We start from the raw sequence: 114441 nt of genomic DNA on the forward strand, positions 1-114441 counted from the left end.
TATGTTCCCGGTCTGATCTGTCACCTATGTATCCGGTCATACACTGCGCTTACCCGGCCTACAAAACCCGTAGGCCCGTGCAAGCGTAGCGCCGCCGGGCGAAACGCGCAATACAGCCTTAGAAGGACACGCCACCGCCCACGTATGCGCCGTCAATCAGCGTGTGGCCAGGACGACCGTCTTTGCCATCAACGCTCACGTGGCGGTAACCCACTTTCAGGGTCAGCGGCGTGACAGGCGTCCAGCTTACGCCCCCGTTGGCTTCCACGTAGTTTTTCACGCTGTTGTTCAGGCCTTCAGGCGCAACGTAACCTTCGCCATAGACATGGATGCTGTCAGTCAGCGCAACGTTTACGCCGCCACCAATCGGGAACGCCACGCCGTTATCGCCTTTTTTCGGGCCGATGTAGATCGCCTTCGCGCCTGCGTTCAGCATGACCGGGCCCACTTCCAGGTTGTAGCCTGCGCCTACGCCACCGGTCTGGGTACCGTCATCGGTGTTTTTGAGCCAGTTGCTTTCGGCGTACAGGCCGGATGAGGATTTGCCCATTTCCAGATTGAGGTTAGTAAAGTTTTTACCCTGCTCAACGCTACCGCCCATGGCCAGTGCGGAACCAGAGAGGGCGGTCAGTGCAGAAAGAAGAAGGATATTCAGTTTTTTCATGTTTCGTGCCTCATCATCAAATTAATCTGGAGGCACCATAACAAGCGATGTTTATGACTGCAAATGTGATACAAGTCGCTGTTTTATGCTGGTTTTGTTAAATTTAATTTATTTAATGTTGCATTTTTGTTTGGTTGAACGGGAGTCAACGCGTGATTTTCAGGCGTTTAGAAACCGTTTAGTTTTTTGACTAAACATAAACTGAACGAGGACGGGATAGTGACTGGAGGTGTAATAATGGAGTCTCCAAAAATTTCCAAAAATATTTCAAAAATCACATAAAACAACAAAGATTTACACTTATGGTGGTGAAAACACGTTCTCTCGCGCAGGCGACTTTCCCTGCGATGTCATTTTTCTGACACGTTTGTTCATTACGTTGTTGGCTTCACTTACTGGATGCTAACAATATGAAAAGAAAAATCATTCCTGTGCTGGTTGGTTGTGCGCTCTCTTTCTCTGGCCTGGCGGCACAGCCCACGGCTGAACGCTATGTCGTCAGCTTTCCTGAAGGCTCACACGTCAACTACAGCGGCGCGTTCGCCAGCGCATTTCCGAACGGACTCCCGGTGGGTATTGGCTCTGGCCTGCTGTTTACGGGCAAGCAGGGCGATGCCCTGACCTTTGCAACCGTGACCGATCGCGGTCCAAACGCCGATGCGCCAAAAATGGGTAAAAATGAAGCCAAAATTTTTGTCACGCCGGATTTCGCGCCGCTGCTGATGACCATCCGCGTGCAGAACGGTAAAGCAGAAGCGAAGGATGCCCGCCCGCTGCATGACGATAAAGGCGAGATTAACGGTCTGCCGCTGCAAAGCGGCGTGATTGGATCCACCAATGAGGTGGCGTTTAGCGACACCCTCAAGACGCTGAAGGGTGACAACCGCGGGCTGGATACGGAAGGCATCACGCCGGACGGCAAAGGCGGCTACTGGCTGTGCGACGAGTATGGCCCGTTTCTGATTAACGTCGACAGTAAAGGGAAAATCCTGGCGATCCACGGCCCGCAGGCGGCGGAAGGGGAAAAGTCGATCGCGGGCGGTCTGCCAAACGTTATCAAATGGCGCCAACCGAACCGGGGCTTTGAAGGCCTGACCCGTATGCCGGACGGGCGCATTATCGCCGCGGTACAAAGTACGCTGGATATCGACGGTAAAAGCAAAAAGCAGGCGCTGTTTACGCGTCTCGTGAGCTTCGACCCGGCGACCGGCAAAACCGCGATGTACGGCTACCCTATCGACAGCGCGGCCTACAGCAAAAACAGTGATGCCAAAATCGGCGACATCGTGGCGCTTGATGACCAGCATATCCTGCTGATTGAGCAGGGCAGCGATAAAAATGACGGGATGCGTAACCTTATCTACAAGGTGGACCTCAGCAAGGCGAGCGACCTGAGCGCCTTTGACAAGCCGGGCGAGTACCCGGAGTTTGATGATGAGAAAACCCTGAAGCAGCGCGGCATTACCCTTGCGGCAAAAACGCAGGTCGTTGATTTGCGCGCGCTGGGCTGGCAGCAGGAGAAAGCTGAAGGGCTGGCGCTGATCGACAGCAAACGGCTTGCCGTGGCGAACGATAATGACTTTGGCGTGAAGGTGGCGATGCAAAATCCGGTCGAGGGCAAGAAGCTCAAGGATTATCGGGTGAACGCGGAAGGCAAGCTGACGCTGGATGATAAACCGGTTGAAACCACGCTTAGCGTGAAGCCGCTGAAGAAGCCGGAGTCGGATAGTGAGCTGTGGATTGTGACGCTGCCGGAGGCGTTGAAATAGGGTTGGGTCAATTACCCTTCTCCCCACAGGGGAGAGGGGATTTTAGTAAGCGCTAGATCGCTTTCGCGATACTCTCATAAGTCTCGACAAGGTGATCGCGCAGATTTCCGGATCCGTGCATCGTCACCAGCAGGTTGTGACGCGCGCGGGTAAATCCGACATACAGACGCTTGATATCGTCACTCAGATCCTCATCATTTCTTTCCTTTGCCGCATCCATAATGGCGACCGAGTGAAATTCAAGGCCCTTGCTGCTTGGCAATGGCATGACGCAGAGAAAATCATTTTGCGGTGACCAGTGTTTTTTATCATCGCTGCTCACAATCATCTGGTAGGGGATGTTACGCGCCGCGAGACGTGGCCCCAACGCACCCGAAATACTGTAGGTCGAAGGGCACAGAATGGCGATCTCTGACCATGCAACACCTTGCTGTCGCTGCTTTGTCACCCAATCGAGAACGTGAGTAATTTCCTCGTCCTGATTATCAAAGCTGGCCAGTGCCGGATATTTGCCTGACAATCCCCCTGCATCGGGTTGCTGATATTTGAGTGCCTCTTCAATGTGATTATTGAGGTAATTAAATGCAACACTGCTGGCGAAATGGAGTATTTGCCTGGTGTTGCGATAGTTGGTATTCAGGATGGTGGTGCGGCCGAGGGCCTTGATATCGACGCTGGAGAGGGTGAAGTCGAGAGCTTTCTTTTTCTGGTATATGGACTGGGCGTCGTCGTAGAGGAAAAGAAGCGAGTTATCTTTATTGTCCGGCATACGAGCGAGTATTCTCAACCACTCCGGTTTGAAATCATGCCCCTCGTCAATCAGGACTGCGCTGTATTGTCCCGGTTTTATAATCCCCTCTTCGAATGCCACCGTTAGCGCATTTTCCATTAACGCAATAAAGTTTTTGCTCTTTGGTGGAAGACGCCGATGGGCGTTTAATTGCTGATAACACCAGGCATGAAAATGGATGACTTCGACAGGAAGCCGCAGCGTATGTAGCTCAAGTTGTGCTTTGAGTTTTTTGGCGAGCGTGATGTTGTAGCAAATGACCAGAATAGGCTTGGTGTTTTCAATATTATTGGCAAGCTCAATACAGCGGTGGTGCAAAATGAGCGTTTTGCCAGAACCGGCTACGCCGTGAATAACGCGGTGTCCCGTGCCCATGCTTCTGGCGAGCTGTTCCTGTTGTCTGTCCATCATGCAAACCACATCAGGAGTGTGGAAGGTAAAATTGTCCAGATCAACCCGTGTCACGGAAGGGTTAATGCGTACGTCGGGATAAAGATGCCAGCGGATGCGGTCGAGCTGCTGTGATGATGTGTGATGAGTGAAGTTATGTCTGAGAAGGGATTCGAGCCGGGCGGTGATTTGTTCTCTGGTCATAAACTCACTGAGTTCGTTTTTGCAAATCACCTGGCTGGCCGGGAAGATTTCCTCTAGTGCCTCGGGCGTGAAACTCTTTTCGAGCTGTGCACGCGTGATGTTGCTCAAATAAACACCGTATCCATAGGGCATAATAAAGCTGCCTTCATAATCTCCCTGTTGCTGGCGAAGCAGAGGATCTTTTTTTAGGCTGTCGATGGTGTGAAAGGTATATTGGCGAACCTGCTCGATCGGGTTTTTCAACGGCTCAATACCGTTTTTAGTTTCATAGTGAATATGCGTTTTGTTGGCAGATTTAATTTTTGTGATAAACCAGTCTTTCACTTCTAAAAACAACAAACCTTTTTCGGGGGCCAGAATCACAAAGTCAGGATGATCGTCTTTGTCTCCCATTCGGGTGTCATACCAGCAGGTACACTGTTCGCTGAGTCCTCCTTCCAGGAGTCTTGCCAGCCTTTTTTCTCCGGCCGTGATTTTCTCGCTACAGCTGCTAATGGTGGGAATAATGAGTGCCATATGATGTCTACCAATTCATGAATAGTATAATCCTACGCAATTAATATTGTGGGGAATATTAATCGAAGCAGGAATTCATTATTGTTAAGGACATTAACAGACAATATTGCAAACAAAAAGGGTGAAACGAGGAATTTAACTTAGAGAACCTGGCTCCCTTTCCTGATTAAAAGGGAGCGGTTGATTATTTTTTGAGCCCCGCAAACGCCGCGCGAATCTCTTCCTCCGGCAGCTGTATGCCAATAAATACCATTATGCTATGCGGCGCTTCATCGCCCCACGGGCGATCCCAGTCGGCGCTGTATAAGCGCTGCACGCCCTGGAACAGCAGGCGGTTCGGTTCGCCGTCGATCCACAGCATCCCTTTGTAGCGCAGCAGTTTGTCGGCAAATGACAGCAGCAGTTTCTCCATCACGCGGGAGACCTCGCTGATATCCACCGGGTAATCCAGCTCCACCACAATCGACGTCACGTCGTTTTGCTTGTCTCCCATAAAGTGGAAACGCGGTTTCGTGGTGACGTTCTCTTCCAGCATAAAGCCGTTGGTGTTGAACAGCTGTGAGAGGTCGATATCGCCGTGCGTCACGGTGTAAATCGGCGCGCGGGAGTTAATGCGGGTCAGACGTTCACGCAGTTTCTCGCTGTCACCCGCCACGTCGGTTTTGGTCAGCAGGATGCGGTCGGCGTAGCCCACCTGAGACTGGGCGATGGTGAACTGGTTCATCTGATCGTTGGCGTGAACCGCATCGACCAGGGCGATGACGCCGTCCAGCAGGTAGCGCTGGCAAAGAATGTCATGGGAGAAAAAGGTCTGAATAATCGGGCCGGGGTCGGCCATGCCGGTGCATTCAATCACCAGGCGGTCGAAGTCGATTTCACCGCGATCGCGGCTGTCGAGCAGATCCAGCAGGGCGTCTTCCAGCTCGTTTGAGCGGGTACAGCAGATGCAGCCGTTGGTCAGGGTTTTGATCTGCGTGGCGCGATCGCCAATCAATTGATCGTCCACGGAGACTTCACCGAATTCGTTTTCGATGACGGCGATTCTGAAGCCGTGCTGCTCGTTCAGGATGTGGCGCAGCAGGGTGGTTTTACCGGCGCCGAGGAAACCGGTCAGCAGGGTGACGGCAATCGGGGTCATGTTCTCTCCTTTAGCAGCAGCGGACGCCGCCTTCTCCACTTCCACCGTAGCGTGCTTCCTGACGCTCGCGGAAGAATTCAGTGTAGGTCATGTACGGTTTATCCGGATGGTTGGTCTTCATATGCTCAACGTAGTTGTCATAGTCCGGAATACCAATCAGCATTTTTGCCGCCTGACCGAGGTATTTTTTTGCTTCGCCTAAGTTACCAAACATAATGCATCCTGATAAGACAAAGCCCGGTGGCGCTCCGCTTACCGGGCCTAAAGTACCGTTGTAGGGCGGGTTAGCGTAGCGCCACCCGCCATTTTTTTTAATGGTGTGAAGAGGTCTTCACGCCGCCTTCCGGCACCGGCACGTACGGCGTTTCTTTATCCGTACGGCCTTCGGCGTTACGCACTTTCAGCCAGGTTTTGATACCGTAGAAAATGATGCTGTACACCACCACCAGGAACAGAATGCTCAGACCTGCGTTGGTGTAGTTGTTCACCACGATATGGTTCATGTTGGCAATCTGCTGCGCGGTCAGATCTGCGCCGCCAGCGGCAATCTTCTCTTTGTACTGGTTCGCCATGAAGAAGAAGCCTTCCAGCTGCGGGTTGGTGCTGAACAGCTTCAGGCCCAGCGCCCAGGTAGTGCAGAGCAGCAGCCACAGTGCAGGAATGACGGTCACCCAGATGTATTTAGTGCGTTTCATTTTCACCAGTACGACGGTGCCAAGTACCAGAGCCACAGCGGCCAGCATCTGGTTAGAGATACCGAACAGCGGCCAGAGGCTCTTCACGCCGCCGAGTGGATCAACCACGCCCTGATACAGCAGGTAACCCCACAGGCCTACGCAACCCGCAGTGCCGAGCACACCCGCCACCAGAGAGTCGGTTTTCTTCAGGAACGGCACGAAGTTACCCAGCAGGTCCTGCAGCATGAAGCGGCCCGCACGGGTACCGGCATCCAGCGCGGTGAGGATAAACAGCGCTTCAAACAGAATACCGAAGTGGTACCAGAAGCCCATGTCTGCCCACGGCAGCACTTTATGGAACACATGTGCGATACCGACAGCCAGCGTCGGTGCGCCACCTGCGCGGTTCAGCACGGACGGTTCGCCGATGTCTTTCGCGGTCTGCATGATCTGCTCAGGGGAGATCACGAAGCCCCAGGAGCTGACGGTCGCTGCCGCGTGGGCGCTGGCATCCTTCAGCTGGGCCATGATCAGCGCGGTATTTTCGCCGCCCATCTCATGCAGGTTTGGCATGGTGATGCCCAGACCCGCAGGCGGGGTGTTCATTGCGAAGTACAGGCCCGGTTCGATGATAGACGCCGCAACCAGCGCCATGATCGCCACGAAGGATTCCATCAGCATCGCGCCGTAACCGATAAAGCGCGCGTCGGTTTCGTTGGCCATCAGCTTCGGCGTGGTGCCGGAGGAGATCAGCGCGTGGAAGCCAGACACGGCACCACAGGCGATGGTGATAAACAGGAACGGGAACAGCGCGCCTTTCCACAGTGGGCCGGTGCCGTCAATGTACTGAGTCACCGCCGGCATTTTCAGCTCAGGGTTGATGATCACAATCCCGATAGCCAGCCCGACGATAACCCCGATTTTCAGGAAGGTCGCGAGGTAATCACGTGGTGCCAGAATCAGCCATACCGGGAGCAGGGCGGATACAAACGCGTAACCAATCAGCGCGAAGGTGATGGTGGTGTCCTTAAAGGTCAGCGCCGGGCCCCAGTACGGGTCATGCGCAATGACGCCGCCAAAGTAGATAGAGGCAACCAGCAGCACGATACCAATCACGGAGACTTCGCCCACGCGTCCCGGGCGCAGGAAGCGCATGTAAATGCCCATGAACAGCGCAATCGGTACGGTAGAGCAGACGGTAAACACGCCCCACGGACTTTCGGCCAGCGCTTTCACGACGATCAGCGCCAGCACCGCGAGGATAATGATCATAATCAGGAAACAACCGAACAGGGCAATGGTGCCCGGCACGCGACCCATCTCTTCTTTGATCATCTCACCCAGCGACGAACCGTTACGGCGTGAGGAGATAAACAGCACCATAAAGTCCTGCACCGCGCCCGCGAGCACCACGCCCGCCAGCAGCCAGAGGGTACCCGGCAGGTAGCCCATCTGCGCGGCCAGTACCGGGCCGACCAGCGGGCCAGCGCCTGCAATGGCGGCAAAGTGGTGACCAAACAGCACGTAGCGGTTGGTTGGCACGTAGTTCAGGCCGTCATTGTTAATGACCGCCGGCGTGGCGCGCGTTGGGTCGAGCTTCATGACCTTCTGCGCGATGTATAAGCTGTAGTAGCGATAAGCCACAAGATAGACGGAAACGGACGCGACGACGATCCACAGGGCGCTGACGTGTTCGCCCCGGCGTAATGCGACAACCGCCAGACAGAAAGCACCGAGGATCCCGAGTAAGGCCCAGGGCACGTGCTTAAGTAGTTTTTTAGTATCCATAGTAAGACCTGGTTTTTTATGTAAAGAAAAAAGGGTCAAGGTTCGTTGTGAGGAGGTATTGAGTAATGCTGGAGCGATCGTGCCAGATCCTCGCGCGTGTAAAGGTGGGTAAATGAATGAGTGGTTGAAAGTGACGGGTGAGCGGTCAAAGGAAGCGGCGAGTGGTTAAGGCTCGCCGCCGCGGGAAGAAATTATGTGATTGAGATCACGTGGTTATCCGGGCTGCGCGCCATCGCCAGATAGTTTTCCAGCGTTTTAACCAGTTTATCCTTCAGCCAGTTCGGCTCCAGGATTTGAATATTCGGCAGCCAGTAGAACAGCAGTGGCAGGATCTGGTTCTCGTGTGCCGCCCGGCAGCGCAGCGTGATACCGCCGCGTTGCTCTTCCAGCAGCTCTTGTTCCGGCAGAAGATCCCGGCGCAGGAAGTAATGTGAAATATTATCTTTAATGAATATTTTCACGGTGAAAGTATCTTCAGACACCCACGGATCGAGGCTTTTTTCCAGGAGCGCGCGGACATTCTCTTCAGGGGTAAAAAGGGTTTTCTGAATATCAAACCAGCGAATCTGACTCAATGAAAAGGATTTAAGCCGACTATTTTCGGTAGCTTGTAAATACCATATATTTTTTTTGTTAATGAGTTTATAGGGATTAATCAGGCGGGTTTTACCCTTATAAACGATCTGGCAAACATTATGGTTATTAATAGATTTCTCAATTTTCGCTAAATGACGGCTGATATCACGTTGTACCGTGTGCTCTGCGTCGTTACCAAGGATAAGAATATGATTTTCGTCAACGCGTGTTTCCAGCTTTTGCCAGAATTCCGTATTTCTTTCAGGGAAAAAGTTATCTGCATTCAGGAAGTTAGCCAGTGTGTGATGTAACCCTTGTCCGCCGGGAGATTGTGCGGAATGGATCAGCCGATATAGCCCGTTACCGGTATGTTCAACGATAGGAGAGAGCGCATTTAAATCCCGGTAGACGGTACGCTCGGTAATTTTAAATTTGGTCATTAGCGCACTGCGGTTTACCACACCGTTTAAATGTAGCTCAACCAGAATATCGACCAGACGTTCAGCCGAGCGGCTCCGCGTCGTTTTAGCCATAAGGTCATCCTGTATATTAGATATGCGCTGAATGAAGCGGGAAGCACTGACCAGAGATGTCAGTATTCAGGCACAGAAAATTTATCTTATGGTTGTATAACGGCGTGATTTAGCGGAAACCTTAGGAGTTTTTGCAGAAAGTGGCGCTGGCCGAAAAAAAGGCCAGCGCGCGGGAGAATTACGCGGTGGCTTCCACCTCCATCATGACCGGGTGGAAACGGCGTTTGAAGTAGATCAGGCCGTGTCCTGCATCACTCAGAATGATATTTTTAATTTCAACAAGATACACTAGATGCGTGCCGATGGTTTGCACCTGGCTTATCTCGCCTTCCAGGCTTGCCAGCGCACCTTTCAGCATCGGCTGCGCCAGCGGGCCTTTCTGCCAGCAGGAGAGGGCAAAGCGCTCCTCCATTGTCATACCGGTCATCCCGGCGAAGTGGCGAGCCATGATCTCCTGCTCGTGGTTCAGCACGTTTATGCACAGTCTGCCGTTGCCCTGGAATACCGGGTTCATGGCGCTGTTGGCGTTGATGCACACCATGACCGACGGCGGGGTGTCCGTAACCGAACAGACTGCGGTGGCGGTAATGCCGCAGCGGCCCGCTTCCCCCTCGGTGGTGACGACATTGACTGCGGCCGACAGGCTGGCCATCGCGTCGCGAAAACGCAGGCGTTCTTCTGATTGCATTGAAACCTCCCGCTGCGCTATTTCAGCAGCTTATCCAGCATGTTGATATCGCTGTTGTTGTGCAGGTGCGGCACCGTCCAGCCGTGTTGGTCGTATTCGGACATACAGCGGTCGACCATCGCCATCATTTTGTCCATGTTGCCGGAGCTCTGCGCCTGGCGCAGGCACTGCAGGCGAATTTCATCCTGGCTACCGGAGTAGTTGATCTCATACAGCTCGTGACGGCCGCCAAACTCGCTGCCAATGGCATCCCACATCAGCTTCAAAATCTTGATGCGTTCGACGTGATCCATGCCGTTGGAGCCGCGCACGTATTTCGCCAGATACTGGTCAATCTGTGGGTTATTCAGGTCCCGCGCGCTGGACGGCAGATAGATCAGCCCGCTGGTGACGTTACGTTCGATAATATTCTTAATCTTCGCGTAGGCCATCGGAGCCATCACGCGGTAGGTCTGCAGCGCCGCGTGGTCCGGCAGATACGCGCCATTGACCCACGGCGTGGCTTCAGAGCACATGGAGTCGCTCAGCGCCCAGAACATATTGCGCCAGGCCACCACCTCGCCGAGATCCGCCTGTACGCCGCGGAATTCAAGGGTGCCGGTACACTCCAGCGATTTTTTCAACAGGGCGGTGATGAAGTCGAGCTTCACTGCCAGGCGCACGCATGCCTGTAGCGGATACATCCGCGCAAAGCCACCTTCCATCGTCCAGCGACGACAGCGGTCGAAATCGCGGTAGATCAGCACGTTTTCCCACGGGATCAGCACATGATCCATCACCAGGATCGCGTCGTTCTCATCAAAGCGGCTGGAGAGCGGGTAGTCATACGGGGAGCCGGTTGCGCCAGCCACCATCTCGTAAGAGGCACGGGAGATGAGCTTGACGCCTTCGGCATCCATCGGTGCGACGAACATCAGCGCAAAGTCCGGGTTTTCGCCCATCACCTGCGCGGAGCCGAAGCCGATCATGTTGTAGTGGGTCAGCGCCGAGTTGGTTGCCACCACTTTCGCCCCGCTGACAACGATCCCGGCGTCGGTCTCTTTCTCCAGTTTGATGTAGACGTCTTTCACCTCATCCGCCGGTTTGTGGCGGTCGATAGGCGGGTTAACGATGGCGTGGTTGAAATACAGGCCGGTTTCCTGAATGCGGGTGTACCAGTTGCGGGCGTTCTGCTCGAACTGACCGTAGAAGGCCGGGTTGGCACCGAGTGCGCAGCCGAACGCGGCCTTATAGTCCGGCGTACGCCCCATCCAGCCGTAGCTGAGGCGTGACCATTCGGCGATAGCGTCGCGCTGCTGGCGCAGGTCGTCGGCGCTTTTCGCCACGCGGAAGAACTTGTGGGTGTAACCGCCGCTGCCGGTGTCGGTGCCCCAGCACAGCGTGTCCTGCATGTCCGGCTTGTGCAGGGCATCGTACATCTGCGCGATGGAGGCTGCCGCATTGCGGAACGCCGGATGGGTGGTGACGTCTTTGACGCGCTCGCCGTAGATATAAATCTCACGCCCGTCCTGCAGGCTTTTTAAATACTCTTCACCAGTTAACGGACGTTTGGCATCGGCGCGGAAATCTTCAGGCTTCATAGGGACCTCGTATCGGAATAGTGATGTTAAATTTATGTTTTGTTTTTGTTGTTTAATTGAAGCGTGAGAGGGGCGGGACGTGAAGGGACGATTGGGACAACGGCGGGTACTTTTCGGGTGGGATGTGGATTTGTGATCTGTGCGGCTTTTCGGCGGGTGGCGCTGCGCTTACCCGCCCTACGAACCGTGATGCGTTCAGGAAACCGGTACTTTCTGCGCCCGATATGCGCTTGGCGAGCACCCCACTAAGCGGTTAAAAAAGCGGGCGAAATAGGCCGGATCTTTAAACCCCAACTGCCAGGCAATCTCGCTGACCGCGCTGTCGGAAAAGAGCAGCAGCCGTCTGGCTTCCCGCAGCTGTCGGTCGAAGATCAACCGCTTCGGCGGGCGATTGGCGAAGCGGCGACAGATATCGGTTAGTCGGGATTCGGTCAGGTGCAGTTCGCTGGCGTATTCCGGCACCGTCCAGTGCTGGTGGTAGTGCGTGTCGATCAGTTGGGTAAAGCGCTGGAACAGCTTCAGCTCGCCGCGCATACCGCCTGAAGCGTGATCGTCGAGCTTCGCGTTGCGCAGCAGCAGAGTGAATACGGCCTGCGCCAGCAGAACCAGCGTATGCTCGCGGCCCGGCAGCTGTTCCATGGACTCGCGGGCTATCAGCTGCCAGTAGTGTTTCAGCGCCGCCAGTTCATCAGGCTTGTCGGCCAGCGACAGGCAGATCCCCGGCAGACCAAACGCTTCCCGCGTGCCGGGGTAGAGCACCTCCAGCAGAGGCCAGATTAGATCCTCGCGCACCGTCAGCACGTGCCCGTCGCTGTCGGATTCGGTAATAAACGCGTGCGGCACCGACGGCGGCGTGAGAACGAAAAGCGGGGCCTGCACCGAGTAACGGTGATCGTCGAGCTGGAGTTCAATCTGCCCGGTATCCAGAAAGTGCATCTGAAAATACTGGTCGTGACGATGCGCCTGCATGTCGCGGCCAAAAAAGGCCGCCATGCGTGCGAACGACTGGTAGTGCACATCGTCGGTGCCCAGACTTTCGTCGTACTCCTTGCTGATATCAATGTTGGCGATAGGGCTCTGGCACATGATCGTTCCTCTGTTGATCCCGCTGCGTCATCGGAATGCGCGTCAGCACCAGCGCGCCGACCACCAGTAGCCCGGCCACGAACCACAGCCCGGAGCTGAAGCTGCCGGTCGCGTCGCGCAGAATGCCGATCAGCAGCGGGCTAACGGCAGAACCCACATTGCCGATTGCGTTGATCACCGCCAGCGCCACCGCGCGGGACTGCAGGCTAATCACCCGATCTGGCGTGGTCCAGAATATCGCCATGGCGGTAAATGATCCGGTTGAGGCCATGATGATGCCAAGCAGCTGGATCAGGCTGTGATCGGTGGCGGAGGCCAGCATCCATCCCGCCGCCGCGAACAGGTACGGCAGGATGGTGTGCTTTTTTCGCTCTTTTAGCCTGTCGGATCGGCGGCTCCACCAGATCATCCCGAGGATGGTGCAAAACTGCGGGATCGCCGCCAGCAGGCCAATGACGATATTGCTGCTGCCGGTGTTAAAGCTCTGCAGGATCTGCGGCGTCCAGATGTTGATCGCGCTCAGCGTGTTGGTCAGGCAGAAGTAGGCCAGCGTATAGAGCAGCACGGCGGGCGTCAGCACTTCTCGCAGCGTCGAGCGCGGCGTGACGGCACGGACAATGGCGACCTCCTGCTCGCGGGCGATCATGGTTTTCAGCGCCTGCTTTTCGTCCTCATCCAGCCAGGTGGCCTGATCCGGCGTGTCGTTAAGGTAGAACCAGGTTACTACCCCGAGCACTACTGACGGCAGCCCTTCCAGCAGGAACAGCCACTGCCAGCCCTTCAGGTTCCACAGCCCGTCCATCGCCAGAATGTACCCGGAGAGGATTGAACCGAGCATCATGGTGACCGGCATGGCGATCATAAACAGCGCGTTGGCGCGGGCGCGGTGATAGGCCGGGAACCACCAGGTGAGATAGACCAGGATCCCCGGCAGGAAACCGGCTTCGGCAATGCCCACCAGCATGCGCAGGACGTAAAGGGTTTCAGGGCTGGTGGCGAACATGGTGCAGGTGGAGGCGATGCCCCACACCACCATGATCCCGGCGATCCAGCGCCGCGCGCCGATCTTCGCCAGCATGATGTTGCTTGGGATCCCGCACAGCACATAGGTGACGTAAAACAGGGTTGCGGCCAGGCCAAACATGGTGGAGGTGAGGCCGAGATCTTTACCCATCGTCAGTCCGGCAAAGCCGATGTTGATGCGGTCGAGAAACGAGAAAACAAACAGGATAAAGAGAAACACGATTAAACGTCGGAACAGCTTGTTAATGGCGCGTTGTTCAACAGCTTTATTATCATGGGTTTGCAGGGTAGAGGTCGTCATGGTGCGCTCCAGATCTTACGTTTAGTAGACGGATTTATTGTTATTAACTGACGTAACCGGTTGTTCGATAAAGCGTGCAGCCAGCGCTTCCGCACCGCGGGCGAGCAGGGTAGTGTCGACGCCGACGGCGACAAACAGCGCGCCGAGGTCGAGATAGCGTTTTGCCAGCGCCTCGTTTGCCATCAGGATGCCGGGGGCTTTGCCCGCGCTCAGGATCTGCGCGATCGCCTGCTCGATAGCGGCCTGGACCTCCGGGTGCTGCGGATTACCGGCAAAGCCCATGTCGGCGCTGAGATCGGCCGGGCCGATAAACACGCCGTCGACGCCTTCCACGTCGAGGATCTGCGGCAGGTTTTTCAGCGCCTCACGGGTTTCGATTTGCACCAGTACGCACATGGCGTCGTTAGCCTGCTGCAGATAGTCCGGAATGCGGTTCCAGCGCGACGCTCTTGCCAGCGCGCTGCCGACGCCGCGAATGCCCGCCGGTGGGTAGCGGGTGGCACGTACCGCCAGCCGCGCTTCTTCGGCGTTTTGCACCATCGGCACCAGCAGGGTTTGTGCGCCGACGTCCAGCAGCTGTTTGATCTGCACCGGATCGTTCCACGACGGGCGCACCACCGGCTGGCTCGGATAAGGGGCGATGGCCTGCAATTGGGTTAAGACGGTTTGCACGCTGTTCGGGGCGTGCTCGCCGTCGATCAGCAGCCAGTCGAAGCCTGCCCCGGCCAGCAGTTCGGCGCTGTAGCTGCTGGTGAGCCCCAGCCATAAGCCGATTTGTGGACGGCCCGCTTTCAGCGCCGCTTTGAATGCATTCTGCATGATCGTCTCCTTACACAAAGCGGCAGCTGATGGAGCCCATGTTGCCGTAGTCAACGTGGAAAGTGTCGCCTCTGCTGGCGGGCACCGGGCGGGTAAACGAACCGCCGAGGATGATCTGCCCCGGCTCAAGCTGCACGTCGTAAGGCGCCAGCTTGTTCGCCAGCCACGCCACGCCGTTCGCCGGGTGGTTAAGCACGCCAGCGGCCACGCCGGTCTCTTCGATCACGCCGTTGCGGTAGAGCAGGGCGGAGATCCAGCGCAGATCCAGCTCGTCGGGTTTAATCGGGCGACCGCCGAGGATCACCCCCGCGTTGGCAGCGTTATCGGAGATGGTGTCGAACACCTTGCGCGGGCGCTGGGTTTCCGGGTCAACGTTGTGGCAGCGGGCGTCGATCAGCTCCAGCGCGGGAATGACGTAATTCGTGGCGTTGTAGACGTCGAAGATCGTGCAGTTCGGGCCGCGCAGCGGTTTTGCCAGCACGAACGCCAGCTCTACTTCGATGCGCGGGACGATAAAGCGATCGACGGGGATGTCGCTGCCGTCGTGGAAAAACATGTCGTCCAGCAGCGCGCCGTAGTCCGGCTCGCTGATCTGTGAGCTGGCCTGCATCGCTTTGGAGGTGAGGCCGATCTTGTGACCCTTCAGCACGCGGCCTTCGGCGATTTTCAGGTTTACCCATTCGCGCTGAACGGCGTAGGCGTCGTCAATGGTGATCTCCGGGTAGTCCAGCGAGATCGCGCGGATCTGCTCCCGGGTTTGTTCCGCCTGATGCAGGCGGTGGGCGATCAGGGTATGGGTGTGTTTATCGAGCATGGCGATATCCTGTTGTATTGTTTTCTCCCTCTCCCCGTGGGAGAGGGCCGGGGTGAGGGCATCAGGCCGCTGAGATTTCCCTCACCCTAACCCTCTCCCAAAGGGAGAGGGGACAGATCGAGCGGTATTACTTAAACAACGCGTGCACGTTGTTTTGTTTGTAATTGAGCGTCGGGTGCAGTTCGTCCAGCTCGAACGACAGCGCCAGATAGCGGGCAGCCATCAACGCCGCAAAGTGCGCTTTGATAAGCCCAAACAGCATTTCCCCCACGGCTTCCCGACTTTCCAGGCTGCGCCCGGAACCGATCTTCAGCGTCATATGCACAAAGGCGTAATCCTGCTTACCGTCGGCCATCTGCCAGGTATCCAGCCAGTGGGCGCGGCTGCGGATACCGCCGATCGGGAAGATGCCCGTGGCGGCCAGCGCCTCGTTCACTTTAGCGAACAACCCCGGCAGGTCTGCCTGCTCGCGGATGTTGTCGGTACATTCAGCAATAAAGTGCGGCATGGTGGCTCCTCACGCGGGCAGGGGGAAAACGGCGTTAACCTGGCCGGTGCCGGAGCTGGCGAACAACTCGGTGAGAAACTCCACCTTGCCGTCGTATTTGTCCCAGCCGAGCATGCCCAGCAGCATCACCGTGTCATGCATATTGCCCTCGCCGTAGCAGTAGTCGGCGTACTCCGGCAGCATGCTGCAGAATTCTTTGAACTGCCCCTCTCGCCACAGCTTCACCACGCGCTCGTCCATCTGGCGGTCAAACTCGCGGGTATAGCTGTTCATCCCTTCTTCCGCGCGCTGGTCGTCGATAAAGCGGTGCGACAGTGAGCCGCTGGCGAGCACCGCCACGGTGCCGTCGTATTTTTTGATGGCGCTGACGATGGCCTCACCGAGTTTGCGGCTGTCGGCGAAGTCGTGAACGGTGCAGAACGCCGAGATAGAGACCACTTTGAAGTGTTTATCCGGGTTCATGTAACGCATCGGCACCAGCGTGCCGTACTCCAGCTTCAGGCTCGGGATGTTGTGCGCCTTGGCGCGCACGCCGAGCTTCACCGCCTCGTCGGCAATCAGCTGGCCGAGCGCCGGGTTGCCGTCGTAGTCGTAAGTCATGTCGCGGATAAAGTGCGGCAGTTCGTTGCTGGTGTAGACGCCTGAAAAATGGTCCGCACAGTTGATGTGGTATGCGCTGTTCACCAGCCAGTGGGTATCGAAGACGATGATGGTGTCCACGCCCAGCTCGCGGCAGCGCTTGCCGATCTCTTTATGCCCGTCGATGGCGCCCTGACGGCAGCCGTGGTTTTTCCCCGGCAGCTCGGAGAGATACATTGACGGGACGTGGGTGATTTTTGCCGCTAACGCTAATGTACCCATGATCAGATCCCCCATTTTGGAATCGGATGGTCGCCCATGGAGATGCAGACGTTCTTCATCTCCGCAAACACCTCGAAGCTGTACTCGCCGCCTTCGCGCCCGGTGCCGGAGGCCTTCACGCCGCCAAACGGCTGGCGCAGGTCGCGCACGTTCTGGGTATTGACGAACACCATGCCCGCTTCGATATTGCGCGCCAGGCGCAGCACTTTGCTGACGTCCTGGGTCCAGATGTACGACGCCAGGCCGTACTCCACGTCGTTCGCGAGGCGCAGACCTTCCGCTTCATCCTTAAACGGCAGCAGGCAGGCCACCGGCCCGAAGATCTCCTCCTGCGCCACGCGCATGCGGTTGTCGACGTCCGCCAGCACGGTCGGGCGCAGGAAGTTGCCGCCTTTCAGATGTGCAGGCAGGTCGGTCGGTTTGTCCGGGCCGCCCGCCAGCAGGGTCGCGCCCTCTTCAATGCCGAGGCGAATATAGCCAGAGACTTTCTCCCAGTGTGACTTGCTGATGAGTGCCCCAATCTGGGTGGTCGGATCGGTTGGGTCGCCCACGCGCAGACGGTTGGCACGCTCCGCAAAGCGTTTGACGAACTCCGGGTAGATGCTCTGCTGGATGAAGATGCGCGAGCCCGCGGTGCAGCGCTCGCCGTTGATGGAGAAGATGGTGAACAGGGCGGCATCCAGCGCGCGCTCGATGTCCGCGTCTTCAAAAATCAGCACCGGGGATTTGCCGCCCAGCTCCATGGAATACTTCTTTAGCCCGGCGTTTTTCATAATATTGCGCCCGGTGGCCGTGCCGCCGGTAAAGGAGACGGCGCGCACGTCGTGATGACGCACCAGCGCATCGCCTGCCGTCGCGCCGTAGCCCTGCACCACGTTGAGTACACCCGCCGGAATGCCCGCCTCCAGCGCCAGCTCGCCCAGACGGTCGGCGGTCAGCGGGGAGAGTTCAGACATTTTCAGTACCGCGGTATTGCCGAGCGCCAGGCACGGGGCGACCTTCCAGGTGGCGGTCATGAACGGCACGTTCCACGGTGACACCAGCGCGCAGACGCCCACCGGTTGCACCAGGGTGTAGTTGAGCATTTTGTCGTCAACCGGGTAGGTTTTGCCGTTCATCTGCTGGCACACCTCGGCGAAAAACTCGAAGTTGTGCGAGGCGCGCGGGATCAGCACGTTTTTAGTCTGGTGGATCGGCAGGCCGGTGTCGGCGGTCTCCATAGCGGCGATCTCGGGCACGTTCTGATCGATTAGATCGCCCAGACGACGCATCAGCCGCGCGCGTTCCTTCATCGGCAGGTTGGCCCATTTTGGAAACGCCTCTTTCGCGGCGGCTACGGCCTGATGGATTTCGGCTTCACCGCCGGAAGCCACTTCGGCCAGCACCTCGCCGGAGGCCGGATTGGTGGTGTGGAAATAGTCGCTTCCCGCCACGTTTTTGCCGTTGATCCAATGGTTAATTTTTTTCATTTTGCCGTCTCCTCACTCACAATTCGGTTTACCAGGCGTCCCACGCCTTCCACTTCCACCACCACTTCATCCCCCGGCACCACGTTGGACAGCCCCTTCGGCGTGCCGGTGGCAATCATGTCGCCCGGTTGCAGGGTCATAAAATCGCTCAGGTAGGCAATTAGGAACGGGATGCTGAAAATCAGATCCGCCGTCGTGCCAAGCTGTCGCAGTTCGCCGTTAACGAAGGTGCGCAGGGCGAGGTTGTGTGGGTCGGGGATGGCTTCTTTTGGCACGATGTTTGGGGAAATGGGGGTCAGCCCGTCGCGGCTTTTCACCCGCAGGTTTGGGCGGTAGTAGTTCTCGAGATAGTCGCGGATGGCGTAGTCGTTGCAGACCGTATAGCCCGCAACAACGTCCATCGCCTCGGCTTCACTCACCTTACGGGCGGTTTTGCCGATGACCACCACCAGTTCCGCTTCGTAGTGCATGTAGTCGATGTTGTTCGGGCGCACCGAGGTCTGGTCATCACCGTTGAAGGTGTTCGGCGCTTTGATAAACACCAGCGGCTCGGTGGGGGGCTTGAAGTCCAGCTCGCTGGCGTGGTCGGCGTAGTTCAGGCCAAGGGCGAACAGCGTGGCGTGCGGGGGCGTGCGGTGAGCGATAGCGACGTCGCGTTCGTCCACCACCGGGTTTTCCAGCGGCGGAAACCCTTTTGCCAGAATGCGTACCCGGTCTCCAGGGCGGATCTCGACGCGGCTGTGCGGGGTGCCGAGCAATATCGCATCGCCGGGATTAAGGGTCGCGAACTCACTCAGGGCGCTCAGCAGCTGCGCGGCGTTGCGATGCAAATCGGCCGTATTCCAGTGGTCCGCCTCGCGGCCGTTAATCTCGGTGATGAGGGTCAGGTTATCCACGTTATCAACGTTGACCAGCTCGCCCAGCGGGCAGAATCCGTCCCGGCATTTCGCCTTGATCGCCGGGCGGTAGAAGCTCTCTTCCGGCAGACTCACCTCGTTGGCCAGCGCATATCCGGCAATGTACGCCGCCGCGTCTTCCTCGCGCACCTTGCTGGCCGTTTTGCCCACCACCAGCGCGACCGTTGCGCCGCTTAGCACCGTTTCACCCTGCGGGAAGGGAATGGGATCGCCTGCGCGGATCACGGTGTTATGTGGTTTGATAAACCATACTGCCGTTTTCGGCGGCGTGTTGTAGGGGGCTTTTTCAAACGCCTCAGCCCAGGCATCGCGCTGGCTTTGATGATTCAACGCGACGGCAAAAACGGTACCTTTCATTCACCTGCTCCTCACCCCGGCAGTCCGGGTTATGATTTCATTAATATGTTAATGATCTGGTTTTATGCTTTTGCTGTTTATTTCGCAATCAGAAGTGAAAAATTTGTGATATGAATAACAATAAATTTACATGTTGGTTTTTATTTTGATTAAAATCAGTGTGTTAACAAAATTGGCGGGTTTCTGTTAGACTTTTTGGCAGAAAACGTGTTGTTTATAAAAACATCTTTTATGAATTGTTTACTTGTTAATGAAGGGCGGGGAGAGGCTATGCATGATTCATTAACCATCGCGCTGCTGCAGGCGCGGGAAGCGGCGATGTCGTACTTCCGACCCATTGTGAAGCGACATAACCTGACCGAGCAGCAGTGGCGGATTGTGCGCGTGCTGGCGGAACATCCGTCGATGGATTTTCACGATCTGGCGTTTCGCACCTGTATTTTGCGTCCCAGCCTGACCGGCATTCTGACGCGCATGGAGCGCGACGGCCTGGTGCTGCGCTTAAAGCCAGTGAACGACCAGCGCAAGCTGTACGTGTCGCTGACCAATGCTGGCAATGCGCTGTATGAGCACGCCCAGGCACAGGTGGAAGAGGCATACCAGCAGATTGAGGCGGAATACACGCCGGAGAAGATGAAACAGCTGACGACGCTGCTGGAAGAGTTTATTGAACTCGGAAACCGGCATAACGCAGCGCGGGAAGAAGAGTAAAAACCACAAATTCCAGGATGATTTTCGTAAAGTTTTCCCTTTCCAGGCCGAAAATTCTGTATCTGTCTGAGGAAAGAGAAAACATGTTAAACCGTATCAAGATTGTCACCAGTTTAATGCTGGTTTTAGCTATATTTGGCCTGTTACAACTCACATCCGGTGGTCTTTTCTTCAATGCCCTTAAGCATGACAAAGAGAATTTCACCGTCCTGCAAACCATTCGCCAGCAACAATCCACGCTGAATGCCAGCTGGGTGGCGTTGCTGCAAACCCGTAATACCCTGAACCGCGCGGGTATTCGCTACATGATGGATCAGAGCAATATCGGCAGCGGCGCGACCGTTAACGATCTGATGCAAATCGCGTCCACGTCGCTGAAGCAGGCGGAAAAAAACTGGGCCGCCTACGAGGCCCTGCCGCGCGATCCGCGTCAAAGCGATGCGGATGCCATGGAGATCAAGCGTAACTACGATATCTACCACGGTGCGCTGGCGGAGCTGATTCAGCTGCTGGGTGCGGGCAAAATCAACGCCTTCTTCGATCAGCCGACCCAGAGCTACCAGGATGGTTTTGAGAAGCAGTATGTCAGCTACCTGCAGCAGAACGACAAGCTGTATCAAATGGCGGTTGAAGACAGCAAGAGCTCCTTCAGCCAGGCCATCTGGGTGCTGATTAGCGTGCTGCTTGCCGTGCTGGTGGTGATCGTGGCCGTCTGGCTGGGTATCAAGCAGGCGCTGATTTCGCCGCTGACGCGCCTCATCGACAACATTCGCCATATCGCCAGCGGCGATCTGGTGAAGCGCATTGAAGTGGAGGGTTCCAACGAGATGGGCGAACTGGCCGATTCTCTGCGTCATATGCAGAGTGAGCTGGTACGGACCGTTGGCGACGTGCGTAATGGCGCGAATGCTATCTACAGCGGCGCGAGCGAAATCGCGATGGGCAATAACGACCTCTCTTCCCGTACAGAACAGCAGGCTGCGTCCCTGGAAGAGACTGCTGCCAGCATGGAGCAGCTGACGGCGACCGTGAAGCAGAACGCCGAAAACGCCCGTCAGGCGAGCCATCTGGCGCTGAGCGCGTCCGAGACCGCGCAGAAAGGCGGTAAAGTGGTGGACAACGTGGTGCAGACCATGCGCGATATCGCCGGTAGTTCGCAGAAGATCGCCGACATTATTAGCGTGATCGACGGGATTGCTTTCCAGACCAACATCCTGGCACTGAACGCGGCGGTAGAAGCGGCGCGAGCAGGCGAGCAGGGCCGTGGTTTTGCGGTGGTGGCAGGTGAAGTGCGTAACCTGGCCCAGCGCAGCGCCCAGGCAGCACGTGAAATCAAGAGCCTGATTGAAGACTCTGTGGGTCGCGTGGAAGTGGGTTCAACGCTGGTAGAAAGCGCCGGTGAAACCATGGGCGAGATCGTGAATGCGGTAACCCGCGTTACGGATATCATGGGCGAAATCGCCTCGGCTTCTGACGAGCAGAGCCGCGGTATCGACCAGGTGGGTCTGGCGGTCGCCGAGATGGATCGCGTGACCCAGCAGAACGCCTCGCTGGTGGAAGAGTCTGCCGCAGCGGCGGCTGCGCTGGAAGAGCAGGCGAGCCGCCTGACCCAGGCTGTCGCGGTGTTCCGCATTCAGCAGGAGCAGATGAAAGCGCGCGAATTCGCTTCGGCGAAAAGCGTTGCAACCCCGGTGATGTCGCGTAAAGCGGCAACCGCTGATGCGGGTGATAACTGGGAAACGTTCTGATCGTGCGTGTTGTGCCGGGTGGCGGCTTCGCCTTACCCGGCCTACGGAGAGGGGTATGTGCCGGGTGTCGGCTATGGCTTATCCGGCCTACGGTTCAGGGTTTTGTAGGCCCGGTCAGCGCAGCGCCACCGGGCGATATCAAAGCGGCAGACGCATGGCGCAGCGGGAGTCAAACGCTAAGCCGTGCGCTGTCTCATCTTCCCTTTTCTGACGCAGTTCAGGCGTGAGTTCAGTGACGTAGTCAAACCCCAGCCGCGCATAGAACGGCGCATTCCACGGTACGTCGCAGAATGTCGTCAACGTCAGCGACGACAGCCCCCCTTCGCGGGCATGGTCAGCCACAGCGTTAATGAGCTGCCGACCAATCCCCTTTCCCTGCCAGTCCAGATGCACCGAAAGTTCGACAATAAACAGCGATGTCGCGTGCGCCTCTGCGAGGATAAACCCAACGGGATGGTCGTTCGCCAGCGCCAGCCAGCTTAGCCCCCGTTCGGCATAGTTGAGATGCTCTTCAGTTGAAATCACCTCACCCTCGGCAAGCCAGGCGAGAGGGGGGATTTCACGAAAACGCTCGCCCGCCGCGCGTTCAATGGCGGGCAGGGTGGCAGCATCGCTGAAGGTGGTAGGGCGAATGCGAATGTTCATGGCGGGAAGTATAGCCTGACCCGTCGGTATTATTCTGTGCAGACCAGCACCGGCGAGTAAAAATTGCTGATAACCAGTGCATCATGCGTCGTGCGCTCTATCGCCAGGAGCCTTTTTTTCCCCTGGGTCAGGCCCGCGACGTATTTCTCAAATACGCCCGGCGGCATGGCGTCATGGCCAAAACGCTCCACTTTTTGAATAACGATCTCATACAGTTCCCCTTCCACGTGGCGCCATTTAAACATCTCCTGACGGGATACTTCCCAGTGGTTTGGGGCATTCTCCACGTTACCGTTTAGCGTGATGTACCCGGTTTTGTTGGGGTGAAACTGCATGATGACCTCCCCGTCAAACGTGAAATCGTGGCTGTCACGTTTGTCGGAGAAGGTCAGATATCCATTGCAGGCCACCGACAGCGGTGGCGTGTAGAAATACCACGCCAGTGCAGCGCCGGTAATCATCAGGTTAAGGGCCAGAATGAGCCAGATTTTTGTGTATTTCATATCACCACTCGTAATAGTAAAGCGTACGACAGGCGCTCGCTTTCCCCTGCGTGAGCGAGCATTGGGAGAGCACCAGTCGTCCCTCGTGGCCGTAGAAAAGCGTTCGCTGAATGTGCATGTAGAAAATTGAATTTTCCAGGCACGGAAGGTGACCGTCCTGCTGAAGGCTTTGCGCCAGCGCAGCCGCCCGCTCGTGAAACACATCCGCCAGCGGCGTAAAGGTATACACCGGACAGTTCCCGATATGGGTCAGCAGATGAATGTCCTTCTGCCGGGTTTCGGGTTTGATAGCCGTTATCCAAAGGCACAGCGCAACGACCGCCAGCGTAAGCGCCCCCCAGAGCAGCCGCTCCGGTCGGGCGGGTACTGCAGTTTTCGCCGTTTCGGCGGCCGGTGTTTCTTCCTCCAGGGCTGTTACCGTGACGTCTGCGCTGAGCATAAAGCCCGTCCTGGGGACGGTGACGATAAACAGCACGTCGGGAAGCAGGCTGGTCAGCATTTTGCGCAAGATGCTGATGTACTGGTTTAACGAATTGTTAGACCCCTGGAGCCCACGCCGATCCCAGACGTCATGCAGGAAGGTCTCCCGCTCGACCACGTTCCCATGATGCTGCACCAGCAGCTTCATAATGCTATTGGCTGTGCAGGTGAGGATCTGCGCATCCTCAGGCGGTACATTGATAAGAGAAACAGAACCGTCCTCGTCGTTGTAGACGATGGCGTCAGCAAGCAGGTATTTCATAAGTTGTTGTAAAACAGACAGAGATAACGAATAAAAAAGAGAAGGTTTACGCCTTGTATGCAGAGCTGGTGGCTATTTTAACGCCATTGTTACCGATAACATTGATCCAGACAGGATTTTGGTCTGTTTAATAAGTCAGCGTGATTATCACGTCATCAATAAATTCCCCTGTACCGCTCAGGGGCTGAGCGGGGACTTCCCCGTAAACGGTGAAGTTCTGGATGCCGCCAGCGGGATGGGTGACATGCAGCGCATCGCCGCTGTGCAGATCGCCCCAGCTTTGCGTGGCACCCGCATCCTGCCAAAGCCCGTAGCGCAGGCACTGACCCTCATCGTTACACAGCTGCCGCTGATTCCCGATGGCATGGTTGCCGTTGCCCATGCCAAGCGTAAACGCTGTACCGGCCGGACAGCGCGTGGTAAGGGTTGCGGTGGAACGCGTCGGGCGCAGCGTGGCGGTACTGTTCAGGGTGCCGAAGTTAAGCGGGGTGACGCGTTCTATGTAGCAGCCCTGGCTGATTTCGGCCTGCGCATTGGTACCGCCCTGCACCTGCTCCCCCTCCGCAGAGCCATCCGAGCAGTTTTGCAGTGCATCCTGACGGCTAGCGCTGTGCCAGGCGATGCGCAGATTCATGTTGTAGTTGTAATAGTGGTACGCCGGAAGTTGGTTTTGCCCTGCCGGGACGGTGGCGATAAGCGGAAAGCTCCCGCTGATGTTGGCATTGCTGTCGGCGGTCAGAGTCTGCTGAATGAGCTCCCCGCTGCTGACGGGACCGAGTTCCTGAGCGCGCGCGTCGCCGTTAAGCAGGCGGAAAAGCAGGGTGTACTGTTTACCCTCCGAATCTCCCGGTGAGACCATCTGAAAGGGCGGTGCGTCGATACTGCTCAGACAGACGTTGATATATTCCGTCGTGCCGTTGTTGTCAGCCTGACAGCTAAATTTAACTTCGGTGTTGGTCGACGCGGCATTGCCCGCCACGACATTGCCAAAGTTGATGACGGCAGGTGATGTTATCCAGCATGCGGCGGCCATCGCCTTCACGGACACCGCAAGCAGCAACAAGAACGGTGCTTTTAATGACACTGTTGTTCTCCAATATTTTGTATGGGTGACGCAGTACGGGGGGCCGGAAGCCTGACACGGCACTCACCCTCACCAGTTTTTACCACCAGCTCACCCGGCAGAGGCGGGTCTTCAAGCCAGATAAAACCGTCACGCCCCACAATGGTGGCACCGCGTGGCGTTGAGACAATGCTGCCGAGCGGGAGCGGATTGTGGTGGCTGTCCACCAGTCGGGCCTGAACTGTGACGGCGTGATGGACGTTAAAATCGACTTTTACCGCGCCGCCGTTGCCCGGTCTGGCCTGCATGTCGGTGACGGGGGCAATCACGTCGGCAGGCAGATCCAGCGGATTGATGCTGACTTTACTGGCGTGGTAACGCGGCAGGTCGGTCAGCAGCAGATACCCTTTCTCGTCGGTTTCGCCTGCCGGGCGGTTTTCCAGCATCACCGGCACATGTCCGACACCGTGCGTGGAGACCAGGGCCAGGCTTTGTTGGCTGTAGCGCAGCGTGTGCAGGCTGCCATCCAGCAGCGTCAGGCTACCCTCGGCTGAGGCATAGTTAGCGCCCTGCGCCATCCCGGCGTGCCACTCACCTGCGTGGCCCAGATAGCCCACGTCCGCATAGGTTTCCCGGTGCTCGCCAAAGCCTCGCCCCAGCTGCCATGACCAGCCGCCGACCTGATCGTCCGGCTGATGGCGATAATCCATGCGCGGCATATCGCGGCTGGCCTGAACGGAGAGGGTATCCTCACGCCCTAACGGGATCGAGAGCATCAGCTGAACGTGGCTCGACGCATCCGTAAACGAGCGGGTGTAGCTCAGCGTGGTGGAAATATGTGCCGGCAGCGAGGCGGACCAGGAGGCGTTGAGATAGCGTTGTTTGGTGCCCTGAATGTTTTGCTGTACCCAGCCCGCACCGAAGGTACCTAAATGGGGAATCGACTGGCTGACCCAAACGCTATCGCTGCGTCTGACGGGGAGGGTACCGCTCATGCGGGCGTTATCGGCAAATGTGGCATCGGTACGAACGGTACTGGCAGAGATCCCCGTCCCGCGACCGTTCCATTGCCAGCCAAGGCCCCACTGTTTTCCCTGACCGTAGGGGCTGTCGCTGATGGCGACATGCTGGCTGATAATCCCTGTCCCGGGCGAGATCAGCCAGTCGACCCCTGTCCCGACATTGCGCAGTTTACTCTGCTGCTCCGTGTGCAGCGCCAGCGTCAGCTGGTTATTCACCCCGTAGCGCCATCCTGCGTCGAGCATGGGCGAGGCGGCATAGTCATTGGATCGCAGGGCGTAGTTTTGTCGCATCCAGCCGATATCCAGCGAGCCGCTGCTGAGTCCTTCCGCCAGCATCCCCGGCGCACCGTAGAGATCGAGCTGTACGGTACGACGCTGACCGTTGATATCGGTAATGACCACCTGGGCCTGCCCGCTTCCGTTAAATGAGGGCAGGGTATCCAGCAGAAAATCGCCCGGCGTGACGCGCTGGCTGCTCTGCTTAAGCCCGTCGATGTACAGATCGACCGTAGAAGGCAGAACCGCCGTGTCGCTGTAACGGCTACGCGGTTCGGTGTTGAGCTGCGGATTGAGCTCAAAATTACGCGCCCAGTGCAGCCCGCCAAAGCGTACCTGTCGGCTCCAGCGGGAGCCCGTGGTGATGTTGTCGCCCAGCGCCAGGCTGGTGAGCGAGTCTGTGTTGTCCCACTGCCAGCGGGTTTCAAGGCGTGTGTGGCGGGGCCGACCTGCGCTGTTTTCCTCACCGGCATGGCTCGAAAAGCTGCTGCTGAACGTTCCGGGAAGCGCCCCGGATGCGGTGAGCGACGTTTGCGCGTTAAGCTGGCGTTTCCCCTCTACGCCGCTGCCATAAAGCGCATACCCGAGCGTCAACACGCTGATGGGCTGCGCCTCAGGATAGCGATACTGCGGCGTCGGCCTCCCGACAGACAGATGCTGTTGGCCCTCAAGTGCCTTTGCGTCGGCGGTAATGGAGACCTGCTGAGCATGCAAATCGAGACTGACTTTCAGACCCGGCAGGGACGTCAGCGCGACCCACTCGTTGGCGTTATCCGGGGCGCGAAGCCCCAGTTTTTTGAGGTCGCGGTGGTCCATCCACAGCGCATCTCCCACTACCCGGCAGGCCCACAGATCCCCGCGCGGATCGTGGTTCACGGTGATTGCCAGCCATTGCAGGGTATCGGCGGCGGGTTCAGTCCGGGCTGACAGCATCAGCGGTAGCCAAAACAGGAGCGCGAGAAGCAAGCGGGCGCAGGGGTATCTGGCTGGCATTGTGGTCGTCATTGAGATAGGCGCGCAACGCGCTGAACGTGTGGCGCGAAGTGTGCTTAAGCGTTATAAGCGCGGTCTGTCCCGGCAGAACATAACCTGCCAGCCCTTTCAACGACCCGACGACCTGACCGGCGGCTGTCAGGATCTGCAGGTGGCTCAGGCGGATATGGCTGTTTCCGGCGTTATAGCAGCGGATCGTTCCCGGGGTGTCCGCCTGTTCGCAGCTCAGGGCATCGCGGCTGACGGGCTTATTCTGGTTTCCGGCAATGAAGACAGGAATAGAGTAGCGAAGCAGAAAGTGTATCACGTTGGGATTGGCCGCACGGGACGTTGCATCCGGTAGCTCATCAATGACCAGCCGGTAACTTTGCTCCTGTTCACGGATCCCTGGCTGCATCACGATTATGCGCACCAGCTGCTGCTGGCCCGGCGCCAGTGAGGTCATCGCCGGGCTGCTGACCACTTCGTCGGTGGCCGTTAATACATCTTTACCGTTTTGCTGGGTCCATTCGTAAACCCGTATCTGCGCATGGATGGCCGCTTTACCGCTGTTAGTGAGGTAGACCGCCGAGGCGCTTTGCCCGCTCTGGAGGTCGAGCGTCACTGGGGCCACTTGAAGCGTGGCGGCCATCGCGTAGCGTGACAGCAGCGCCAGCATCATGAACCACAGAATGAAGCAGGGGAGAAAACGACGCATGATCAATACACCAGATTCAACGTGACATCATCGCTATAGGCGCCAGCCTGCGCGGTCGTCAGGGCACCTGCGTCAATCACGCCATACAGCGTCTCTTGCTGTTCCATGCCGTTGCCGGTGTCGGTGAGTCCATCGGTGCTGGTAATTTGCGTCTGTTTGCCCTCATCGGCAAAAAGTTTCCAGGCAATCTTCTGTGCGCCCGTTTCACCGTTTTCTGGCTTCAGCCAGAAGGTGCCGTTGTCACTGCTATCGTTGCTGGTAGCAGAGAGCGTGAACGGCGTCCCGTTGGTACAGACGATATCGACCTGCGTTTTGGCTTGAATTTCGCTTGATTCGTCCGAGCCGTGGCGCGAGAAATTGAGGTCGTTGGCTTTGAGCGTGCAGGACTTCACCACCTCAAGTGAAACGTGCATCGTCGCGCTTGTGGTGCTGTCTGCGGCGATTGCAGCAGCAGGAAGCAGGAGAACGGAACAACATACAACAACAGGGATAATTCTCATGATCGTATTTCCTGACGTGAATAACAGTGCAATTACAAAGAAGAGGGGAGCGCGTCCAGCAGGCAGAGTTTTTGATGGAATTCCGCCAGGTTCTGGCAGCAAAATTTGTTCATCGCGTTACGTTTGTGGGTGTAGATCGTTTTAGGTGACTTATTAAGGATTTGCGCAATACGTATCGGGCTGAATCCTTTATGGAACAGCATGCAAACCCGCATCTCCTGACAGGTGAGCGTGGCGGTATTCTCGAAAGAGAAGCTTGTGTCGCTAAAACAGTGGCTTAGCTGCGCGAGAGACACATTGTCCGCAACCACTCTGACCCGCGCGTTGTGTAGCCAGGCGTTAATGTCGTTGACCCGGGCCGCGTCCGTCAATAACAGCCAGTTTCCCCCGACGTGCGTATTGAGCAGCAGTGTCTGCAGACGCATAAGCCCTTGTGGATTAACGTTGTTAATCCAGTACACCTCAGGACGGGGTGATACGGCTGTCGACAGGATCGAATTCAGGCCAAGCCATAAAAAAGCGTTGCTGCTCAGAACGATAACCTGATAGCCGGCATTTGCGATGAAAGGCGTCATTTTAGACCCCACAGATAACCCTGGCCGTAATCGGCCGCGCTCGCCCGGGCCAGTGCGAAATCGCCCGCCGTTTCGATGCCTTCAATAAGGACTTTACTGGCGACACGCTTACATTGACGGGTGAGATGCAGAAACTTCGCCTGCTCTGTGCGCCCGCTCCAGAAAGTATGTTTGTCAATTTTGACGCCACAGAAGCGGATCTGGCTGGCAAGCAGTTCGGGAAGAATGGCTTCACAGACATCATCAGCCCACACTTCAATTCCCCAAAGATGAAGTGTCGCAATGCAGTTCCGCAGGGCCCGGCTTTGCGTATCATCGAGTTGTACCATCGTATGGAGATCGGTCACTTCGATAGCAAGCCTCTCCGGACAGGGTGTTGCTTCTTTTAGCCTGTCGAGGAAGTCCGTTTCCAGCAGCAAATCCGATGTCGCGTTGAGATAATATTTGTCGCCCTCTTCGCAAAACATGGCATGGCGAAGCTGCGCAAAGAAAAGTTGTTTACGCTGCGTCGAAGGCATGGCGTCAAAATAGTCTTCGAGATTGACGTGGGGTTTTGCCGTGGACAATACCTCCCAGGCAATCACATGTTCACTGCGCAGTGCCCGGATGGATTCGAACTTATAGCCGGTTAACATGATAAAAGTGTGTCACTCTCCGTCGTTACTTTAGGAGTTACACATTTTATAGAATGGTGTTTTTGCGGGATATTTATAAATAAAAATGACTTATATATGGTATTTTTATCTGATTTATAATCAATTTATAGGTTTATTTATTTTTATAAGCACCCGGCAGGGACGCCGGGTGCTCAGGCATTAACCTTGTCTGCTGACAATTTTGATTTCGACCATGCCAATCCCGAGCTCGCGCGGTGAGTGGCCAAGAATATTTCCTTCATTGGTGGACTGCGGGTCTGGCGGCACAATCACCAGGGTATTGCTGCGCGATGGGTTGGCAAAATGCAGAGTGTGCGTGCTGACATCATTCCCAAGCGTCAGCGTCTGCTCCTCATCGCCCACGCGCACCGGCACTGGCTTATTCGCGTTAGGTCCATACGCTCTGGCTGTGATCACCAGGTCAAATTGCTCCGGCAGGGGATGGGTGTACTCAATTTTCACTTCGTTACCCAACTGCGCGTTTGACCAGCGTCCCCACGACTCCGGACGAGAGATGCCGCTAAACTGCTTCACTTCTTCAGGCGCGCCGGCCACGTTGAAGATGAAGCTGTCTGCTTTATAGCGAATGTCGTTGTCGACGATTTTCAGCATGTCGATGTTGTGCTGATAGCGTGTGGTATCAATCACCGTATCTTTAAAGGCGGTTTTGCCTTTCCACTGGGCTTTGTCCACATGCTGCACGGTTTGCTCCCCGCCAAGCTGCCCCTGAGAGACGCACCAGTCGGTCGACAGCGCCAGCGGCTGTGACCAGAGCTGACCCATTTTGTAACACCTGTCGATCCAGACAAAGTTATCGCGTGGGGCGAAATCGGCCAGCTGGAAACGCAGCGGTGCGGAATATTCACTTTCCGGTAGCGGTTCAACGCGACTGTCCGACACCCGTACCAGCAGCGGCAGACGGAAGTTACTGCCAGAGAAGGCAATCGTGTTTTTCTCCCGATCGATGGTGAAGTCTTTCATCTCTTTCGGGAAGTTCCACAGCCGGATGATGTCGGGCTTCCAGGCGAGGATTTTCTCCTTCATGTTGAGGAACACTTCCGACAGGGATTGCCCGGACAGCGTGCTGCGACCCAGGCCAATAAAGTTGTCGCCGCCCAAAATGTCCAGCACGGTTGCGCCGTTATCCATGGAGTTGCGTTTGGTGGCGATCACCTCTTGTTGCGGCTGGTCGCCGCGCAGAACGAAGAACAGGTTGCTGCGATCCTGCTTGTTGAGCTGATCCCAGGCGCTGTTTTTCATCGCCAGATGGTCAGACGAGACGACGATGACGGTGTTTTTAAAATACGGCGAGGCTTTGATTTTCTCGACCAGCGCGGCGATATGCTCCTGGCTACAGGTCACGGCGCTGAAGGAGGCGTTGCTTTTGCCGTCCACGTCATAGCGTTTGCGTTTACAGGTGCGCGAGACGAAACCATCCGGATGGTGCGTATCTACCGTCAGCGCGAAGAGGGAAAAACGCTTCCCGGCGCGGGAAAGCGCCTCGAATTTCTTCCAGGTTTCGTCCAGTACCGTATCGTCATAGAAACCCCAGTCGTTGCGGTAGGTCGGGTCGGCAACCGTCGTCTTTAACTCTTCTGAGCCGTACAGGTGATCAAAACCGTGGGATTTCAGGAACACATCTTTTCCGGCAAAGCGCAGGTTTGCACCCTGCACGAAGTAGTTTTCGTAACCGGAATTTTTCAGTATATCGCCCAGGCAAATATTCTGCGGGAAGAACGTCGACATCGAGGCTGAAGCGTTACCTTCAAAAGGTGCGAACAGCGGGATACCGCACTGGGAAGCCACCATCCCGGCGATAGTGTAATCCGTGCCGGGCAACTGCATGGTGTGGCTGAAATCGAGACCTTCATCTTTCAGCGCCCCCAGGTCCGGGGTCAGGTTTGGGAACGCAGTGTTGTCGAAGTAGGTGCGCTCCAGGCTTTCACCGTAGATATAGACCAGGTTGAGTTTCGGGTTGGCGATCGTTTTCGATGGCTCTTTGTAGTACGCCACGAAGTCTGGATCGCCGTCACGCGACTGAGATTTCACCAGTTCGGTGATCTGATGAAACGCCGGGCTGGCATCGACGGAGGCTAACGCCAGGAAAAGCGCCAGCAGGCTGTAACCATGATGGTGAGGAAGATGACGACGGCGACGCAGCACCCAGGCGAGTGCGCCAAAAATGGTTACCAGCGCCACAACCAGGCCCAGCCCCGGAAGAATGTACTTGCCCACTCCCGCGCCCGTCAGGCTGTTCGTCAGGGTATAAAGTACCGCATCGTTGATCCCGTCACCGGTGAAGTAATCGCTGGCGTATAAGGTAATGTTTAAAATAATAAAAAAGCCGAGTACGACCAGTGTGGCGATAAACCACCAGGTGTTACGGCCGGCTTTCCAGGCATAAACGCCCACAGAAGCCAGAAAAAGGACAAGAGACATGAATTCTGACAACAGCATATCCTCATGACGCCAGGTGCTTCGCTGGCTAACTGTTTATTTTTTGGGTTATACAATGTAATGGCGATGTCGTTTAGCTGCAATTTTAGTGTCACGAAAGTGTGCTGTTGTTAGGATTTGGTTTAGAAAATCGTTTTTATGAAGAAGGTCGCATCCTGACAAACGGACGCTGAGACGGTGGCAGGTTGGAAAAACGCTCGTTTCACGCCGCGATGCAAGACTATCGCATTAAACGCGGCGTGTTGTGGCAGAAAATGGGGGAAATCAGGAGATGAAATTAACGCCTTGTTTCAACACCAGATCGCAGGCTTTGGTTTTCACCTGTTTCGCCAGAGAAGAGTTGCCGAGGGTGCTCAGGTTAAGTTGCTGACCGTTTTGTGCGTTAAGCAGACCCTGAATGCCATCCATATAGCTGGTATCCGCTTTTTGCTCCTGAGTATCGAGACCCAGTTTACCCAGCACCTGGTTTTTCACGTTTTGCGCGTCGGTCACCGAGGCCAGTTTTTGCTTCGCGCAATATTCCAGAATCCCCGCCGCGTTGTTCATCGTGCCCGCGCTCAGGCTTTGGGAGCTGTTGCTTAGCAGGCTGGTGAGGGAAGAGGCGGAGAGCCCACCCTGAGTGCTGCTGCTCTCTTTGGTCAGCTCGTTTGCTGCGCTTGAGAGGGACTCCTGCCAGGACGCCGCTTGCGCTGCGCCGGTAACCAGCAGCGCGCCTAAAAAGGTGCTGATAAGGATCTGTTTTTTCATAATGGCTTTCTCAAAAAGGTCCGTTTTGGGCCGGAAGGGGTTCCATTATATACCTGTGTCCCGCTGGCGATTCCTGGAACTGTCTTAATACTCTTTGCCGGTAACGCGGCTGCGGTAACTGTCCCAGTCGAAGATGACATACAGACTGTTACCCAGCTTCATACGGTCCATGACGCGTTCACCCAGTAAGCGGGTCATCTCGTCGATGTTGTGGTTTGTGAGCATGCCGGTGGGGCGTTTGGAGGAAGAACGGCGATCGACAATCTGATTGATGATGACCTTTTCATAACGGGATTCCGTCTGAACGCCAATCTCGTCGATGACCAGTAAATCGACATTACTCAGATCGTTAAGCAGCTGTTCTTCGCTGGTTTCGCGGTTGCTAAAGGTGTCTTTCATGGCGGACATGATATCGGCCACGGTGATAATGAGCACCGATTTACCGCGCAGAAGCAGTTCGTTACAGATGGCCGCGGCAAGATGGTTCTTCCCGGTGCCCGGTTTACCGCTAAAAATGAAGCTGGCGATATTACCGTCAAATTCATCCACGTACTGACGTGCGGCGGCGAGCGCGTTCATCTGCCCGCTGGTTTCAACTTTATAGTTATCAAACGAGCAGTTCTGATGCAGAGGGCGAATACCGGAGCGGTTAAACGTGCGCTGCATTTTCATCGCCCGGTTTTCGCGGGCGAGCGCGGCGGCACGGATTTTTCCTTGCTCTTTTTGCCACGCCAGCAGTTCTTCCCCCGTCGTGAAAGCGGGCTTCACGTTAGCTGGCATCATTTTTTGCAGACGTTTCATCAGGTCACCGACGTTCTTCATTTCGCACCTCGGAATCCACTGGGGATCTGTTTATCCGGTTCTGAAAACGCGTTGATATCGCGTTTTGGCTGGCCATTATTGCTGGCGCGGGTAATCTGCAGATGACGCGCGAGCTTTTGCTGCCACTGAATATGGGTGAAAACTTTACCCTCTGCCTGCCACCAGGCCGTAAAGGCGGCGAGCTCTTCCGCGGTGGCCGGTTGGGTTAACGCAATGCCCCACAGCGCGGCCTGCCGTTGAAAATCGGCGTCGGGCTGCCAGCCCGCATACAGGGCAAATTTGCCCATCGGAACGGTCACCGGGGCGTTAACCGGTTCATCAAACAACTGGTTATCCAGCGTGACATCGCTCACCGGGCGGGACAATTGCGCTTCAGTCTCCAGAAGCTGTGCCAGACGTTCCGGCGTGATTGCGTAAAACGCCGGCGCGTTGTCGGCAAAAACCGCAACCGTGCCGCCTTCGGCGTGAGTCAACACACCGCGTGGGTCGCGCATAAAGGCATCAATGCCAGCAATGCTGGTGGTCAGAATTCTGGAGGACATAACGCTTACTCTACTGATAACGACGGGCGTGATAAGGGCTTATGGTAGCACAGAGAGGGGGAAGGGAAGGAGGGGATTTCCCCGGTGGCGCTGCGCGTACCGGGGCTACAGTCATAGGCCTGATAAGCACAGCGCCATCAGGCATTTATCACGCGATGATATTCAGGGTCACATCGATGTTGCCGCGGGTCGCGTTAGAGTAAGGGCAAACAATGTGCGCCGCATCGACCAGTTTTTTGGCTTCCGCCTGATCCATCCCTTCAACGTGGATGTTCAGTTTTGCTTCGATACCAAAACCGGTTGGCAACGGACCAATACCCACTTCACCTTCAATAAAGGCTTCTTTAGGCAGGGCAAATTTGTCGCGAGCCGCGACAAACTTCATTGCGCCCAGGAAGCAGGCGGAGTAGCCAGCAGCAAACAGCTGCTCAGGGTTAGTCACTTCACCCCCCATGCCGCCCATCTCTTTTGGCACGCCCAGTTTGACATCCAGAACGCCATCGGAAGAGGTCGCGCGGCCGTCACGGCCCCCGGTGGCTTTTGCTTTGGCGGTATAAACAACTTTTTCTAAAGACATGGCAGGTTCCTCATCTTACTTTTATGTGTGCTATTAAATAGCGTGCGATATACATGGGTAAATAAATACGCGTAAAGTATAGCGTCACGCGCGTTGAATCTGTTGTCGCAAAACTTCCAGCTGCTGCTTGAGCGACAGCATGGTCTCGGTATCACACTGTGCCGCGCATCCCACCGCATGAGGGATCCCTGCGGCCTGCTGCTGTAGGTGACGTCCTGCATCAGTCAGGGTGACAGCGACCTGACGTTCGTCTTTACGCGAGCGGTGACGGTTGATGAGACCGGCGCTTTCCAGACGCTTCAGCAGCGGCGTCAGCGTTGCGGAATCAAGGAACAGCCGTTCACCGATGTCTGATACCGTCACGTCATCCTGCTCCCACAGCACCAGCATCACCAGATATTGCGGGTAAGTCAGGTTTAGCGGTGCCAGCAACTGCCGGTACAGCTTGTTAAGCGCCAGATTTGCCGAATAGAGGGCAAAGCAGAGCTGGTTATCCAGCAGGAGCGCAGCGGTCGTGTCGTTCGTTTTCGCGTTCATGAGATGAATATAGATAGTGTGCGATTTAATTGCAAGCAATTTTATGGGCAGGTATATCGCAGCGCCACCTGAACGGCCATTTTACGGTAGTGCTGGCGCTGAGCCCGCTCGTCGGCACCCTCTTCAAACAGCAGAGTGAAGGTGTAGCTGTTGGCGACGTAGTGAAAGCTGAAGCTGCTTATCAGGCGGTGGAGATCGCGGGCGTCAACCGTCTGGCTGAACAGCAGTTTCTCTTTGCCGCGACGCAGGATCTCTTCCAGCAGGTCGAGCGCGCTGCGGTTAACCTGGCGCAGATAATTCGACTGCTGCATAAAGCGGCCACGCTGCATGTTTTCCATGCAGATGATACGGATGTAATCCGGATGGTCAGCATGATAGTCAAAGGTGGTTTCAACCAGGTGGACCAGCGCTTCGACGGGGGGCATATCCGCCAGGCTAAGCGCTTTTTCGCTGGCGCGAATTTCGGTGTAAACGTGTTCCAGCACCAGCAGATAAAGATTTTCTTTATTCTTAAAATGGTAAACCACCATGCGTTTGGTGGTGCCCGCTTTCTCCGCGATCTGCTCCATGCGGGCGCCGTTCAGTCCGTATTCGGCAAACAGCGCAATAGCGCTCTGAAAAATTTTCTCTTTCAGGCTGGACTCTTCGTTGTGCTCGGGGTGTTCGCTGCCAGGGTTAGCCACATCCTTTCCTTATTTTCACCAAACGGACCAGAAAGATTATCTCCACGGCAGCGAAATAACACAAATATCAAACGCGCGGGCGTTTGCGGTACAGCCACAATCCGGGGATCGACAGCCCGATAGAGAGCGCACCGACAATGGACGACGCTTTAAGAAAGTTGCTCAGAAGAAGGATCATCTGCGGCTCGGTGTAGCCAAAATGGCTGATTTTCACCGCCGAAATCATTGCCGTATACGCCGATATGCCAGGAAACATTGGGATCACGGCGGCGACGGTGAAGACTTTAGGATGCGCCAGATACCAGCGCGACCATTGAATGCCGATGCTACCGACCAGCATAGAGGCCATAAATGTCGACCATTCGATATTAAAACCCGCCGCCATCATGGCCATTCGCGAGCCGTGACCAATCGCCCCCAACAGCGCACACCACGGCAGAGCACGTTGCGGAACGTTAAAGACCATCGCAAAGCCGACGGCAGGAATGGCGGCCAGGATCATATCCTGTGCCAGTGCCAGCAGAAAATCTATCACGCCCATCCGCGTAACCCCCAGAGAGTCATAGCCATGACCACGCCGATACAGGTTGCCAGCGTCAGCAGGCTGGCGATGGCCCAGCGTGCCAGACCGGTATTAATGTGCCCTTTAAACATATCGGCGACGGCGTTGATTAACGGAAAGCCCGGCACCAGCAAAAGCACGCTGGCCGCCATGGCAATCGTCGGAGTGTTGGCGAGCTGCGGCAGGCGCAGCAGCAGGCCTGAAACGGTAGTGGCGACAAACGCGGTAATGCAGAAGTTAATTTGCGGGTGCAACTGCCGATGGGTCAGCAACTGGCGTACATACATGGCGATACTGCTGGCGAAAAAGGTGACCAGTGCGCCATCCCAGCCGCCTTTATTGAGCTTACAAAAACAGGCGCATGAGAGCCCGACCATCAGCACGACAAGCCAGCGCGGATAACGTAACGGTTTGATTTGGTTGAACCGTTTTTCAATCTCTTTGAGATCGAGAAGCTTATGCTCCGCAAGGATGACGATATGCTGCACTTCGGTCACAACGTGCATGTTAATGCCACGGTCCTGGTTTTTACGGGTGGAGGTCAGGCACTGACCGTCCTTGATCGTGGTCAGCACAATGGCGTTGGAAGAGATGGCGCTTTCCACGCTGTCCATCCCCAGCGCCAGCCCCAGCCGGGTTGAAAGTTCCTCAACCAGCGCGCTTTCCGCGCCGTGCTGGAGCAGAAAAAGACCGCACTGAATACAGAGCCGCGTGATAGCACGCTGCGTTGACCGTTCTGCCTGCATGTCGTGTCCTGAAGAGAAGGTGAAGAGTAGCCGCGTGGCCCGTAGTGCCTACTTTTAGCACAAAATGCAGTGGCAGTTGCTGTGGGTCAGATCAAGGTTTATGCAAACAGTTGCAGCCTGGCTGACGAAAGACGTTTGGATCAATTTATCAATTCGGTGAATTATTGGTTTGGAAATATAGAATATTTGTATTTAGTTATTCTAATTTTATATTGTCGATATTTTAATGATTGTCGAATTAAATTTATTGTCGCTTTGTGAGATATTAGTGCAGTTTTAGGCATTTCTTAAACTTAAAACATTTCTCATCTTCTGCTTGTATTAATCAGTTTTACACTCAGGGACGAAAATACGTATAACTTGATGCGTTTTAACGTTACTTATCAAATGAAAATGGACACGGAGGGTCTATGTTGTCATTGCACGGTAAGCATGGCGTTGTCATTAGCCGGATACCCGTAATGCAAAATGGGTTAGGGGATGTGGTGACACGTCATTTTCCCGATTTTGAATTGACCTATTGCCGCTCACTGCAGGAGTTGACCCTGCTTCAGTTACGCCGCGCAGATGTTATTATTGCCGATGTTTCAGGCGAATACAGGAACCCGCGGGGTGCGCTCGAAGAGTATTACCGCTTATTGAATCAGTACAGGGATATCCACTGGATCTTTTTGGTTTCCCGGCCATTTTATCCTATTGCCGTTGAGCTGCTTATGCGCCCGGAAACCACGTTGCTTTCTGATATGGAACCTATCGAAGGTGTCGTGAACGCTATCCGGGCAGGAAGTGAACGCGCAGAGCGGATTAGCCAGACGTTATTAACTCCCGAATCTCAGGAAGGCGAAGAGGAAGACGAACACGTCATTGCGCTTACAAATTCTGAGCGCAAGGTACTTCGTCTGTTAGGTAAAGGGTGGGGGATTAACCAAATCGCTACGTTGCTTAAGAAGAGCAATAAAACGATCAGTGCGCAGAAAAACAGTGCGATGCGAAGGCTGTCATTACGGAGTAATGCCGATATGTACGCCTGGATCAACAGTACACAGGGAATGAGAGAGCTGAATCTCATGTCAGCCTATGGAGAGTTCGAGGAATGGAAAAAACCGATTCAACACGACATATCGCCATCATCGAAAATTGCACGATGAGTGCCATTGGGCTGCAGCATCTTTTTGCGCAGTCCGAACTCAGTCAATATCAGCTGCACCTGTTCAATGATTTCGATGGCTTTAAGAAGGCGCTTTATCACGTTAATTTTTTCTCGCTGATCTATTCCCTTTCCGATGCGCGAGAAGCACGTCGCAACTGCCTGGCACACCTGAGGGATCTCGCGTTTACGCATAGCCATATTCAGCGCATTATACTGGTATCTGATGAGATGGAGGCGCGGCTGATTAGCCATCTTTCCCCTTCTCGCCTTCACGGTGTGGTCAGTAAATCAGTGACGCTTGAACACCTGCGGAAAGAATTCATGGTGCTATTGAGCGAAACGCTGCGCATAAACGACAATATGCTTAATCACTGGTACTGCAGCCAGAACCGGATGTTAAGCCCGACGGAGAGGGCAATATTGCGTTATATGTCGTGCGGCTATTCCATCCCAGAAATCGCGGCGCAGCTTAAGCGCAATATCAAGACTATCCGCGCACATAAGTTTAATGCGATGGTGAAGCTGGGGGTGAATTCTGACGTTGGGTTGCTCGATGCCGCGGATATTCTTACGCATTTGCCGGTAAGAGAAACGCGTAGTGTGGGGTTAAACAAACCGACATTTTTGTAACCTGCCTTTTGCGCCAGAGATCTTCTGGCGCATCAATCAGATGCACACATCGACCCACTTTGCGGATGTCAGCTCTGCCATTCTGTCCGGAGAAATACGCACAGCACTATGGATTGCGCCAGCGGCAGGAAGCACTTCCGCGTACTGTTTTAGAGAGATATCACAGTAAACCGCGAGCGGGTTTTCCAGCCCGAACGGGCAGACGCCGCCAACGGGATGGCCCGTCACGGTGACCACTTCATCACTGCTGAGCATGCGCGCTTTTGCGCCAAAGGTGTCTTTCAGTTTTTTGTTATCCAGACGCGCATCACCCTTCGCAACGACCAGTATCACCTCATTTTTAATCTTCAAAGATAAGGTTTTGGCGATTTGTCCCGGTTCCACACGATGGGCGGCAGCAGCCAGCGCAACGGTAGCCGTACTCTGGCTAAGTTCTATAACTTCTATCTCCGGCGCGTTGTCGGCAAAAAACTGCTGTACGGACTGCAAACTCATTATTTCCTCCTGACAAATAACCTGCGTAATCTGTCATAAGAATTTATGCTCTGTAAATATCTCTTAAGTAACAAATATCCCGGATGGCTGATTTCTGGATCCCCTTCACAATCACAGAAACCGGTTACAGTAACCGGTTGCAGAGCGTGATGCGTAGATTAATACTGAGTATGTAACGTCCCCTGTATCCAATAATAAGAGCCAATTATGAAACCATTTCGTCTGAGCAGTACCGCGGGTACACAAGCCAGCAAGGTTGTGAAGCTGAGTTATGGAACAACGTGCGGCGCGAGCGCGTCCGTTATAAACGTCTGACAGGAGAGCTGCCATGTCTGCCAACCATGCTGCGTTTAATCTGATATTCCGTTTCGTTGAAAATTACGTTAGCCCGATTGCCGGGCGCATCTCTTCTCAACGTCATGTGATGGCTATCCGTGATGGCTTCATCTCCGCGATGCCGTTTATGATTGTGGGTTCATTTTTATTAGTGTTCGCTTACCCGCCGTTTTCGCCTGATACCACCTGGGGTTTCGCACGCGCCTGGCTGGATATGGCGAAACAATTTGAAGGCCAGATCCTCACGCCGTTTGATATGACGATGGGGATTATGTCCATTTATATCTGTGCGGCCATTGCCTATAACCTGGGCAAACACTATGTCAAAACGCACCAGCTCGATCCGTTTATGTGTGCCATGCTCTCGCTCATGGCATTTTTGCTGGTCGCGGCACCGAAAACCAAAGGTACACTTCCTGTCGATAGCCTCGGTGGAACCGGTATTTTCACCGCCATTCTGGTCGCGATTTACTGCGTTGAGATGATGCGTTTCCTCAAGGCGCATAACATCGGTATTCGCCTGCCAGACCAGGTACCGCCGATGATCAAAAACTCCTTTGACCTGCTGATCCCGGTGCTGGTGGTGGTGTTAACGCTCTATCCGCTGAGCCTGGTGATTCAGTCTCAGTTTGACATGCTGATCCCGCAGGCGATTATGTCGATCTTTAAACCCCTGGTTTCCGCGGCAGACTCACTGCCTGCGATTCTGCTGGCGGTACTGATTGGGCATTTGCTGTGGTTCGCCGGGATCCACGGCGCGGCCATTGTCTCCGGGATGCTGCAGATGTTCTGGCTGACAAACCTTGGGGCTAACCAGACCGCGCTGGCCGCCGGTCAGCCTTTGCCACATATTTTTATGGAAGCCTTCTGGACGTTCTTCATCGTGATCGGTGGGTCGGGCGCGACGATGGGGCTGGTGATTTGCTATCTGCGTAGCCGCTCGGCGCATTTACGTTCTATCGGGCGTTTGAGCGTGGTGCCCAGCTTCTTTAACATCAACGAACCCGTTATCTTCGGCACGCCGATTGTGATGAATCCGGTGTTCTTTATACCGTTCCTGCTGGCCCCCATGGTTAACGCCGTCCTGGCCTGGGCCGCGATGACCTTTGATTTGATTGGCCGCGTCATTTCCGTCGTACCCTGGACAGCACCGGCGCCGATAGGCGCAGCATGGGCCCTGGGCTGGGATTTCCGTGCAGCTATTCTGGTTGTCGTTCTGGCCTGCGTATCGGCCATCATCTACTACCCGTTCTTTAAAGTTTACGAGAAACAACTGCTGGAGCAGGAAGCTGAAGAAGCGCAGCGTAATGCGGAAGAGGATAATCAGCAGGTGGCCTAGGTAAAAGCAAAACGGCAACTTTCAGGTTGCCGTTTTTAATGTTTGTTCCCTCTCCCCGTGGGAGAGGGGCAGGGTGAGGGCATCAGGCCGCACCCAATTACTTCAGCGTACAATCCCCGCACTGCTTAACGTCCGGCAGGCGATAGCGCTGGCAGCAGGTGCGGCGCACCAGGAGTCCGTCACGGAGTACAACGGTACGAAAGAGCGGGTTATCGCGGCCGTCTGAAAGCTGTTTTGCAAAGAAACAGGACTGACGCAGTGCATCAACGTTCTCATCACCAAGCAGCGGTTTCATTTCCGTTAAATACCAGTGGATTAAATATCCGGTATTACTCCAGATAAGCTTTCCGTTGATCTCCCCCGTCGCTTCAAGCGCATCCACCACCGGAATCAAGGCCTGAATGACAAGTTGCTCCAGACGTTCCTGGGCAGTGAGTGGCGCCGCGTTCAGGTCTTCGTGCAGATCGATCCAGAAACAGGCCGCTCGACCGGTTTCGTGGAACTCGACATGGAAATGTTCCGGGGAGAGCGCCAGCATACTTTTCTGGGTTAATACCGCCAGCATGAGCGGAGGCACCATCAGCCCGATATACCATTGTGCCCACAGGGAAAGCAAAGGCTTATTTTCTCGCGTCAGGGCTGGCTGATTGCGATAGATATGGTCGGAATAGGTGGCAAGCAGCGACTGCAGCGTAGAGGGTTGTCGCCACTCCGCGAGGGTCATGGCGTGGTGCGGGGGCGCTTCATCAAGCCGGATAAAGTCCAGCAGGTGAGCGCGTGTTTCCGCAATCTTATCCCGTATGGCATCCGCAAGCGACGCATTCCCGTTGGTGAGGGGCGCTCGCCAGAGAAGGGGTTCAACAATGTGTGCGGTATGCGTAGCCATAGTTGAGATAGGAATCTAAATGATAATGATTGCCAATCCTAACTATTGCTTATACCAATGGCAAGACTTTTGTCCTGATTCAACGCCGACCCGTCTACGCGGTTTGCAGCTCTTCGCTCAGAAGAATGTTGTTACGTCCCAGATGCTTTGCTTCATAGAGCGCTCTGTCTGCTCTCTCCAGCGCGCCTTCGACATCTTCATTTTCAAAAATGGCAATACCGATGCTGATGGTGACATTGGTGGCGACGCTTTCGTTGAAGAGATGCGGGATTTTCAAATCGTAGACTTTCTGCCGGATCCGCTCTGCCGTATGACGGGCGTGTTCAAGTGAAATATTCGTCAGCAGCACCATAAACTCTTCCCCGCCGAAACGCGCCACAATGTCACGCGAACGCACGGCGTCGCGGATTGCTGCAGAAACACGTTTCAGAGCCTGGTCACCCATCATATGGCCGTAGTGGTCGTTATAGGCTTTGAAGTGGTCGATATCCATCAGCAGAACAAAGTGTTCACCGTTTTCCACCGCTGGCAGGTTCTCTAGGCGGCTCTGCAGGCCGCGCCGATTATAGAGGCCGGTAAGCGGATCCATCATACTGAGATCGGTAAGGGTCTCCCGTTCTTCCAGCAGCCGGGAAAGCAGTTCCTGCGCAAAGCGATCGTTGCGTCTTTGCAAAATGTTATGAATAGCGATGGCCACCACAGGAAGTGCGAAAGAATAGGTCATTCTCAGCCACATCTCTGGATCGCTTAACCACAGACAGACAATAAACGCGGGGAGTGAATGCAGAGTAAATGCTTTGATATTACTGGCGAATGCCAGCGTTCCGATAAAAAGCACCGTTAATAGGGCGATTAACAAATACGTCGCCTGGTTATGGGTAATTAGCGAAAATTTCGAATCAATTTGCCATGCCCACAAAATACCGAAGATCCCTGAAACAAAAGGAATATTTATCTTTCGCGCACACTTTTTCCAGTGCCAGACGAACAGGCCGGTGCTGATGGAAAAAATAGCAATCAGCGGGGCGGAAAACACGCGCACGGAATAGAGCGGATTTGTTACCGAGAACACCGCTGAGGTTGCATTCAGAAATAAAAATAAACGTAACGATAATTGATATTTTCGTTGAACCAAAGACCGCCAGGATTGTGATGTCATAGTCGTGCGTTTTTATTAAAATTTAATTAAAACAGATAAATAGGCGTTGTTTCGCAATAAAATATGCAAAAAACTCAAAGAGTAATTATAAGAAAAACTTTATGTGTAGTTAACAGGTGAGCAATTTATCACCTTAGGCTATTCCTGTCATTCTACATAGCGGTAAAGGTCGAACTTTTTTGATTGTCTGCGCTGACAAATGATAATCTTTATCATATGATATTGTTTATCATTATCGTTATGAAAGGGCGATGCATGTTGAACAGGGTGCTGGGAAGTGCATGGGGGGTACTGCTGCCGGGCGTCGTGCTTGGCGGTTTGATGTTCGCCGATCTCTCCATTGATGTCTGGAAGACCATTCTTGTGTCGGGATTGCTGGTGACTTCATGCATGATCTGGCATAAGCAACTACGTCACTTTGTTTTACTGCCATCCGGTATGGCACTGATCGGTGGAATTCTGGTAATACTGATGAGTTTGAAATAACAGGGAAAAATAAGAGGTACAACAGAAGGGATGCAAGATAATTGGTGCGAGGGGGGGGACTCGAACCCCCACATCCGTAAGGACACTAACACCTGAAGCTAGCGCGTCTACCAATTCCGCCACCTTCGCACAGTTATCTTACTGGTTTGATATCGCCTCGTTGGTGCGAGGGGGGGGACTCGAACCCCCACATCCTAAGGACACTAACACCTGAAGCTAGCGCGTCTACCAATTCCGCCACCTTCGCCCAGTGCGAGCAATATCAACGTGATTTATGGTGCGAGGGGGGGGACTCGAACCCCCACATCCGTAAGGACACTAACACCTGAAGCTAGCGCGTCTACCAATTCCGCCACCTTCGCATACCATCGATACTGTAAAAGTATCGTAACCACGGAGGCGCATTCTAGATGTTTTCAGCTTTACGTCAACAGAAAAGTGCGCACGATTTATTGATCGCTGCAAAAATGGTCGGGAGCGAGGTGCCTGTTTGCCGGATAGCGCGTGCGCTTATCTGGCAAACAGAACGGGAGATTACTTTTTGGCCTGACGCGTCATCACGGTGCGATACACCTTAAAGCGGCCGGTCTGGGCGATCACTTCGTGGAAGCCAAAGGTTTCATCCAGCACTTTCGGATACGCCAGGAAGGCGTTCGCGACGATACGCAGTTCACCGCCACTGTTGAGGTGACGGGTCGCACCACGAATCAGCGCTTGCGCCGCTTCGAGGCTGGTCTCCATACCGTCGTGGAACGGCGGGTTAGAGATGATCATGTCAAAGCGGCCGGTCACGTCAGAGAAGACGTTGCTGGCAATAACATCGCCTTCAATGCCGTTTGCCGCAAGCGTTGCACGGCTGGCTTCTACCGCCGGGGCGCTCACATCACACAGGGTTAAACGGACTTTAGGCGAATGGCTGGCAAGCACCGTTGAAAGCACGCCCGCGCCGCAGCCCACGTCCAGCACTTTGCCTTTGGTGTGTGGTGTCAGGGTAGAAAGCAGCAGCTTGCTGCCGGTATCCAGCGCATCACGGCTGAACACGCCCGGCAGAGTTTTGATGGTCAGGCCGTCAAGCTGATACTCGTCCCAGTAGGTGTTAGCATCGAATTCTGTCTGTTTTTCCAGACGACCATGGTACAGACCGCAGCGACGCGCGCTGTCGACTTTATTCAGTGGCGCATAGCCTTCCAGCATCTGTTCAGCACTGCGCACGCCGCTGCGGTTCTCACCGACAACGAAAATGTCGCAACCCACCGGCAGCAGGGAGAGCAGGTTCATCAGCTGAAACTGGGCTTCCGGCTTGTTCTTCGGCCAGTAGTAGATCAGCGTATCGCAGTCAGCAATATCGCGCTGCTCCGCCACCAGGCTAAAGCGCGCGCGCTCGCCCATCTGACGGCTCAGCACCTGCCAGTGGTGGTAGTATTGGGTATGGGCACGGCTTTCAGCACAGTCGAAACGCGCAGGCAGGTCATCCTGCATATCTCCGGCAAACAGAATACGGCTTTCTTCGAAATCATCACTGTGACGCAGCAAGACTTCACTTGCCGGGGTAAATGCAGACATGAATTGTTCCTCAATAAACTCAGGCGGGGATTATAGTAGGTAGATGGCGCACTTTCGACACATTTGCTATATTTGCGCGCCTGAGAGACAGGAGTTTTCGCTATGACATCCCGACGAGACTGGCAGTTGCAGCAACTGGGCATCACCCAGTGGGCCTTGCGTCGCCCGACGGCGTTGCAGGGCGAAATCGCTATCTCCATCCCGGCGCACGTCAGGCTGGTGATGGTGGCGGAAGAACTGCCTGCCCTGAATGAACCCCTGATTGGGGATGTCCTTCGCAGCCTGAAGCTGACTTCCGACCAGGTTTTACAGCTGACGCCGGAACGGGTGGCAATGCTTCCTCCTGAGAGTCGGTGTAACAGCTGGCGCATCGGAGAGACGACCGACATCTCTCTTCAGGGGAGCCAGATCTGCTCGCCAGCGCTGGACGAACTGAAAGCCAACCCAAAAGCGCGCAGCGCGCTATGGCAACAAATCTGCGAATATGAACACGATTTCTTCCCTCACGACGCCTGACCTGACCACCGCGTTCGCGATTGAAACACGCGCCCACGCGTTTCCGTGGAGCGAAAAAACGTTCGCCAGCAACCAGGGCGATCGGTACCTCAACTACCGGCTGGACGTTGACGGCACTATGGCGGCGTTTGCCATAACGCAGGTCGTCCTTGATGAGGCGACGCTGTTTAACATCGCGGTTGACCCTGCGTTTCAGCGCCGGGGACTGGGAAGAGAACTGCTTGAGCATCTCATTCGTGAGCTCGAAACCCGTGACGTTTTTACCCTCTGGCTGGAGGTGCGCGCGTCGAATGTCGCCGCCATCGCGCTCTATGAAAGCTTAGGCTTTAACGAGGCGACAATCCGCCGTAACTACTACCCCACCGCAGAGGGACGTGAAGACGCCATTATTATGGCTCTGCCAATTGGATAACAAAGATAAGGTTGTAACGATGAAATGGGACTGGATTTTCTTTGATGCCGACGAAACGCTGTTTACCTTTGACGCGTTCGGCGGCCTACAGCGGATGTTTCTCGACTATAGCGTGACCTTCACCGCTGAAGATTTTCAGGACTATCAGGCGGTGAACAAGCCGCTGTGGGTGGATTATCAGAACGGCGCCATCACCGCGTTACAACTCCAGCACCAGCGTTTTGACGCGTGGGCGGAACGCTTAAACGTCAGTCCGGGCTCGCTGAACGAAGCTTTTCTCAATGCGATGGCAGAGATTTGCTCCCCACTGCCGGGCGCGGTTTCCCTGCTGGATTCTCTCAAAGGTAAAGCGAAGCTTGGAATCATCACCAACGGCTTTACCGCGCTGCAGCAGATCCGCCTTGAACGCACCGGCCTGCGCGATCATTTTGACGCGCTGGTGATCTCCGAAGAGGTGGGTGTGCCGAAGCCGGATCCGCGAATTTTTGATTATGCCCTGGCGCAAGCCGGAAATCCTGACCGCGACCGCGTGCTGATGGTAGGGGATACCGCAGAGTCTGATATTCTGGGGGGTATGAACTCCGGTCTGTCGACTGTCTGGCTGAATGCGCATGGCCGTGTGAAGCCTGAAGGCATTGAGCCGACCTGGACCGTCACGTCGTTGAACGAACTGGAGCAACTCCTGTGTAAACAATGATTGCCTGCCCCCCATTGATGGGTAAAATAGCCGCAATTTTGTATTCCATGACGCGTGGCGTGCTGCCGCGCTTATAAAAGAAGATTTAATTATGACGTTGTCTCCTTATCTGCAAGAGGTGGCCAAGCGCCGTACTTTTGCCATTATCTCGCACCCGGATGCCGGTAAAACGACCATCACCGAGAAGGTGTTGCTGTTCGGACAGGCGATCCAGACTGCGGGTACCGTTAAAGGCCGTGGCTCCAGCCAGCATGCGAAATCAGACTGGATGGAGATGGAAAAGCAGCGTGGTATTTCGATTACCACCTCCGTGATGCAGTTCCCGTATCACGACTGCTTGGTAAACCTGCTGGACACCCCGGGCCACGAAGACTTCTCCGAAGATACCTACCGTACACTGACGGCAGTGGACTGCTGCCTGATGGTGATCGACGCCGCGAAAGGGGTAGAAGATCGTACCCGTAAGCTGATGGAAGTTACCCGTCTGCGCGATACGCCGATCCTCACCTTTATGAACAAACTCGACCGTGACATCCGTGACCCGATGGAGTTAATGGATGAAGTGGAAAACGAGCTGAAGATCGCCTGTGCGCCAATCACCTGGCCTATTGGCTGCGGTAAGCTGTTTAAAGGGGTGTATCACCTCTATAAAGACGAAACTTACCTGTATCAAACCGGTAAAGGGCACACCATTCAGGAAGTGCGCATGGTGAAAGGTCTGGACAACCCGGATCTGGACGCTGCGGTCGGTGAAGAGCTTGCCGCGCAGCTGCGCGATGAGCTGGAGCTGGTGAAAGGTGCCTCGCATGAGTTCGACAAAGAACTGTTCCTGAGCGGTGAAATTACCCCGGTGTTCTTTGGTACCGCGCTCGGTAACTTTGGCGTAGACCATATGCTCGACGGTCTGGTGGAGTGGGCGCCACAGCCGATGCCACGCAAAACCGACACCCGTGAAGTGGAAGCGAAAGAAGAGAAATTCACCGGCTTCGTATTCAAGATTCAGGCTAACATGGACCCGAAACACCGTGACCGCGTCGCCTTTATGCGCGTAGTGTCCGGTAAGTATGAAAAGGGCATGAAGCTGCGCCAGGTGCGTATTGGTAAAGATGTGGTGATCTCCGACGCGCTGACCTTTATGGCGGGTGACCGCTCGCACGTTGAAGAAGCGTATCCGGGTGACATCATCGGTCTGCACAACCACGGTACGATCCAGATCGGCGATACGTTCACTCAGGGTGAAATGATGAAGTTCACGGGTATCCCGAACTTCGCCCCTGAGCTGTTCCGTCGTATTCGCCTGCGCGATCCACTGAAGCAGAAACAGCTGCTGAAAGGTCTGGTTCAGCTCTCTGAAGAGGGGGCGGTGCAGGTCTTCCGTCCTATCGCCAACAACGATCTGATCGTCGGTGCGGTCGGCGTACTGCAGTTCGACGTTGTCGTTGCGCGTCTGAAAAGCGAATACAACGTGGAAGCGATTTACGAATCGGTGAACGTGGCGACGGCGCGCTGGGTTGAGTGTTCTGACGTGAAGAAATTCGAAGAATTTAAGCGTAAGAACGAAGTACAACTGGCGCTGGATGGCGGCGATAACCTGACCTATATTGCCCCAACCATGGTGAACCTGAACCTGACGCAGGAGCGTTATCCTGACGTTCAGTTCCGCAAAACGCGCGAACACTAATTCCCTCTCAGGGCACGGCACTCGCCGTGCTCTTCTTTATTTCCTGTCTTATTAGTCCCTTGCGGAATGTTCTTAATTCACTGCGTTTTCACGCCTTTTGCCTATTTTTTGCCCAAATCTGAAAGCGGCATTGTGAGAGTGATCTATATTTAACTCAGTGTTTAGCACCGGGCGTGGATAAATTAACTGTTCAATGCATGGCTTTAGGTTATCCATTTCGCCCGTGTGTTTATTCGCAATATATAAAACTACTAAGGAAGTATGTAGCCCGAATAACGGGTCAACACAGGAATACATCGATGAATATGACAAGACTGAAGATTTCTAAAACTCTGCTGGCTGTAACACTGGGTAGCGTTCTGGTTAGCGGTTCCGCTCTGGCGGAAAGCAGCACCATGGATAAAGCACAGTCCACAGCCGATAGCGCAGGGCAAAAAATCGATAGCTCTATGAATAAAGTCGGTAATTTCATGGACGACAGCTCTATCACAGCAAAAGTGAAAGCCGCACTGGTGGATGACGAAGCGATCAAGAGCACCGATATTTCCGTTAAAACCGACAAGAAAGTCGTGACCCTGAGTGGCTTTGTGGAAAGCCAGGCCCAGGCCGAACAGGCTGTCAAAGTGGCGAAGGGTGTTGAGGGTGTCACCTCCGTGAGCGATAAACTGCACGTTCGCGACAGCAAAGACGCTTCAGTGAAAGGTTATGCCGGGGATGCGGCAACCACCAGCGAAATCAAAGCTAAACTGTTAGCAGATGACATCGTACCGTCCCGTAAGGTGAAAGTGGAAACCACCGATGGCGTGGTTCAGCTTTCCGGTACGGTTGATTCCCAGGCGCAAAGTGAACGCGCCGAGTCAATTGCGAAAGCGATTGATGGTGTGAAAAGCGTTAAAAACGATCTGAAAACGAAGTAAATCTGGACCAGTCGCCCGCCAGGCTCAACCCTGCGGGCGAAATAAGAACGACTCTGGAAAAACGCCGGTGAGTGACCTGAGCGCTCACGTTTAGCGGCCGACATTAACTATGGTAAAGGAGAAGCTTATGTTTCGTTGGGGCATTATATTTCTGGTTATCGCGTTAATTGCCGCCGCATTGGGCTTTGGTGGACTGGCAGGTACAGCGTCATGGGCAGCTAAAATTGTCTTTGTTGTGGGTATTATTCTGTTCCTGGTCAGCCTGTTTACAGGGCGTCGACGTCCATAGCAAACGCAATATTCCATCAACAAAATAAAGCCAGTCACTGCGACTGGCTTTTTCTTATTTGCGTTACAGGTCGGGTGCGTTACTGTGGTGTTATAAAATAATCAAAACAGGAAAGCAGAGGTGGGGCAACGAATTCCCGTTACGCTCGGCAATATTGCGCCGCTGACGTTAAAACCGTTTCGCGCGGGTCAACTCGCACTGGTCTGTGAGGGCGGTGGGCAGCGCGGCATTTTCACCGCTGGCGTGCTGGATGAGTTTATGCGCGCGCAGTTCAACCCGTTTGATCTCTACTTTGGCACGTCTGCCGGGGCGCAGAATCTCTCAGCCTATGTCTGCAACCAGCCTGGCTACGCGCGAAAAGTGATTATGCGCTACACCACGGCGAAAGAATTTTTTAACCCGGTGCGCTTTGTGCGCGGCGGCAACCTGATCGATCTCGACTGGCTGCTGGAGTCGACCTCCAGCCAGATGCCGCTGGCAATGGACACGGCGGCCCGTCTGTTTGATAGCGGAAAAGAGTTTTGGATGTGCGCCAGTCGGGGGGATGACTATTCCCCGGGCTATTTCTCTCCGCAGAAGGAGAACTGGCTGGACATCATCCGCGCCTCCAGCGCCATTCCCGGTTTTTATCGTACCGGCGCCCTGCTGGACGGCATCAGCTATCTGGACGGCGGGATCAGTGACGCGGTACCGGTGCAGGAAGCCGCCCGTCGCGGTGCGAAAACGATCGTGGTGATCCGTACCGTGCCGTCGCAAATGTACTATACACCGCAGTGGTTTAAGCGGATGGAGCGCTGGTTGGGTGACAGCAGCCTGCAACCGCTGGTGAACATCGCGAAGCAGCATGAAACCACCTACGGCGCGATGCAGCGTTTCATTGAAAAACCGCCGGGTAAGCTGCGAATTTTCGAAATCTATCCTCCTAAGCCATTGATCAGCATGGCGCTGGGCAGCCGCGTCCCTGCGCTGCGCATGGATTACAAAACGGGGCGGCTGTGCGGACGCTACTTCCTGGCGACGGTCGGTAAGATGCTGGCGGAGCAACCGCCTCTGCATCGGCATAAACCCATCATTACGCCCCCTGCAATTGTCGCCAACGACGCCCTGACGATGCCGCTGGTGGACATTCCACAGGCGAATGACGCTTTATTAGATAACGAGGATCTGGCGTGACGCACCGCTTTGTTGATACCCACTGCCACTTTGATTTTCCGCCGTTTACGGGAAATGAGGCGCAAAGTATTGCGAAAGCCGCTGAGGCAGGCGTTCAGGCGATCGTTGTACCGTCGGTAGAAGCGGCTGATTTTTCGCGTGTGCTGACGCTCTCCACGCGTTACCCCGCTCTCTATGCTGCGCTCGGCCTGCATCCGATAGTGATTGAGCGCCACCTTGATGAGCATATTGAGGCACTTGATGAAGCCCTGCAGACCGCAGGAGACAAACTTGTCGCTATCGGCGAGATCGGGCTCGATCTCTATCGTGAGGATCCTCAGTTTGAACGCCAGCAGACGATCCTCGACGCGCAGCTTCGGCTGGCTAAGCGTCACGACCTGCCGGTGATCCTCCATTCAAGACGCACGCACGATAAGCTGGCGATGCACCTGAAACGCATCGATCTACCGCGTAGCGGCGTGGTGCACGGTTTTTCCGGCAGCCTGCAGCAGGCGCAGCGTTTTATCGAGCTGGGCTATAAAATTGGCGTGGGGGGCACCATTACCTATCCGCGTGCCAGTAAAACCCGCGATGTGATGGCACAGTTGCCACTCTCTGCGCTGCTACTGGAAACGGATGCCCCGGATATGCCGCTGAGTGGTTTTCAGGGCCAGCCGAATCGTCCGGAGCAGGCGGCGCGCGTGTTTACCACCCTATGTGAGCTGCGAACGGAGCCTGAAGAGGTGATTGCCGATGCGTTACTGGAAAATACGCGTGCGGTATTTGGCATCACGCTATAGGTAAAGTGCCGGACGAATCACCGTTATCTTCTGTTTTTCCAGTGCCTGCGCCAGCGGTTCAATGTCCTCCGGCGTGGCGCTGCGCCATGACGCCGCCTCACCGTAAACCCCATGCGCATGAAACGCGTTAATACGCACCGGAACATTCCCAAGCCCGCGGATAAACGTGGTCAGCGGCTTAAGATGTTCCAGATAATCGCACTGCTCCGGGATAACCAGCAAGCGCAGTTCCGTCAAACGGTGGCGATCGGCAAGCCAGCGAATGCTCTGTTTAATCAGCGGGTTTTCGCGCCCGGTCAGGAAACGGTGATGCGCGTTTCCCCATGCCTTGAGATCCAGCATCGCCCCATCCAGTACCGGCAGCAGTTTCTCCCAGCCGGTTTCGCTTAGCAGCCCGTTGCTGTCCACCAGGCAGGTTAAATGCTGCAGTTCAGGATCGGTTTTGATTGCGCTAAAAAGGGCGATTAAAAACGGCAGCTGTGTTGTGGCCTCGCCGCCGCTGACGGTAACGCCCTCAATAAAGGGGGCAGCTTTTCGGATCTGCGTGAGGATCTCCTCCACGCTCAGGCGGTGCGCCATGGGCGTGGACTGCTGCGGGCAAAGATGAAGGCAGGTATCACACTGCTGGCAATGACTCTCCTGCCACCATACGCGTCCGGCCTGAATGTTGAGTGCATCATGAGGGCAGTGGGGCACGCAGTCGCCGCAGTCGTTGCAGCGCCCGATGGTCCATGGGTTGTGGCAGGTTTTACAGCGCAGGTTGCAGCCCTGCAGGAACAGGGCCAGGCGACTGCCCGGCCCGTCCACGCAGGAAAAAGGAATGACCTGACTAACTAAAGCGCATCTGTTGTTCATAGCTTATCACGCGCGGCTGACGTTCCAGGATGCGGGTATTGCGTGCGGCTTCTTCGCCAAGCCAGGTCGTATTGGTGCGCGAACCGGCTTCGCGGAATTTTTCCAGGTCCGACAGGCGCACCATGTAGCCCGTCACGCGGACCAGATCGTTACCCGCAACGTTGGCAGTGAACTCCCGCATACCGGCCCTGAACGCGCCCAGACAAAGCTGCACTATCGCCTGTGGGTTGCGTTTTACCGTCTCATCGAGCGTTAAAATATCGCTGATACCGGAGTGATAGTGTCTGTGGTGTGGCGCAACGGCCAGCAGATGGCTGATGGGATCCGGTTCGTCACCATAAGGCAGACGCGCGCCTGGCGTGGTGCCTGAATCAGAGCTGATGCCCGACTGCGCATGGAGCATGGCGCGCTGTTTCCAGCCGTGCTTCACAGGCGTGTTTTCTACAAACGCCGCAAGCTGTTCGCTGATGCGATAGCCCAGCGCGTTAGCCTGCCCGTCTTTGCCATAGCGACCGTTGATTCCGTCCTTCTCACAGAGCGTGTTTACCGCTTCCGCCAGGCCGTACATGCCAAACATCGGCACAAAACGCCCGGCATCAATCAGCCCCTCTTTTACCAGGAAGCTATTCTCAAAGAAGCCTGATTGTTGATAGAGAAAATCACAGCGGGCATCAATGATGGCGATTTGCTGCTGACAGTAGTGCGGAAGCGTACGGTTGAAGAAGTCGTCAACGGAGGTGCTGTGCTCCGCAATGGCTTTGAGGTTAAGGCGCACCAGGGTGCTGCCACCGCCAGCCAGCGGCAGGGAGTTGTAACAGCTCACCACGCCAAAACGGCCTTTTGTGAAAATTTTATCATTCACGGGGCCGTTTGAAATATGCGGTTTACTGCATTCGCAAATGTTTCTTGCCACCTCAAGCAGCAAATCGTCCGGGGTGATTTCAGGATCGTAAATAAAGGTCAGATTCGGCGCGACCTGCTTAAGCTCTGCATCTGCACGTAGAATGGCGCGGATGATGGGGCCGTCAGCGGGCCCGATGTTTGCGTGCATAAACGCATCAGGGAGCGTTCTGTCGAGATAGCGCCAGAAACGTTTTATTCGGCTATCGATTTCTTCTTGTGTTAGAATTCTAACATATGGATTCAGTATCGCATCAAGCTGCCCCAGATAGACCGGCATAGATGTCACTGAAGGAACATGATGGTAGAGAATGGTTAATAGCGAGAGGGCATCATCCAGATCCTTTGCCCCTTCCAGCTCCAGCCATTCAGAACCGTTAGCCAGGAATTTTTCATAATCCGGCAGGACGTAGCGCGGTTTGTAAGGCGCATGGCCTTCGAACATGTCGCAGATAAATCCCTCGTCCAGCGCGGCGCGGGCGGCTTCAGGAAGCGTCGGATAAGGCAGGTTGATTTCCGCTTCCAGCGCCAGAAAATGACGTTTTTGTTCCGGGGTTAACACCGGACTTGTCACAATGTGCTGGCAACGTTGTTGCAGGGTATCTGGCATGTTCGCTTCCTTGAGTGTTCTGCTGATGATGAACAAATTGTAGAAAGCCAGCCTGTTGGGGCTTTTGATCCCACAGGGGGTATCGCGGCTTTAGTCAGCAATAAGTGCGCTAAAGTTTGAAGAAGATCTCATTACAGTAATGCAAATTTGTACGCAGTTTTCATTAACTGTGATGAATGTCGAAGTGTGGATGCGGGTGGATGTTAAAATACTCACAGACCCGCAAGGTAAAATTGATACGGCACTGCCGTTGGAGAATGTTATGACCGATTTAACTGCAAGCAGCCTGCGCGCGTTGAAACTGATGGACCTGACTACCCTGAACGATGACGACACCAATGAGAAAGTCATCGCCCTGTGCCATCAGGCGAAAACGCCAGTGGGTAACACCGCAGCCATCTGTATCTACCCGCGCTTTATTCCGATTGCCCGCAAAACGCTGAAAGAGCAGGGCACGCCGGATGTGCGCATTGCAACCGTAACTAACTTCCCGCACGGCAACGACGATATCGAGATTGCGCTGGCAGAAACCCGCGCGGCCATTGCTTACGGTGCAGACGAAGTTGACGTGGTATTCCCGTACCGCGCGCTGATCGCCGGTAACGAGCAGGTTGGCTTCGACCTGGTGAAAGCCTGTAAAGACGCGTGCGCGGCGGCAAACGTGCTGCTGAAAGTGATCATCGAAACCGGCGAGCTGAAAGAAGAAGCGCTTATTCGTAAAGCGTCTGAAATCTCCATCAAAGCCGGTGCGGATTTCATTAAAACCTCCACCGGTAAAGTACCGGTGAATGCGACCCCGGAAAGCGCGCGCATCATGATGGAAGTCATTCGCGATATGGGCGTGTCCAAAACCGTTGGTTTCAAACCTGCGGGCGGCGTGCGTACTGCCGAAGACGCGCAGCAGTTCCTGGCGATTGCCGACGAGCTGTTCGGCGCCGACTGGGCCGATTCCCGTCACTACCGCTTCGGTGCGTCCAGCCTGCTGGCAAGCCTGCTGAAAGCGCTGGGTCATGGCGACGGTAAGAGCGCAAGCAGCTACTGATTGCCAGACAATGCCGGATGACGCTTTGCTTATCCGGCCTACAGGGTCGTAGGGCGGGTAAGCGTAGCGCCACCCGCCACAATTCCCCCGATTCCGCATGGAGGTTACCGTGTTTCTCGCACAAGAAATTATTCGTAAAAAACGTGATGGTCATGCATTAAGCGACGAAGAGATCCGCTTCTTTATCAATGGCATTCGTGATAACACCGTCTCTGAAGGGCAGATTGCGGCTCTGGCGATGACCATTTTCTTCCACGATATGTCGATGCCCGAGCGCGTGTCGCTGACCATGGCGATGCGAGATTCAGGAACCGTTCTGGACTGGAAAAGCCTTAACCTTAACGGCCCGATTGTGGACAAACACTCCACCGGCGGTGTGGGTGACGTGACCTCCCTGATGCTGGGCCCTATGGTGGCCGCCTGTGGCGGTTACATCCCGATGATTTCCGGGCGCGGTCTGGGCCACACCGGCGGTACGCTCGACAAACTGGAAGCCATTCCGGGCTTCGATATCTTCCCGGATGACAACCGCTTCCGCGACATTATTAAAGACGTGGGTGTGGCAATTATCGGCCAGACCAGCTCTCTTGCCCCGGCAGACAAGCGTTTCTACGCGACCCGCGACATCACCGCCACCGTTGACTCCATTCCGTTGATCACCGCCTCTATTCTGGCGAAAAAGCTGGCAGAAGGGCTGGACGCGCTGGTGATGGACGTGAAGGTGGGCAGCGGTGCCTTTATGCCGACCTATGAACTTTCTGCCCAGCTCGCCGAAGCGATCGTTGGCGTCTCCAACGGCGCAGGCGTGCGCACCACCGCGCTGCTCACTGACATGAACCAGGTACTGGCCTCCAGCGCCGGTAACGCGGTCGAAGTGCGTGAAGCCGTCCAGTTCCTGACGGGGGAATACCGCAACCCGCGCCTGTTCGACGTGACCATGGCGCTGTGTGTAGAGATGCTGATCTCCGGCAAGCTGGCGAAAGACGAGGCGGAAGCCCGCGCGAAACTGCAGGCCGTGCTGGACAACGGCAAAGCGGCAGAGATCTTTGGCCGTATGGTCGCCGCACAAAAAGGCCCGACCGACTTCGTTGAGAATTACGCCAAATACCTGCCAACCGCGACGCTCAGCAAAGCCGTATATGCCGACAGCGAGGGCTTTGTCTCAGCAATGGACACCCGTGCGCTGGGTATGGCGGTGGTCTCGATGGGCGGCGGTCGTCGTCAGGCGTCAGACACCATTGATTACAGCGTCGGCTTTACCGATATGGCCCGTCTGGGCGACAGCGTTGATGGCCAACGTCCGCTGGCGGTGATCCACGCCAAAGACGAAGCCAGCTGGCAGGACGCGGCGAAGGCGGTGAAAGCGGCCATTACGCTTGCTGATAAAGCGCCAGAAAGCTCACCTTCGGTCTATCGCCGTATCACCGAATAGCGGTATACTGATCTGATCGAATTTTTATGAAGCACTACGTACGGAGAACAATTATGAAACGTGCATTTATTATGGTGCTGGACTCATTCGGCATCGGCGCAACCGAAGATGCAGAACGTTTTGGTGACGTGGGTTCCGATACCATGGGTCACATCGCGGAAGCCTGTGCGAAAGGCGAAGCGGACAACGGTCGTAAAGGCCCTCTGACCCTGCCAAACCTGACCCGCCTCGGTCTGGTGAAAGCGCATGAAGGTTCTACCGGTAAAATCGCAGCCGGTATGGACGGCAACGCGGAAGTGGTGGGCGCCTACGCCTGGGCTCACGAGCTCTCTTCCGGTAAAGATACCCCGTCTGGCCACTGGGAAATCGCCGGTGTGCCGGTCCTCTTCGACTGGGGTTATTTCTCCGATCACGAGAACAGCTTCCCGCAGGAGCTGCTCGATAAGCTGGTGAAGCGTGCCAACCTGCCGGGCTACCTCGGTAACTGCCACTCTTCCGGCACCGTGATTCTGGACCAGCTTGGCGAAGAGCACATGAAAACCGGCAAGCCGATTTTCTACACCTCCGCTGACTCCGTTTTCCAGATTGCCTGCCACGAAGAGACGTTTGGCCTGGATAAACTCTACGAGCTGTGTGAAATCGCCCGTGAAGAGCTGACCGAAGGCGGCTACAACATTGGTCGCGTTATCGCCCGTCCGTTTATCGGCGATAAAGCAGGTAACTTCCAGCGTACCGGTAACCGTCACGACCTGGCCGTTGAGCCACCGGCTCCTACCGTGCTGCAGAAACTGGTCGACGAGAAAGACGGTCACGTGGTGTCCGTGGGTAAAATCGCAGACATCTACGCTAACTGCGGCATCACCAAAAAAGTGAAAGCCACCGGTCTGGATGCGCTGTTCGATGCCACCATCAAAGAGATGAAAGAAGCGGGCGATAAGACCATTGTCTTCACCAACTTCGTGGACTTCGACTCTTCCTGGGGGCACCGTCGTGACGTCGCGGGCTATGCTGCCGGTCTGGAACTGTTCGACCGCCGTCTGCCAGAGCTGATGGAGCTGGTGGGTGAAGATGACATTCTGATCCTGACCGCCGACCACGGCTGTGACCCAACCTGGACCGGTACCGACCACACCCGTGAGCACATTCCGGTGCTGGTGTACGGACCGAAAGTCAAACCAGGTTCACTGGGACACCGTGAAACCTTCGCAGACATCGGCCAGACCCTCGCGAAGTACTTTGGTACGTCCGACATGGAATATGGCAAGGCTATGTTCTGAGGTCATTGCCCGGTGGCGCTTCGCTTACCGGGCCTACGGTTTTGTAGGCCGGGTAAGGCGTAGCCGCCACCCGGCAAAAACAACAATGTAAAAGGAACTGAAGATGGCAACTCCTCACATTAACGCAGAAATGGGTGATTTCGCTGACGTCGTATTGATGCCGGGCGACCCGCTGCGCGCGAAGCACATTGCAGAAACTTTCCTCGAAGACGTGCGTGAAGTGAACAACGTGCGCGGCATGCTGGGTTTCACCGGTACCTATAAAGGCCGCAAAATCTCCGTGATGGGCCACGGTATGGGTATCCCATCCTGCTCTATCTACACCAAAGAGCTGATCACTGATTTCGGCGTGAAGAAAATCATCCGCGTGGGATCCTGCGGCGCGGTGCGCATGGATGTTAAGCTGCGTGATGTGGTTATCGGCATGGGCGCATGCACAGATTCTAAAGTGAACCGTATTCGCTTTAAGGATCATGACTTCGCGGCGATTGCTGACTTCGACATGGTGCGTAACGCGGTGGACGCGGCCAAAGCGCTGGGCGTTGACGCGCGCGTAGGCAACCTCTTCTCTGCCGACCTGTTCTACTCCCCGGACGGTGAAATGTTCGACGTGATGGAGAAGTACGGCATCCTCGGCGTGGAGATGGAAGCGGCGGGTATCTACGGCGTAGCGGCAGAATTCGGTGCGAAAGCGCTGACCATCTGCACCGTCTCTGACCATATCCGTACCCACGAGCAGACGACCGCTGCTGAACGTCAGACCACCTTCAACGACATGATCAAAATCGCGCTGGAATCCGTTCTGCTGGGCGATAAAGAGTAATGTTGTGCTGCCGGGCGGCGAAAGCCGCCCGGTTTCTGTGACTTACAGGTACACCACGCTGATGGTGGCCTGACCATCAAACTCGGTATCTTCTGTCAGAGACAGTTTCTTCAGGTTTTCCACTGCCAGCGAGATGTTCAGCGGGAAAGAGACGCTGGTCACCGCCATCGGAGCCGTTTTGCCCGCAGAGGCGACGCTCATTAAGCCCAGATCCTTATTGGCGATAGTGCCACCATTGGCTTTTTGCCAGCGACTCATGCCCACACCAGCAGTGACTGCCGTACGAATCGGTTCAACCGTCGCCCCGTTTGCCGTCACTTCACCCGTGCTGGTATAGATGGAATAGGCACCGATATTCTTGCCATCGTGCGTTTTGCCAAGGCCAAAGGTCGTCATGCTGCCGCGCAGTTCGCCGCCGTTTGACGTGGCGTTCTGCACCTTCAGGTTTGAGTCGGTTCCGGTGCTGGCGTTCGAATCCGTACGGTTGTCGGCAATACTCCAGCCCACTTTGGTAGGGGTAGGGCAGGTGATAGTCAGCGTCAGACCCTTTTCACCTAACTGCGTGGTCTGGGTTTGCGAGAGATCGCCAACCTGAACGGTACCGAAGTCAATCACGCCATCGTTGCTGAGTTCCGGCGTACAGGAGTTGCTGGTCAGTGAGGCTTTCACTTTCAGCACTGCCGTATCTCCCGCATGAGCACAGGTCGCTGTCAGCGCCAGCGCAGCGGCAAGGAGACTCTTTTTCATGGTTATTCCTTAACATAGATATATCGTTAAAATAAATGGACGAATCCACGTGTTTTGCCTTTATTTTTCTTCTTTTCTCTTCACCCGAATAATCTATTCGGCGGTGAATGCGTTACTCTGTCGTTAATAGCTCCCAGGCGAGTGCGCTTTCCAGCTCGGTATTATCGGAAATGCCGCGCAGCTGAACGTCATTAATGACAGGTATAATTTTTATCGTCACACTCATTTGTTTGCCACGCACCGGCAGGCCATTTTGATATGCAAGGATGCCGTCATTATTCCTCAGAAAGACTTTTTCCTTGGGGGTTTCCGCAGAGGTGAACAATACCCGGTCAGAGGTCCTGACCAGATTATAGTGATGACCATCGACCAGAATATTGCTGGCAACCAGCGCCAGTCGGCTCTTCTGACCAAACAGAACGCCCCCGTTGCTGCCGGACGTGGATTGCAGAAAAAGCGCCATCACCCTTGGCTGCGGGCAAAAAACCGTGGCGGTGACCTCTTTGCCCGGCATGCGGTTCCAGTTTTTACGCGAGGCGATAATGTCATCCTGTTTGAATCTGCCAAAGGAGACGTTCGGTTGCGACAGCGTAATTTGACACGCTTCGGCCACGACATAAGACGAAAAAAGTGATGCTGCACCGATGAGCACTGCGTTAACTATTTTCACTGGCAAACTCCTTCTGCTTTTTCGTAATAGGCGTCTTTATCTTTTTCGTCTTTCAGGGTGTAAGCGATCTGGCAGAGTTTGGTTAAATCGTCGTCCACCACATAAAGCGCAGGCGTATCCGACGCATCGGGAATAAATACGCTGCCGTTATCCATTACGCTGACAATATAGTTACCGTCCTGATCCACCACGCTCAGCCCTTTTTCCAGCCATGACCCGTTGACTCGCTTGACGTCCAGCATGACGCGACGCGTATTCAGCACGTTGAAATCGATCAGCGCAAAAGAGCCATACGCGGCGGAGACGGTCTGAATACCGTTTGATAAATCCATTCCCTGTGGTAACGAGCTGGCATTAATCACTATTTGCGATTTTTGCCATTCCCGAAGTCCGGGAACCACGGCCTGTCCCCAGCGATCTGTCCAGACGGTTCCATCGGGGGTGGTGATTTCAATACCGCTTTCCGGTTCGCTTAACCGGGCGATGCCGAATGTCTCTTTTACCGGATAGGGCGAAAACGTCATGCCATGACCATGCAGCGCTACGCCACCGTTTAAGGATGCGCTGTAGTTATGCTGATTGCCGTCATTCAGGCCAGCGGATAAACCGAGCTGCGTATAGTGAAGATTGGTGGTGATATTGCCGTTAAAGGCGTTACTCTTATCCTGATTATCGCGGTCTGCAGAGACGTTGTAGTTAAGGTTTTGACCGATAGAGCCGCTTTCCTGAACGCCATAATTTTGTTTTTCCCCCTGAGCGCGCATGTAGGTACTGACGCGATCCTCGCCAAAAGGAACGATCAGGCTGACATAAAACAGATCGTCATCGCGGCTGGTGCTGCTCTGGTTCTGGGTATCACTATTGCTCATGGCATGCTGCCAGTTTACGGACAGCGAGGTACGCCCGAGACTTTTACTCCAGGAAGCCATCAGATAGCGTGAATCACCGCTGTTTTCATCACCGGAATTCACGCTGTATTGCATTGAGATCGCGCCAATGTACTCATTGTTCCAGGTGAGGCTGGCGTTCCAGTTATTTTCGTAGGTCTGCGCCTCTTCATCCATGGCTTCCGTGAGTTCGCGGAAGCCGCCGCTGAACTGGGACGCACTTACCCCCATCGTCAGCTGGGCGGGCAGTAAGATATTGCTGCTAAGTTCAGCCTTGCTGCCTTTCAGTCGATCGTAAAAGTGGGACTGGCTCAGTAAAAAGCTCGGTGAGATCGCCCAGTTTTCGTTGATAGAAACGTCGAGTTTGGCACCGGTAGCCTGATATTTTTCTGCCAATACGCCGGCGGCTACGGCGGACATGCGCGTGTTCAGCATCGTTCCGTCAGAGAGCGTAAATACCCAGGGCGTACTTGACTCATCCCCGCTGTCGCGAACCCGTCCGAGAGAGAGGTTTAACCCTTCGGCACGATTACTTCCCTGTATATTGAGGGCGGAAGAGGGAACGGTAAATTGCGTTGTCGAACCGTCCGTTTCCACCACGCTGACGTCAAGATCGACATTTCCGCGCACCAGGGGCACGTCCGTCAGGGAGAAAGGGCCTGCGTTGACCAGGGAAGAGTAGATCAGCTGTCCCGACTGGCGAACTTCAACGCGGGCCTGATTCGTCCGGGCAATTCCCGACACCTCAGTGGCCTGGATATTAGGCTGAAGGCCGGTTTCAGGCATTAGCTGAACGCCGGTGATTTGCGCGCCGCTAAACAGGGCCGAATTGACGTTGATCTGCCCAACCTGCGCCCGCATTTTCCGCTCTTCAAAAACGTGTTCAGCGTATGTGTACAGGTTCTCTGTGCTGCGAGTCCCGTTGTCATCCGTCAAAATGAAATTGCTGCGCAGCGTCCAGTTCGCAAGGTTAATGCCTGCCCCCAAATTTCCCTGGGCATAACGGCTGCTCCCGCCCGAGCCGTACTCGTTAATGTTACTGAAGGCGCTATAGTTGATTAAGCCCGCAACACCGCCGTGCGAGTAATATTTCGCGGCATAAAATCCAGTGTCCATTGCCTCTGCGGGAACGAAAATCTCCAGTGATTCGGTATTCGGTAGAAGCGTTACCGTCGCGGAAGGGTAATCTTTCAGCAGGTTATGACATTTCTCTTTTTCGCCGATATTCAATGGCAGTAGGCCAGCTGCACGGGTGAAGTCATCATCAATGCAAAGCTGCCCCTCTTCTCCAACCCGAATGGCCAGGCTCCCCTTCTCAACGCCGTTAATTTTGACCTGCACGGCATGCTGGCCGGGCAGGTAGCGTTGTGCATCAGAGAAGTAATGGGCGAGATTAGTACTGATTCCCCGCGAGGCCAGTATATCGGTATTGAAATCCAGATCGGATGCATACAGCGCCGACGACGGCAGAAAAGCGACCGCCACTGCTATTCGACGCATCGTGTTTTGCAAAGCGCGCGGTATCACTAAAAATTCCCTGTGATATCAGCGTGTAAGCGCGGCAGTGTACTTGTCCACTTCAATCCCGTAGCGACTGGCAGGGTTGAACTCGACGGCATTATCGCCGCTACCGATCGGGGTATTTGTCTGCACCTTCATGGTCTCACCCGGCAGGATAAAGGTTTTATTAACCACTCCCTCGGTGTGGGAAGGCAGTAGCGTCACTGATGTGGAAAAACGTACAACGTACGGCGAGGTATTACGGACCTGAACCTCTTTCTCTTGTACGGACCAGGTCAGTAATTTCCATGCATCCGTGACAACAGGAAGATTTTTAGGATGGATCAACACCGGTAAATCCTGACGAAGATTGATACCGACTTTAACGTTTTTATCTTTGGTTTTAGGCGGAATGCCTTCAAAAATCACGCGTTTATAATGTTCAACGGTCAGCGGTTCTTTGGTTTCAAGAATAAAGCGCACCTGCTGTTCCTGGCCTGGCTCAAGGCGTACAACCGGCTGAGTGACGTTGAGCTTGACCCCATTCTCCCCCTCGATGTCGTTAATGGAGGTATAAAGCAGGGTGGGGATGGAGTCCGTGTTTTTCACACTCATGACACCGCCGTGGTTGGCTTCATCAATCATCAGCAGTGTGGTTTCTGGCACCATGCCTGCAGCATAGACTGTCGCTGGAAGGGTGAGAAAAAGAGCGCAGACCAAAGGAGAAATTTTCACAATTCTTTCCATGAATATTCATATTGAACAATGGGTTAAAACTCCCCGCCTGAGCGGGGAGTTTAGCGTCGTGAATGCGGGTTACAGATAAACCAGCGTGATTGTGGACTGACCGTCCAGGTCGGTCCTGTCAGTCAGGGTCAGATTTTTGCTTGGCGCAATCGCCAGCGCGATCTTCAGAGGGAAGGCCGCCGTCGTGAAGGCCAGCGGAGCGCGTTCGCCGGTTTTGGCAACGGTCATGACGTCGGTACCATCGTTAGTGAGGATGCCGGTGGCCCACAGGTTGATCCAGCTTCTGCTGCTGATGGTACCGCCGGTATACATCGCTGCGGCGATAGGCTGAACGGTTGCACCGTCAGCAGTGACCGCGTTCATGTAAGTTGAAACTGAATAGGCACCGATACTTTCGCCAGCGCTGGTTTTTCCGACACCGTTGAGCTGGTAATCGCCGTATGCCTGCGCGCCGCTCGCGGTAGCGTTATCCACATGGAACTCGCTTGACGTTTTATGTGCGCCCGCGTTTGAGTCTTTGCGGTCATCTTTGATTGTCCAGCCGACGCGGGTCGCAGACTGACATGTGATGGTCAGAGTGACATCTTTATGCCCAGCCTGATAAGCCACACCGGAGGAGAGTGAGTCCAGACCCACTTCGCCAAAATCGGCCACGCCGCCGTTGCTAATTTCAGGAACGCAGCCTGCGCTGGTCAGCGTACCGTGAACTTTTAACATTGCAGTAGGTTCGGCATAAACTGCTGTCGCCGCCATCATGATAACGGTGGCGAGAAGGCACTTTTTCATTGTTATTCCTTAACCATAGAAAGAGATAATTCGGATATTTTTAATTTGAATGAATCTTGCCAAAAGATAATTTCTGGCATAAGAGTCGCGGCCGATTCTATTAACGAATCAACGCATTAAATAGTTAGATTTTCTTACGACAGTATTGAGATTTTATAATGTCGATTAAACATTTCTGAACGTATGTTTTATGCAGAAACGGCGGAAATATCCGCCGTTGAGTCACGCGTTTTTATCTGTTAGAGATAAACCAGAGTGATGGTGGTTTCGCCGCTCAGCTGCGCTTCGTCTGTGGTGGTCAGACGGTCAGTGTTAACAATGGCCAGAGAGACTTTGAACGGGTAGACAACGCTGGTGATGGCCAGCGGTGCGGTATAACCTGGTCTGGTAGCGGTCATGATCTCGGCGTTACCGTTGGCAATCACACCGGTGGCCAGGTTACGCCACATATATTCGCCTTTGCTGTTGAGGAAGTTTGGCGCAAAGATCGCCTGAGCAGGCACACCGTTAGCGGTGATCTCATTGATACGGGTACTGATTGCATAGGCGCCAATTTTATCGCCAGCAGCGGTGGTACCTACGCCGTAGGTGGTACCTGAACCGTAAACGTCCCCACCATTGTCTGTGGCGTCACGAATGTAAAACTCGCTGGAGTTCAGGTAGGTCGCCGCATTGGAATCTTCTTTGTTATCAGCAATACTCCATGCCACTTTAGTCGCTGACGGGCAATTGATCGTCAGAGACATATCTTTATGACCCATCTGGTTGGTCTGGGTTGGAGAAAGCTGGTCCAGCGCGATTGTGCCAAAATCAATCGATCCGCCGTTACTGAGTTCCGGCGTACAGGATGCATGGTTCATCTTGCCCTGAACCTTCATGACGATGCTGCCTTCGGCGAATGCAGCCGAAGAGGTCATCGCAATCAGCGTTGCGAGAAGAAGCTTTTTCATTGTTATTCCTTAACCATTAATAAAATAAATGTATAAATTTCCGTGAAGTCATTAACTTGCTGAAATGCAAGCGCAGGGATTCTATTAATGGTTATTGTTATTTCTGTAATGAGTATTTCTAATCTCTGAATTGAGTTTTATTAAAATGTGTAAATACATTCACGGTTGTATTTACACATTCCGGCAGGATAAGAACGGAGGAAGCTATTTTCTCTTCTTAACCGGGGGCGAGAATTATTTTATCGCCTGAGCGATCCACGCCGACAATTCCCGAAGTTCCCGCTCTTGTTCCGGATAATGTTCAAGCAACCCGTCGCACACATGTTGCAGCATATCGGGACGGTATACACAGCCCTGCAGGCGTGACGCCAACGCTTCCAGCGGTGCCGGGTTAAGACTATCCGTAAAAATTTGTGTGCGGGTAATATGACCTTTCTCCACGTCAAAGTGCAGCTCCACGCCGCCCCAGGTAAAACGCTCATCCAGCAGATGTGAAAACGCCGGTGCCTGGCCGAAGTTCCACTCCCAGCTGCTCTGGCGGGCAAAGGTTTCAGCGAAGTTGGGCAGGTCAGGCGTTTTATCAGGGGAAATCACTTCCGCCTCCACACGCTCGCCGTAGTGCGCAAAGAAGGCCTCACGGATCGCGTCGCAAATCTGCTCGTGAGTAATACCCGGCAGAAGCTCCACCAGATTCGCCACGCGGCCGCGTACGGAGGTAATGCCCTTAGCCTGTAACTTTTTCTTGTCAGGATTGAGGTAGTCAGCCAGCCGGCTGAGATCGGCATTCAGCAGCAGAGTGCCGTGGTGGAACCCGCGATCCATTGTTTCGCGATAGGCTGAGCCGGAGACCTTCCGGTCGCCCTCGGGGGTCTTGACGACCAGATCGTTCCGGCCTGGCGCCTCCGCGGTTACGCCGAGCGCATTCAGCGCGTTCAGCACAATCGACGTAGAGATGCTTTTGTCGTATTCCGGCTTGCCTGCCATAAAGGTAAAGCAAGTGTTGCCCAGATCGTGAAACACGGCTCCACCGCCGCTGCTGCGGCGCGCCAGGCGGACGTGGTCCTCTTCCATGCGGCGGGTATTGCACTCTTTCCACGGGTTTTGCGCGCGGCCAATCACCACCGTGTCGGCATTGCGCCAGAGAAACAGTACTCGCTGGGTGGCGGGCATCTGGCGGAAGATGCACTCTTCCACCGCGAGATTAAACCAGGGATCGTAAGAGTCAGAGATAAGCAGGCGTAACGTCGTCATGGCAGAGTTCCTTTTCCATATCCTCCGCCTACTTTATCACTATTCTTTCTTCTCGCTCTCTTCGTCTTCCGGAACCGACTTGCTGGCAGTCAGCAGGAACGGCGACTGTTGCCATCGGGTGCGCTTACCCTGCAGCAGCGTGCGCGCCAGCACCACGCCAATCGCCAGTGAGAGTAATAACATCAGGCGCAGAATATTGGTGGTGTTATCCACCTGCTTGGCTTCGGTCGGCAGGGTGTGAGTGTCGAGCGTCAGGCGCAGATAGCCCAGCGGGCCATTTTTTCCCTGAACAGGTTCGACGAGCTGCTGGTTGAAATAGCCTCCGGCTTTTTTGCCGTCCAGCGCCAGCCTGTCGCGCACGTCGACGTGCTCACCGGCGCGGGCAATCAGGTCGCCTTTTTCATCGTACACGCCCGCATCGAGAATGCGGCTGTTTTCCGTAAGCTGACGCAGGATCTGGCCGATGCGCTTATCGTCCGGCGTCTCGGTGCGCATATAGGGGGCGACGTTAAGGGTCACCTGACGCGCCAGCGTGCGGGCCAGCTCTTCAAACTGCGGGTTACGCTGCCGTTGATGATTCTGGCTAAACCACGATGCCCCTTGCATCAATGCCACTAACAGTGCGAGACAGGAAAGGACAATCACGGCGCGATGAAGCCGGAATTTCAGTTTTGCGCGAGCCATATTCCACCTGCTGAAAATTTAGGGCTTAATGTTGCCAGAAGTGATGGTTACAGGGTAGCCTCATGCGTTATTTTCCCTCTGGAACCTTCCGGCGCGAACGAAATTACAGGAGCTTTGATGCCGAACATTACCTGGTGTGACCTGCCAACGGATGTCTCTTTATGGCCAGGATTGCCGCTCTCGTTAAGTGGCGATGAGGTGATGCCTCTGGATTACCACGCTGGCCGTAGCGGCTGGCTGCTGTATGGACGCGGCCTGGATAAGCAACGCCTGACCCAGTATCAAACCAAACTGGGTGCGGCAATGGTCATCGTCGCCGCCTGGTGCGTAGAAGATTACCAGGTTATCCGCCTGGCGGGTTCTCTGACGCAGCGTGCCACGCGTCTGGCGCATGACGCAGGGCTGGACGTTGCCCCGCTCGGTAAAATTCCGCACCTGAAAACGCCGGGTCTGCTGGTCATGGACATGGACTCCACCGCTATTCAGATCGAGTGTATTGACGAGATTGCTAAACTGGCCGGCAGCGGTGAGCTGGTGGCGGAAGTCACTGAACGTGCGATGCGCGGCGAGCTGGATTTCACCGCCAGCCTGAGACAGCGCGTGGCGACCCTGAAAGGGGCCGATGCTAACATCCTGCGCCAGGTGCGTGATGTGCTGCCGCTGATGCCAGGACTGACGCAACTGGTGCTGAAGCTGCAGTCCCTTGGCTGGAAGGTGGCGATTGCCTCTGGTGGCTTCACCTTCTTCGCGGATTATCTGCGCGAGAAACTGCATTTGACCACCGTGGTGGCCAACGAACTGGAAATTATGGACGGCAAGCTGACCGGACAGGTGATTGGCGACATCGTGGATGCGCAGTACAAAGCTAACACCCTGACCCGTCTGGCCGAAAAATATGAAATCCCGGTGGTCCAGACCGTCGCCATCGGGGACGGTGCGAACGACCTGCCGATGATCAAAGCTGCTGGTCTTGGCATTGCCTACCATGCCAAGCCAAAAGTGAACGAAAAGACGGAAGTGACTATCCGTCATGCTGACCTGATGGGGGTGTTCTGCATCCTTTCTGGCAGCCTTAATCAGAAATAACGGTCTGCTTTGTAGGCCGGGTAAGCGTAAGCGCTACCCGGCACGCAGTCCGCACAGAAATAACGAGGTACACCGTGGCGAAAGCTCCAAAACGCGCATTTGTCTGTAATGAATGTGGTGCGGATTATCCGCGCTGGCAGGGGCAATGCAGCGCCTGTCATGCCTGGAACACCATCACCGAAGTGCGTGGTGTGGCGGCTTCGCCGAGTGTGGCCCGCAATGAACGCCTGAGCGGCTATGCGGGCAATGCAGGCGTGTCGAAGGTGCAAAAGCTTTCAGACATCAGCCTGGAAGCGTTACCGCGCTTCTCCACCGGGTTCAAAGAGTTTGACCGCGTGCTCGGCGGCGGCGTGGTGCCGGGCAGTGCGATTCTGATCGGCGGTAACCCCGGGGCGGGTAAATCGACCCTGCTGCTGCAAACGCTTTGCAAGCTCGCCGAGCAGATGAAAACCCTGTACGTCACGGGGGAAGAATCACTCCAGCAGGTGGCGATGCGTGCGCACCGCCTGGGCCTGCCAACCGGCAACCTGAATATGCTGTCGGAAACCAGCATTGAGCAGATCTGCATGATCGCCGAAGAAGAGCAGCCGAAGCTGATGGTGATCGACTCCATTCAGGTGATGCACATGGCGGACATTCAGTCCTCGCCGGGCAGCGTGGCGCAGGTGCGCGAAACCGCGGCCTACCTGACACGCTTCGCCAAAACGCGCGGCGTGGCGATTGTGATGGTCGGCCATGTGACGAAAGACGGTTCCCTGGCCGGGCCAAAAGTGCTCGAACACTGTATCGACTGCTCGGTGATGCTCGACGGCGACGCGGATTCCCGCTTCCGCACCCTGCGCAGCCATAAAAACCGTTTCGGCGCGGTGAATGAATTAGGTGTTTTTGCCATGACGGAGCAGGGGCTGCGTGAGGTCAGCAACCCGTCGGCCATCTTCCTGAGCCGTGGCGACGAAGTCACCTCCGGCAGTTCGGTCATGGTGCTGTGGGAAGGAACGCGCCCGCTGCTGGTTGAAATCCAGGCGCTGGTGGATCACTCGATGATGGGCAACCCGCGTCGCGTGGCGGTGGGTCTGGAACAGAACCGTCTGGCGATCCTGCTGGCGGTGCTGCACCGCCACGGTGGTCTGCAGATGGCGGATCAGGACGTCTTCGTGAACGTGGTGGGCGGGGTGAAGGTCTCGGAAACCAGCGCGGACCTGGCGTTGCTGCTGGCGATGGTCTCCAGCCTGCGCGACAGGCCGCTGCCGCAGGATCTGGTGGTGTTTGGCGAGGTTGGCCTGGCAGGAGAGATCCGTCCGGTGCCGAGCGGCCAGGAGCGTATCTCCGAAGCGGCAAAACACGGCTTCCGCCGCGCGATTGTGCCCGCCGCTAACGTGCCGAAAAAAATCCCCGAAGGGATGCAGGTTTTTGGCGTTAAGAAACTCGCAGATGCGTTAAATGTCTTTGACGACTTATAATTACGTATTCGATTTTGCAGGAGGCACCGTAATTTATGTCATCATTTGACTACATCAAAACCGCAATCCGCCAGAAAGGCTGCACGTTGCAGCAGGTGGCGGACGCCAGCGGTATGACCAAAGGCTATTTAAGCCAGCTGCTGAACGCCAAAATCAAAAGCCCCAGCGCGCAGAAGCTCGAAGCGCTGCACCGTTTCCTGGGACTTGAATTTCCCCGTATGCAAAAGAACATCGGCGTGGTGTTTGGCAAGTTTTACCCGCTGCATACTGGTCACATCTACCTGATTCAGCGCGCCTGTAGCCAGGTGGACGAGCTGCACATCATTATGGGGTACGATGAAACCCGTGACCGCCAGCTGTTCGAGGACAGCGCCATGTCGCAGCAGCCGACGGTGCCTGACCGCCTGCGCTGGCTGCTCCAGACCTTTAAGTACCAGAAAAACATTCGCATTCATGCTTTTAACGAAGAGGGCATGGAGCCCTATCCGCACGGCTGGGACGTGTGGAGCAACGGCATCAAAGCGTTTATGGAAGAGAAGGGCATTGCGCCTAACTGGATCTACACCTCTGAAGAGTCCGATGCGCCGCAGTTCCGCGAGCATCTGGGCATCGAGACGGTGCTGATCGATCCGAAACGGACCTTCATGAACATCAGCGGGGCGCAGATCCGCGAAAACCCGTTCCGCTACTGGGATTATATCCCGACCGAGGTAAAGCCCTTCTTTGTACGTACCGTTGCGATCCTGGGCGGTGAGTCGAGCGGAAAATCCACTCTCGTTAATAAGCTGGCGAATATCTTCAACACGACCAGTGCGTGGGAGTATGGCCGCGATTACGTTTTCTCGCACCTCGGCGGTGACGAGATGGCGCTGCAGTATTCCGACTACGATAAAATCGCGCTAGGACACGCCCAGTACATTGATTTTGCGGTCAAATATGCCAACAAAGTGGCGTTTATTGATACCGATTTCGTCACCACGCAGGCGTTCTGTAAAAAGTACGAAGGGCGCGAGCACCCGTTCGTGCAGGCGCTGATTGACGAATACCGCTTTGACCTGGTGATCCTGCTGGAAAACAACACGCCATGGGTCGCTGATGGCATGCGCAGCCTCGGCAGCTCCGTAGACAGGCGCGAGTTCCAGTCCATGCTGGTGGAGATGCTCAACGAAAACAACGTTGAGTTTGTGCATGTTGAAGAGTCGGACTACGACTCCCGTTTCCTGCGCTGCGTCGAGCTGGTGAAGGAGATGATGGGGGAGCAGGGGTAATCTTACCCCTCACCCTAACCCTCTCCCCAAAGGGGAGAGGGAACGATTACCCCTCAGAACGCAACCACCACTTTCCCTCGCATATGTCCCTCCAGCACTTTGCGGTGCGCCTCGGTAATGCTTTCCACGCTCAGTCCGTGAAGCGTTTCGCTGAGCGAGCTTTCCACCACGCCGTTGTCCACCAGCTTTGCAACCTCGTTTAAGATCTCGCCCTGACGCGCCATATCAGCGGTCTGGTACATGCTGCGGGTGTACATAAACTCCCAGTGCAGGGCGGCGGATTTCGATTTCAGCTTATCCTGGTTCAGCGGATGCGCGTTCTCAACGATGGAGCAGATGTGCCCCTGCGGTGCGATCAGTTCGCTGACGGCATCCCAGTGGCCGTCGGTGTCATTGAGGATGAAAATGTAATCCACATAAGTGATACCCTGTTTTGCCAGCTCACCTTTCAGGTCGCGGTAGTTCACGACCCGATCCGCACCGCGCTCGCGGCACCACCGGGCGGAATCTTCTCTTGATGCTGTCGCGATGATGTTCACCTTGCTGTTGTGCTTTGCAAACGGGATCGCCAGCGAGCCCACACCGCCCGCGCCGCCAATAATCAACAGCGTTTTATCCGCGTCCGCATCCTGAATGTTCAGCCGTTCGAACAACCCTTCCCAGGCGGTCAGCGCGGTCAACGGCAATGCGGCTGCTGCCGCCCAGCCAAGGCTGGCAGGTTTGTGTCCGACAATACGCGCATCGATCAGCTGATGGGTGGTATTGCTGCCCGGACGAGTGATATCCCCTGCGTACCACACTTCGTCACCGGGTTTAAATCCCGTAACGGCCGCGCCCACGGCTTTAACGATACCGCTGGCATCCCACCCGAGAATGCGCGGCTCGTTCAGCCCGTTTTTGACAATGCCTGCATGCACCTTGGTGTCGACCGGGTTAACAGACACGGCTTTCACTTCGACAAGCAGATCGTGCTCGCCGGGCTGCGGCATCGGCGGGGCGATTTCAATGAACGTGCCGGGATTCGCAGGATTAACGGCAATGGCTTTAACTGACATGGATGGACTCCTCAATGGCATGCGTTTTATTGAGGCTAGTCTATTAAGTGATCAGCTGCATGATAAGATGGACAATCAAGAACGAAGTGTTCTCACAGGATGAACAATCATGTTTAAACAGCTTCAGGATATGGCGCTGTTTGCGCTGGTGGCCGAGATGGGCAGCTTTACTGCTGCGGCACAGAAGGCTGAACTGCCAAAATCCAGCGTCAGCCAGCGAATAAGCCAGCTGGAGCAGCAGGTAGGAATACGCCTGCTCAACCGCACGACGCGCAGAATCAGCCTGACTTTTGCAGGCGAGCATTATCTGGTGCACTGTCGCGAAATGCTGGCGGCCAGCGAGCGGGCGGAGTATGCCATTCAGCGGCTACGCGAAAACCCGAGCGGGCGGCTGCGCATCACCTGCCCGGCGGGAATTGGTGCGACGCTGCTGGCGCATATGAATGCCGAATTCCAACTTCGCTATCCTGACGTGTCGCTGGACGTGTCGATCTCTGATGATGTGGTGGATCTGGTCGAGTCCGGCTTTGACGTGGCGCTGCGTACCGGTAAGCCGCAGGACTCCTCCCTGATTGGCCGGATGATCGGACATTGTCCGCGCTATATGCTGGCTTCACCCGACTATCTGGCGCGTCGGGAGCCGTTAATCCATCCCCGCCAGCTGGTGGAGCACCGCTGCATTACCCACAAAGCCTGGTCTGAGTGGCTGCTGCGAAGCGAGAGTGAGGATTACCGCTACCTGCCGGATAACGCCCACATGACGGATAACCTGGTGTACGCCCGTGAATGTGCGATTGCTGGCGCCGGGATCACGTTATTACCCGCCTTTCTTCTGGAAGATAAGATTGAGACAGGGGCGCTGGTGAAGGTGCTGCCGGAATGGAACGTCGAGGGGAATGATTTGTGGCTGGCTTATCCGAGCCGCAAGCTGAACTCGCCTGCGCTGATGAGCTATATCGACTTTGCGATACAGTTTGACGAGGTGAAGCGGTATTACGTGGACAAATAAAAAAGCCGGGTGGCGCTGACGCTTACCCGGCCTACGAACTGTGCGGCCTGATGCCCTCACCCTGGCCCTCTCCCACGTGGATAGGGAACAAATACTAAAAACGGCAACCGAAGTTGCCGTTTTGCTTTTATTTCGCAATACGCTTGTACTTAATACGCTTTGGCTCCAGCGCGTCAGCGCCCAGCGTGCGTTTCTTGTACTCTTCGTATTCGGTGAAGTTACCTTCAAAGAACTCCACTTTCCCTTCATCCTGGTAGTCCAGAATGTGGGTCGCGATACGGTCAAGGAACCAACGGTCGTGCGAGATAACCATCGCGCAGCCCGGGAACTCCAGCAGGGCGTTTTCCAGCGCGCGCAGGGTTTCGATGTCCAGGTCGTTGGTCGGTTCATCGAGCAGCAGTACGTTACCGCCAACCTGCAGCAGCTTCGCCAGGTGCAGACGACCACGCTCACCGCCGGACAGCTCGCCCACGCGTTTGCCCTGGTCGGTGCCTTTGAAGTTGAAGCGGCCAACGTAAGCGCGGCTTGGCATCTCGGTGTTGCCGATACGCATAATATCCAGACCGCCGGACACTTCTTCCCACACGGTTTTGCTGTTATCCATCGCGTCACGGAACTGGTCAACGGACGCCAGCTTCACGGTTTCACCCAGGGTGATAGAGCCGCTGTCAGGCTGCTCCTGACCGGACATCATGCGGAACAGCGTCGATTTACCCGCGCCGTTCGGACCGATGATCCCGACGATAGCCCCTTTTGGTACGGAGAAGGTCAGATCGTCAATCAGCAGGCGATCGCCGTATGACTTACGCAGATTGGTGACTTCAACCACTTTATCCCCCAGACGTGCTCCAGGCGGAATAAACAGTTCGTTGGTCTCGTTACGTTTCTGGTATTCGGTGTTGTTCAGCTCTTCAAAGCGTGCCAGACGGGCTTTGCCCTTAGACTGACGGCCTTTAGCGCCCTGACGAACCCACTCCAGCTCTTTCTCGATAGACTTACGACGCGCGGCTTCCTGAGAAGCTTCCTGCGCCAGACGCTGATCTTTCTGCTCCAGCCAGGAGGAGTAGTTACCTTCCCATGGAATACCTTCACCACGGTCCAGCTCCAGGATCCAGCCTGCGACGTTGTCGAGGAAGTAACGGTCGTGGGTAATTGCCACCACGGTGCCTTCGAAGTCGTGCAGGAAGCGTTCCAGCCACGCCACGGATTCCGCATCCAGGTGGTTGGTGGGTTCGTCGAGCAGCAGCATGTCTGGTTTTTCCAGCAGCAGGCGGCACAGCGCGACGCGGCGGCGTTCACCCCCGGAAAGATTGGCGATTTTCGCATCCCAGTCCGGCAGGCGCAGGGCATCGGCCGCGCGCTCCAGCTGCACGTTCAGGTTATGACCGTCGTGCGCCTGGATAATCTCTTCAAACTTGCCCTGCTGAGCGGCCAGCTTGTCGAAGTCTGCATCCGGCTCGGCGTATTTGGCATACACTTCATCCAGACCTTTCAGGGCGTTAACCACTTCGGATACCGCTTCTTCAACGGATTCACGAACGGTGTGTTCCGGGTTCAGCTGAGGTTCCTGCGGCAGGTAACCGATCTTGATGCCAGGCTGCGGACGGGCTTCACCTTCGATGTCTGTATCGATGCCGGCCATGATGCGCAGCAGGGTGGACTTACCGGCACCGTTGAGACCCAGAACACCAATTTTTGCGCCCGGGAAGAAGCTCAGCGAGATATTTTTAAGAATATGACGTTTCGGCGGGACAACTTTGCCGACACGATGCATGGTATAAACGAATTGAGCCACGTTGGACTTCGCCTCTTTTATCGTAATGAGAAGGAATTTCAGCCTCGAAGTGTAGCCTTTTTCACGCCCTAATCCCAGCCAGGAACGTCGGGAGTGTTAAAACGCGCAAGAAAGGTAAAAAAGTGTCCATAACGTGGCGCGTTGCAGGATGCCTGGTTAGCATAAGTTGGTGTGACTTTGACGTGGCAAGACGCTGCAATTGACGAAAAAACAATGAGGAAGAGCTTGTGGAAAAAGCCAAACAGGTGGTCTGGCGTCTGCTGGCTGCCAGCGTATGCGTAATGGCGGTAAGCCAGGCGGTGCATGCCGATTCACTGGATGAACAACGTAATCGCTACGCCCAGATTAAACAGGCGTGGGACAATAAGCAGATGGATACCGTGCAGGCGCTGATGCCGACGCTGAAGGATTATCCGCTGTATCCGTATCTGGAGTATCGCCAGATCACTGACGATCTCATGAACCAGCCGACCGTCACTGTGAATAATTTCATTCAGGCGAACCCGACCCTGCCGCCTGCGCGAACCCTGCAATCTCGTTTTGTGAATGAACTGGCGCGTCGCGAAGACTGGCGCGGGCTGCTGGCGTTTAGCCCCGATAAGCCGAATACCACCGAAGCGCAGTGTAACTACTACTATGCGAAATGGGCGACCGGACAGCAGGAAGAGGCCTGGGCCGGGGCGAAGGATCTTTGGCTGACCGGCAAAAGCCAGCCGAATGCCTGTGATTCGCTGTTTGGCGCGTGGCGAGCCTCCGGCAAACAGGATCCGCTGGCCTATCTTGAGCGTATTCGCCTGGCGATGAAAGCCGGCAACACGCGCCTGGTGACCGCGCTGGCGGGGCAGATGCCTTCCGATTATCAGACGATCTCTACGGCCGTTATCGCGCTGGCAAACGATCCGAACAGCGTCCTGACCTTTGCCCGCAGCACGGGCGCGACCGACTTTACCCGTCAGATGGCGGCGGTGGCTTTTGCCAGCGTGGCGCGCGACGATGTGGAAAACGCCCGGCTGATGATCCCGCAGCTGGTGCAGGCGCAGCAGCTGAATGACGATCAAACCCAGGAGCTGCGTGACATCGTGGCGTGGCGACTGATGGGCACGGATGTGACCGACGAACAGGCACGCTGGCGAGATGATGCCATTATGCGTTCGAACTCCACGTCGCTGGTGGAGCGCCGCGTGCGCATGGCGCTGGGCACCGGCGATCGCCGGGGGCTGAATACCTGGCTCGCACGTTTGCCGATGGACGCCAAAGAGAAAGATGAATGGCGCTACTGGCAGGCCGATCTGCTGATGGAGCGCGGTCGTGATGATGAAGCCAAAGAGATCCTCCACGGCCTGATGCAGCAGCGCGGCTTCTACCCGATGGTGGCCGCGCAGCGCCTGGGCGAGGAGTATACCTTCCGCATTGATAAAGCACCCGCGAATGCGAACCCGGCGCTGACGCAGGGGCCAGAGATGGCGCGCGTGCGCGAGCTGATGTACTGGAATATGGACAATACCGCGCGCAGCGAGTGGGCGAATCTGGTAACCAGTCGCACCACCGACGAGAAAGCCCAGCTTGCCCGCTATGCGTTTGATAACCACTGGTGGGATCTGAGCGTGCAGGCGACGATCGCCGGTAAGCTTTGGGATCATCTTGAAGAGCGTTTCCCGCTGGCGTACAACGATCTTTTCGAACGCTACACCAGCGGCAAAGATATCCCGCAAAGTTACGCGATGGCGATTGCCCGTCAGGAGAGTGCCTGGAATCCGAAAGTCCGCTCCCCGGTGGGGGCCAGCGGTCTGATGCAAATTATGCCGGGAACGGCGACCCATACGGTGAAGATGTTTAACATTCCCGGGTACAGTAGCCCCTCACAGCTTCTCGATCCGGATACCAACATCAACATCGGTACCAGCTATCTGCAGTATGTTTATCAGCAGTTTGGCAATAACCGCATTTTCTCGTCGGCGGCGTATAACGCGGGGCCGGGGCGCGTGCGTACCTGGCTCGGCAACAGCGCCGGACGCATCGATGCCGTGGCGTTTGTGGAGAGCATTCCGTTCTCAGAAACGCGCGGTTATGTGAAGAACGTGCTGGCGTACGATGCTTACTATCGCTACTTCATGGGGCAGAAAGATACCCTGATGAGCGATGCCGAGTGGCAGAGACGTTACTGATCGGCGTGGGTTGTGTTATGCTGTACTCGCTAATGAGTACAAGAGGCAGCATAACATGACCCAGCATTCCCCGTATTCCTCGGCAATGGCCGAACAGCGTCACCAGGAGTGGCTTCGTTTTGTGGAGCTGCTTCGCCAGTCTTACGATCAGGATTTGCACTTACCTCTTATGCAGCTGATGCTGACCCCAGACGAGCGTGAAGCGCTGGGCACGCGCGTGCGGATCATTGAAGAGCTACTGCGCGGTGAGATGAGCCAGCGTGAGCTGAAAAATGAGCTGGGCGCGGGCATCGCGACGATCACCCGCGGCTCGAACAGCCTGAAGTCTGCGCCGGTCGAGCTGCGCCAGTGGCTGGAAGCGGTGTTGTTGAAAAATACCTAACGATAAATCGCGTTATGGAACGGGCTTAACGCCAAAATCACCGCCTGGTGGTAAACGCCTGAACGCGTGAGCGTGCCCGCAGTAAAGACGCCAATCGCCCCTTCTTTACGTCCAATCTCATCAATGCCGGTGTACTGTGACATCACCGGCCCGAGCGCTTCGCCTTCGCGCACTTTGTTCAGAATGATCTCTGGCAGCGGCAGGGTGGCAGAACGCGCTTCACCGCGCTGCTCTCGGCTTTCTATCACTACCCAGCTAAAGGTGGCACCTTCGTCGATCCCGGCTTCAATGGCGACCCAGAAGTCCGCCTTTGGGGCCGCGGCTTTAGCATTTGCCACGCGATTTCGTGCACCAGCGCGCGTTTCCTCGCTGCCAAACGGCTGTTCAGGTACGCCACTCTCGACGCCGATGGCTTCGATATGGCAGGATCCTTCGCCGAAAATCTCTTCAAAAGCCTTTAGAATTGCCTGAATTTTGGCAGGATTGGTGGTAGCAGAGACAACATGGTGCATAATTAAGCTCGATTCAAAAAAAACTCATCGCAGTATAACGGAAAAAAAGCATGTTACAGGTATACCTTGTTCGCCACGGTGAGACGCAGTGGAACGCCGAGCGACGTATTCAAGGCCAGTCAGACAGTCCTCTCACTGAGAAGGGGATCCAGCAAGCGTGGCAGGTGGCAGAGCGTGCCAGGACGCTGGGCATTACCCACGTGATCACCAGCGATTTAGGTCGCACGCAGCAGACAGCGCGCATCATCGCAGATGCCTGCGGCTGTGACGTGATGCTTGAGCCGCGTCTGCGCGAGCTGGATATGGGCGTGCTGGAAAAACGCCATATCGATACGCTGACCGAAACGGAAGAGGGCTGGCGTCGTACGCTGGTCAACGGTACCGAAGATGGCCGCATCCCTGAGGGGGAATCCATGCAGGAACTGAGCGTGCGTATGCATGCCGCACTGGCGGAATGTCTGAAGCTTCCGGCAGGTAGCCGTCCGCTGCTGGTGAGTCACGGTATTGCGCTGGGCTGCCTAGTGAGCACCATTCTGGGATTACCGGCTTATGCTGAACGTCGTCTGCGTCTGCGCAACTGCTCTATTTCCCGAATTGATTATCAGGAAAGTGCGTGGCTGGCGTCGGGTTGGGTCGTGGAGATGGCAGGGGACATTTCGCATCTCGATGCCCCTGCGCTTGATGAACTGCAGCGTTAACGACGTATCGGAATTAAGAATTCCATCCGCAGATTGATTGGGCCTTCTTCCGGTTTCGCATCCTGCGCCGGGTAGTAGCGCTCAATGTCCTGACCTTTACGGCGATTCAGATTCAGCATCGGCATGCAGGTTCCGTAAACGGTCAGGATGAACTCCTGAACGCCCGTTCCCAGTCCTTCATACGAGAACATCACGTATTCGCCGCCTTCCAGCACGACCGGTTTAGACCCCTGAATATAACCATTTGCCATCTCTGGCGTCAGCGCGGTGGTGTAGAACACCTCCTGCTCGTCGTCTTTTTCCTGGCTTGGGTGCGTTTCGTTGAGACCATAGAGGATCGGTGGGATCGCTGGCGCATGACTCAGGAAGTCGCGCCAGAACTGGACACGCATCTGATGACGGAACTCAGAAATCTGCTCCAGAGAACAGGAGTAACTCTGGGTCGTACCGATCAGATGGGTTTCCGGCAGCGCGACAATTTCGTATTTCGGCATGGCGAACTCGCCCAGACGCAGCGGCGGGCGCATACCAAACGAGCTCCAGTCTGGCGAGCGGCGATAGAGCGCTGGCGTCAACGAGAACTGTTTTTTAAACGCACGGGTGAAGGTCTGCTGCGAATCAAAACGATACTGCAAGGCAATATCCAGAATGGGCCGCGCGGTCAGGCGCAATGCCACCGCAGACTTGGACAAACGACGTGCGCGAATATAGGCCCCGATAGCATGACCGGTGACATCCTTGAACATCCTTTGCAGATGCCACTTGGAATAGCCTGCTTTAGCCGCCACATTATCCAGTGACAAAGGCTGGTCGAGATGACCTTCCAGCCAGGTGAGCAGGTCGCGAATAATTCCAGCCTGATCCATATACTATCCTCATCCTTAAAACAGCAGGTGCCTGATAACAGGTTAGCGGATAATAGCATTTTTTGATGTTTTAGCATTCAGTGTTTTTTTTGCGCATTAATGCCTTTTCTCCCCCGTTTTGGGCGAATATATTCTAATCCTGTGATCTTGCTACATTTTTGTCTAAAGTGTTGAATAATCGCTCAATGCAATTTTAAAGAATGGTAACAATATGAAATACAAGACTTTGCTTCTTACCGCTCTGTTGCTGGTTGCTGGCCGTGCGGCGCAGGCGGAACAGATTGGATCTGTAGATACCGTGTTCAAAATGTTTGGCCCGGACCACAAAATTGTGGTGGAGGCGTTTGACGATCCAGATGTGAAAAACGTCACCTGCTACGTCAGCCGTGCGAAGACGGGCGGTATTAAAGGCGGTCTGGGGCTGGCGGAAGATACCTCTGATGCGGCGATCTCCTGCCAGCAGGTGGGGCCGGTTGAGCTGAGCGATAAAATCAAAAACGGTAAAGCGCAGGGTGACGTGGTGTTCCAGAAACGGACGTCGCTGGTGTTCAAAAAGCTGCAGGTAGTGCGTTTCTATGATGCGAAGCGCAATACGCTGGCTTATCTTGCCTATTCCGACAAAGTGGTGGAAGGCTCGCCGAAAAACGCCATCAGCGCCGTGCCGATTATGCCATGGCATTAATTCAGGGATGAACCATGCAACAACCTGTGGTCTGGCTGGTTGAAGACGAAACCAGTATCGCCGATACGCTTATCTACATGCTTCAGCAGGAAGGCTTTGCGGTAAAGGCGTTTGAGCGCGGTTTACCGATGCTGGAGGAGGCGCGGCGGCAGATCCCGGCGCTCGCCATTCTGGATGTTGGGCTGCCGGACATCAGCGGTTTTGAACTCTGCCGCCAGCTGCTGGCGCAGCATCCGTCACTTCCGGTGCTGTTTCTCACGGCACGCAGTGATGAAGTGGATAAACTCCTCGGGCTGGAAATGGGCGCTGACGACTACGTCGCCAAGCCTTTTTCTCCGCGAGAGGTTTGCGCCCGGGTAAGGACAATTTTACGGCGGATGCAAAAATCCGCCGCGCCAGCAGAAACGATGCGTATCGGGCAATTTGAGCTAAATGAACCTGCCGCCCGAATAAGCTGGTGCGGTGAAGTTTTACCCCTGACCCGCTACGAGTTCTTGCTGCTCAAAACCTTTTTACAGGCCCCCGGGCGGGTATTTTCGCGCCAGCAGCTGATGGACAAGGTATGGGGTGAAGACGGCGACAGCTTCGATCGTACCGTGGATACCCATATCAAAACCCTGCGCGCCAAGCTGCGGGCGGTGAACGATGAACAATCTCCCATCAGTACCCATCGGGGTATGGGCTACAGTCTGGGCCTTTACTGATGCGCATTGGGATGCGGTTGTTGCTGGGATATTTCCTGATCGTGGGCATCGCCGCGTGGTTTGTGCTGTCGATTTTTGTTCAGGAAGTGAAGCCCGGCGTGCGCAGGGCCACCGAGGGGACGTTGATCGATACCGCGACCTTGCTTGCCGAAATCGGGCGCGACGATCTTCTTTCGGGGAATGCGCAGCAGGGCAAACTGGCGCAGGCCTTTTCACAGCTCCATCAGCGGCCTTTCCGCGCCAACCTCGGCGGCATCCATAAGGTGCGTAACGAGTATCACGTCTATATGACCGATGCGCAGGGCAGAGTGGTGTTTGATTCCGCCGGTCTGGCCGTGGGGCAAGATTACTCGCGCTGGAACGATGTCTGGCTGACGCTTCGCGGTAAATACGGCGCGCGCAGCACTCAGAGCAATCCAGACGATCCTGAGAGCACGGTGATGTATGTTGCCGCGCCGGTTGTGGAGCAGGGTAAGATTATCGGCGTGCTGTCGGTCGGGAAACCGAACAGCGCGATGGCACCGGTTATCCACCGCAGCGAGCGGCGGATCCTCTGGGCGGGTGGCGCGTTGCTCGGCATTGCCTTGCTGATCGGTCTTCTTGTCGCCTGGTGGATCAATCGTTCTATCAGTACGTTATCGCGCTATGCCGATTCGGTGACCACCGACACGCCTCTCCCGCTACCTAATCCGGGCAGCAGCGAACTGCACAAGCTGGCCCAGGCGCTGGAGAATATGCGCATTCGTCTCGAAGGGAAAAATTACATTGAACGCTATGTCCATGCGCTCACCCACGAGCTGAAAAGCCCGATGGCGGCCATACGCGGCGCGGCGGAAATCCTTGCCGAGCAGCCGCCGCCGCAGGTGGCAGCACGCTTTATTGATAACATTCTGGTACAAAACGCACGCATGCAGTCGCTGGTTGAAAAACTGCTCGCGCAGGCGCGGCTTGAAAATCGGGTCGAGATTACGCCGGAGGTCATTCGGGTCAATTCACTGTTTACGCGGCTTGCTGACGCGCGCTCGGCCCTGCTATCGGCAAAAGCGATTGTGCTGACTATCCAGCCTGTTCCGTTTAATGTTGAAGGCGATCCCGATCTCCTCGAACAGGCGCTCGGCAATTTGCTGGATAACGCCATCGATTTTACGCCTCAGGGCGGAACCATTGAACTGGCGGCCCGGGAAGAGCAGGGGCAGATACAGCTTGTCGTCATCGACAGCGGAAGCGGGATCCCGGATTACGCGCTGGATCGTATTTTTGAACGCTTCTATTCCCTTCCGCGCGAGAACGGGCTTAAGAGCAGTGGGCTCGGGCTGGCCTTTGTGCAGGAGGTGGCGCGTCTGCATCAGGGAGAGATTACATTGCGCAATCGTGATGAGGGCGGCGTGATGGCCACGCTGACACTTCACCGTCCCTTCACATAACTTCAAACTGCCCCCACACAGCCTGGTTACGCTCTCTTCATCACAAAGGAGACGTAATGATGAAATCCCCCCTGTTCTGGAAAATAAGCACCCTGCTGGGGTGCATTCTGCTGCTGTTAGTCCCGTTGTTTATGGTAAGTAACCTCATTGAAGAGCGTGAAAGCTACCGTAATGATGTCGAAAATACGCTTCGCCAGAGCACCAGCGGACCGCAAAAACTGGTCGGCCCGCTGATTGCGATTCCGGTGACAGAGATCTTTTACAAGCTAGAGGATGAGAAGAAGGTCGAGTACAAGAAAAGCTATCTGCATTTTATCCTGCCGGAGTCGCTGCTTGTTGAGGGTAACCAGCGCGTTGAGTCCCGAAATATCGGCATCTATGACGGACAGATCTGGAACACCGATCTCAAAATAAAAGCGCAGTTCAGCACCGAAAAAATGACGCAGCTAAAAGGGGAGACGATGACCCTGGGGCAGCCGTTTATCGTTGTTGGAGTGGGCGATGCACGCGGTATTGGCACGGTGAAAGTCTCCAGTATCAACGGCGAGACGCTGAGCGTAGAGCCGGGTTCGGGCGTATCTGGCGCGCTTTCCGGTCTTCATATCCCGCTGACGGATAAAGCGCTGGAGTCAAAAACGTTTGCCATGGAGATGTCGCTGAATCTGGCGGGGACGGGGAGTTTTGCCGTGGTGCCCGTGGGACGTAACAGCGAAATGGCGCTGAACAGCAACTGGCCGCATCCGGGCTTCATGGGCAACTATCTGCCGGTGAAACGCAAAATCGGTGATTCAGGTTTTCAGGCGAACTGGCAGAGCAGCTGGTTTGCGAACAACCTTGAGAGCTGGTTCAACGGGAGTGAATCTCCTGCGTGGGAGTCGATCCCGGCTTTTAGCGTCACGGTAGCCACACCTGCCGATCAGTATCAGCTGACTGACCGGGCAATCAAGTATGCTATTTTGCTGATTGCGCTGACGTTTATGGCCTTCTTTGTCTTCGAAACCTTAACCGGGCTGCGCCTGCACCCAATGCAGTATCTGCTGGTGGGGCTGTCGCTGGTGCTGTTCTATCTGGTGCTGCTGGCGCTGTCAGAACACGTCGGCTTTACGCCTGCCTGGGTTGTTGCAAGCCTGGTGGGTGCTGCGATGAACGGGATGTACCTGCAGGCGGTGCTAAAAAGCTGGAAGCGCAGCGGGTTGTTTGTGCTGGCCTTGCTGGGGCTGGACGTGGTGATGTGGTTCCTGCTGCGCTCGGAGGATAGTGCGCTGCTGTTGGGGTCAGCGGTGCTCGCACTGGCACTGTTCGCCGTGATGTACCTGACCCGGCATTTCGACTGGTATTCGCTTTCACAGCCGAAGCGCCCTGAGCCACCCGCAGAGCCCGATAACGACACGATGCGGATCTGGAAATAAAAAAAACGGCGCGAATGCGCCGTTTTTCTTTATTGCATTGACTGCGGGATTACTCCTGCAGGTCTCCGCAGAAACGGTACCCTTCGCCGTGGATTGTGGCGATGATTTCCGGCGTATCAGGCGTAGATTCGAAATGTTTACGAATACGACGGATGGTCACGTCTACGGTACGGTCGTGTGGCTTCAGCTCACGGCCGGTCATTTTCTTCAGCAGTTCTGCACGGGACTGAATTTTGCCCGGGTTTTCGCAGAAGTGCAGCATCGCGCGGAATTCGCTGCGCGGCAGTTTATACTGCTCACCGTTCGGGCTAATCAGCGAACGGCTATTGATATCAAGTTCCCAGCCGTTGAATTTGTAGCTATCGACGCTACGACGCTCTTCACTGACCGTGCCCAGGTTCATGGTGCGGGACAGCAGGTTGCGTGCACGAATGGTTAACTCGCGTGGGTTGAACGGCTTGGTGATGTAGTCATCCGCACCGATTTCCAGGCCAAGAATTTTATCAACTTCGTTGTCACGGCCTGTCAGGAACATTAACGCGACGTTCGCCTGCTCACGCAGTTCGCGCGCCAGAAGAAGCCCGTTTTTGCCCGGCAGGTTGATATCCATGATTACCAGGTTGATATCATTTTCAGAAAGGATCTGATGCATCTCTGCGCCATCGGTCGCTTCAAAGACATCGTAGCCTTCTGCTTCGAAAATGCTCTTTAACGTGTTGCGTGTTACCAACTCGTCTTCAACGATAAGAATGTGCGGGGTCTGCATGTTTGCTACCTAAATTGCCAACTAAATCGAAACAGGAAGTACAAAAGTCCCTGACCTGCCTGATGCATGTCGCAAATTAACATGATCGGCTTAACGTGACTAAAGTACGTAATTGCGTTCTTGATGCACTTTCCATCAACGTCAACAACATCATTAGCTTGGTCTTGGGTACTTTCCCTTTGGACCCGACAGTGTCAAAAACGGCTGTCATCCTAACCATTTTAACAGCAACATAACAGGCTAAGTGACACCAGACACCCAATAAAACTACGCTTCGTTGACATATATCAAGTTCAATTGTAGCACGTTAACAGTTTGATGAAATCATCGTAGCCGAATGCTAGCCTTTGTCACAATTTTTCAATAAACCAACTAGTTGCGGACATTGATATATAAACGAAGCGAATCCAATCAGAATAGGGTATTCATGATGCCATTATCATTATAAAACATAAGGATAATGGTCTTCTGTTAACATTCTAACTGATTGTTCAGACACAAAATAGTTTAGCGTCTTTAATTTGTTATGAAACGCTATTTCGGTGATTTGTGTTGCAAATTTGTAAATTTGCGCTGCGTAATATGTTGAAGTACATCACATTTTTACCCGCTAACTGATTAAAAAGAGAGCATAAATGCATCTGTCGATTGTACTGGTCGCCCCAGCCAGAGCAGAAAATATAGGCGCTGCGGCGCGTGCCATGAAGACCATGGGTTTTACCGATTTACGTATTGTGGACAGCACTGCGCACCTGGAGCCTGCTGCCCGCTGGGTGGCGCATGGTTCGGGAGATATTCTCGATAATATAACGACTTACGCTACGCTTGCCGACGCACTGCATGACATTTCGTTTACCGTTGCGACCACCGCCCGCAGCCGCGCGAAGTTCCATTACTACGCCACGCCTGCTGAGCTGGTGCCCATGCTGGAAGAGAAAAGCCAGTGGCTTGAGAAAGCGGCGCTGGTGTTTGGCCGCGAAGATTCCGGACTCACTAACGAAGAGCTGGCACTGGCGGACGTTCTGACTGGCGCGCCGATGGTCGCGGATTATCCGTCTCTGAATTTAGGCCAGGCGGTCATGGTCTATTGCTATCAATTAGCATCCTTAATACAAATCCCCCAGCCGCCCGATACAGGAACCGATGAAAACCAGCTGGCTGCACTTCGCGCTCGCGTGGAGAACTTGCTCTTGCGGCTGGATGTGGCGGACGATCAAAAAATGGCTGACTGGCTACACCAGCGTCTCGGACGACTTGAGCAGCGGGACACGGCAATGTTGCACCGTTTGCTGCACGATATTGAAAAAAAATTAGCCGAGTAAAATGCTGTCATAAGTTTTTACTATGGCGAAATTGTCTGTCATGGAGGGTTGCATTTGGGGGAATCGGATGAAAATAAATCGGCAAACAGCGGGGCGTGAGTCTCTGCGGAATTGTGATCAAATTAAAAATTCATTGACTTAAGGTGCCCGATCCTTTAACCCTAAAAGAATACAGCACAGACAGATAATAATGACAGAGTACACAACATCCATGAAACGCATCAGCATCACCACCATTACTACAACCATCATCATTACCACAGGTAACGATGCGGGCTGACGCGTACAGGAAAAACAAAAAAAAGCCCGCACCTGAACAGTGCGGGCTTTTTTTTCGGCTAAAGGAAACGAGGTAGAACCATGCGAGTGTTGAAGTTCGGCGGTACATCAGTGGCAAATGCAGAACGTTTTCTGCGTGTTGCCGATATCCTGGAGAGCAACGCCAGGCAGGGGCAGGTTGCGACCGTGCTCTCTGCCCCGGCAAAAATCACGAACCATCTGGTGGCGATGATTGAAAAAACCATCGGTGGTCAGGATGCACTTCCGAACATCAGCGACGCCGAGCGTATCTTCGCTGAGCTGCTGCAGGGGCTGGCGGAGGCACAACCCGGCTTCCCGCTCGCACAGCTGAAGTCTTTCGTTGAGCAGGAGTTTGCTCAGATCAAACATGTGCTGCACGGTATCAGCCTGCTGGGCCAGTGTCCGGACAGCATCAACGCGGCGCTGATCTGCCGCGGTGAGAAACTGTCAATCGCCATCATGGCTGGCCTGCTGGAAGCGCGTGGCCACGGCGTGACCGTCATCAATCCGGTTGAAAAACTGCTTGCGGTGGGCCACTACCTCGAATCTACCGTTGATATTGCCGAATCAACCCGCCGTATCGCCGCGAGCAAAATCCCGTCTGACCACATGATCCTGATGGCGGGCTTTACCGCCGGAAATGAGAAGGGCGAGCTGGTGGTGCTGGGCCGTAACGGCTCCGACTACTCTGCCGCCGTGCTGGCTGCCTGTTTACGCGCAGACTGTTGTGAGATCTGGACTGACGTCGACGGCGTGTATACCTGCGACCCGCGCCAGGTACCGGACGCCAGGTTGCTGAAGTCGATGTCTTACCAGGAAGCGATGGAGCTTTCCTACTTCGGCGCCAAAGTGCTTCACCCACGTACCATCTCCCCGATTGCCCAGTTCCAGATCCCTTGCCTGATTAAAAACACCGGTAACCCGCAAGCGCCAGGCACGCTGATTGGTGCCAGCTCCGATGAAGATGGCCTGCCGGTGAAAGGCATCTCCAACCTGAATAACATGGCGATGTTCAGCGTCTCCGGTCCGGGAATGAAGGGCATGGTCGGCATGGCGGCGCGCGTATTTGCCGCAATGTCACGCAACGGTATCTCGGTGGTGCTGATCACGCAGTCCTCTTCCGAGTACAGCATCAGCTTCTGCGTGCCGCAGGCCGACTGCCTGCGCGCACGCCGTGCGCTGGAAGAAGAGTTTTATCTGGAGCTGAAAGAGGAGTTGCTGGAGCCGCTCTCCATTCAGGAGCGTCTGGCCGTCATCTCCGTCGTGGGCGACGGGATGCGCACCCTGCGCGGTATCTCCGCGAAGTTCTTTGCCGCGCTGGCCCGCGCCAACATCAATATCGTGGCGATTGCCCAGGGCTCGTCTGAGCGTTCTATTTCCGTCGTGGTGGATAACGACGATGCCACCACCGGCGTGCGCGTGGTGCATCAGATGCTGTTCAATACCGATCAGGTCATTGAGCTGTTCCTGATTGGCGTGGGCGGTGTCGGCGGCGCGCTGCTCGAGCAGGTGAAGCGTCAGCAGGCGTGGCTCAAGAAGAAACATATCGATCTGCGCGTCTGCGGTATTGCCAATTCCAGAGCGCTACTGACCAATGTGCATGGTCTGAATCTTGAAAACTGGCAGGCCGGGCTGGAAGAGGCGAAAGAGCCGTTTAATCTGGGTCGCCTTATCCGTCTGGTAAAAGAGTACCATCTGCTTAACCCGGTGATTGTCGACTGTACATCAAACCAGGCCGTTGCCGACCAGTATGCGGATTTCCTGCGCGAAGGCTTCCACGTGGTGACGCCGAACAAAAAGGCCAACACCTCGTCGATGGATTACTATCACCAGCTGCGTCTGGCGGCGAGCAAGTCGCGCCGTAAGTTCCTGTACGACACCAACGTGGGCGCGGGCCTGCCGGTTATCGAAAATCTGCAAAATCTGCTGAATGCGGGCGACGAACTGCAGCGCTTCTCCGGCATTCTCTCCGGCTCCCTGTCGTTTATCTTTGGCAAGCTGGACGAGGGCATGAGCCTCTCGGAAGCCACCCGCGCCGCGCGCGAGCTGGGCTATACCGAGCCGGATCCACGTGACGATCTCTCCGGCATGGACGTGGCGCGTAAGCTGCTGATCCTCGTGCGCGAAACCGGTCGCGAGCTGGAGCTTTCGGACATTGTGATTGAACCCGTGTTGCCAGCCGAGTTTGACAGCAGCGGTGATGTCAGCACCTTTATGGCGAATTTACCCCAGCTTGACGATGCTTTTGCCGCGCGCGTGGCGAAAGCCCGTGATGAAGGTAAGGTATTGCGCTATGTTGGCAACATTGAAGAAGATGGCGTGTGCCGGGTGAAGATTGCCGAAGTGGATGGCAACGACCCGCTGTACAAAGTCAAAAACGGCGAAAACGCCCTCGCGTTTTACAGCCACTATTATCAGCCATTGCCGCTGGTGCTTCGCGGCTATGGCGCAGGGAACGATGTTACAGCGGCGGGTGTGTTTGCCGATCTGTTGCGTACCCTGTCATGGAAGTTAGGAGTTTAACATGGTCAAAGTTTATGCCCCGGCTTCCAGCGCCAATATGAGCGTCGGATTCGATGTGCTGGGTGCGGCGGTCACGCCGGTGGACGGTTCGCTGTTGGGCGATACGGTTACGGTTGAGGCGGCGGCGAGTTTCAGCCTCAATAACGTGGGCCGATTCGCCAGCAAACTGCCGTCCGACCCGCGCGAGAATATCGTCTATCAGTGCTGGGAACGCTTCTGTCAGGAGATCGGCAAAAACGTGCCGGTCGCCATGACGCTGGAAAAAAGTATGCCGATTGGTTCGGGGCTGGGCTCCAGCGCCTGTTCCGTGGTTGCCGCGCTGGTGGCGATGAACGAGCACTGCGGCAAGCCTTTGAATAACAGCCGCCTGCTGGGGTTAATGGGCGAGCTGGAAGGGCGTATCTCCGGCAGTATCCACTATGACAATGTGGCACCGTGCTTCCTTGGCGGTATGCAACTGATGATCGAAGAAAATGGCATCATCAGCCAGCAGGTGCCAGGGTTTGATGAGTGGCTGTGGGTGCTGGCGTATCCGGGGATTAAGGTCTCTACCGCGGAAGCGCGTGCGATCCTGCCTGCGCAATATCGTCGTCAGGACTGTATTGCTCACGGACGTCATCTGGCGGGCTTTATCCACGCCTGCTATACCCGTCAGCCGCAGCTGGCGGCGAAGCTGATGAAAGATGTCATTGCCGAGCCGTACCGCACGAAGCTGCTGCCTGGCTTTAACGAGGCGCGACAGGCCGCCATGGATATCGGCGCGCAGGCGTGCGGCATCTCCGGCTCCGGCCCGACGCTGTTCGCCCTGTGCGATAAGCCAGACACCGCGCAGCGCGTGGCGGACTGGCTCTCTAAACACTACCTGCAAAATCAGGAAGGCTTTGTTCATATTTGCCGTCTGGACACGGCTGGCGCACGAGTACTGGGATAACGAATGAAACTCTATAACCTTAAAGATCATAACGAGCAGGTCAGCTTCGCGCAGGCAGTGACTCAGGGGCTGGGCAAAAATCAGGGGCTGTTCTTCCCGCATGACCTGCCGGAATTTCAGCTGACCGAGATTGATGAACTGCTGAAGCAGGACTTTGTCACCCGCAGCACCAAAATTCTGTCTGCGTTTATCGGCGACGAAATCCCTCAGGAGCTGCTGGAAGAGCGCGTGCGTGCGGCGTTTGCCTTCCCGGCTCCGGTGCAGCAGGTGGAGCCTGACGTCGGTTGTCTGGAGCTCTTCCACGGCCCGACACTGGCGTTTAAAGACTTCGGCGGCCGCTTTATGGCGCAGATGCTGACCCACATCAGCGGTGACAAGCCGGTGACCATTCTGACAGCCACCTCTGGCGATACCGGTGCCGCGGTCGCGCATGCGTTCTACGGCCTGAAAAACGTCCGCGTGGTGATCCTCTATCCAAAAGGCAAAATCAGCCCGCTGCAGGAAAAACTGTTCTGTACGCTCGGCGGCAACATTGAGACCGTGGCGATCGACGGTGACTTTGATGCCTGTCAGGCGCTGGTCAAGCAGGCGTTCGATGATGAAGAGCTGAAGGCCGCGCTGGGGCTGAATTCCGCCAACTCCATCAACATCAGCCGTCTGCTGGCGCAGATTTGCTACTACTTCGAAGCGGTAGCGCAGCTGCCGCAGGAAGCGCGCAATCAGCTGGTGGTGTCCGTACCAAGCGGTAACTTCGGTGACCTGACGGCGGGATTACTGGCGAAATCGCTCGGTCTGCCGGTGAAGCGCTTTATCGCCGCTACCAACGCCAACGACACCGTGCCGCGCTTCCTGAAAGACGGGAAATGGGCACCGAACGCGACGCAGGCAACGCTCTCCAATGCCATGGATGTGTCACAGCCAAACAACTGGCCGCGCGTGGAAGAGCTGTTCCGCCGCAAGGTATGGCGTCTGGTGGACCTGGGCTACGCGGCGGTGACGGATGAGACCACTAAAGCGACCATGCGCGAGCTGAAGGCGGTGGGATATACCTCTGAGCCGCACGCGGCAATTGCGTATCGCGCACTGCGCGACCAGCTCAACCCGGGGGAATATGGTCTGTTCCTCGGTACCGCCCATCCCGCCAAGTTCAAAGAGAGCGTGGAAGCGATCCTGGGCGAAACGCTGCCGCTGCCAAAAGAGCTGGCCGAGCGTGCCGACCTGCCGCTGCTGTCACACGAGCTGCCTGCGGATTTTGCCGCGCTGCGTAAGTTGATGATGACTCGCGCGTGATTGTGTTGCCCGGTGGCGGCTACGCCTTACCGGACCTACGGGGTTTGTAGGCCGGGTAAGCGCAGCGCCACCCGGCAAAAGCAGCACCGATCTTTAGGCCGGGAAAGGCGAAGCCGCCACCCGGCTTTTTTGTGAAGAAAATAAGGAGGAATAAAGCAGGAAAAAAGCAGAAATTCCCAATAAATGCGGTCACTTAGCGTTTAGGATTGCAGATAATAACATCCCCCGTTCCCCTCGCGTACTCTCCTTACATCGGCCCACGTTGGGCAAGAAGAATAAGGAGTCACAGATGTCTACACTCAAACCTGCACTCATCGCGCTTTCACTGTTGCTGGTCGCTCCCATGGCGGCACAGGCATCCGAAATCACCCTCGTACCGGCGGTTAAACTGCAGATTGGCGACCGGGACAACAGCGGGCATTACTGGGACGGCGGCCGCTGGCGTGACCACGACTGGTGGAAGGCGCATTATGACTGGCGTGATAACCACTGGCGCCCGCATGACGAACATCGCGATCGTGACGATCGACACGACCATCATCATGACGATCGCCATCCAGGGCCGGACTGGAAGCACCATTAATGCAACACCCCGCCAGCAGGCGGGGTGTTGTTTTACTGTTCGTGGCGTTTAAAGACCAGTTCGCCTTTCCCCGACGCGTCTTCGTCAAAGAAATAGCCTTCGCTGTTAAAACCGGTCAGCTGCTCCGGCTTGGTCAGGCGGTTCTGAATGATATAGCGGCTCATGAGGCCCCGCGCCTTTTTGGCATAGAAGCTGATGACCTTGAACTTGCCGTTTTTCTCATCCAGGAAGACCGGCTTGATGATCTCCGCATCCAGCTTTTTCGGTTTCACCGACTTGTAGTATTCATCGGATGCCAGGTTAATCACCACGTTATCGCCCTGAGCGCGTAGCGCCGCGTTCAGCTTGTCGGTGATGATTTCGCCCCAGAAATGGTACAAGTCTTTGCCTTTGGCGTTTTCCAGACGAATGCCCATCTCCAGACGGTACGGCTGCATTAGATCCAGAGGACGCAGTACGCCATACAGACCCGACAGCATACGCAGATGCTGCTGGGCAAAATCGAAGTCGGCTTCACTGAAGTCTTCCGCCTGCAGACCGGTATAGACATCACCTTTAAACGCCAGAATCGCCTGACGCGCGTTAGCAGGGGTGAAATCCGGATGCCATTCATGGAATCGGGTCGCGTTAAGGTCTGCCAGCTTGTCGCTGATGCCCATCAGCGAGGCGATTTGCGGCGCAGAGAGCTTGCGCGCTTCACGGATCAGCTGCTGTGAATAATCCAGCAGTTCTGGCTGGGTATAGCGCTCAGTGGCGAGCGGGCTCTGGTAGTCGAGCGTTTTTGCAGGTGAAATCAGAATCAGCATATCCAGTCCTTGCAGGAAATTTAGAGCGACTTTAACAAAAAATCGCCCTGAATTGATCGATAGCTGTTATCGCCGGGGCAAATCATCCCAGGTGCCAGGGGCAAGTTGTGACGCAATTTCGGGGTAACGTGACGCATCAAATACCGGAGCAACCCCCAGCTTGCGCTGGCGAAGATAATCTTTGGCAATAAGCGTCACAACGGGGGATAGCAGCAGGATCGCCGTCAGGTTAGTGATTGCCATTAGCGCCATAATGACATCCGCCAGCTGCCAGATCATAGGCATCGTCAGAAGGGCGCCCGCGAACACCATCAGTATCACCCCCAGGCGAAGCAGGAGGATAGCAGGGCGAGCGTTGAATCTCAGGAAAATGAGGTTGTTTTCAGCGTACAGATAGTTGACCACAATTGAGCTGAAGGAGAACAACATCAGTATGAGCGAGACAAAGCCAGCCCCCCAGCCGCCGGTCAGGTTCACCAGCGCCTGCTGAAGAAATTGTATCCCGACGGCATCCGAGGTATGGGGTACCGGGCCGGCCAGCAGGAGGATCATGGCACTCGCGGAACAGATGATCACCGTATCCATAAAGACGCCGATCATCTGCACAATACCCTGCGCAGCCGGGTGTGGCGGCCACGAAGAGGCGGCCGCTGCGACGTTGGGAGTGGAACCCATTCCGGCTTCATTGGAGAACATGCCCCGTTGAAAACCTGCCATCAATGCCTGGCTCAGGGTATAGCCCAGCGCGCCTGATGCGACTTCTCGCCAGCCAAAGGCGCTTTTAAAGATGGACGCAATGACCCCCGGAACCTGTTCGAAATGCAGTGCTGCAACGACCAGACTCGCGGCAACCCAGAGCAGGGCCATAATGGGCACCAGCCACTGCATCAGGCGGGCGACGCCCCTAAGGCCGGCAGAAATGGCGAGCAAAACAAAGAGGGCTAACACGCTGCCCGTGAGCCACTCCGGACAGGAGAAGGTATAGCGCAGAGCATGGGCAACCGAGTTTGACTGGACGGTATTAAAAATGAGGCCGTATGCGAACAGTAAAAAAAGCGAGAACAGCACGCCCATCCAGCGCATCCCTAAGCCACGCGCCATATACCATGACGGGCCGCCGCGAAACTGTCCGCTTTTATCCTTCTCTTTGTAGAGTTGCGCCAGCGAACTTTCGGCGAAAGAGGTGGCCATCCCCAGAAGTGCCGTGACCCACATCCAGAACACTGCGCCAGGCCCTCCTGCGCTGATGGCCAGCGCAACGCCTGCCAGATTGCCGCTGCCAAGGCGTGCCGCAAGGCTGGTACACAGCGCCTGAAACGAGGTGAGTCCGCCCGGATGGGGCGTGACGCTGTTTTTCAGACTTCTGCCAAACTTGCGAATATAGCGAAACTGGATAAACCCACTGCGTAGCGTAAACCAGATACCTGCTCCCAGGAGCAGGTAAATCATTATCGAACCCCAGAGGACTTCGTTAATAAAGAAAAAGAAATCAGGCATTAACGTCCCTCTTGTTGATGCCAATGTGAATATGTAAGCGCTACCACTGATTGGGCATGCTGTTGCTTAGCAGCCTGTTAATATTCTCAGTTTATCATACTCTGCCTAAGCGCACTGTCTGCGGTTGCGCTACCCCTCCGTCGTGTTATCATCAGGGCAGACCGGTTACATCCCCCTAACAAGTAAACCTGTCATTTTTCCGCTGCAGGCATGCTGTCGGTAGCGTGAATTATCCAGGGCACGTTAAAAGAGAAACACTATCATGACGGATAAATTGACCTCCCTTCGTCAGTTCACCACTGTCGTAGCTGACACCGGAGATATCGCGGCAATGAAGCTGTACCAGCCGCAGGATGCCACAACTAACCCTTCTCTGATCCTTAACGCCGCACAGATCCCTGAGTATCGCAAACTGATTGACGAGGCCGTGACCTGGGCGAAAGCACAGAGCAATGACCGCGCGCAGCAGGTTGTGGATGCCACTGATAAACTGGCCGTGAACATCGGTCTGGAAATTCTGAAACTGGTCCCGGGCCGTATCTCCACCGAAGTGGATGCACGTCTGTCCTACGACACCGAAGCGTCAATTGCTAAAGCAAAACGTCTGATCAAACTGTACAACGATGCGGGCATCAGCAACGACCGTATCCTGATCAAACTGGCGTCTACCTGGCAGGGCATCCGCGCGGCGGAGCAGCTGGAAAAAGAAGGCATCAACTGTAACCTGACCCTGCTGTTCTCCTTCGCGCAGGCGCGTGCTTGTGCTGAAGCTGGCGTATACCTGATTTCTCCGTTCGTAGGCCGTATTCTGGACTGGTACAAAGCCAACACCGACAAGAAAGAGTACGCGGCGTCTGAAGATCCAGGCGTGGTTTCCGTGACTGAAATCTACGAATACTACAAACAGCATGGTTATGAGACCGTGGTGATGGGCGCAAGCTTCCGTAACGTCGGTGAAATCATCGAACTGGCTGGCTGTGACCGTCTGACCATCGCACCTGCGCTGCTGAAAGAGCTGGCTGAAAGCGAAGGTACCATCGAGCGCAAACTGTCTTACACCGGTGAAGTGAAGGCGCGTCCAGAACGCATCACCGAATCCGAGTTCCTGTGGCAGCACAACCAGGATCCAATGGCGGTAGACAAACTGGCGGACGGTATCCGTAAGTTTGCTATTGACCAGGAAAAACTGGAAAAAATGATCGGCGACCTGCTGTAATCATTCTGCGTGACCGGGTCCCCGGTCACGCTACTTCTTTCGTACTCTGTCTGAATTTCCCCTCTGCGTGTATCATTCCCTTTAATCAGTACTTTTTGAATGGAATGGATATGAATACCTTACGCATCGGCTTAGTGTCGATTTCCGACCGCGCCTCCAGCGGCGTTTACCAGGATAAAGGCATCCCTGCTCTGGAAGAGTGGCTGGCAAGCGCGTTGACCACCCCGTTTGAGATCCAGACCCGCCTGATCCCGGACGAACAGCCAATCATCGAGCAGACCCTGTGTGAGCTGGTCGATGAAATGAGCTGTCACCTTGTGCTGACGACGGGCGGAACCGGCCCTGCGCGCCGCGATGTTACCCCGGACGCGACGCTGGCGATTGCCGATCGTGAAATGCCAGGCTTCGGTGAACAGATGCGTCAGATCAGTCTACACTTTGTCCCGACGGCCATTTTGTCTCGCCAGGTGGGGGTGATCCGCAAACAGGCGCTGATTCTGAACCTGCCGGGCCAGCCGAAGTCCATCAAAGAGACGTTGGAAGGACTGAAAGCGGAGGATGGCAGCGTCATCGTCCACGGCATCTTTGCAAGTGTACCGTATTGTATACAGTTGCTGGAGGGGCCGTATGTCGAGACGGACGACAAAGTGGTAGCAGCATTTCGTCCTAAAAGCGCCCGCCGCGAGACAATCTCCTGAAATTAATTAAAATGTGACATTAGCGTTAGCCGCAGTGGCGTGTAAATGGATTTACGATATAGTAATTTTTTCTTTACGATTGCTGTAAAAAATAATCCACAACACATGCACAATGGTTCGCTATGTCACATAACACCCGACCTCTGAATCGACAGGATTACAAAACCCTCTCGCTCGCCGCTCTGGGCGGCGCGCTGGAGTTTTACGACTTCATCATCTTTGTTTTCTTCGCCGCTGTGGTAGGGGAGTTGTTCTTCCCGGCGGATATCCCGGAATGGCTGCGACAGGTGCAAACCTTCGGCATTTTTGCTGCCGGATATCTGGCACGTCCGCTGGGCGGCATTGTGATGGCGCACTTTGGCGATCTGGTCGGGCGCAAGAAAATGTTTACCCTGAGTATCCTGCTGATGGCCGTGCCGACGCTGGCGATTGGCCTGCTGCCAACCTATGCCTCAATGGGTATTGTTGCCCCGTTATTGCTGCTACTGATGCGTATTCTTCAGGGGGCGGCGATCGGTGGTGAGGTACCGGGGGCGTGGGTGTTTGTTGCGGAACATGTTCCGGCGCGCCGCATTGGTATCGCCTGCGGCACCTTAACCGCGGGGTTAACGGTGGGGATTTTGCTTGGTTCCGTCGTTGCGACCATTGTAAACACCAGTATGACGCAGCAGGCTGTGCACGACTGGGGCTGGCGCTTACCGTTCCTGCTGGGCGGAGCGTTTGGCCTGGTGGCGATGTACCTGCGTCGCTGGTTGCAGGAGACGCCGATTTTCCTTGAGATGCAGCAGCGCAAAGCGCTGGCTCAGGAGTTGCCGGTCAAAGCCGTGGTGGTGCGCCATAAAAAAGCGGTCGTGGTGTCGATGCTGCTCACCTGGCTGCTCTCGGCGGGCATCGTGGTGGTGATTTTGATGTCGCCGGTCTGGCTGCAAAAACAGTACGGGTTCGCCCCGGCAGTGACGTTACAGGCGAACAGTATCGCGACCATTATGCTTTGCTTTGGCTGTCTTGCCGCCGGGCTGGCTGCCGATCGTTTCGGTGCCAGCGTGACCTTTATCGTCGGCAGCCTGTTACTGGCCGTATCAAGCTGGGCGTTTTACCATTTGGCAGGCAGCCACCCTGAACAGCTGTTCCTGCTGTACGGTGTGGTAGGCCTGTGCGTAGGCGTTGTCGGGGCGGTACCGTATGTGATGGTACGTGCATTTCCACCTGAGGTGCGCTTCACCGGCATCTCATTTTCTTACAACGTCTCGTATGCCATCTTTGGCGGACTGACGCCGATTGCGGTGACGGTATTAATGGGTGTGTCTCCCCTGGCGCCGGCCTGGTACGTGCTGGCGTTGTCGTTAATGGGGCTGGTATTGGGGATTTGGCTTCGGCAGTCAGGGGAAAATCGTGCCCGCGAGGCGGGCACGACAGACGAATCAGTGTTTTTCACCAATCGGTAGAATAGTGCGGCCGAACTGCTCGTTCAGCACTTCACCCATGGCCAGGTAGATAGCGCTTGCGCCGCATACCAGGCCAATCCAGCCTGCAACGTGTACGATGCCTTCGTTATCCACCAGGTGGCCGATGGCCAGCAGGGCGAACAGTACGGTCAGGCTCAGGAAGACGAACTGCAGCGCGCGGTTCCCCTTCAGCGTGCCGAAGAACATGAACAGGGTGAAGACGCCCCACAGACCCAGATACACGCCCAGGAAGTGGGCATTCGCTGCGTCTGCCAGACCCATTTTAGGCATCAGCAGGATAGCGACCAGCGTCAGCCAGAACGAGCCGTAAGAGGTGAAGGCGGTTAAGCCGAAGGTGTTGCCTTTCTTATATTCCAGCAGACCCGCGAAGATTTGTGCGATGCCGCCGTAAAAAATGCCCATCGCCAGGATAATGCCATCCATCGGGAACATCCCGATGTTGTGCAGGTTCAGCAGGATAGTGGTCATGCCAAAACCCATCAGGCCCAGCGGAGCCGGATTAGCCAACTTAGTGTTGCCCATAAGTCCTCAAAAAAATCATCATTAATATGGTGAAATGGTTAAACCCGCGTCATTACTCCCTGACGGGGCGCGGCATCATAATGGGCGCAATCGATGCCGTCTATGATCTCATCAGGGTGAAATTAAAAATTTTTTTACGCTTGCCCCTTGATGGATGCCGTAGCGACCCCATCTTGTAGTCAACCGCAGTGTGTGGACCTGAAAAAAATCAAATCTGGGCAGTTGAAAAAGCACGTTCTGCCCTTATTACAGGTACACAACCACATGTTGACTGAATTTTTAGTGGAGACGTTTAGATGGGTAAAATTATTGGTATCGACCTGGGTACGACCAACTCTTGTGTAGCGATTATGGACGGCACTACTGCACGCGTGCTGGAGAACGCCGAGGGCGATCGCACCACGCCTTCTATCATTGCTTATACCCAGGATGGTGAAACTCTGGTTGGTCAGCCGGCTAAACGTCAGGCAGTGACAAACCCGCAAAATACCCTGTTTGCGATTAAACGCCTGATCGGCCGCCGCTTCCAGGACGAAGAAGTTCAGCGTGACGTTTCTATCATGCCTTACAAAATCATCGCAGCAGATAACGGCGATGCATGGCTTGATGTGAAAGGCACCAAAACTGCACCACCGCAGATCTCTGCTGAAGTGCTGAAAAAAATGAAGAAGACTGCTGAAGATTACCTGGGTGAGCCAGTAACTGAAGCCGTTATCACCGTACCTGCCTACTTTAACGATGCTCAGCGTCAGGCTACCAAAGATGCTGGCCGTATCGCAGGTCTGGAAGTAAAACGTATCATCAACGAACCTACCGCAGCGGCTCTGGCTTACGGTCTGGATAAAGAAGTGGGCAACCGCACTATCGCGGTTTACGACCTGGGTGGTGGTACCTTCGATATCTCTATTATCGAAATCGACGAAGTTGACGGCGAAAAAACCTTCGAAGTTCTGGCAACCAACGGTGATACCCACCTGGGTGGTGAAGACTTTGATACCCGTCTGATCAACTACCTCGTAGACGAGTTCAAGAAAGATCAGGGCATCGACCTGCGTAACGACCCGCTGGCCATGCAGCGCCTGAAAGAAGCCGCTGAGAAAGCGAAGATCGAACTGTCTTCCGCTCAGCAGACCGACGTTAACCTGCCGTACATTACTGCAGATGCGACCGGTCCTAAACACATGAACATCAAAGTGACCCGTGCAAAACTGGAAAGCCTGGTCGAAGACCTGGTGAACCGTTCTATCGAGCCACTGAAAGTTGCTCTGCAGGATGCTGGCCTGTCCGTGTCTGATATCAATGACGTTATCCTCGTTGGTGGTCAGACCCGTATGCCAATGGTCCAGAAGAAAGTGGCTGAGTTCTTCGGTAAAGAGCCACGTAAAGATGTTAACCCGGACGAAGCCGTTGCTATCGGTGCTGCCGTTCAGGGTGGTGTATTGACCGGTGAAGTGAAAGACGTTCTGCTGCTGGACGTTACCCCGCTGTCTCTGGGTATCGAAACCATGGGCGGCGTGATGACTGCGCTGATCACTAAAAACACCACTATCCCGACCAAGCACAGCCAGGTGTTCTCTACCGCTGAAGACAACCAGTCTGCGGTAACCATCCATGTGCTGCAGGGTGAGCGTAAACGTGCGTCTGATAACAAATCTCTGGGTCAGTTCAACCTGGATGGTATCAACCCGGCACCACGCGGCATGCCGCAGATCGAAGTGACCTTCGATATCGATGCTGACGGTATCCTGCACGTTTCCGCGAAAGACAAAAACAGCGGTAAAGAGCAGAAGATCACCATTAAGGCTTCTTCCGGTCTGAACGAAGAAGAGATCCAGAAAATGGTTCGTGAAGCAGAAGCGAACGCGGAATCTGACCGTAAGTTCGAAGAGCTGGTTCAGACCCGTAACCAGGGTGACCATCTGCTGCACAGCACCCGTAAGCAGGTTGAAGAAGCGGGCGACAAACTGCCAGCGGAAGATAAAACGGCTATCGAAGCTGCACTGACCGCGCTGGAAACGTCTCTGAAAGGCGAAGACAAAGCGGATATCGAAGCGAAGATGCAGGAGCTGGCACAGGCTTCCCAGAAGCTGATGGAAATTGCTCAGCAGCAGCACGCGCAGCAGCAAGCGGGCGCTGACGCTTCCGCGAACAACGCGAAAGACGACGACGTTGTCGACGCTGAGTTCGAAGAAGTTAAAGACAAAAAATAATCGCCCTGATGCAGGGTAATTAATCGGCACGGGCGTAGGAGAACTCTCCACGCCCGTGCTCGCATGTTAAGGGGCTTAAAAAAACCAATGGCAAAGCAAGACTATTACGAGATTTTAGGCGTTCCGAAAACTGCGGAAGAGCGTGAAATCAAAAAGGCGTATAAGCGCCTGGCCATGAAATTCCACCCGGACCGCAACCAGGGGGATAAAGAGGCTGAAGCAAAATTTAAAGAGATCAAAGAAGCCTACGAAGTCCTGACCGATGCACAAAAACGTGCGGCCTATGACCAGTACGGCCACGCAGCCTTTGAACAGGGCGGCATGGGCGGCGGCGGATTCGGTGGCGGCGGCTTTGGCGGCGGTGCTGATTTCAGCGACATCTTCGGCGACGTGTTCGGCGATATCTTTGGCGGCGGTCGTGGTCGTCAGCGCGCAGCGCGCGGCGCAGACCTGCGCTACAACATGGAGCTGACGCTGGAAGAGGCCGTTCGCGGTGTCACCAAAGAGATCCGTATCCCGACGCTGGAAGAGTGTGACGTGTGCCACGGCAGCGGCGCGAAAGCGGGTACCCAGCCGCAGACCTGTCCAACCTGTCACGGTTCCGGTCAGGTGCAGATGCGTCAGGGCTTCTTCGCAGTACAGCAGGCCTGTCCTCACTGTCATGGCCGCGGTACGCTGATTAAAGATCCGTGCACTAAATGCCACGGTCATGGTCGCGTTGAGAAAACCAAGACCCTGTCCGTCAAAATCCCGGCAGGCGTGGATACGGGCGACCGCATCCGTCTGGCAGGTGAGGGCGAAGCAGGTGAGCACGGCGCACCGGCAGGCGATCTGTACGTTCAGGTTCAGGTGAAGCAGCATGCCATCTTCGAGCGTGAAGGTAACAACCTGTACTGTGAAGTGCCGATCAACTTCGCCATGGCGGCGCTCGGTGGTGAAATTGAAGTGCCTACCCTGGATGGTCGCGTCAATCTGAAGATCCCGGGCGAAACCCAGACCGGTAAGCTGTTCCGCATGCGCGGTAAAGGCGTGAAGTCCGTTCGCGGCGGTGCTCAGGGCGACCTGCTGTGCCGTGTGGTTGTAGAAACCCCAGTGGGGCTGAACGACAAGCAGAAACAGCTACTGAAAGAGCTGCAGGAGAGCTTTGGCGGCCCAACGGGCGAGAAAAACAGTCCGCGCTCCAAAAGCTTCTTTGATGGCGTCAAAAAATTCTTCGACGACTTGACCCGCTAATCTGTTAGCCGGTTTTCAACGATATAAAGCCCGGAAGCGATTCCGGGCTTTTTTATTTTGGGGGATAGATCGGTAAAACTGAGTCTACACTCAATATTAATCTGTTTTTGCCGAGCTATTTGGCTTGGTATTATGGTTTTATCGAGGTATTGTTGTAAAAGAGAGAACTTAAATGAAATTACTACACCGTTTCTTTCGCAGTGAGGCGTCCGGTGGTGTGATCCTGATTATTGCCGCGGCAGCCGCAATGGTGCTGGCGAACCTGGGCATGACGCGCGATCTCTATCACGCATTTTTGGAAACACCTGTTGAGCTGAAGGTCGGGGCGCTGGAAATTAATAAGAACATGCTGCTGTGGATCAACGATGCGCTAATGGCGGTGTTCTTCCTGCTGGTGGGACTTGAGGTCAAACGGGAGCTGGTGTTGGGCTCCCTCGCAAGCCGTCAGCGCGCCGCCTTTCCGGTGATCGCCGCTATCGGCGGGATGGTCGTTCCGGCACTGCTGTTCCTTGCGTTTACCTGGCAGGATCCTGTTGCGCGTGACGGGTGGGCTATCCCGGCGGCAACGGATATCGCGTTTGCGCTCGGTGTCTTAGCCTTGCTCGGCAGCCGCGTGCCGATGGCGTTGAAAATCTTCCTGATGGCGCTGGCGATCATTGATGATCTGGGCGCGATCGTGATTATCGCGCTGTTTTATACCAGCGATCTGTCGATTCTGTCGCTGAGCGTGGCGGCAGGCGCAATTGCGGTCCTGGCGCTGCTGAACATTTTCAATGTCCGCCGCATCGGCATTTACATCCTCGTGGGGATGGTGCTCTGGACAGCGGTATTGAAATCCGGCGTGCATGCCACGCTGGCCGGGGTGATTGTTGGCTTCTTTGTGCCGCTAAAACCGCAGGAGGGTAAATCCCCTGCTAAACAGCTTGAGCACGTCCTGCACCCGTGGGTCGCCTTTATGATCCTGCCACTGTTTGCCTTTGCTAACGCTGGTGTTTCCCTGCAGGGCGTGACGCTGGATGGGCTGACGTCTGTCCTGCCGCTGGGCATTATTGCCGGGCTGTTTATTGGTAAACCGCTGGGGATCAGCCTGTTCTGCTGGCTGGCACTGAAGATGAAGCTGGCATCGCTGCCGAACGGCACCACCTTTGGTCAGATTATGGCTGTCGGCGTGCTGTGTGGTATTGGATTTACCATGTCGATCTTTATCTCGACGCTGGCGTTTGGCGCAAATGCCCCTGAACTCATCGTCTGGGCGAAGCTCGGCATTCTTATCGGGTCATTACTGGCCGCGGTAATCGGTTATACCTTGTTGAAGGTGAAATTGCCCGGACAGGCTGTCCAGGCATAACGGAAACCGGGAGAAGATGAGCCTTCTCCCGTTACATACTCAGGGAGTGAAGACGCTATGTCTCATTTGAATTACAACCATCTTTACTACTTCTGGCACGTCTACAAGCAGGGCTCGGTGGTGGGGGCGGCAGAGGCGCTCTATCTCACGCCGCAGACCATTTCCGGCCAAATCAAGGCGCTGGAAGAGCGCCTGCAGGGCAAGCTGTTCAAGCGTAAAGGCCGCGGGATTGAGCCAAGCGAACTTGGGGAACTGGTCTTTCGCTATGCGGACAAGATGTTCACCCTGAGCCAGGAGATGCTGGATATCGTCAACTATCGCAAAGAGTCTAACCTGCTCTTTGACGTCGGCGTGGCGGATGCGCTGTCCAAACGGCTGGTGAGCGGCGTGCTGGATGCCGCGGTGGTGGAAGATGAACAAATCCATCTGCGCTGCTTTGAATCCACCCACGAGATGCTGCTGGAACAGCTGAGCCAGCATAAGCTGGATATGATTATCTCGGACTGCCCCATCGACTCCACGCAGCAGGAAGGGCTGTTCTCAGTGAAGATTGGCGAATGCGGTGTCAGCTTCTGGTGCATTAATCCACCGCCGGAAAAACCCTTCCCGGCCTGTCTGGAAGAGCGTCGCTTATTGGTGCCGGGAAGGCGGTCAATGCTCGGGCGTAAGCTGTTGAACTGGTTCAACTCGCAGGGGCTGAAGGTGGAGATCCTCGGTGAATTCGACGATGCGGCACTGATGAAAGCCTTTGGCGAAGCGCACAATGCCATCTTCGTTGCGCCAACGCTGTACGTGCTCGATCTCTATTCAGACAACAAGATTACGGAGATTGGCAGAGTGGATAACGTGATGGAGGAGTATCACGCCATATTTGCCGAAAGAATGATTCAGCACCCGGCGGTGCAGCGAATCTGCAACCGTGACTACTCGGCGCTGTTTACGCCACCGGCAATCTGAAGACATAAAAAAACCCGCGTTAAGCGGGTTCTTTAAACAAGCAACAACAAGTAGCGATTAAGCCAGTTTGTTGATCTGCGCGGTCAGGTTTGCTTTATGACGCGCTGCTTTGTTTTTGTGGATCAGACCTTTAGCAGCCTGACGATCCACGATTGGTTGCATTTCGTTAAATGCGTTCTGCGCTGCAGCTTTGTCGCCAGCTTCGATTGCTGCGTATACTTTCTTGATGAAAGTACGCATCATAGAGCGACGGCTTGCGTTGTGCTTACGAGCCTTTTCAGACTGAACGGCACGTTTCTTAGCTGATTTGATATTAGCCAAGTCCAACTCCCAAATATGATCTATGTGGACAATTCAAAGGCCGAGGAATATGCCCTCTTTGCCTTCTTTTGTCAATGGATTTGTGCAAATAAGCGCCGTTAAAAAGCGACGCTACGTTACGTAGTGATGGCGCAGGATTCTACCAGCTTGTCTTGCGTGAATACAGCCTTTCGGCATAAAAATCGCAGTTCACGAGCAGATTTTTTCGCTGTGAAAGGTCAGCCTGATGAAATCATTACGGCTTTCTGTTTTGCGCGAACAATCGCCGGTTAACCTTAACCGCGGTACAAGGTATACTTTGGCGATTTTCACTGTTTTGAGCCAGACATGAAGCTGATACGCGGCATACATAATCTCAGCAGCGCACCACACGGGTGCGTGCTGACTATTGGTAATTTCGACGGCGTGCATCGTGGTCATCAGGCGCTGTTGCAGGGATTGCGTAAAGAGGGGGAGGCCCGTGGCCTGCCCGTGGTGGTGATGATTTTCGAACCGCAACCGCTGGAGCTGTTTGCGGGGGATAAATCGCCCGCCCGTCTCACTCGCCTGCGTGAGAAGCTGCGCTACCTGGCAGAGTCCGGCGTGGACTACGTGCTGTGCGTGCGTTTCGATCGTCGCTTTGCCGCACTGACAGCACAAAATTTCGTCAGCGACCTGCTGGTTAAGCGTCTTGGCGTACAGTTTCTCGCCGTGGGGGATGATTTCCGCTTTGGCGCTGGTCGGCAGGGCGATTTCTTGCTATTACAGAAGGCGGGCCTGGAGTACGGTTTTGACGTCACCAGCGCGATGACCTTCTGTGAAGGCGGCGTGCGCGTCAGCAGCACGGCGGTGCGTCAGGCGCTGGCGAATGATGAACTGGATACGGCAGAAACGCTGCTGGGGCATCCGTTTACCATCTCAGGCCGCGTCGTGCATGGCGACGCCCTGGGGCGCACGATAGGTTTCCCGACGGCGAATATCCCGCTGCGTCGTCAGGTTTCCCCGGTTAAAGGGGTCTATGCGGTGGAAGTGGCAGGACTGGGCGATAAGCCGTTTTACGGCGTTGCCAACATTGGCACGCGTCCCACTGTCGCCGGTGTACGTCAACAGTTAGAAGTGCACCTGCTGGACGTTGTAATGGACCTTTATGGTCGCCATATAGATGTAATACTGCGTAAAAAAATACGCAATGAGCAGCGATTTGCTTCACTGGATGAACTAAAAGCGCAGATTGCGCGTGATGAATTGACGGCCCGCGAGTTTTTTGGGCTATGAACCCGGCTTAAATGCCTACGTGATAAATACGGAACCGAGAATCTGATGAGTGACTATAAATCAACCCTGAATTTGCCGGAAACAGGGTTCCCGATGCGCGGCGATCTCGCCAAGCGCGAACCGGGAATGCTGGCGCGTTGGACCGATGATGACCTGTACGGCATCATTCGTGCAGCCAAAAAAGGCAAAAAAACCTTCATTCTGCATGATGGCCCTCCCTATGCGAATGGCAGCATTCATATTGGTCACTCTGTAAACAAGATTCTGAAAGACATTATCGTGAAGTCCAAAGGCCTCACGGGATATGACTCGCCTTACGTTCCGGGCTGGGACTGCCACGGTCTGCCAATCGAGCTGAAAGTGGAGCAAGAGTTTGGCAAGCCAGGTGAGAAGTTCACCGCCGCTGAGTTCCGCGCAAAATGCCGCGAATACGCTGCCACGCAGGTTGACGGCCAGCGTGCGGACTTTATCCGTCTGGGCGTATTGGGCGACTGGTCGCACCCGTACCTGACTATGGACTTCAAAACTGAAGCCAACATCATCCGTGCGCTGGGCAAAATCATCGGTAACGGCCACCTGCACAAAGGCGCGAAGCCGGTGCACTGGTGCGTGGACTGCCGTTCTGCGCTGGCAGAAGCCGAAGTAGAGTATTACGACAAAACCTCGCCTTCTATCGACGTGGCGTTCGACGCTGTCGATCAGGATGCGGTGAAAGCCAAATTTGGTGTCTCCTCCGTTAACGGCCCGGTCTCGCTGGTGATCTGGACCACCACGCCGTGGACGCTGCCAGCCAACCGTGCAATCTCCCTGTCCGGTGAGTTTGACTACGCGCTGGTGCAGATTGAGGGTCGCGTGGTTATCCTGGCGAAAGATCTGGTGGAGAGCGTGCTGAAACGCGCGAACATCACCGACTACACCGTGCTGGGCACCGTGAAAGGCGACGCGCTGGAACTGATGCGCTTCAAACACCCGTTCCTGGGCTTCGACGTTCCGGCCATCCTGGGCGACCACGTTACGCTGGAAGCCGGTACCGGTGCGGTACACACCGCCGGTGGTCACGGTCCTGACGACTACAACATCAGCCTGAAGTACGGTCTGGAAATCGCTAACCCGGTGGGGCCGGACGGCTCGTACCTGCCTGGTACTTATCCGGCTCTGGACGGTATCAACGTCTTTAAAGCCAACGACATCATCGTAGATATGCTGCGCACCAGCGGCGCGCTGCTGCACGTTGAGAAAATGCAGCACAGCTATCCATGCTGCTGGCGTCACAAGACGCCGATCATCTTCCGTGCAACCCCGCAGTGGTTCGTCAGCATGGATCAGAAAGGCCTGCGTGAGCAGTCTCTGAAAGAGATCAAAGGCGTGCAGTGGATCCCGGACTGGGGCCAGGCGCGTATCGAATCCATGGTCGCTAACCGTCCTGACTGGTGTATCTCTCGTCAGCGTACCTGGGGCGTGCCGATGTCTCTGTTCGTACATAAAGAGACGCAGGAACTGCACCCGAATACCCTGGAACTGATGGAAGAAGTGGCGAAGCGCGTCGAAGTTGACGGCATTCAGGCGTGGTGGGATCTCGATGCCCGCGACATCCTGGGCGCGGACGCGGACAACTACGAGAAAGTGCCAGATACCCTGGACGTGTGGTTCGACTCTGGTTCGACCCACGCCTCGGTGGTTGACGTGCGTCCAGAGTTTGCCGGTCACGCTGCCGACATGTATCTGGAAGGGTCTGACCAACACCGCGGCTGGTTCATGTCATCCCTGATGATCTCCACCGCCATGAAAGGTAAAGCACCTTACCGCCAGGTACTGACTCACGGCTTCACCGTGGATGGTCAGGGTCGTAAGATGTCTAAATCCATCGGGAACACCGTTTCTCCGCAGGATGTGATGAACAAGCTGGGCGCAGACATTCTGCGTCTCTGGGTGGCTTCTACCGACTACACCGGCGAAATGGCGGTGTCTGACGAGATCCTGAAGCGTGCTGCCGACAGCTATCGTCGTATCCGTAACACCGCGCGCTTCCTGCTGGCGAACCTGAACGGTTTTGATCCAGTGAAGGACATGGTGAAACCGGAAGAGATGGTCGTGCTGGACCGCTGGGCGGTAGGCTGTGCGAAAGCGGCGCAGGACGATATCCTGAAAGCCTATGAGTCTTATGATTTCCACGAAGTGGTGCAGCGCCTGATGCGCTTCTGCTCCATCGAAATGGGCTCGTTCTATCTCGACATCATCAAAGACCGCCAGTACACCGCGAAAGCGGACAGCGTGGCGCGTCGTAGCTGCCAGACCGCACTGTTCCACATCGCTGAAGCGCTGGTTCGCTGGATGGCGCCGATCATGTCCTTCACCGCAGATGAAATCTGGGGCTACCTGCCAGGCGACCGTGAGAAATATGTCTTCACGGGCGAGTGGTACGAAGGTCTGTTCGATCTCTCCAGCACCGAAGCGATGAACGATGCCTTCTGGGACGAGCTGCTGAAAGTGCGTGGCGAAGTGAACAAGGTTATAGAACAGGCGCGTGCGGACAAGAAAGTCGGCGGCTCTCTGGAAGCAGCAGTCACCCTGTACGCCGAACCTGAGCTGGCGGCAAAACTGACCGCGCTGGGTGATGAATTACGATTTGTCCTGTTGACCTCCGGTGCGAAAGTTGCGGATTATGCCGAGGCCTCTGCTGATGCTCAGCAGAGCGAGCTGCTCAAAGGACTGAAAGTCGCGCTGAGCAAAGCCGACGGTGAGAAATGCCCGCGTTGCTGGCATTACACCACGGATGTCGGCCAGGTGGCGGAACACGCAGACATCTGCGGACGCTGTGTAAGCAACGTCGCCGGTGACGGCGAAAAACGTAAGTTTGCCTGATGAGTAAAACTCTCTGTTCAACAGGACTGCGCTGGCTGTGGCTGGTTGTGGTAGTGCTGATTATCGATCTGGGCAGCAAATTCCTGATCCTCCAGAACTTTGCTCTGGGGGAGACGGTCCCGCTGTTCCCGTCGCTTAACCTGCACTACGCACGTAACTACGGTGCGGCGTTTAGCTTCCTTGCTGACAGCGGTGGCTGGCAGCGCTGGTTCTTCGCGGGTATCGCTTTAGGTATTTGCGTCATACTGGCAGTGCTGATGTACCGTTCGAAGGCAACGCAAAAGCTGAATAACATCGCCTACGCGCTGATCATTGGCGGCGCGCTGGGTAATCTGTTCGATCGCCTGTGGCACGGCTTTGTGGTCGATATGATCGACTTCTACGTCGGCGACTGGCACTTCGCGACCTTTAACCTCGCCGATAGCGCAATTTGCATCGGTGCGGCGTTAATCGTGCTGGAAGGTTTCTTGCCGAAACCGGCCGCGAAAGAGCAGGCGTAAGCATCAATGCCGGGTGGCGCTACGCTTACCCGGCCTACAGAATTTGTGGCCTCCCGTAGGCCCGGTAAGCGTAGCGCCACCGGGCAACAGGTGACCCAAAACAAGCGAGCAATTTGCATGTCTAAATCCGTACAGAGCAACAGCGCGGTTCTCGTTCACTTCACGCTGAAGCTGGATGATGGCTCCACGGCTGAATCCACCCGCAATAACGGCAAACCGGCCCTGTTCCGTCTTGGCGATACCTCCCTGTCTGAAGGTCTTGAGCAGCAGCTTCTTGGCCTGAAAGAGGGCGAGAAAAAAGCCTTTTCGCTGGAGCCAGATGCTGCGTTTGGTGTGCCAAGCCCGGATCTGATCCAGTATTTCTCGCGTCGCGAATTTATGGACGCGGGTGAGCCGGAAATCGGGGCGATTATGCTCTTTACCGCTATGGACGGCAGCGAAATGCCTGGTGTGATCCGCGAAATCAACGGTGACTCCATTACCGTTGATTTCAACCATCCGCTTGCCGGGCGTACCGTTCATTTTGATGTTGAAGTGCTGGAGATTGACCCAGCACTGGAGGCCTGAAATGCAGATCCTGTTGGCTAACCCGCGCGGCTTCTGCGCCGGTGTAGACCGCGCTATCAGCATTGTTGAAAACGCGCTGGAAATTTACGGCGCGCCGATTTATGTGCGTCACGAAGTGGTGCACAACCGCTATGTGGTCGACAGCCTGCGCGAGCGTGGTGCTATTTTCATCGAGCAGATTAGCGAAGTGCCGGACGGTGCGATCCTGATCTTCTCCGCGCACGGTGTCTCTCAGGCCGTCCGTAACGAAGCGAAAAGCCGCGATCTGACGGTCTTTGATGCCACCTGTCCGCTGGTGACGAAAGTGCATATGGAAGTGGCGCGCGCCAGCCGTCGTGGTGAAGAGTCGATTCTGATTGGCCACGCGGGTCATCCGGAAGTCGAAGGCACGATGGGCCAGTACAGTAACCCGGAAGGGGGCATGTATCTGGTGGAGTCGCCTGAAGATGTCCTGACGCTGAACGTCAAAAACGAAGCCCGTCTGTCGTTTATGACCCAGACGACGCTCTCCGTTGACGATACCTCTGATGTGATTGACGCACTGCGCCAGCGCTTCCCGAAGATCGTCGGGCCGCGTAAAGACGATATCTGCTACGCCACCACCAACCGTCAGGAAGCGGTGCGCGCGCTGGCTGAACAGGCGGATGTGGTGCTGGTGGTCGGCTCGAAAAACTCCTCTAACTCTAACCGTCTGGCCGAACTGGCACAGCGTATGGGTAAAGCGGCATTTCTGATCGACGACGCGACGGATATTCAGGAAGCGTGGGTGAAAAATGCGGCCTGCGTCGGCGTGACCGCAGGCGCTTCCGCGCCGGATATTCTGGTGCAGAACGTCATTGTCCGCCTGCAGGAACTCGGCGGCGGCGAAGCGGTTCCGCTCGAAGGACGCGAAGAGAACATTGTTTTCGAGGTCCCGAAAGAACTGCGTATCGATGCTCGCGAAGTGGAATAACCCCTTATCTGATGAAAGGCCAGCATCTCATGTGCTGGCCTTTTTTTTGCCCCGTACTTTATCGTGACGACAAAATCATGTCTTTTACTGATATTTAAGTCTGTTTCACGTTAAATTCTAATTATCGGTGTTTTCAGTTGGCAGCCTTTGCGAAGGCTGGTTAATCTGAAAACGATTTACATCATTTTAACGTAAGAGAATAACTATGCATGATGCACAGATCCGTGTCGCCATTGCGGGCGCGGGTGGACGTATGGGCCGTCAGCTGATTCAGGCGGCAATTCAGATGGATGGCGTGTCACTGGGCGCGGCGCTGGAGCGTGAAGGGTCATCACTGTTGGGAGCCGATGCAGGTGAACTGGCGGGCGCAGGAAAGACCGGCGTCACCGTACATAGCAGCCTGGAAGCGGTTAAGGATGACTTCGATGTATTTATCGATTTTACCCGCCCGGAAGGGACGTTGACGCATCTGGCGTTTTGCCGTCAGCACGGTAAGGGGATGGTGATCGGCACCACCGGCTTTGACGACGCAGGTAAGCAGGCCATCCAGGATGCATCGAAAGAAATTGCGATTGTCTTCGCGGCAAACTTTAGCGTGGGCGTTAACGTCATGCTGAAGCTACTGGAGAAGGCGGCGAAGGTGATGGGCAACTACACCGACATTGAGATTGTTGAAGCGCACCACCGCTACAAAGTTGATGCGCCGTCAGGCACGGCGCTGGCGATGGGCGAAGCGATTGCTCATGCACTTGATAAAGATTTAAAAGACTGCGCGGTCTATACCCGCGAAGGTCATACCGGCGAACGCGTACCGGGCACGATTGGTTTTGCTACCGTCCGTGCGGGTGACATCGTCGGCGAACATACGGCGATGTTCGCCGATATTGGCGAACGCGTCGAAATTACGCATAAAGCTTCCAGCCGAATGACGTTTGCCAATGGTGCAGTGCGTTCCGCTTTGTGGCTGAAAGGCATGAAGAGCGGCATTTTTGATATGCGAGATGTGCTTGATCTCAACAATCTGTAAGCATTATTACCCATCGTGATGTGGTTATTGCAGTCGTAATATATTGATTGCATAGGGCAATATTTTATTGCCCTTTTATTTTACCTCATTTTCTTTAATTTTTGCTCTAAAGCTTAAAAACAAGCGCTTTTATCTCTTGTTTTCGTTACTGAAATGTAAATTTTGACCATTTGGTCCACTTTTCACTGCCTCGCCGAATAATTTTTCATTAAACCTTGCACGCAAGCGTTTTCTACAGTGATTTACCTGATCTTTTTGTCGCTTAAGTGGCTTTACTCTCTCCAGGCTTGCAAAAGGATAAACAAAATATCCGTTTTAAGTTGACTTTTAGCCTCCAAATCTCCAGAATGCCGCCGTTTGCCAAAAATCCGCTGGCAACACATTTGCATTGATTCATGACATGGTTATGAATTAATATGCAAATAAAGTGAGTGAATATTCTCTGGAGGGTGTTTTGATTAAGTCAGCGCTATTGGTTCTGGAAGACGGAACCCAGTTTATCGGTCGGGCCATAGGGGCAACGGGTTCGGCGGTTGGGGAAGTCGTTTTCAATACTTCAATGACCGGTTATCAAGAAATCCTCACTGATCCTTCCTATTCTCGCCAAATCGTTACTCTTACTTATCCTCATATCGGCAATGTCGGCACCAATGCGGCTGACGAAGAATCTTCTCAGGTACATGCGCAAGGCCTGGTCATCCGCGACCTGCCGCTGATTGCCAGCAACTTCCGCAGCACTGAAGATCTCTCGTCTTACCTGAAGCGCCATAACATCGTGGCGATTGCTGATATCGATACCCGTAAGTTAACGCGTCTGCTGCGCGAGAAGGGTGCACAGAACGGCTGCATCATCGCGGGTGATAACCTCGATGCCACGCTGGCGCTGGAAAAAGCGAAAGCCTTCCCGGGTTTGAACGGCATGGACCTGGCGAAAGAAGTGACTACCGCTGAAGCCTATAGCTGGACGCAGGGTAGCTGGACGCTGGAAGGCGACCTGCCGGAAGCGAAAAAAGAGAGCGAGCTGCCGTTCCACGTGGTGGCCTATGATTTCGGCGCCAAGCGCAACATCCTTCGCATGCTGGTTGACCGCGGCTGCCGTCTGACGGTGGTTCCGGCGAAAACCTCTGCCGAAGACGTACTGAAGATGAACCCGGATGGCATCTTCCTTTCTAACGGTCCTGGCGACCCGGCACCGTGCGACTACGCTATCGACGCCATCAAGTCCTTCCTGGAAACCGACATCCCGGTATTCGGCATCTGCCTCGGCCATCAGCTGCTGGCGCTGGCGAGCGGTGCGAACACCATCAAGATGAAGTTCGGCCACCACGGTGGTAACCACCCGGTGAAAGATATTGATAACAACACGGTGATGATCACCGCGCAGAACCACGGTTTTGCCGTCGATGAAGCGTCAATGCCGGCTAACCTGCGCGTGACGCATAAATCACTGTTCGATGGCACCCTGCAAGGGATTCATCGTACCGATAAGCCAGCGTTCAGCTTCCAGGGCCACCCGGAAGCCAGCCCGGGCCCGCACGACGCCGCGCCGCTGTTCGATCACTTCATCGAACTTATCGAGCAATACCGTAAGACCGCTAAATAATCAGGAGCCGAGAAGACCATGCCAAAACGTACAGACATAAAAAGCATCCTGATCCTTGGCGCTGGCCCGATTGTTATCGGCCAGGCCTGTGAATTTGACTACTCCGGTGCGCAGGCATGTAAAGCCCTGCGTGAAGAGGGTTACCGCGTTATCCTGGTCAACTCCAACCCGGCGACCATCATGACCGACCCGGAAATGGCGGATGCAACCTACATCGAGCCGATTCACTGGGAAGTGGTACGCAAAATCATTGAGAAAGAGCGTCCGGATGCTGTGCTGCCAACCATGGGTGGCCAGACGGCGCTAAACTGTGCGCTGGAGCTGGAGCGTCAGGGCGTACTGGCCGAGTTCGGCGTGACCATGATTGGCGCGACCGCCGATGCGATTGATAAAGCAGAAGACCGTCGTCGCTTCGACGTGGCGATGAAAAAAATCGGCCTCGACACCGCACGTTCTGGTATCGCGCACAATATGGAAGAGGCGCTGGCCGTTGCGGCTGAAGTGGGCTATCCGTGCATCATCCGTCCATCCTTCACCATGGGGGGGACCGGCGGCGGTATCGCCTACAACCGCGAAGAGTTCGAAGAGATTTGCGAACGCGGTCTGGATCTCTCGCCAACCAAAGAGCTGCTGATTGATGAATCGCTGATTGGCTGGAAAGAGTACGAGATGGAAGTGGTGCGTGATAAAAACGACAACTGCATCATCGTCTGCTCCATCGAAAACTTCGATGCGATGGGTATCCACACCGGCGACTCCATCACCGTTGCGCCAGCCCAGACGCTGACCGACAAAGAGTACCAAATCATGCGTAACGCCTCGATGGCGGTGCTGCGTGAAATCGGCGTGGAAACCGGCGGTTCAAACGTGCAGTTCTCGGTGAACCCGAAAACGGGGCGTCTGATTGTTATCGAAATGAACCCGCGCGTGTCCCGTTCCTCCGCGCTGGCCTCCAAAGCGACCGGCTTCCCGATTGCGAAAGTGGCGGCGAAACTGGCGGTGGGTTACACCCTCGATGAGCTGATGAACGATATCACCGGTGGCCGCACGCCAGCCTCCTTCGAACCGTCCATCGACTACGTTGTGACCAAAATTCCACGCTTCAACTTCGAGAAATTCGCCGGTGCGAACGACCGCCTGACCACCCAGATGAAATCTGTCGGTGAAGTGATGGCGATTGGCCGCACGCAGCAGGAATCCCTGCAGAAAGCGTTGCGCGGTCTGGAAGTGGGTGCAACCGGCTTTGACCCTAAAGTCAGCCTGGACGACCCGGAAGCACTGACCAAAATTCGCCGCGAACTGAAAGATGCGGGTGCAGAGCGTATCTGGTACATCGCCGATGCCTTCCGTGCTGGCCTGTCCGTCGACGGCGTATTCAACCTGACCAACATTGACCGCTGGTTCCTGGTGCAGATTGAAGAGCTGGTGCGTCTGGAAGAGAAAGTGGCAGAGCTGGGCATCAACGGCCTGGACGCAGACTTCCTGCGTATGCTGAAGCGTAAAGGCTTCGCCGATGCGCGTCTGGCCAAGCTGGCGGGCGTACGTGAAGCGGAAATCCGCAAGCTGCGTGACCAGTATGACCTGCACCCGGTTTACAAGCGCGTGGACACCTGTGCGGCGGAGTTCTCCACCGACACCGCGTACATGTACTCCACCTATGAAGACGAGTGTGAAGCGAACCCGTCCGTCGACCGCGACAAGATTATGGTGCTGGGCGGCGGTCCAAACCGTATCGGCCAGGGCATTGAGTTTGACTACTGCTGCGTACACGCCTCGCTGGCGCTGCGCGAAGACGGTTACGAGACCATCATGGTCAACTGTAACCCGGAAACGGTCTCAACCGACTACGACACCTCCGACCGCCTCTACTTCGAGCCGGTTACTCTGGAAGACGTGCTGGAAATCGTGCGCATTGAGAAGCCAAAAGGCGTTATCGTGCAGTACGGTGGCCAGACTCCGCTGAAGCTGGCACGTGCGCTGGAAGCCGCAGGCGTACCGGTTATCGGTACCAGCCCGGATGCCATTGACCGTGCGGAAGACCGCGAGCGTTTCCAGCAGGCGGTTGACCGTCTTAAGCTGAAACAGCCAGCCAACGCCACCGTCACCGCCATTGAGATGGCCGTTGAGAAGGCGAAAGAGATTGGCTATCCGCTGGTGGTGCGTCCTTCTTACGTCCTGGGCGGCCGCGCGATGGAAATCGTGTATGACGAAGCTGACCTGCGTCGCTACTT

The 114441-nt window shown here is 55.2% G+C and carries 109 protein-coding genes, 3 tRNA genes and 1 other annotated feature (1 of these 113 only partly in view); of the genes, 52 read left to right on the plus strand and 60 right to left on the minus strand.

What is annotated here, in order from left to right; all coding sequences use genetic code 11:
- Nucleotides 1-118: 118 nt before the first annotated feature.
- Nucleotides 119-664: a YfaZ family outer membrane protein gene (locus tag ACOTYN_RS00005; protein WP_023331942.1), complete on the minus strand. Its 546-nt coding sequence runs from the start codon at nt 662-664 to the stop codon at nt 119-121.
- Nucleotides 665-1074: 410 nt separating this feature from the next.
- Here ACOTYN_RS00005 and ACOTYN_RS00010 point away from each other — a divergent pair, with 410 nt between their 5' ends.
- On the plus strand, nt 1075-2433 hold the full coding sequence (locus ACOTYN_RS00010) for an esterase-like activity of phytase family protein (RefSeq protein WP_045134360.1): 1359 nt from the start codon (nt 1075-1077) through the stop codon (nt 2431-2433).
- A gap of 52 nt (nt 2434-2485) precedes the next feature.
- Here the strand turns inward: ACOTYN_RS00010 and ACOTYN_RS00015 are convergent, their stop codons facing one another.
- The 15 genes from ACOTYN_RS00015 to hpaG form a co-directional block, all read right to left on the minus strand.
- Nucleotides 2486-4333, minus strand: a complete 1848-nt coding sequence (locus tag ACOTYN_RS00015; RefSeq protein WP_071922624.1) for a 3'-5' exonuclease — start codon at nt 4331-4333, stop codon at nt 2486-2488.
- Between the two features lie 184 nt (nt 4334-4517).
- Complete coding sequence (yjiA, locus tag ACOTYN_RS00020; protein ID WP_071922623.1) at nt 4518-5471, minus strand: GTPase; 954 nt, start codon at nt 5469-5471, stop codon at nt 4518-4520.
- Nucleotides 5472-5481: 10 nt separating this feature from the next.
- On the minus strand, nt 5482-5685 hold the full coding sequence (locus ACOTYN_RS00025; RefSeq protein ID WP_003856610.1) for a YbdD/YjiX family protein: 204 nt from the start codon (nt 5683-5685) through the stop codon (nt 5482-5484).
- A gap of 97 nt (nt 5686-5782) precedes the next feature.
- Entirely contained in the window at nt 5783-7936 is a 2154-nt protein-coding gene (locus ACOTYN_RS00030) for a carbon starvation CstA family protein (protein WP_014882408.1), read from the minus strand.
- A gap of 191 nt (nt 7937-8127) precedes the next feature.
- On the minus strand, nt 8128-9045 hold the full coding sequence (locus ACOTYN_RS00035; protein ID WP_332956193.1) for a helix-turn-helix transcriptional regulator: 918 nt from the start codon (nt 9043-9045) through the stop codon (nt 8128-8130).
- Between the two features lie 178 nt (nt 9046-9223).
- A complete protein-coding gene (locus ACOTYN_RS00040) occupies nt 9224-9733 on the minus strand; it encodes a 4-hydroxyphenylacetate 3-monooxygenase reductase subunit (RefSeq protein ID WP_014882409.1) in 510 nt (169 codons plus the stop codon).
- A gap of 17 nt (nt 9734-9750) precedes the next feature.
- Entirely contained in the window at nt 9751-11313 is a 1563-nt protein-coding gene (gene hpaB / locus ACOTYN_RS00045) for a 4-hydroxyphenylacetate 3-monooxygenase, oxygenase component (protein ID WP_023338987.1), read from the minus strand.
- 195 nt (nt 11314-11508) lie between these two features.
- Complete coding sequence (gene hpaA / locus ACOTYN_RS00050; protein WP_014882411.1) at nt 11509-12399, minus strand: 4-hydroxyphenylacetate catabolism regulatory protein HpaA; 891 nt, start codon at nt 12397-12399, stop codon at nt 11509-11511.
- A complete protein-coding gene (hpaX, locus tag ACOTYN_RS00055) occupies nt 12371-13723 on the minus strand; it encodes a 4-hydroxyphenylacetate permease (RefSeq protein WP_014882412.1) in 1353 nt (450 codons plus the stop codon). The genes hpaA and hpaX overlap by 29 nt, the downstream gene beginning before the upstream one ends.
- A 21-nt stretch (nt 13724-13744) precedes the next feature.
- On the minus strand, nt 13745-14542 hold the full coding sequence (hpaI, locus tag ACOTYN_RS00060) for a 4-hydroxy-2-oxoheptanedioate aldolase (protein WP_014882413.1): 798 nt from the start codon (nt 14540-14542) through the stop codon (nt 13745-13747).
- A gap of 10 nt (nt 14543-14552) precedes the next feature.
- A complete protein-coding gene (gene hpaH / locus ACOTYN_RS00065) occupies nt 14553-15356 on the minus strand; it encodes a 2-oxo-hept-4-ene-1,7-dioate hydratase (RefSeq protein WP_332956189.1) in 804 nt (267 codons plus the stop codon).
- Between the two features lie 127 nt (nt 15357-15483).
- A complete protein-coding gene (locus ACOTYN_RS00070; RefSeq protein WP_014882415.1) occupies nt 15484-15864 on the minus strand; it encodes a 5-carboxymethyl-2-hydroxymuconate Delta-isomerase in 381 nt (126 codons plus the stop codon).
- Between the two features lie 9 nt (nt 15865-15873).
- Nucleotides 15874-16725, minus strand: coding sequence for a 3,4-dihydroxyphenylacetate 2,3-dioxygenase (gene hpaD / locus ACOTYN_RS00075; protein ID WP_014882416.1), 852 nt, complete (start codon nt 16723-16725; stop codon nt 15874-15876).
- Nucleotides 16726-16727: 2 nt separating this feature from the next.
- On the minus strand, nt 16728-18194 hold the full coding sequence (gene hpaE / locus ACOTYN_RS00080; protein ID WP_014882417.1) for a 5-carboxymethyl-2-hydroxymuconate semialdehyde dehydrogenase: 1467 nt from the start codon (nt 18192-18194) through the stop codon (nt 16728-16730).
- On the minus strand, nt 18191-19468 hold the full coding sequence (gene hpaG / locus ACOTYN_RS00085) for a 4-hydroxyphenylacetate degradation bifunctional isomerase/decarboxylase (protein WP_023336729.1): 1278 nt from the start codon (nt 19466-19468) through the stop codon (nt 18191-18193). Before hpaG ends, hpaE begins: the two co-directional genes overlap by 4 nt.
- Before the next feature lie 270 nt (nt 19469-19738).
- On the opposite strand from hpaG, the gene hpaR reads away from it, so the two are divergent.
- Together hpaR and tsr are read left to right on the plus strand one after the other, a co-directional pair.
- Complete coding sequence (gene hpaR, locus ACOTYN_RS00090; protein WP_023331950.1) at nt 19739-20179, plus strand: homoprotocatechuate degradation operon regulator HpaR; 441 nt, start codon at nt 19739-19741, stop codon at nt 20177-20179.
- Nucleotides 20180-20262: 83 nt separating this feature from the next.
- Nucleotides 20263-21927, plus strand: a complete 1665-nt coding sequence (gene tsr / locus ACOTYN_RS00095; protein ID WP_014882420.1) for a methyl-accepting chemotaxis protein — start codon at nt 20263-20265, stop codon at nt 21925-21927.
- Between the two features lie 138 nt (nt 21928-22065).
- On the opposite strand, the gene ACOTYN_RS00100 is transcribed toward tsr, so the two are convergent.
- From ACOTYN_RS00100 to ACOTYN_RS00185, 18 genes are all read right to left on the minus strand, one after another.
- Complete coding sequence (locus ACOTYN_RS00100; RefSeq protein WP_100124579.1) at nt 22066-22572, minus strand: GNAT family N-acetyltransferase; 507 nt, start codon at nt 22570-22572, stop codon at nt 22066-22068.
- Nucleotides 22573-22601: 29 nt separating this feature from the next.
- A complete protein-coding gene (locus ACOTYN_RS00105) occupies nt 22602-23075 on the minus strand; it encodes a hypothetical protein (RefSeq protein ID WP_100124580.1) in 474 nt (157 codons plus the stop codon).
- 1 nt (nt 23076) lies between these two features.
- Nucleotides 23077-23817 (minus strand): winged helix-turn-helix domain-containing protein, encoded by a 741-nt coding sequence (locus tag ACOTYN_RS00110; protein WP_100124581.1) that lies wholly within the window; start codon nt 23815-23817, stop codon nt 23077-23079.
- A 127-nt stretch (nt 23818-23944) separates the two neighbouring features.
- Entirely contained in the window at nt 23945-24901 is a 957-nt protein-coding gene (locus ACOTYN_RS00115) for a Csu type fimbrial protein (RefSeq protein WP_100124582.1), read from the minus strand.
- Nucleotides 24892-27171, minus strand: coding sequence for a fimbria/pilus outer membrane usher protein (locus ACOTYN_RS00120; RefSeq protein WP_248217482.1), 2280 nt, complete (start codon nt 27169-27171; stop codon nt 24892-24894). Before ACOTYN_RS00120 ends, ACOTYN_RS00115 begins: the two co-directional genes overlap by 10 nt.
- Entirely contained in the window at nt 27092-27868 is a 777-nt protein-coding gene (locus tag ACOTYN_RS00125) for a fimbrial biogenesis chaperone (RefSeq protein WP_248217479.1), read from the minus strand. The genes ACOTYN_RS00120 and ACOTYN_RS00125 overlap by 80 nt, the downstream gene beginning before the upstream one ends.
- Nucleotides 27869-27870: 2 nt before the next feature.
- The gene (locus ACOTYN_RS00130) at nt 27871-28368 is read right to left on the minus strand and encodes a Csu type fimbrial protein (RefSeq protein ID WP_014882427.1); all 498 of its coding nucleotides are present in this window, start codon (nt 28366-28368) and stop codon (nt 27871-27873) included.
- A gap of 32 nt (nt 28369-28400) precedes the next feature.
- Nucleotides 28401-28943: a helix-turn-helix transcriptional regulator gene (locus ACOTYN_RS00135; RefSeq protein ID WP_023338995.1), complete on the minus strand. Its 543-nt coding sequence runs from the start codon at nt 28941-28943 to the stop codon at nt 28401-28403.
- On the minus strand, nt 28940-29578 hold the full coding sequence (locus ACOTYN_RS00140; protein ID WP_023338996.1) for an EAL domain-containing protein: 639 nt from the start codon (nt 29576-29578) through the stop codon (nt 28940-28942). The genes ACOTYN_RS00135 and ACOTYN_RS00140 overlap by 4 nt, the downstream gene beginning before the upstream one ends.
- 180 nt (nt 29579-29758) lie before the next feature.
- On the minus strand, nt 29759-32050 hold the full coding sequence (opgB, locus tag ACOTYN_RS00145) for a phosphatidylglycerol--membrane-oligosaccharide glycerophosphotransferase (RefSeq protein ID WP_014882430.1): 2292 nt from the start codon (nt 32048-32050) through the stop codon (nt 29759-29761).
- 270 nt (nt 32051-32320) lie between these two features.
- Nucleotides 32321-32803 carry a DUF2501 domain-containing protein gene (locus tag ACOTYN_RS00150; RefSeq protein ID WP_014882431.1) on the minus strand — a complete coding sequence of 161 codons (483 nt, stop codon included), beginning with the start codon at nt 32801-32803 and terminating at the stop codon, nt 32321-32323.
- A gap of 84 nt (nt 32804-32887) precedes the next feature.
- Nucleotides 32888-33625: a DNA replication protein DnaC gene (gene dnaC / locus ACOTYN_RS00155; protein ID WP_014882432.1), complete on the minus strand. Its 738-nt coding sequence runs from the start codon at nt 33623-33625 to the stop codon at nt 32888-32890.
- Nucleotides 33622-34167 carry a primosomal protein DnaT gene (gene dnaT, locus ACOTYN_RS00160; protein WP_023338998.1) on the minus strand — a complete coding sequence of 182 codons (546 nt, stop codon included), beginning with the start codon at nt 34165-34167 and terminating at the stop codon, nt 33622-33624. The genes dnaC and dnaT overlap by 4 nt, the downstream gene beginning before the upstream one ends.
- Before the next feature lie 148 nt (nt 34168-34315).
- On the minus strand, nt 34316-34744 hold the full coding sequence (locus tag ACOTYN_RS00165; protein WP_023331961.1) for an organic hydroperoxide resistance protein: 429 nt from the start codon (nt 34742-34744) through the stop codon (nt 34316-34318).
- Between the two features lie 84 nt (nt 34745-34828).
- On the minus strand, nt 34829-35281 hold the full coding sequence (locus ACOTYN_RS00170; protein WP_014882434.1) for a MarR family winged helix-turn-helix transcriptional regulator: 453 nt from the start codon (nt 35279-35281) through the stop codon (nt 34829-34831).
- Nucleotides 35282-35322: 41 nt separating this feature from the next.
- Nucleotides 35323-35964, minus strand: coding sequence for a TetR family transcriptional regulator (locus ACOTYN_RS00175; RefSeq protein WP_023331963.1), 642 nt, complete (start codon nt 35962-35964; stop codon nt 35323-35325).
- Between the two features lie 67 nt (nt 35965-36031).
- Entirely contained in the window at nt 36032-36505 is a 474-nt protein-coding gene (locus ACOTYN_RS00180; protein ID WP_014882436.1) for a threonine/serine exporter, read from the minus strand.
- On the minus strand, nt 36496-37272 hold the full coding sequence (locus ACOTYN_RS00185; RefSeq protein ID WP_014882437.1) for a threonine/serine ThrE exporter family protein: 777 nt from the start codon (nt 37270-37272) through the stop codon (nt 36496-36498). The genes ACOTYN_RS00180 and ACOTYN_RS00185 overlap by 10 nt, the downstream gene beginning before the upstream one ends.
- A gap of 410 nt (nt 37273-37682) precedes the next feature.
- On the opposite strand from ACOTYN_RS00185, the gene ACOTYN_RS00190 reads away from it, so the two are divergent.
- Both ACOTYN_RS00190 and bglJ read left to right on the plus strand, forming a co-directional pair.
- On the plus strand, nt 37683-38420 hold the full coding sequence (locus tag ACOTYN_RS00190) for a helix-turn-helix transcriptional regulator (protein WP_023331965.1): 738 nt from the start codon (nt 37683-37685) through the stop codon (nt 38418-38420).
- Nucleotides 38417-39052 (plus strand): DNA-binding transcriptional activator BglJ, encoded by a 636-nt coding sequence (gene bglJ / locus ACOTYN_RS00195; protein ID WP_014882439.1) that lies wholly within the window; start codon nt 38417-38419, stop codon nt 39050-39052. Before ACOTYN_RS00190 ends, bglJ begins: the two co-directional genes overlap by 4 nt.
- Nucleotides 39053-39088: 36 nt before the next feature.
- Here bglJ and ACOTYN_RS00200 read toward each other — a convergent pair whose 3' ends face one another.
- The gene (locus ACOTYN_RS00200) at nt 39089-39547 is read right to left on the minus strand and encodes a YbaK/EbsC family protein (RefSeq protein WP_014882440.1); all 459 of its coding nucleotides are present in this window, start codon (nt 39545-39547) and stop codon (nt 39089-39091) included.
- A 328-nt stretch (nt 39548-39875) separates the two neighbouring features.
- Here ACOTYN_RS00200 and ACOTYN_RS00205 point away from each other — a divergent pair, with 328 nt between their 5' ends.
- Nucleotides 39876-41222: a PTS sugar transporter subunit IIC gene (locus tag ACOTYN_RS00205; protein WP_014882441.1), complete on the plus strand. Its 1347-nt coding sequence runs from the start codon at nt 39876-39878 to the stop codon at nt 41220-41222.
- Between the two features lie 97 nt (nt 41223-41319).
- Here the strand turns inward: ACOTYN_RS00205 and fhuF are convergent, their stop codons facing one another.
- Both fhuF and ACOTYN_RS00215 read right to left on the minus strand, forming a co-directional pair.
- Nucleotides 41320-42108, minus strand: coding sequence for a siderophore-iron reductase FhuF (gene fhuF / locus ACOTYN_RS00210; RefSeq protein WP_032637557.1), 789 nt, complete (start codon nt 42106-42108; stop codon nt 41320-41322).
- Between the two features lie 94 nt (nt 42109-42202).
- Nucleotides 42203-43267, minus strand: coding sequence for a GGDEF domain-containing protein (locus ACOTYN_RS00215; protein ID WP_014882443.1), 1065 nt, complete (start codon nt 43265-43267; stop codon nt 42203-42205).
- A 216-nt stretch (nt 43268-43483) separates the two neighbouring features.
- On the opposite strand from ACOTYN_RS00215, the gene ACOTYN_RS00220 reads away from it, so the two are divergent.
- Nucleotides 43484-43753 carry a DUF1435 domain-containing protein gene (locus ACOTYN_RS00220; RefSeq protein WP_032637555.1) on the plus strand — a complete coding sequence of 90 codons (270 nt, stop codon included), beginning with the start codon at nt 43484-43486 and terminating at the stop codon, nt 43751-43753.
- A 42-nt stretch (nt 43754-43795) separates the two neighbouring features.
- On the opposite strand, the gene ACOTYN_RS00225 is transcribed toward ACOTYN_RS00220, so the two are convergent.
- The 4 genes from ACOTYN_RS00225 to rsmC all read right to left on the minus strand — a co-directional run bounded on the left by ACOTYN_RS00225 (nt 43796) and on the right by rsmC (nt 45316).
- Nucleotides 43796-43882: transfer RNA gene (locus ACOTYN_RS00225), tRNA-Leu, on the minus strand.
- Nucleotides 43883-43914: 32 nt separating this feature from the next.
- A tRNA-Leu gene (locus ACOTYN_RS00230) sits at nt 43915-44000 on the minus strand.
- A gap of 28 nt (nt 44001-44028) precedes the next feature.
- Nucleotides 44029-44115 (minus strand) — tRNA-Leu (locus ACOTYN_RS00235).
- A gap of 172 nt (nt 44116-44287) precedes the next feature.
- The gene (gene rsmC, locus ACOTYN_RS00240; protein ID WP_014882445.1) at nt 44288-45316 is read right to left on the minus strand and encodes a 16S rRNA (guanine(1207)-N(2))-methyltransferase RsmC; all 1029 of its coding nucleotides are present in this window, start codon (nt 45314-45316) and stop codon (nt 44288-44290) included.
- A 102-nt stretch (nt 45317-45418) separates the two neighbouring features.
- Here rsmC and ACOTYN_RS00245 point away from each other — a divergent pair, with 102 nt between their 5' ends.
- The 8 genes from ACOTYN_RS00245 (at nt 45419) to ACOTYN_RS00280 (ending at nt 51780) form a co-directional block, all read left to right on the plus strand.
- Nucleotides 45419-45832, plus strand: a complete 414-nt coding sequence (locus ACOTYN_RS00245; protein ID WP_014882446.1) for a DNA polymerase III subunit psi — start codon at nt 45419-45421, stop codon at nt 45830-45832.
- Entirely contained in the window at nt 45801-46244 is a 444-nt protein-coding gene (gene rimI, locus ACOTYN_RS00250; protein WP_014882447.1) for a ribosomal protein S18-alanine N-acetyltransferase, read from the plus strand. Before ACOTYN_RS00245 ends, rimI begins: the two co-directional genes overlap by 32 nt.
- A gap of 19 nt (nt 46245-46263) precedes the next feature.
- On the plus strand, nt 46264-46941 hold the full coding sequence (yjjG, locus tag ACOTYN_RS00255) for a pyrimidine 5'-nucleotidase (protein ID WP_014882448.1): 678 nt from the start codon (nt 46264-46266) through the stop codon (nt 46939-46941).
- A gap of 91 nt (nt 46942-47032) precedes the next feature.
- Nucleotides 47033-48622 carry a peptide chain release factor 3 gene (gene prfC / locus ACOTYN_RS00260; RefSeq protein ID WP_050862270.1) on the plus strand — a complete coding sequence of 530 codons (1590 nt, stop codon included), beginning with the start codon at nt 47033-47035 and terminating at the stop codon, nt 48620-48622.
- A 299-nt stretch (nt 48623-48921) separates the two neighbouring features.
- Nucleotides 48922-49539: a molecular chaperone OsmY gene (osmY, locus tag ACOTYN_RS00265; RefSeq protein WP_023332031.1), complete on the plus strand. Its 618-nt coding sequence runs from the start codon at nt 48922-48924 to the stop codon at nt 49537-49539.
- Between the two features lie 127 nt (nt 49540-49666).
- Nucleotides 49667-49828 (plus strand): DUF1328 domain-containing protein, encoded by a 162-nt coding sequence (locus tag ACOTYN_RS00270; RefSeq protein WP_332956171.1) that lies wholly within the window; start codon nt 49667-49669, stop codon nt 49826-49828.
- A gap of 120 nt (nt 49829-49948) precedes the next feature.
- A complete protein-coding gene (locus tag ACOTYN_RS00275) occupies nt 49949-51001 on the plus strand; it encodes a patatin-like phospholipase family protein (protein ID WP_045134351.1) in 1053 nt (350 codons plus the stop codon).
- Nucleotides 50998-51780, plus strand: coding sequence for a TatD family hydrolase (locus tag ACOTYN_RS00280; RefSeq protein WP_045269577.1), 783 nt, complete (start codon nt 50998-51000; stop codon nt 51778-51780). The genes ACOTYN_RS00275 and ACOTYN_RS00280 overlap by 4 nt, the downstream gene beginning before the upstream one ends.
- Here the strand turns inward: ACOTYN_RS00280 and ACOTYN_RS00285 are convergent.
- Together ACOTYN_RS00285 and ACOTYN_RS00290 are read right to left on the minus strand one after the other, a co-directional pair.
- Nucleotides 51775-52635 carry a YjjW family glycine radical enzyme activase gene (locus ACOTYN_RS00285; RefSeq protein ID WP_014882453.1) on the minus strand — a complete coding sequence of 287 codons (861 nt, stop codon included), beginning with the start codon at nt 52633-52635 and terminating at the stop codon, nt 51775-51777. The two genes, ACOTYN_RS00280 and ACOTYN_RS00285, sit on opposite strands and share 6 nt — an antisense overlap.
- Complete coding sequence (locus tag ACOTYN_RS00290) at nt 52610-54145, minus strand: YjjI family glycine radical enzyme (protein ID WP_332956169.1); 1536 nt, start codon at nt 54143-54145, stop codon at nt 52610-52612. Before ACOTYN_RS00290 ends, ACOTYN_RS00285 begins: the two co-directional genes overlap by 26 nt.
- 262 nt (nt 54146-54407) lie before the next feature.
- Here ACOTYN_RS00290 and deoC point away from each other — a divergent pair, with 262 nt between their 5' ends.
- From deoC to deoD, 4 genes are all read left to right on the plus strand, one after another.
- Nucleotides 54408-55187 carry a deoxyribose-phosphate aldolase gene (gene deoC / locus ACOTYN_RS00295; protein WP_023310320.1) on the plus strand — a complete coding sequence of 260 codons (780 nt, stop codon included), beginning with the start codon at nt 54408-54410 and terminating at the stop codon, nt 55185-55187.
- A gap of 109 nt (nt 55188-55296) precedes the next feature.
- Nucleotides 55297-56619: a thymidine phosphorylase gene (deoA, locus tag ACOTYN_RS00300; protein ID WP_023332036.1), complete on the plus strand. Its 1323-nt coding sequence runs from the start codon at nt 55297-55299 to the stop codon at nt 56617-56619.
- 53 nt (nt 56620-56672) lie between these two features.
- Nucleotides 56673-57896 carry a phosphopentomutase gene (deoB, locus tag ACOTYN_RS00305; protein WP_014882457.1) on the plus strand — a complete coding sequence of 408 codons (1224 nt, stop codon included), beginning with the start codon at nt 56673-56675 and terminating at the stop codon, nt 57894-57896.
- A gap of 103 nt (nt 57897-57999) precedes the next feature.
- On the plus strand, nt 58000-58719 hold the full coding sequence (deoD, locus tag ACOTYN_RS00310; protein WP_014882458.1) for a purine-nucleoside phosphorylase: 720 nt from the start codon (nt 58000-58002) through the stop codon (nt 58717-58719).
- Between the two features lie 42 nt (nt 58720-58761).
- Here deoD and ACOTYN_RS00315 read toward each other — a convergent pair whose 3' ends face one another.
- From ACOTYN_RS00315 to ACOTYN_RS00350, 8 genes are all read right to left on the minus strand, one after another.
- On the minus strand, nt 58762-59466 hold the full coding sequence (locus ACOTYN_RS00315) for a DUF1120 domain-containing protein (RefSeq protein WP_023332037.1): 705 nt from the start codon (nt 59464-59466) through the stop codon (nt 58762-58764).
- Between the two features lie 112 nt (nt 59467-59578).
- The gene (locus ACOTYN_RS00320; RefSeq protein WP_058690252.1) at nt 59579-60136 is read right to left on the minus strand and encodes a hypothetical protein; all 558 of its coding nucleotides are present in this window, start codon (nt 60134-60136) and stop codon (nt 59579-59581) included.
- Entirely contained in the window at nt 60133-62523 is a 2391-nt protein-coding gene (locus tag ACOTYN_RS00325) for a fimbrial biogenesis usher protein (RefSeq protein WP_332956165.1), read from the minus strand. The genes ACOTYN_RS00320 and ACOTYN_RS00325 overlap by 4 nt, the downstream gene beginning before the upstream one ends.
- Nucleotides 62524-62568: 45 nt before the next feature.
- Nucleotides 62569-63270 carry a fimbria/pilus chaperone family protein gene (locus ACOTYN_RS00330; protein WP_023332040.1) on the minus strand — a complete coding sequence of 234 codons (702 nt, stop codon included), beginning with the start codon at nt 63268-63270 and terminating at the stop codon, nt 62569-62571.
- A gap of 69 nt (nt 63271-63339) precedes the next feature.
- Complete coding sequence (locus ACOTYN_RS00335) at nt 63340-64056, minus strand: DUF1120 domain-containing protein (RefSeq protein ID WP_045269572.1); 717 nt, start codon at nt 64054-64056, stop codon at nt 63340-63342.
- Between the two features lie 239 nt (nt 64057-64295).
- On the minus strand, nt 64296-65006 hold the full coding sequence (locus tag ACOTYN_RS00340; RefSeq protein ID WP_014882464.1) for a DUF1120 domain-containing protein: 711 nt from the start codon (nt 65004-65006) through the stop codon (nt 64296-64298).
- 234 nt (nt 65007-65240) lie between these two features.
- Nucleotides 65241-66257 carry a lipoate--protein ligase LplA gene (lplA, locus tag ACOTYN_RS00345; RefSeq protein WP_332956163.1) on the minus strand — a complete coding sequence of 339 codons (1017 nt, stop codon included), beginning with the start codon at nt 66255-66257 and terminating at the stop codon, nt 65241-65243.
- 39 nt (nt 66258-66296) lie between these two features.
- Nucleotides 66297-66941, minus strand: a complete 645-nt coding sequence (locus tag ACOTYN_RS00350; protein WP_014882466.1) for a YtjB family periplasmic protein — start codon at nt 66939-66941, stop codon at nt 66297-66299.
- Nucleotides 66942-67058: 117 nt separating this feature from the next.
- Here ACOTYN_RS00350 and serB point away from each other — a divergent pair, with 117 nt between their 5' ends.
- From serB to nadR, 3 genes are all read left to right on the plus strand, one after another.
- Nucleotides 67059-68027, plus strand: coding sequence for a phosphoserine phosphatase (gene serB / locus ACOTYN_RS00355; protein ID WP_008502066.1), 969 nt, complete (start codon nt 67059-67061; stop codon nt 68025-68027).
- Between the two features lie 74 nt (nt 68028-68101).
- On the plus strand, nt 68102-69487 hold the full coding sequence (gene radA / locus ACOTYN_RS00360) for a DNA repair protein RadA (protein ID WP_014882467.1): 1386 nt from the start codon (nt 68102-68104) through the stop codon (nt 69485-69487).
- Nucleotides 69488-69522: 35 nt separating this feature from the next.
- A complete protein-coding gene (gene nadR, locus ACOTYN_RS00365) occupies nt 69523-70755 on the plus strand; it encodes a multifunctional transcriptional regulator/nicotinamide-nucleotide adenylyltransferase/ribosylnicotinamide kinase NadR (RefSeq protein WP_006810194.1) in 1233 nt (410 codons plus the stop codon).
- Between the two features lie 53 nt (nt 70756-70808).
- Here the strand turns inward: nadR and ACOTYN_RS00370 are convergent, their stop codons facing one another.
- Entirely contained in the window at nt 70809-71810 is a 1002-nt protein-coding gene (locus ACOTYN_RS00370; RefSeq protein WP_032637538.1) for a zinc-binding alcohol dehydrogenase family protein, read from the minus strand.
- Between the two features lie 109 nt (nt 71811-71919).
- Between ACOTYN_RS00370 and ACOTYN_RS00375 the strand changes: the two genes are divergently transcribed.
- Nucleotides 71920-72819: a LysR family transcriptional regulator gene (locus ACOTYN_RS00375; RefSeq protein WP_045269570.1), complete on the plus strand. Its 900-nt coding sequence runs from the start codon at nt 71920-71922 to the stop codon at nt 72817-72819.
- A 127-nt stretch (nt 72820-72946) separates the two neighbouring features.
- On the opposite strand, the gene ettA is transcribed toward ACOTYN_RS00375, so the two are convergent.
- Nucleotides 72947-74614, minus strand: coding sequence for an energy-dependent translational throttle protein EttA (ettA, locus tag ACOTYN_RS00380; RefSeq protein ID WP_014882470.1), 1668 nt, complete (start codon nt 74612-74614; stop codon nt 72947-72949).
- Nucleotides 74615-74841: 227 nt separating this feature from the next.
- On the opposite strand from ettA, the gene sltY reads away from it, so the two are divergent.
- The gene (gene sltY, locus ACOTYN_RS00385) at nt 74842-76779 is read left to right on the plus strand and encodes a murein transglycosylase (RefSeq protein ID WP_023332044.1); all 1938 of its coding nucleotides are present in this window, start codon (nt 74842-74844) and stop codon (nt 76777-76779) included.
- 55 nt (nt 76780-76834) lie between these two features.
- Complete coding sequence (trpR, locus tag ACOTYN_RS00390) at nt 76835-77161, plus strand: trp operon repressor (protein ID WP_014882472.1); 327 nt, start codon at nt 76835-76837, stop codon at nt 77159-77161.
- Here trpR and yjjX read toward each other — a convergent pair.
- The gene (gene yjjX / locus ACOTYN_RS00395) at nt 77158-77673 is read right to left on the minus strand and encodes an inosine/xanthosine triphosphatase (RefSeq protein ID WP_014882473.1); all 516 of its coding nucleotides are present in this window, start codon (nt 77671-77673) and stop codon (nt 77158-77160) included. The two genes, trpR and yjjX, sit on opposite strands and share 4 nt — an antisense overlap.
- Nucleotides 77674-77723: 50 nt before the next feature.
- On the opposite strand from yjjX, the gene gpmB reads away from it, so the two are divergent.
- On the plus strand, nt 77724-78371 hold the full coding sequence (gpmB, locus tag ACOTYN_RS00400) for a 2,3-diphosphoglycerate-dependent phosphoglycerate mutase GpmB (protein WP_014882474.1): 648 nt from the start codon (nt 77724-77726) through the stop codon (nt 78369-78371).
- On the opposite strand, the gene robA is transcribed toward gpmB, so the two are convergent.
- Nucleotides 78368-79237 (minus strand): MDR efflux pump AcrAB transcriptional activator RobA, encoded by an 870-nt coding sequence (robA, locus tag ACOTYN_RS00405; protein ID WP_014882475.1) that lies wholly within the window; start codon nt 79235-79237, stop codon nt 78368-78370. The genes gpmB and robA overlap by 4 nt on opposite strands.
- A 211-nt stretch (nt 79238-79448) precedes the next feature.
- Between robA and creA the strand changes: the two genes are divergently transcribed.
- Genes creA through creD form a run of 4 tightly spaced genes read left to right on the plus strand, consistent with a single transcriptional unit; the run spans nt 79449 to nt 83456 of the window.
- A complete protein-coding gene (creA, locus tag ACOTYN_RS00410) occupies nt 79449-79919 on the plus strand; it encodes a protein CreA (RefSeq protein ID WP_014882476.1) in 471 nt (156 codons plus the stop codon).
- A 14-nt stretch (nt 79920-79933) separates the two neighbouring features.
- Nucleotides 79934-80623, plus strand: a complete 690-nt coding sequence (gene creB, locus ACOTYN_RS00415) for a two-component system response regulator CreB (protein ID WP_047626591.1) — start codon at nt 79934-79936, stop codon at nt 80621-80623.
- The gene (gene creC / locus ACOTYN_RS00420; protein WP_045269567.1) at nt 80623-82047 is read left to right on the plus strand and encodes a two-component system sensor histidine kinase CreC; all 1425 of its coding nucleotides are present in this window, start codon (nt 80623-80625) and stop codon (nt 82045-82047) included. Before creB ends, creC begins: the two co-directional genes overlap by 1 nt.
- Before the next feature lie 56 nt (nt 82048-82103).
- A complete protein-coding gene (gene creD / locus ACOTYN_RS00425) occupies nt 82104-83456 on the plus strand; it encodes a cell envelope integrity protein CreD (protein ID WP_045269566.1) in 1353 nt (450 codons plus the stop codon).
- Between the two features lie 49 nt (nt 83457-83505).
- Here creD and arcA read toward each other — a convergent pair whose 3' ends face one another.
- Complete coding sequence (gene arcA / locus ACOTYN_RS00430) at nt 83506-84222, minus strand: two-component system response regulator ArcA (protein WP_003856501.1); 717 nt, start codon at nt 84220-84222, stop codon at nt 83506-83508.
- 95 nt (nt 84223-84317) lie between these two features.
- On the opposite strand from arcA, the gene yjjY reads away from it, so the two are divergent.
- The 7 genes from yjjY (at nt 84318) to ACOTYN_RS00465 (ending at nt 91171) form a co-directional block, all read left to right on the plus strand.
- Complete coding sequence (yjjY, locus tag ACOTYN_RS00435) at nt 84318-84458, plus strand: protein YjjY (protein ID WP_085928893.1); 141 nt, start codon at nt 84318-84320, stop codon at nt 84456-84458.
- Between the two features lie 399 nt (nt 84459-84857).
- A complete protein-coding gene (locus tag ACOTYN_RS00440; RefSeq protein WP_023336742.1) occupies nt 84858-85544 on the plus strand; it encodes a tRNA/rRNA methyltransferase in 687 nt (228 codons plus the stop codon).
- 211 nt (nt 85545-85755) lie between these two features.
- Nucleotides 85756-85824, plus strand: a complete 69-nt coding sequence (thrL, locus tag ACOTYN_RS00445; RefSeq protein ID WP_015572623.1) for a thr operon leader peptide — start codon at nt 85756-85758, stop codon at nt 85822-85824.
- Nucleotides 85763-85880 (plus strand) — a sequence feature (Thr leader region). (Overlaps the previous gene by 62 nt.)
- Before the next feature lie 24 nt (nt 85881-85904).
- Nucleotides 85905-88367, plus strand: coding sequence for a bifunctional aspartate kinase/homoserine dehydrogenase I (thrA, locus tag ACOTYN_RS00450; protein WP_014882481.1), 2463 nt, complete (start codon nt 85905-85907; stop codon nt 88365-88367).
- A 1-nt stretch (nt 88368) separates the two neighbouring features.
- On the plus strand, nt 88369-89298 hold the full coding sequence (gene thrB / locus ACOTYN_RS00455; RefSeq protein WP_014882482.1) for a homoserine kinase: 930 nt from the start codon (nt 88369-88371) through the stop codon (nt 89296-89298).
- Nucleotides 89299-89301: 3 nt separating this feature from the next.
- Entirely contained in the window at nt 89302-90588 is a 1287-nt protein-coding gene (gene thrC, locus ACOTYN_RS00460) for a threonine synthase (protein ID WP_023332051.1), read from the plus strand.
- Nucleotides 90589-90877: 289 nt separating this feature from the next.
- Nucleotides 90878-91171 (plus strand): DUF2502 domain-containing protein, encoded by a 294-nt coding sequence (locus tag ACOTYN_RS00465; protein ID WP_045269564.1) that lies wholly within the window; start codon nt 90878-90880, stop codon nt 91169-91171.
- A gap of 32 nt (nt 91172-91203) precedes the next feature.
- Here the strand turns inward: ACOTYN_RS00465 and yaaA are convergent, their stop codons facing one another.
- Both yaaA and ACOTYN_RS00475 read right to left on the minus strand, forming a co-directional pair.
- A complete protein-coding gene (yaaA, locus tag ACOTYN_RS00470) occupies nt 91204-91977 on the minus strand; it encodes a peroxide stress protein YaaA (RefSeq protein ID WP_014882485.1) in 774 nt (257 codons plus the stop codon).
- Nucleotides 91978-92043: 66 nt separating this feature from the next.
- A complete protein-coding gene (locus ACOTYN_RS00475; RefSeq protein ID WP_023336743.1) occupies nt 92044-93474 on the minus strand; it encodes an alanine/glycine:cation symporter family protein in 1431 nt (476 codons plus the stop codon).
- Between the two features lie 262 nt (nt 93475-93736).
- Between ACOTYN_RS00475 and tal the strand changes: the two genes are divergently transcribed.
- From tal to ACOTYN_RS00490, 3 genes are all read left to right on the plus strand, one after another.
- Nucleotides 93737-94690 carry a transaldolase gene (tal, locus tag ACOTYN_RS00480; RefSeq protein WP_014882487.1) on the plus strand — a complete coding sequence of 318 codons (954 nt, stop codon included), beginning with the start codon at nt 93737-93739 and terminating at the stop codon, nt 94688-94690.
- Between the two features lie 110 nt (nt 94691-94800).
- Nucleotides 94801-95388, plus strand: coding sequence for a molybdopterin adenylyltransferase (mog, locus tag ACOTYN_RS00485; protein WP_032637529.1), 588 nt, complete (start codon nt 94801-94803; stop codon nt 95386-95388).
- A gap of 122 nt (nt 95389-95510) precedes the next feature.
- Entirely contained in the window at nt 95511-96833 is a 1323-nt protein-coding gene (locus ACOTYN_RS00490; RefSeq protein ID WP_213782961.1) for an MFS transporter, read from the plus strand.
- Here the strand turns inward: ACOTYN_RS00490 and satP are convergent.
- Nucleotides 96810-97376: an acetate uptake transporter gene (gene satP, locus ACOTYN_RS00495; RefSeq protein WP_023332055.1), complete on the minus strand. Its 567-nt coding sequence runs from the start codon at nt 97374-97376 to the stop codon at nt 96810-96812. The genes ACOTYN_RS00490 and satP overlap by 24 nt on opposite strands.
- 296 nt (nt 97377-97672) lie before the next feature.
- On the opposite strand from satP, the gene dnaK reads away from it, so the two are divergent.
- The 4 genes from dnaK (at nt 97673) to nhaR (ending at nt 103124) form a co-directional block, all read left to right on the plus strand.
- Complete coding sequence (dnaK, locus tag ACOTYN_RS00500) at nt 97673-99586, plus strand: molecular chaperone DnaK (protein WP_014882491.1); 1914 nt, start codon at nt 97673-97675, stop codon at nt 99584-99586.
- An 87-nt stretch (nt 99587-99673) separates the two neighbouring features.
- A complete protein-coding gene (gene dnaJ / locus ACOTYN_RS00505; RefSeq protein WP_014830600.1) occupies nt 99674-100819 on the plus strand; it encodes a molecular chaperone DnaJ in 1146 nt (381 codons plus the stop codon).
- Nucleotides 100820-100991: 172 nt separating this feature from the next.
- Nucleotides 100992-102167 (plus strand): Na+/H+ antiporter NhaA, encoded by a 1176-nt coding sequence (nhaA, locus tag ACOTYN_RS00510; RefSeq protein WP_332956153.1) that lies wholly within the window; start codon nt 100992-100994, stop codon nt 102165-102167.
- 57 nt (nt 102168-102224) lie between these two features.
- On the plus strand, nt 102225-103124 hold the full coding sequence (gene nhaR / locus ACOTYN_RS00515) for a transcriptional activator NhaR (RefSeq protein WP_332956151.1): 900 nt from the start codon (nt 102225-102227) through the stop codon (nt 103122-103124).
- Between the two features lie 57 nt (nt 103125-103181).
- Here nhaR and rpsT read toward each other — a convergent pair whose 3' ends face one another.
- Complete coding sequence (gene rpsT, locus ACOTYN_RS00520) at nt 103182-103445, minus strand: 30S ribosomal protein S20 (protein WP_003856458.1); 264 nt, start codon at nt 103443-103445, stop codon at nt 103182-103184.
- 327 nt (nt 103446-103772) lie between these two features.
- On the opposite strand from rpsT, the gene ribF reads away from it, so the two are divergent.
- The 8 genes from ribF to carB all read left to right on the plus strand — a co-directional run.
- The gene (gene ribF, locus ACOTYN_RS00525; protein WP_014882494.1) at nt 103773-104699 is read left to right on the plus strand and encodes a bifunctional riboflavin kinase/FAD synthetase; all 927 of its coding nucleotides are present in this window, start codon (nt 103773-103775) and stop codon (nt 104697-104699) included.
- A 45-nt stretch (nt 104700-104744) separates the two neighbouring features.
- The gene (gene ileS, locus ACOTYN_RS00530; RefSeq protein ID WP_332956149.1) at nt 104745-107561 is read left to right on the plus strand and encodes an isoleucine--tRNA ligase; all 2817 of its coding nucleotides are present in this window, start codon (nt 104745-104747) and stop codon (nt 107559-107561) included.
- Nucleotides 107561-108061, plus strand: coding sequence for a signal peptidase II (gene lspA / locus ACOTYN_RS00535; protein ID WP_008502034.1), 501 nt, complete (start codon nt 107561-107563; stop codon nt 108059-108061). The genes ileS and lspA overlap by 1 nt, the downstream gene beginning before the upstream one ends.
- A 117-nt stretch (nt 108062-108178) precedes the next feature.
- Nucleotides 108179-108628 carry an FKBP-type peptidyl-prolyl cis-trans isomerase gene (gene fkpB, locus ACOTYN_RS00540; protein WP_003856450.1) on the plus strand — a complete coding sequence of 150 codons (450 nt, stop codon included), beginning with the start codon at nt 108179-108181 and terminating at the stop codon, nt 108626-108628.
- 1 nt (nt 108629) lies between these two features.
- Nucleotides 108630-109580: a 4-hydroxy-3-methylbut-2-enyl diphosphate reductase gene (gene ispH / locus ACOTYN_RS00545; RefSeq protein WP_014882496.1), complete on the plus strand. Its 951-nt coding sequence runs from the start codon at nt 108630-108632 to the stop codon at nt 109578-109580.
- A 205-nt stretch (nt 109581-109785) separates the two neighbouring features.
- The gene (gene dapB / locus ACOTYN_RS00550; RefSeq protein WP_332956147.1) at nt 109786-110607 is read left to right on the plus strand and encodes a 4-hydroxy-tetrahydrodipicolinate reductase; all 822 of its coding nucleotides are present in this window, start codon (nt 109786-109788) and stop codon (nt 110605-110607) included.
- Between the two features lie 454 nt (nt 110608-111061).
- Nucleotides 111062-112210, plus strand: a complete 1149-nt coding sequence (gene carA / locus ACOTYN_RS00555; protein ID WP_014882498.1) for a glutamine-hydrolyzing carbamoyl-phosphate synthase small subunit — start codon at nt 111062-111064, stop codon at nt 112208-112210.
- An 18-nt stretch (nt 112211-112228) separates the two neighbouring features.
- A protein-coding gene (carB, locus tag ACOTYN_RS00560; protein WP_014882499.1) for a carbamoyl-phosphate synthase large subunit crosses the window boundary here: on the plus strand, nt 112229-114441 show its 5' portion. The gene runs 1012 nt beyond the window's last position; only the first 2213 of its 3225 coding nucleotides appear in the window; the start codon lies at nt 112229-112231; its stop codon lies off the right edge, out of view.

The organism is Enterobacter cloacae complex sp. IR5458 (genome assembly GCF_049238025.1).
GTDB lineage: Bacteria > Pseudomonadota > Gammaproteobacteria > Enterobacterales > Enterobacteriaceae > Enterobacter > Enterobacter kobei.

Excerpts from the sequence above, each read along its gene's own strand:
- thrC (WP_023332051.1), top strand. The coding sequence starts at position 89,302 with ATGAAACTCTATAACCTTAAAGATCATAACGAGCAGGTCAGCTTCGCG.
- ACOTYN_RS00035 (WP_332956193.1), bottom strand. The coding sequence starts at position 9,045 with ATGGCTAAAACGACGCGGAGCCGCTCGGCTGAACGTCTGGTCGATATT.
- dnaT (WP_023338998.1), bottom strand. The coding sequence starts at position 34,167 with ATGTCCTCCAGAATTCTGACCACCAGCATTGCTGGCATTGATGCCTTT.
- ACOTYN_RS00375 (WP_045269570.1), top strand. The coding sequence starts at position 71,920 with ATGTTTAAACAGCTTCAGGATATGGCGCTGTTTGCGCTGGTGGCCGAG.
- ACOTYN_RS00220 (WP_032637555.1), top strand. The coding sequence starts at position 43,484 with ATGATATTGTTTATCATTATCGTTATGAAAGGGCGATGCATGTTGAAC.
- yjiA (WP_071922623.1), bottom strand. The coding sequence starts at position 5,471 with ATGACCCCGATTGCCGTCACCCTGCTGACCGGTTTCCTCGGCGCCGGT.
- ACOTYN_RS00335 (WP_045269572.1), bottom strand. The coding sequence starts at position 64,056 with ATGAAAAAGTGCCTTCTCGCCACCGTTATCATGATGGCGGCGACAGCA.
- ACOTYN_RS00490 (WP_213782961.1), top strand. The coding sequence starts at position 95,511 with ATGTCACATAACACCCGACCTCTGAATCGACAGGATTACAAAACCCTC.
- rsmC (WP_014882445.1), bottom strand. The coding sequence starts at position 45,316 with ATGTCTGCATTTACCCCGGCAAGTGAAGTCTTGCTGCGTCACAGTGAT.
- thrB (WP_014882482.1), top strand. The coding sequence starts at position 88,369 with ATGGTCAAAGTTTATGCCCCGGCTTCCAGCGCCAATATGAGCGTCGGA.
- ACOTYN_RS00125 (WP_248217479.1), bottom strand. The coding sequence starts at position 27,868 with ATGCGTCGTTTTCTCCCCTGCTTCATTCTGTGGTTCATGATGCTGGCG.
- ACOTYN_RS00465 (WP_045269564.1), top strand. The coding sequence starts at position 90,878 with ATGTCTACACTCAAACCTGCACTCATCGCGCTTTCACTGTTGCTGGTC.
- osmY (WP_023332031.1), top strand. The coding sequence starts at position 48,922 with ATGAATATGACAAGACTGAAGATTTCTAAAACTCTGCTGGCTGTAACA.
- ACOTYN_RS00180 (WP_014882436.1), bottom strand. The coding sequence starts at position 36,505 with ATGGGCGTGATAGATTTTCTGCTGGCACTGGCACAGGATATGATCCTG.
- ACOTYN_RS00025 (WP_003856610.1), bottom strand. The coding sequence starts at position 5,685 with ATGTTTGGTAACTTAGGCGAAGCAAAAAAATACCTCGGTCAGGCGGCA.
- ACOTYN_RS00140 (WP_023338996.1), bottom strand. The coding sequence starts at position 29,578 with ATGTTAACCGGCTATAAGTTCGAATCCATCCGGGCACTGCGCAGTGAA.
- ACOTYN_RS00110 (WP_100124581.1), bottom strand. The coding sequence starts at position 23,817 with ATGAAATACCTGCTTGCTGACGCCATCGTCTACAACGACGAGGACGGT.
- ACOTYN_RS00245 (WP_014882446.1), top strand. The coding sequence starts at position 45,419 with ATGACATCCCGACGAGACTGGCAGTTGCAGCAACTGGGCATCACCCAG.
- ACOTYN_RS00120 (WP_248217482.1), bottom strand. The coding sequence starts at position 27,171 with ATGCCAGCCAGATACCCCTGCGCCCGCTTGCTTCTCGCGCTCCTGTTT.
- ACOTYN_RS00005 (WP_023331942.1), bottom strand. The coding sequence starts at position 664 with ATGAAAAAACTGAATATCCTTCTTCTTTCTGCACTGACCGCCCTCTCT.
- ACOTYN_RS00205 (WP_014882441.1), top strand. The coding sequence starts at position 39,876 with ATGTCTGCCAACCATGCTGCGTTTAATCTGATATTCCGTTTCGTTGAA.
- thrA (WP_014882481.1), top strand. The coding sequence starts at position 85,905 with ATGCGAGTGTTGAAGTTCGGCGGTACATCAGTGGCAAATGCAGAACGT.
- gpmB (WP_014882474.1), top strand. The coding sequence starts at position 77,724 with ATGTTACAGGTATACCTTGTTCGCCACGGTGAGACGCAGTGGAACGCC.
- fkpB (WP_003856450.1), top strand. The coding sequence starts at position 108,179 with ATGTCTAAATCCGTACAGAGCAACAGCGCGGTTCTCGTTCACTTCACG.
- hpaB (WP_023338987.1), bottom strand. The coding sequence starts at position 11,313 with ATGAAGCCTGAAGATTTCCGCGCCGATGCCAAACGTCCGTTAACTGGT.
- creD (WP_045269566.1), top strand. The coding sequence starts at position 82,104 with ATGATGAAATCCCCCCTGTTCTGGAAAATAAGCACCCTGCTGGGGTGC.
- ACOTYN_RS00340 (WP_014882464.1), bottom strand. The coding sequence starts at position 65,006 with ATGAAAAAGCTTCTTCTCGCAACGCTGATTGCGATGACCTCTTCGGCT.
- lspA (WP_008502034.1), top strand. The coding sequence starts at position 107,561 with ATGAGTAAAACTCTCTGTTCAACAGGACTGCGCTGGCTGTGGCTGGTT.
- ACOTYN_RS00285 (WP_014882453.1), bottom strand. The coding sequence starts at position 52,635 with ATGAACAACAGATGCGCTTTAGTTAGTCAGGTCATTCCTTTTTCCTGC.
- ACOTYN_RS00215 (WP_014882443.1), bottom strand. The coding sequence starts at position 43,267 with ATGACATCACAATCCTGGCGGTCTTTGGTTCAACGAAAATATCAATTA.
- ACOTYN_RS00030 (WP_014882408.1), bottom strand. The coding sequence starts at position 7,936 with ATGGATACTAAAAAACTACTTAAGCACGTGCCCTGGGCCTTACTCGGG.
- ACOTYN_RS00315 (WP_023332037.1), bottom strand. The coding sequence starts at position 59,466 with ATGAAAAAGAGTCTCCTTGCCGCTGCGCTGGCGCTGACAGCGACCTGT.
- creA (WP_014882476.1), top strand. The coding sequence starts at position 79,449 with ATGAAATACAAGACTTTGCTTCTTACCGCTCTGTTGCTGGTTGCTGGC.
- ribF (WP_014882494.1), top strand. The coding sequence starts at position 103,773 with ATGAAGCTGATACGCGGCATACATAATCTCAGCAGCGCACCACACGGG.
- arcA (WP_003856501.1), bottom strand. The coding sequence starts at position 84,222 with ATGCAGACCCCGCACATTCTTATCGTTGAAGACGAGTTGGTAACACGC.
- deoB (WP_014882457.1), top strand. The coding sequence starts at position 56,673 with ATGAAACGTGCATTTATTATGGTGCTGGACTCATTCGGCATCGGCGCA.
- creC (WP_045269567.1), top strand. The coding sequence starts at position 80,623 with ATGCGCATTGGGATGCGGTTGTTGCTGGGATATTTCCTGATCGTGGGC.
- trpR (WP_014882472.1), top strand. The coding sequence starts at position 76,835 with ATGACCCAGCATTCCCCGTATTCCTCGGCAATGGCCGAACAGCGTCAC.
- dnaC (WP_014882432.1), bottom strand. The coding sequence starts at position 33,625 with ATGAAGAACGTCGGTGACCTGATGAAACGTCTGCAAAAAATGATGCCA.
- rimI (WP_014882447.1), top strand. The coding sequence starts at position 45,801 with ATGAACACGATTTCTTCCCTCACGACGCCTGACCTGACCACCGCGTTC.
- nhaA (WP_332956153.1), top strand. The coding sequence starts at position 100,992 with ATGAAATTACTACACCGTTTCTTTCGCAGTGAGGCGTCCGGTGGTGTG.
- nadR (WP_006810194.1), top strand. The coding sequence starts at position 69,523 with ATGTCATCATTTGACTACATCAAAACCGCAATCCGCCAGAAAGGCTGC.
- fhuF (WP_032637557.1), bottom strand. The coding sequence starts at position 42,108 with ATGGCTACGCATACCGCACACATTGTTGAACCCCTTCTCTGGCGAGCG.
- ACOTYN_RS00100 (WP_100124579.1), bottom strand. The coding sequence starts at position 22,572 with ATGAACATTCGCATTCGCCCTACCACCTTCAGCGATGCTGCCACCCTG.
- ACOTYN_RS00105 (WP_100124580.1), bottom strand. The coding sequence starts at position 23,075 with ATGAAATACACAAAAATCTGGCTCATTCTGGCCCTTAACCTGATGATT.
- dapB (WP_332956147.1), top strand. The coding sequence starts at position 109,786 with ATGCATGATGCACAGATCCGTGTCGCCATTGCGGGCGCGGGTGGACGT.
- creB (WP_047626591.1), top strand. The coding sequence starts at position 79,934 with ATGCAACAACCTGTGGTCTGGCTGGTTGAAGACGAAACCAGTATCGCC.
- hpaI (WP_014882413.1), bottom strand. The coding sequence starts at position 14,542 with ATGCAGAATGCATTCAAAGCGGCGCTGAAAGCGGGCCGTCCACAAATC.
- ACOTYN_RS00165 (WP_023331961.1), bottom strand. The coding sequence starts at position 34,744 with ATGTCTTTAGAAAAAGTTGTTTATACCGCCAAAGCAAAAGCCACCGGG.
- ACOTYN_RS00170 (WP_014882434.1), bottom strand. The coding sequence starts at position 35,281 with ATGAACGCGAAAACGAACGACACGACCGCTGCGCTCCTGCTGGATAAC.
- ACOTYN_RS00040 (WP_014882409.1), bottom strand. The coding sequence starts at position 9,733 with ATGCAATCAGAAGAACGCCTGCGTTTTCGCGACGCGATGGCCAGCCTG.
- ACOTYN_RS00150 (WP_014882431.1), bottom strand. The coding sequence starts at position 32,803 with ATGAAAAAACAGATCCTTATCAGCACCTTTTTAGGCGCGCTGCTGGTT.
- ACOTYN_RS00015 (WP_071922624.1), bottom strand. The coding sequence starts at position 4,333 with ATGGCACTCATTATTCCCACCATTAGCAGCTGTAGCGAGAAAATCACG.
- deoC (WP_023310320.1), top strand. The coding sequence starts at position 54,408 with ATGACCGATTTAACTGCAAGCAGCCTGCGCGCGTTGAAACTGATGGAC.
- ileS (WP_332956149.1), top strand. The coding sequence starts at position 104,745 with ATGAGTGACTATAAATCAACCCTGAATTTGCCGGAAACAGGGTTCCCG.
- ACOTYN_RS00475 (WP_023336743.1), bottom strand. The coding sequence starts at position 93,474 with ATGCCTGATTTCTTTTTCTTTATTAACGAAGTCCTCTGGGGTTCGATA.
- ACOTYN_RS00130 (WP_014882427.1), bottom strand. The coding sequence starts at position 28,368 with ATGAGAATTATCCCTGTTGTTGTATGTTGTTCCGTTCTCCTGCTTCCT.
- hpaX (WP_014882412.1), bottom strand. The coding sequence starts at position 13,723 with ATGACGACCTCTACCCTGCAAACCCATGATAATAAAGCTGTTGAACAA.
- ACOTYN_RS00070 (WP_014882415.1), bottom strand. The coding sequence starts at position 15,864 with ATGCCGCACTTTATTGCTGAATGTACCGACAACATCCGCGAGCAGGCA.
- ACOTYN_RS00290 (WP_332956169.1), bottom strand. The coding sequence starts at position 54,145 with ATGCCAGATACCCTGCAACAACGTTGCCAGCACATTGTGACAAGTCCG.
- ACOTYN_RS00135 (WP_023338995.1), bottom strand. The coding sequence starts at position 28,943 with ATGACGCCTTTCATCGCAAATGCCGGCTATCAGGTTATCGTTCTGAGC.
- robA (WP_014882475.1), bottom strand. The coding sequence starts at position 79,237 with ATGGATCAGGCTGGAATTATTCGCGACCTGCTCACCTGGCTGGAAGGT.
- ACOTYN_RS00325 (WP_332956165.1), bottom strand. The coding sequence starts at position 62,523 with ATGCGTCGAATAGCAGTGGCGGTCGCTTTTCTGCCGTCGTCGGCGCTG.
- lplA (WP_332956163.1), bottom strand. The coding sequence starts at position 66,257 with ATGACGACGTTACGCCTGCTTATCTCTGACTCTTACGATCCCTGGTTT.
- serB (WP_008502066.1), top strand. The coding sequence starts at position 67,059 with ATGCCGAACATTACCTGGTGTGACCTGCCAACGGATGTCTCTTTATGG.
- ACOTYN_RS00440 (WP_023336742.1), top strand. The coding sequence starts at position 84,858 with ATGCATCTGTCGATTGTACTGGTCGCCCCAGCCAGAGCAGAAAATATA.
- ACOTYN_RS00190 (WP_023331965.1), top strand. The coding sequence starts at position 37,683 with ATGTTGTCATTGCACGGTAAGCATGGCGTTGTCATTAGCCGGATACCC.
- ACOTYN_RS00370 (WP_032637538.1), bottom strand. The coding sequence starts at position 71,810 with ATGTCAGTTAAAGCCATTGCCGTTAATCCTGCGAATCCCGGCACGTTC.
- hpaG (WP_023336729.1), bottom strand. The coding sequence starts at position 19,468 with ATGAAAGGTACCGTTTTTGCCGTCGCGTTGAATCATCAAAGCCAGCGC.
- nhaR (WP_332956151.1), top strand. The coding sequence starts at position 102,225 with ATGTCTCATTTGAATTACAACCATCTTTACTACTTCTGGCACGTCTAC.
- yjjG (WP_014882448.1), top strand. The coding sequence starts at position 46,264 with ATGAAATGGGACTGGATTTTCTTTGATGCCGACGAAACGCTGTTTACC.
- mog (WP_032637529.1), top strand. The coding sequence starts at position 94,801 with ATGAATACCTTACGCATCGGCTTAGTGTCGATTTCCGACCGCGCCTCC.
- prfC (WP_050862270.1), top strand. The coding sequence starts at position 47,033 with ATGACGTTGTCTCCTTATCTGCAAGAGGTGGCCAAGCGCCGTACTTTT.
- satP (WP_023332055.1), bottom strand. The coding sequence starts at position 97,376 with ATGGGCAACACTAAGTTGGCTAATCCGGCTCCGCTGGGCCTGATGGGT.
- yaaA (WP_014882485.1), bottom strand. The coding sequence starts at position 91,977 with ATGCTGATTCTGATTTCACCTGCAAAAACGCTCGACTACCAGAGCCCG.
- hpaH (WP_332956189.1), bottom strand. The coding sequence starts at position 15,356 with ATGCTCGATAAACACACCCATACCCTGATCGCCCACCGCCTGCATCAG.
- yjjX (WP_014882473.1), bottom strand. The coding sequence starts at position 77,673 with ATGCACCATGTTGTCTCTGCTACCACCAATCCTGCCAAAATTCAGGCA.
- hpaR (WP_023331950.1), top strand. The coding sequence starts at position 19,739 with ATGCATGATTCATTAACCATCGCGCTGCTGCAGGCGCGGGAAGCGGCG.
- hpaE (WP_014882417.1), bottom strand. The coding sequence starts at position 18,194 with ATGAAAAAAATTAACCATTGGATCAACGGCAAAAACGTGGCGGGAAGC.
- ACOTYN_RS00200 (WP_014882440.1), bottom strand. The coding sequence starts at position 39,547 with ATGAGTTTGCAGTCCGTACAGCAGTTTTTTGCCGACAACGCGCCGGAG.
- dnaK (WP_014882491.1), top strand. The coding sequence starts at position 97,673 with ATGGGTAAAATTATTGGTATCGACCTGGGTACGACCAACTCTTGTGTA.
- tsr (WP_014882420.1), top strand. The coding sequence starts at position 20,263 with ATGTTAAACCGTATCAAGATTGTCACCAGTTTAATGCTGGTTTTAGCT.
- dnaJ (WP_014830600.1), top strand. The coding sequence starts at position 99,674 with ATGGCAAAGCAAGACTATTACGAGATTTTAGGCGTTCCGAAAACTGCG.
- deoD (WP_014882458.1), top strand. The coding sequence starts at position 58,000 with ATGGCAACTCCTCACATTAACGCAGAAATGGGTGATTTCGCTGACGTC.
- ACOTYN_RS00330 (WP_023332040.1), bottom strand. The coding sequence starts at position 63,270 with ATGGAAAGAATTGTGAAAATTTCTCCTTTGGTCTGCGCTCTTTTTCTC.
- tal (WP_014882487.1), top strand. The coding sequence starts at position 93,737 with ATGACGGATAAATTGACCTCCCTTCGTCAGTTCACCACTGTCGTAGCT.
- bglJ (WP_014882439.1), top strand. The coding sequence starts at position 38,417 with ATGAGTGCCATTGGGCTGCAGCATCTTTTTGCGCAGTCCGAACTCAGT.
- hpaD (WP_014882416.1), bottom strand. The coding sequence starts at position 16,725 with ATGGGTACATTAGCGTTAGCGGCAAAAATCACCCACGTCCCGTCAATG.
- ACOTYN_RS00350 (WP_014882466.1), bottom strand. The coding sequence starts at position 66,941 with ATGGCTCGCGCAAAACTGAAATTCCGGCTTCATCGCGCCGTGATTGTC.
- ispH (WP_014882496.1), top strand. The coding sequence starts at position 108,630 with ATGCAGATCCTGTTGGCTAACCCGCGCGGCTTCTGCGCCGGTGTAGAC.
- hpaA (WP_014882411.1), bottom strand. The coding sequence starts at position 12,399 with ATGTGCCAGAGCCCTATCGCCAACATTGATATCAGCAAGGAGTACGAC.
- ACOTYN_RS00185 (WP_014882437.1), bottom strand. The coding sequence starts at position 37,272 with ATGCAGGCAGAACGGTCAACGCAGCGTGCTATCACGCGGCTCTGTATT.
- ACOTYN_RS00270 (WP_332956171.1), top strand. The coding sequence starts at position 49,667 with ATGTTTCGTTGGGGCATTATATTTCTGGTTATCGCGTTAATTGCCGCC.
- ACOTYN_RS00010 (WP_045134360.1), top strand. The coding sequence starts at position 1,075 with ATGAAAAGAAAAATCATTCCTGTGCTGGTTGGTTGTGCGCTCTCTTTC.